The following is a 111353-nucleotide window of genomic DNA, read 5'->3' as shown; positions in this document are numbered from 1 at the left end:
CATCATGTCCCCTTCGCTGAACCCGCCCGCGCTGGCCCGTCTCCTGGGCGAGTGGAACCTCGGCGCCGCTCCCGCCTACCGCGAGCTGGCCGACGTCGTCCGTCTCCTGGTCCTGGACGGCCGGGTGGCCCTGGACACGGCCCTGCCCAGCGAGCGGGCACTGTCTGAGGCGCTGGGCGTCAGCCGCACCACCGTGACAGCCGCCTACGGCCACCTCCGCGAGCAGGGTTTCCTCAGCAGCGGGCAGGGCAGCAGGGGCCGGACCCGGATTCCGCGCCTGACGGCGTTGGGTACCACGGTGCTCACGGACCCGGGCCTTACAACCGCGGGGCGGACGCCCGGAACAACGTCTCCCGGGCTCGCGGCACCGGAGGGTCTGATTGACCTCGCCTATGCGTCGCTGCCTGCCAGCGGCGAGGTGGTGCATCGCGCGTTCGCGGCAGCCCTCACCGAACTTCCCGCCCTGCTGCCGGGATTCGGCTACGACGCCATGGGCCTTCTCCCGCTGCGCGAGACGGTGGCGGCGCGTTATACGGCGGCCGGCGTGCCGACCACTGCCGAGCAGATCCTGGTGACCTCGGGCGCGCAGCATGCCCTGAACATCATCATCCGCGCCTTGGCGGGCCGGCAGGACAGGGTGCTGGTGGAACACCCCAGCTACCCAAATGCCCTGGATGCGATCCGCGCGGCCGGGTGCCGGGCCATTCCGGTGGCGTTCACCGCAGCCCACGGCACCGGCAGTGACAGGGCCGACGGCGGTCCCGCCCTGGCGTGGGACATGCACGCCCTGCAGGCCGCCATGACACAGCAGCGTCCCAGGATGGCGTACGTCGTGCCGGACTTCCACAACCCAACCGGGCAGCTGATGCCCGATGTCCAGCGCCGCCAGCTGGTCCGGGCGGCCGTCGCTGCCGGGACGGTCCTGGTGGTGGACGAGACCCTCCGCGAGCTGAACCTCGACGGCGTCGAAACCAGCCCAGTGGCAGCCTTCAGTCCCGCCGTGGTCACCATCGGCTCGCTCAGCAAATCCCACTGGGCCGGACTTCGGACAGGCTGGATCCGCGCCTCCGAAGCCATGATCCAGCGCTTTGCGGCGGCACGGACGTCCTTGGATCTGGGCGGACCGCTTATGGAACAGTTGGCGGCCGCCCACCTGGTCCGCGCCCTCGACGAGCCGCTTCCCGCACGGCTCAGCGCCCTCCGGGACAACCGCGCCGCACTTTTGGAACTCCTTGCCGGACACCTCCCAGAGTGGGAAACGGCACGCCCGGCCGGCGGACTGTCCGTCTGGTCCAGGCTGCCAGCACCGGTCAGCACGGCGCTGACCATGATCGCCCCGGACTTTGGTATCCGGCTGGCCGCCGGGCCGCGGTTTGGCATCGGCGGCGCGTTCGAACGCTACCTCCGGGTACCTTTCACCCTGCCGCCGGACCAGCTGGAGACCGCCGTCCTGGCCCTGCGCTCAGCCCAGGACCGGCTCGATGCCGCCCCGCAGCTCCGCCGGTCCCTGAAGAACGCGCCGGCCCTGGCTATCGCGTGAGGCGTGGGTTTTCGGGATCAGCTGCCGCCGGCACCGCGGCCTGCGGCCCGGCCCATCCGCTGCTTGGCCGTATTGGTCCCGGCCCCGACCGGGACATGAGCCGTAGCCTTGGCCAGCCCAAACTCCGGCATCCCGTTGTAGACAACCTCGATCCCGCCGGCCGGCACCTGGTACGTCTCATGCCACACGCCGACGTCGCCGGTCCCGGAGAGTTCCTGCATGAATCGTCGCCACGGTTCCAGGTGCGGGGACTCCCGGTCCGCGGCGAACTTCCGCAGGTGCTCGGGGCTCTCCCAGTAGCTGAGCAGGATGGTGGTGCGCCCGAACCACTGCTCACAGCCGAGCATTCCCGCCGCGGGGTCGGCGGCCAGGTGCTGGAGCATCCGCGGCATGGCGGCAGCCACCTTGCCGACGGTCCCGACCTTCCACCATCGGTTCGCCCGCATGCCGATCAGGAAGACCGTCACCGATTCGCGGCCCGGGTCAGCGGTGTACCGGCCCGGAAATACCCTCTGCGCCATGGGAACTCCTTCGGTTCGCGGTTTCATAACCTTGTTTCATAACACCGTTACGAAACAAGGTTATGAAACAATGGACTCCATGGCAAGACCCGTAGTGCATAACGATTCCCTCAGGCAGGGCCTTCTGGCCGTCACGGCTGACCTGATGGACCACGACGGTCCCGCACGCGTCAATCTGCGGGATGTGGCAGCGGCCGCCGGCACGTCCACCACGGCCGTCTACTCGCTGTTCGGCGGAAAATCCCAGCTCCTGACGGCCGTCGTGGACGACGGGTTCCGGTCCTTCCGCGACTCACAGGTGGCCGCGGCCCCGGGCGGGCTTCGGGGACTCGGCGCGGCCTACCGGACCTGGGCGCTGGAGCATCGGGCACTCTACCGGCTGATGTTCGGCGGCGCACTGGCCGCCTACGTCGATTGCCAGCCCAGCCCCGATGCTGCCGCCGATGCCATGGAGCCCCTAATGGAAGCAGTGGCCTCCGCCCAGTCTGCCGGCACCGTGCTGCAGGCACCGGCGGAAATGGTCGCCGTCGCAATCTGGGGGCAGGTCCACGGCCTTGTAAGCCTGGAACTGGCCCAGGTGGGCCCGCCGGACGCAGACTGGGCCGCGGCCTACAGCGCCTCCCTCGACGCGGTCGCCCGCGGCTGGGCCGCCTGACGCGACCGGACTTTCCCGACGCGCCGATCCGCCCGCGACGCGCAAATTATCTGACGCAGGTGGATTTCCCGGTGCGCCAGATAATGTGCGAGTCGATAACCGTGCGCCGGCCTCAGGCCAACCTACGCGTAGACCTTTTCGAGGAAGCCGCTCCAGGCCTCGGTGGTCGCTGAAGAGTCACCACTGCCGCTGAAGTCGTGCACAGTCATACCCACCGGAGCACCGAAGGCGTTGCGGCCGAAGAACCGGTACATCGCATCCGACGTCCGCAGGCCCAGGAAGTTCTCGTTGGAGAAGTCCACTTCCCCAGACAGCCGCCCCACGCCGTCGAGCTCCAGCTCAACGGCGGAACCCCGCGCCGCAGAATCCACGCCCATAGCTTTCTTCAGGCGGTCGAAACCGTCCGGGGTCTGCGACGCTGCCGGAGACAGGATGTCCGTAAATACCGCCGGCTTGCCGTCGAAGTACTGCAGGTACTGGCCCAGCGTGTGCAGGTAGAACGCCGTGTGCTTGCTGGCGCCGTCGTACTGCTCGTCCCATTGGTCGGCGAAGATCCCGCTGTGGACATAGTGCAGCCGGGCGCGGCCGCCGTCGAGCGGTTCCAGCACGTGCTCCAGCTGGTTGAACCAGCCATCCGGGCCGTCCATCCGGGAGACGAGATGCGTGGGATGCTCCTGCACGGTCTTGACGTCCGGCCACTGGTCCGTGGGGAACATCCACGCCGGCGTTCCACTTGTCACGGCTTCCCAGACACGCTCGGGCGTGCCGGGCAGTTCGGTGTCGTACACGATCTCAAATTCACGGTTGTCAGTCATTGTCCTGCTCCTTCGCTGAGAGGGGTTTGATGGGGGTTTTGAGAACGGGGTGAAGAGCGACGACGAGCCGGTGCTTTCGTCCGCCCCCCGCCGAAGTGCCACTTGGGGGCGAGCCGCCTGCCGGGGCGCCGCCCGGGCCGGCGACCGCGCCGCCGTCGTGATACTTCTCCACCAGGCGGGTCACGGCGACACCGAGTTCCTCGGCAAACGCTGCCCGGTCCGCGGCCGTCCGGAAGGTGATCTCGCCGTCGATGGCGAACGTTGCCAGTTTCTGCCTGGCCGCGGCCGCGCCGGCGATCAACTTACCCACCTCCTGGACCATCCGCCCGGCGAGCGCCAGCAGCCAGAAGGCCGAAAACCTGTCCGAGAACCGGTGCGGATCCGGTGCCACCGACGCGAGGGCCACCGGGGAAATCAGGTAGGAGGCTGCCGTCGCCTGGAGGACGCGCTCGGTGACGTTCCCCTTGCGCCGCTCCTCCACGAGTTCCACGAGTCCGTGCCGCTCGAGGGCCTTGAGGTGGTAGTTGACCTTCTGCCGCGGCAGGCCCACCTTGGCGGCAAGCTGCGTGGCCGACCCCGGCTCCGCGAGTTCCTGGAGGATGCGCGTCCGGATCGGGTCCAACGACGCTTCCGCCGCGGCCGGGTCCTCGATCACTTCGATGTCCAACATGCGTCCATCTTGCCAACCGACAACTTTTATTGTCAAGAACTTTTTTACCGTCGGTTGTCAGGGTCGCCGGGAACACTCCGATTCGATGGTTCCCTGCCCGATCGATGGGTCCAACCATCGAGTGCGCAGGGAACCGTCTAAACGGGCGCGGGCTGGGGCGGGCTCGGGGCGGGGCCAAGGGACCCGGCAAAGTAGAATGGACCGGTGATGCAATCCCCCCTCCCCGTGCGCGAAGGCGTCAACGCCACCCGCCTGCGCCTGCCGGACGAGGGGCCGTGGACCACCGCGATGGACTACATGATGCACCGGTGGGGCCACATCGATCCGCAGGGCATCGAGGACAGGTTCGACGCCGGCGAGATCGTGGGCGAGGGCGGCGTCGCCCTGGACCGGGCCACCAGGCTCGAGGACCACACCTTCATCTGGTACTACCGCTCATTGCCGCCGGAGACCCGCATCCCGGTGGAAATCAGCATCCTGCACCAGGACGACCACCTCCTCGTGGTGGACAAGCCGCACTTCCTGCCCACCACCCCCGGCGGTACCTACATCCAGGAATCGGCCCTGGTCCGGCTCCGGAACCAGCTCAACCTGCCGGACCTGATCCCCATGCACCGCCTGGACCGGATGACCGCCGGCGTGCTGCTGCTGTCCACCAACCCCGAAACCCGCGGAAATTACCAGGTGCTCTTCGAGAAGCGGCAGGTGCAGAAGGAATACGAGTGCGTCTCCGCCGCGGAGCCCGCCGCCGGACACCCCGCCGTCGACTTCCCCGTGGTGGTCCGGAACCGGATGACCAAGTCGCGCAGCTACCTGCTGGCCGAAGTGATCGACGGCGAGCCGAACGCGGAGACCCGGATCGAACGGCTTGAAACGTTCGACGGCGGCACTTCAGCAGGTGCCGCTGGCACCCGCGCGCCTGGCACCCCTGCGGCTGGCACCAACCTCGCCGAAACCCACTCCGCCCGCCTGGCGCGGTACCGACTGGAGCCGCACTCCGGAAAAACGCACCAGCTCAGGGTCCACATGGCCTCGCTGGGGCTGGGAATCGTGAATGACGCGTTTTACCCCGATCTGCTCGACAAGGCCCCGGACGACTACTCCAAGCCGCTGCAGCTTCTGGCCCGCGGCATCCGCTTTGTCGACCCCATCAGCAAAAAGCCCGTGGAGTACCGCAGCGGGCTCCACCTCAGCAAGGCTACTCAAACACCGCGCTGATCGAACACCGTCTTGAAGGCCTGCTCCATCTCGGGGCTGAACAGCACAAACTCCGCCAACTCGAGCGCGCTGGCCGGAAGTGAGGCACCAAACCCTGTGACGGCGTCGTACGCGGCCTCCGCCACCTGGCGCCCGTGCCAGCCGTACACTCCCCCGCCCACCGCCGGGACTGCGATGGAAGCCGCACCCAGCGAGTCCGCCAGCCGCAGGCTTTCGCTGAAGCACGAAACCAGTAGCGCCGGGTTGGCCTGCCCCACGTGCCGGTTGGGCCCAACAGTGTGGATTACCCAGCGTGCCGGCAGACGGAATCCAGGAGTGGCGACGGCCGCTCCGGGCGCCAGCCCGTGCGGCAGGTCCGTTTCGCGCAGTTCGCGGCAGGCGGCCAGCAGTTCCGGCCCGGCGGCCCGGTGGATGGCCCCGTCCACACCGCCACCGCCCAGCAAACTGGAGTTGGCCGCGTTCACGATCGCGTCAACCGTGCGTGTGGTGATATCGCCTTGGAGGATGATGATCCGCATGCCGCCAGTTTCCCACCTACGGGGTGCGGCTCATAGGCCCCGCATCACCGCAGCCGAGGCACGCAACCAGGCCTCGCGGGTGGCCGGCATCAGCGCCTGGTAGTTGAGCGGCCCGCCGGAGACGAGGGACTTGTCATGGGGAACGTCGAGGACTTCCCTTGTCAGCGTCTCGAAGTGGGTCCGGGTCCTGTCATGAAGCTGCAGATCGGTGTGCAGTGACGGCGCGGCCAGCAGGGTTACGGCGTTGCTGACTTTGTCCTGGTAGCCGCGTTCACGCAGCCCGTCCACGAGCCAGACCGCACTGGCCACCGTGTCTTCGCGGACCGTGGAAACGATGACCAACTCGTCCGCCGCCGCCACAGCGGCTTCCCAGTTCGAGGACCGCATGTTGTTGCCGGTGTCCACCATGATGATCCGGTAGAAGCGGCGCAGCGCCGAGTGCAGCCGGTCGAATTCACGGCTGCCGATGGTGGCGGCCCCGGCCGCGTCCTCGTCCGAGGCCAGCACATCAAACTGCGAGGATCCCTGGTAGCGCACATAGCGGTCCAGGTCCCCGATCCGGCCAAGGACAGGGTCTTCGAAGCGGTCCACTTCCCGCATCAGGTCAACGGCAGTGCCGGCGTGCCCGGCCAGAGGCGCCCGCCACCCCATGGTTCCGCGCGTTTCATTGTTGTCCCAGGCAAGCGTGTACCCGCCGCGCTGGATGCCCAGCGTCGCGGCCAGAAGCAGGGTTGCCGTGGTCTTGTGGGCGCCGCCCTTGGGGTTAACCACGACGACGGTCCGGGGGCCGTCCAGGCGCCGCTGAACCTCTTCGACGGCGTCCAGGTGGGCGAGTTCCCGCCTGCCGGGACCGAGGCTCAGGGAATTGCGGCTGAGCCGCCGGACAGCGCCCTGCCAGCCCAATTCGGCGAGCGGCGGGGCGGGCTGGGTGGGCCTGTCGGCGAGGAAATCCTGGAGGGTGGGAACGTCGTCGGGAATGGCTGCGGCCGGGAGGGCCGCGCGGGCTTGAAAATGGGCGGGAGCACGCAATGGCGCCGGGGGGACCTCGTCGGGCATGGCCGCGGGAGGGACTGCGATAGCCATGGCGGACCTTCCTTTCTGTAGTGGCTTCCCTATCTGTAACGGCTGCCCCATCTGTAATGGCTTCACTGTCTGCGGCTTCACTGCCCGGAGGTGCCGTGGCACGACGGACTCCGGCTCCGCCGCCATTCGCCACAGGCGCCTGCCGAGGCGGCCAAGCAGGTCGAGGAGGACCGACAGCAACCGGTACAGCAGAATGGCCAGGCCGATCACCGGCAGCGACAGCATCAGGATGGACAGGATGGAGAGCGCAGCGGCCGCCGGGTCGCCGGCGGCGATGGCCTCGCTGGCGAGCCCCGCGTGCTGCCGGATGGCGTTAGCGGTCTGCTCGATGATCATGGGGAGGTTCAGCAACATCCAGCCAAGCGCCAGGCACAGGAGCGGCACCACCGTGACTACCCAGATGGTGACGATGCGGCGCGCGAACGTCCGGAGCTCGGCAACCCGCGGATCCACCGCGCGTCCGGGAATGAGGCTGAGCAGAACCGGGCGGATTCGGTTGAACAAGTCGGGGACACCGGCGATGTCGGCCAGGACGAAGTAGCCGTCGAAGCGCAGCGTCGGCACCAGCTGCTGGATCATCTCGAAATGCATCAGTGCCGCCGCCAGCAGGAAAAAGCCCTGCCCTGTCAGCAGGTAGGCGCCGCCCAGGCCGATCAGGCACAGGCAGTTGAAGTACAGCCCGCCAAGGTCGGTGCGGATCCTGCCCGCCCGGCCCAATCGGTAGGAGTCGGTGACGTTGGTGAAGAATGCCGGGAAGACCAGATAGACGCCGACGCCGATCACTCCCGGCCTGGCGCCGCCGTACCGGCACGCGGTGGCATGCCCCAGTTCGTGGATCACGGCTCCCGCCGTCAGCATCGCGAAGATGCCAAGGAGCAGCGCCGGCGTTAGAAGTACCTGCTCCAGGGAAGCCAGGAAGTCGCCCTTGGCCAGCACCAGGATGTCGACGGCGGCCAGCCCGACCAGGACGGTGGCCACCACCGGACTCCAATACAGCGGGGCCAGGATCAGGGCTAGCGTGTTGACTGCCTTTTCCGGCAGCAGCGTTCCCCTCAGCCGCAGGGCCAGCAACGGGTTTGCCCGCGGCGGCGGCCCGGCCTCGGCTAAGTTCGCATCGGCGTCGTGAACGAGGCCCATCGGCGCCAGCCTGGTGTCGATGAGGTGGAGGAGTCCGCTCACACCGAGTTCGCGGCCGTAGGCGTCGCTGACATCGCGCGCCAGCTCATCAGCGGATTTCTCCGGCGAGACGGTGGCCATGACCAGCTGAAGAAGCTCCGACAGCTGGACAATCTGCCCGTCTCCGCGCTGCAGCAGGTAGCTGCGGTCCTTGAGACCAGACCCCTCAACCGGTCCCAGGAAAACAAGCCCGGGTGACGGCGACCAATGCCGGACAAAGTCAGCTTCGGGTGCTGTGGTCACGGTCCCCACCTAGGTTGAGCCACTAAGAACGGCGGGCATGCTCCGACGCTGAAGCATGCCCTCCGGGTTTCCTGTTGATCCTGCGGACCTACTGCTGCAGGACGATCACTTCCTGCCAGGCGGCCGAGTTCGCGATTGAACCGATCGAGGCCGCATTGATGGCGATCGAAAGGTTCACGGCGATCACGGGAGCAACGTTGATGTTGAAGAACAGCGTTTCCCTCATTGGAAGCAGTTCTGCAACCTCGGCGTCGAGATCCACCGGTAATAGCGCGGTTGATGCCGTCATAGCACCTCACCTCTCTCCCCCGGGCAATCCCAGGGTCCAGATATCGGATGATAGACGGACTTAACCCTGGACTACGGCGATGTTCTGAAGCGCAGTGCTGTGTGCTACCGCAAAGAACGACGCAGCGTTCAGAGCCACAGACGAGTTGCTTGCGTAAACACCCGCCCAATTCGTGTCCAGAAACAGGGTCTCCCGCGAAGGCAACAGTTCCACTTTCTGGCTTTCCAGTTCGTGAACGGTAAGTTCCTTCATCATGTCAATCACCCCCTTTCGACGTCCCGCGATCAGTCAACGCGTAGCCCCGTTGTGGCTTCGTTACTGGGCTGTTATTTTTCCGTTGTCGCATAAGACTAATGTGGTGACAGTTATGACTTGGGCGCCGAATAATCTTTGCCTAAGATGGTCATACTGGACAGTAATGTTCCTGGACGACGTAAATTGCAGACAAGGAAAGCAGGCGCCGATTCATGGCGGACATTGAAGGCACCATGGTCATCCGCGCGTGGGCGGAGCCTGCCCAGAACCATCGTGTACGGGCACGCCTGATCTCCAGCCATCCGGGCCAGGACCAGGAAATTGTGGAGACGGCCGGCGATGCAGAAGAAGTCATTTTGGCTGTGCAGCGTTGGCTCGATGTGCTGAAGGCATCAGAAACCACTGCCAGCGCATAACCGTAGATTCCTTATCGGCTGAGTCGATTCCGGCAAGCCCTTATTGAATGACTACCGGCGCCATACTGATTGACCAGTATGTGGACTTATTGCCGGTATATAAACCTCAAAAACCCCTGTTACTAAATTGCCTTGACATGATGCGCCCCAGTGCCACGATGGTTATCTGGGGTATCGCGTGTTGTCCGGTCGCTTGAAGGGGATAGGCATGACGGTGGCTCTCGCACAGGATTGGCATCTAAGCCTGCTGGGGGCCTGGCGGTTGCGCCGCGGCACCAATACCGTGACGGTGGCCAGCCGGGAACAGCGGCTCATCGCGTGTGTGGGACTCCTGGGCTGCAGGCACCGGAGTTTCCTGGCTGGCCTGCTGTGGCCAAAAAGCAGCGAAACGCAGGCTGCCGGGAACCTGCGCACCACCGTCTGGTGCATCTCCCACGCGTTCCCGCACCTTCTCCTGACGGGCGCGGACACGCTGGAGCTTCACGAAGCGGTCAGGGTCGATGTCACGGCGCTGCAGCGCCACGTCGCCACCCTGCAGTCCCAGCCTGAAGCCCGGATTCCTGACGGCTATCTCGACGACCTGAGCCGGGCTGACCTGCTGCCCGGCTGGTACGACGACTGGGTGATATTTGAACAGGAGCGGCTGCGGCAGTTGCGCCTCAGCGCGCTGGAGCTCATGGCCCGGCAACATCTGGCGGCCGGTGAACCCGGCAAAGCTGTTATCGCGGCGTTGTCCGCGGCAAGCATCGAACCACTGAGGGAATCCGCGCATCTGCTGCTGGTCCAGGCCCATCTGGCCGCCGGGAACCGAGCCGCCGCAGTCCGCGCCTACACGATGTTTGCCAGCCGCCTGGAGGGCGAACTCGGCGTCCTTCCCTCAAGCCAGCTGAGCGAGCTTGTCTCTGCGTTCCATCCGCACTGAGCGAGCATCTGCACTGAGCGAGGAATCATCATGGATACCCTCATCGAAATCCCCGGAGACCGCACGGCGGCCAAGTTCGCCTACGCGGCCGCCGGCCTGGGCGTAGTAGGCGTGGCATCACTGGGCGCCATGTACGCCATCGAAGTGCCAAAGAACGGACCCTACGTCTTCGGCACCATCAACGATGCCACCGGCGGCGTCTTCCAGTTGGTGATCATCCCGGTGATCGTCCAGGTTCACCGGCGCCTGCGCCGCACACCCGGCTCCGAGGCCGCCAAATGGCTGGTGATCGCGGCCAGTGGCGCAGGATCAGCAAGCTCGTTCCTCCTGGTCGCGAAGAAGCTCGATTTCACGGTGTCCACTGGCATCTCGGTGGGGGCAATGATGGTCCAGGCCGGCTGGTTCCTGCTGGCCCACCGGGCACTGCTCAAGAGGGGCAGCTATCCCCGGGATCTCGCGAAGCTGGGACAGTTCATTGGCGGCGCCTTGTTGGTGGCGTTGCCCCTGGCGGCGCTGACCGCGGTGGAACAGGCGCCGGCCTGGATCCGCTGGGGCATCGGCGGGGCGGGAATAGCCTTTGGCGCCACAGCGTGGGTCGCCTGGCCGTACTGGTATTTCCTCGCGGCCCGGCACCTCAGCCACGTCCCCAGGGAAGTTCCTGGCGGAGCCCCAGGTCCACGCCGTCGAAACATCGGCACCGGGTACTGAAGCACTTGCTGAACCCAACGCCCGGCAAGTCCGTGCCGCTGGCCGGCTCAGGCCGTGCTGCCGCGCAAATGTGCGGTACTTTGTGGCCATGGACTTTGGCAACGCCGACAGCTGGGGGGCGGCGATTTACTTCTGGATCGTCCCCGTGGTCCTCGGCGATGCCATCTTCCCGCCCATCCCCTCAGAGATGGTGGTGATTACCGGCGGCGCCCTCTCGGCCGACGGCCGGGCCAACGTCTTCCTGGTGGGGGCACTGTCCGCAGTGGCGTCCTGGGTCGGCGACATGGTGGTGTTCCAGCTCTTCAAACGCCGGCTCAGCCATGTCCTGGACCGCTGGCGCTGGGGCCGCAAGGTCCATACGGGCATCCACGCGGCCATCGCCAAGGCCGGCCGCTCCTCCACCTACGGAACCATCATCGGCGCCCGTTTCATCCCGGGCGGGCGGCTGGCGACGTCGGCGGCTTCGGGCATCGCCGACGTTTCGGCCCCGGGGTTCAGCCTGTGCGCCGGCCTCGGCGCGGTCCTCTGGGCCAGTTGGCTGGTGGGCCTGGGCTACTTCACGGGATCGGCAACCAACCTGCCGTTCTGGGCGAGTTCGCTGATCGGCGTGTTGCTGGGCCTGGTGATCGGGGCCGCCGTCGGCGTCATTGTCACCCGCCGGCGCGGCACCCGCTCACCCGTGGACGAGCCCGCCCCCGGCGAGTGAGCTGGGACGGCTGAGCTAAACGGGCGCCCAGCGGCCGCGGTTACAGCGGAGCACCGTCAGTGAGCCGGTGAGTGCAACGCGTTCGACGGCGTCGCGCATCATCGCTGCCGATTCGCGCGCCTGCTGGTTCTCACCGCTGTATTTGGTCGCCTCCACGAGGAAGCGGAGGTTCAGTTGGGGGACGCCGGCGGCAAGTTCGATCTGGTTGGATTCCACATGGTGACGGGTCTCCAACGCCTCGACCGCTGCGGCCATCACGGCTTCCGGCGGGTTGCCAGGCTTCAGTCCGGTGATTTTCAGGCGGGTCTGGAACGAAGGCATGCCTCAACCCTAATACGGCGTGTTCCTGGTCCCTTCCCTGTGGTGGGACAGCTGGACGGCGCCAGCGTCAGGCAAATAACCTCAAGCAGCTGCCGAGGTCCGTCAGGAACCGCACCACCATGGTTTTCCGCGCGGGACAGGACTAGAATGTGGCCTCGGTCTCATAGTCACACCTGACAATCATCAAGAAAGAAGACCGAACATGAGACGGACCACAATGCGAGTGATTGCGGCGGTATCGGCAGGCATGTTGGCATCAATGTTAGGGATCGGCGTCGCCTCCGCCGGCAGCCGGAGTGACCTGGCCGAAGTGCGACAGGCCACAACCCAATATCACGACGTTAGTGCGGCCATTGCCGCGGGCTACCAGCCCGTGGGTGAGTGCGTTCCAGGCATGGGCTTTCACTACGTCAACTTCAGTCAGTTCGGTCAGATAAAGCCATTGGTCCCGGACGCACTGACGTATGCAGCGAACAAAACGGGCCAGCTCAGACTGGTCGCAGCGGAGTGGTTTAAGGTCGACGCCGACCAGGACCTGGCGACCGACACAGACCGGCCGAGCATGTTCGGCAAGGCATTCGACGGACCAATGCTCGGGCACGCTCCCGGCATGCCGATCCACTACGACCTCCATGCATACCTGTGGCAAGGTAATCCGGACGGCGTCCTGGCAACCTACAACCCGAATGTTCACTGCCCCGAACCGTAAGAGCGATCCGTTCGGCGAGGTCAGCGGGCCGCTGGCTGTGCAACATGGGTCCTACCCGGTGTTGCGCAGGCCGGCCGCCACCCCGTTGACGGTGATCAGCATGGCCCGCTGGAGCCGTTCGTCGATCTCGGCGCCGCTGATGCTCCCGCCTTCGGCGTTCTGGGCAGCCCGCACGCGGCGGAGCAACTCCACCTGCAGGTAGCTGATGGGGTCCAGGTACTGGTCCCGGATCTCCAGCGACCGCTTGAGCGTCGGCTGCGCGTCCAGGAGCACGTTCTCGCCGGTCAGGTTCTGGATCTCGGTGACCGTGAGTTCGTACTCTTCACGGATGGCGCGGAAAATGTGGTGCAGGTCCTCGGGAACCAGGGTGGCCACGTAGTACCCGGCGATGTCCATGTCCGTCTTGGCCAGCGTCATCTCCACGTTGGAGACAACGGACCGGAAGAAGTGCCAGTTCTCCATCATCTCCACGAGCTGCGGGGAGTTTCCGGCCTCGCGGGCAGCCTTCAGGCCCGAGCCCACACCGAACCAGCCCGGGACGATCTGCCGGGACTGGGTCCAGCCGAACACCCAGGGGATGGCACGCAGGCCGCCAAGCCCCGCCCCGGAATCCGGGCGTTTGGACGGGCGTGAGCCGATGTTCAGCGAGCCCAGCTGCTCCACCGGAGTGGACGCCAGGAAGTACGCTGGCAGGTCAGGATGGTCGATCAGGTTCCGGTACCGGTCGAAGGCGCCGTCGGAGATGATTTCCATAACGTGCCCGTACCGTTCGCGCTGGTCGTCCGACGTGCGCGGATCCCGGTGCAGGGCCGAGCCCTGGAGCACTGCCGCGAGGGACAGCTCCAGGTTTTCCCGGGCCAGCTCCGGCAGCGAGTATTTGTCCGAGATGACCTCGCCCTGTTCGGTGAACTTGATCTCGCCTTCCAGCACGCCGTTGGGCTGGGCCATGATGGCGTCGTAGGTGGGTCCGCCGCCGCGGCCCACGGAACCGCCGCGGCCGTGGAACAACCGGACACGGACGCCGTGCTTGGCCGCAACGTCGCGCAGGTTGCGCTGGGTCTTGTGGATCTCCCACTGGCTGGTCATCACGCCGGATTCCTTGTTTGAGTCCGAGTAGCCCAGCATGATTTCCTGGACGTCGCCGCGCAGCCGGACCAGGTCGCGGTAGGACGGAACGGACAGCAGCTGGTCCACGATCTCCGCCGAGGCACGCAGCTCCTCCACGGTCTCCAGAAGCGGCGCGAACCCGATCTTGGCGTAGGGGGCGTCGCCGAACAGGTTGATCAGGCCTGCCTCGCGGGCCAGCACGGCCGCGGCCAGGACGTCGTCCGCGCCGCGGGTCATGGAAATGATGTAGGTCTCGATGACGTCCGGACCGTACGTGCGCAGGGCGCGGCGGATCTCACGGAAGACGTCGTACGTGCCGTCAGCGACGCCGTCGAGCTTAATCGGGTGGCCGGACAGCGGCCGGCGTGAGGCGAGCTCCGAGCCGAGCACCTCGAAGCGTTCCTCACGGCTCAGTTCGGCATAGCGGATGCCGGGGCCGCCCAGCCGGTCCATCAGCTGGCCAACGGCGTCGTGGTGGTGGTCCGCGTGCTCGCGGATGTCCAGGGTGGCCAGGTGCAGGCCGAAGGACGCGACGGCGCGGCGGACACGGGCCAGCGCGCCGTCGGCAGCGAGCGACGCCGAGTGGTTGCGGAGGGACAGCTCCAGCAGCTCGAGGTCGTTGAGGAGTTCCTCGGTGGAGCTGTAGTCACGGCCGTGCTCGTGCGTGGAGTCCGCGGCCACCCGCTTGCCCGTGTTGATGAGCTTGGCTTTGATGCAGGTGAGCTTGAGGCGGTACGGCTCCTGGGCGTTGAGCTCCAGGACGCGCCGGTCCAGGCCCGGCAGCTTCTTCAGGTCCGCGTCGATGGAGTCCAGCAGGTTCTGGTCCGCGCCGGACAATGCGGTGGAGTTGGACAGGATGGAGATCAGCTCATCCATCATCGCGATGCTGATGCGGACGGCGTGCTGGTTCTGGATCTGCAGGATTTCCCGGGTGACCGCAGCCGTGACGTTGGGGTTGCCGTCCCGGTCGCCGCCGATCCAGGACCCAAACCGGATGGGTGCGTCCTGGGACGAAAGGCTGACGCCGTGCTCACCGAGCAGTTCCGAGAAGTCCGAAAGCATCTCGGGCATGGCATCGGTCAGGATGCCGCCGAGGTAGTAGATCGCGTTGCGGGCCTCGTCCACCGGGGTGGGGCGTACCTGGCGCAGTTCGTCGGTCTGCCACATCTGGTCGATGACTTCGGAAAGCTGGCGGTCCTGCCGGCGGCGCGCGGAGGTGCCTTCCTTCGTGGGCTCGGCCAGGACATCAGAGAGCTTGCGGATCTTGTCCAGCACGGAACGGCGCGAAGCCTCGGTGGGGTGGGCGGTGAAGATGGGGCGGACGTCCAGCCCGTTGACCACTTCCTGCAGGACTTCGGGCCCCGCTTGGGCGGCGATTTCGGTGACGGCCTTGGCCAGCCACCCGTCCTTTTCCTTCCGTGTCCGCAGGCCGCGGACCCGGTGGACCTGCTCGGCCGCGTTGGCCAGGTGGAAGTAGAACGCGAATGCACGGACCAGGTCGGTGGCCTGCTCGATCGGCAGGGAGCCGAGCAGTTCTCGGACCTGTTCAACGACGTCGTGCGCGCTCCATGGGCCGGTGGCATCGGCACCGCCGCGGGCGGCTTCCTTGGACTCCTTGGTGAGGAGGCGGACCTGCTCCACCAGATTGAGGAGTTCGGGGCCGTGCTGGCGGACCAGGGATTCACCCAGCAGTGTGGAGACTCGCCGGACATCGGCCCTCAGTTCAGAGGCGAGGTCGGTTGCGGAATTCATTGCAGTGTTAGCCATGGAAACTGTCTTTCGAGGGTTCGGACTTGGCTCGTACACTGCGCTGGATACTGTGAGCCACGTTACTAGCTATCGATGCTACCTGCACGGGATGGCGAAGGTGGAATCCGTCTCAGATATTGCGCCGGTCTCCGCCCCTGCCGCGCCGGACTTCAGCGGCGATCTTGAAATTGAAATCCGGCGTCCCCAGCACCGACCACAGGCGCAGCCACACCGGGAGCATCATCTCCGCTCCCCGAGCGGTGGTGATGTCTCCGAGGTCAATAATATCGCGGTGGCCCAGCTCCTGGCGGAGCGCCGTCACGGTGTTCTTGGCACCGGCGTCGTCGCCGGAGACAAACACCGAGTGGTCCCCGCCGCCCAGCCGTCCGGGGTCAACCATCAGCCCTGCGTTCATCGTGTTCAGGGTTTTGACCACCCGCGCCTCCGGAAACGCGTGCTGGATCCGTTCGGCGTTGCTGTCCGTGTTGACCGGGTTCAGCACCGGCGGCATGCCCTGGGAGAAGTCGAGCGGGTTGGAAACGTCCACCACCACTTTCCCCGACAGGTTGGCCGAACGCGCGGCACTGAGGGCACTGAGGGCGCCCGCTCCGTTCGTTGCATTGACTATCAGTTCCGCCGCGGCTGCGGCCTCCGCGAACGTTTCCAGGGCTATGTGCTGGTTCGCTGCGTGCCATTCGCTGAAGGGCGGCGTGCCCATGGCGTCCGGCGCGCTGCGGGCGAGAGCCTCCCCCGGGTCGCGAGTACCCACCACCACGTCGTGTCCCAGCGCGGACAGCGCGCCCGCGAGGGTCCGGCCTGCGAAACCCGTGCCAAGGACCGCGATTTTCATGGTTCCTCCAAGGTCAGCCGTGGGAGTCCGGAAACGAAGCTCCGCCGCTTTCGACGTTACTCTCCGCCGCCTGCAAGACAAGGGCCGCGGCAGCAACGCGGCGCGAGGTCCGTGGTGCTCCGCGGCGGTCCGTGGTGGAATGGACTGCGTCCGCGCCGGGTTGTAAACCCTGACGTCGTAGCCGGGGAATCAGAACCCCTTTTGGAGGAACCATGGACACCACCGCAACCGCGCAGCTGGAACGCTGGCAGCGTTTCCGCACGAACCGGAACAAGGCCCTCGCCACCCGCCACGGCTGGCTGACGCTCACCTCCTTCCAGTGGCTGGAATCCCGGCCCGCCGCCATCGACGTCGCCCCCGGCCTCTGGTCAACGGACGGCACGACGGCGACACTCACCGCTGTGGCGCACGACGGCCTGACGCTGGTGGAAACGGGCGAGCCCATTGACGGGACCATCACCGTCTCCCTCGCCAACGAGGAATCCCTGATGTGGGTGCAGTTCGGCGGCGCGGACGGGCAGCAGGTAGTGGTGGAACTCGCCATGCGCGCAGACCGGTACGCCATCCGGACCCGCGATTCCGGCTCGCCGGTGCTGACGGAGTTCGACGGCGTTCCCACGTTCGACTACAACCCGGACCTCGTGATTGAGGCCGCCTACGAGGCGTATCCGGAACCGGTGGCCGTCCCGGTCGGAACGGCCAATCCGCTGGTGGACGGCGTCCATTATTCAGTGGGCGAGGTGGTTTTCCGGCTGCCGGGCGTCGAGCACCAGTACCGTCTGCACGCCGAGGAGGAAAAACTGGGCGCACTGACCATCACGTTCCATGACGGGACCAACGGTGAATCAACGGATGAGTGGCGGAAAGTCTCCACGCCCCGGCCACGCATTGACGCGGCCGGGAAGGCCACGGTGGTCCTGGACTTCAACCGCGCCATCAACTACCCCAGCGCCTTCACCCCGTTTGGCACCTGCCCCATGCCCGTGAAGAACAACAGCCTCGACGCGAAGATCGAAGCCGGCGAAAAGCAGCCTCTCCTCGCTGATTGAGCGCGAAAGGACACTTAAGCCCAGCGGAACGGGGCCTCAAATGTCCTTTCGCGCTAAATGGTGGGTCAGACGATCGCTGAGACGCCGGTGACCGCCCGGCCCACAATGAGCGTGTTGATTTCGAACGAGCCCTCGTAGGTGTAGATGGCCTCGGCGTCGGCGAAGATTTTGGCCATCCGGTAGTCGGTCACGATGCCGTTGCCGCCCAGGAGGGACCGGCCCAGCGCCACTGTCTCGCGCATCCGGGCGCTGGTGTAGGACTTGGCGAGGGCCACCTGCGGCATGTCCGCCACGCCGTCGTCCTGCAGCTGGGCAATACGCGCCATCATGGCCATGCTGGCTACGGCGTTGCCCAGCATGGTGACCAGCTGCTGCTGGATGAGCTGGAATTTCGCCAGCGGCCGGCCGAACTGGTGGCGTTCGACGGCGTACTGCCGGGCGACGTCGAACGCCGCCAGCTGCTGCCCCACCGCCTGCCATCCCACCATGATCCGCGAGCCACGCAGGAGCTGGTTGGTGTCCTCGAAACTGCTGATGCCGGCGAATCGGTCGGCCTCGGCGACCTGGACATCCTTAAGCACAATGTCCGCGTTCTGCACGGTCCGGAGCGCAATCTTGTTCTCGATCCGGCTCCGGCTCACGCCCGGCAAGGAAGCATCAACGATGAACCCTCGGACCGCGCCCTGCCCGTTGGCAGCCACGGCCTCGTCCTTGGCCCACACGAGCATGTAGTCGCAGAACGTCCCGTTCCCGATCCAGCGCTTGGCGCCGTTGAGCACCCACGCGTCGCCGTCGTCGTCGGGCTCTCCCGTTGCACTGGAGATGCGCCGGGCACTCGTTTCCATCCCGCCGGCAACGTCCGAACCGTGGTCGGGTTCGGTGAGCGCGAAGGCGCCCGTGATACGCAGGCTTGAGGCGTCCGCAAGCAGCCGCTCTTTCTGGCCGGCCGAACCGAAACCGTAGAGCGATTCCACAAAAAGGTCGTGGTGGACCAGGAAAAATGTTGCGATCGAGGTATCGACGCGCGTCATCTCTGCGATGACCAGTCCGGCGAACAGGTTGCTGTAGCCGCGCTGCGCCGGTGTGCTCAGCTCCAGCGCGGCGAGCTTGGGCAGGATGTGCGCCGGGAACTCCGCCTTGTTCCACCAGTCCGACGCGTAGGGGGCGATCTCCGTGGCCAGAAACTCCCGCAGCTCGGCCAGCTTGGCCCGCTCCTTCGAGCTGAGGAGTGACTCGAACGCGAAAAAATCGGCGGTGGGCAGCTCGTCGATCGCCCGTTCGGTGGCGGAGGGTTCAGTGGTGGAGGGCTCGGTGGTGGAGGGCTCGGATGTGCCCGGCAGGCTCATTTCGGCCCCATTCGGATGGCACCGTCGAGCCGGATGGTTTCGCCGTTGATCATCGCATTTTCCACGATGTGGGCCACCAGATTCGCGTATTCGGCGGGCCGGCCAAGGCGCGACGGATGCGGGACCTGCCGGCCCAGCGAATCCTGCGTGTCCTGCGGGAGCGTTGCCATCATGGGTGTTTCAAAGATGCCCGGGGCGATGGTCACCACCCGCACCAGGGAGCGGGCCAGCTCACGGGCCAGCGGCAGCGTCATGGCGGCGACTGCGCCCTTGGAAGCGGCGTAGGCGGGCTGGCCGATCTGCCCGTCGAAAGCTGCCACGGAGGCGGTGTTGATGATGACGCCGCGCTCGGGGCCGCCGAGCTCAGTACTGATCGGTTCGGTGGATACCATGGCCGCGGCGGCCAGGCGCAGCACGTTGAACGTCCCGATGAGGTTGACCTGGATGACGCGGTTGAACGTGTCCAGCGGAAGGACGCCGTCCCGGCCCAGGACCTTGCCCGGCGTGGCGACGCCGGCGCAGTTGACAACAATGCGCAGGGGTCCCAGCGCCACGGCAGTGTCGACGGCGGCCTGCACCTCAGCCTCATTGGTGACGTCCGCGGGGACAAAGGCCGCTTGTGCCCCCGAACCGCCGGCGGCGTTCAGCGCTGCCACGTTCAGCGCTGAGGCGTTGAGCTCGGCGGCGTAGGCTGCACCGGCAGAGGACGGCAGGTCGATCAGCACCACCGAGGCGCCGGCGTCGAACAGGCGCTTCGCTGTGGCAGCGCCCAGCCCGGAAGCCCCACCCGTAATCAGCGCGACAGTACCCAAGACGTCCATACATCCTCCTTGATGCGGCCCCAACACCATAAGACCGGCGCGGAACATTAGTTAGTGCATGTTAACTGAAAATCCTGTGGGCCGCACCCACTAGGCTGAACGGATGACCATGCCGGATGCCGAACCTGCCCACTGGCAGGACCGGGCCAACGTGGCGGCCCGCTCCGTCACCGGACTCTTCGGCCGGCGGCTGCTGTTCCTGCCGGGAACCCACCTGGCCGCCGTGCAATGGCCGTCAAAACACCTGAAGAACCTCCTCCACCCCTGGCACTACTGGTGGCAGGCGCACTACGTGGACTGCCTGGTGGATGCCGGGCGCCGCGAACTGGGCAACAGAGCCACCCCCGCGGCAAGGTTCAACGGCGCGCACCACCCCAGTGCCGGCAGGCTCGCGTCCAGGCTGGTCACGGGCATCCGGCTGCGCAACGCCTTCACCTTCGTCAACAACTACTACGACGACATGGCCTGGCTGGCGCTGGCGACGCACCGTCTGCAAAGCCTGGCCGAGGAGACGCGGCAGCCCGGTCGCCGCCGGAACGCCAGGGTCCGCAAGACGCTGACCCTGCAGTTCGATTCCGCCTCCACCGACGACCTCGGCGGCGGGACCTTCTGGAGCAAAAAGCGCGACTTCAAGAACACTCCGGCCACCGCCCCCGTAGCGCTCTACTACGCCCGGACAGGCCAGGAGGCCAAGGCGCAGCGGTTGGTGGACTGGCTCAATGGCGTGCTGTTTGATCAGGCCCGGGGCCTCTATGTTGACGGGGCGCGGCTCAGCCCGGCTGGCGAAGTGCTAGTGGAGAACAACCTCTACACCTACAACCAAGGCCCCGTACTGGGAGCCTTGCTGGAGCTCGGCGGCGACGCCAACCTCGCCAGGGCCGCGGCACTGGTGGCCGCGGTCGCAAAGCGGCTCACCGTACCGGGGCAGCGCATCCTCCGCTGCGATGGAACGGGCGACGGCGGACTCTTCACCGGGATTCTCTGCCGATACCTGGCACTCGCGGCCGTCGATGCCCGGCTCCCGGAGTCCGCCCGGAACACCGCGCAGGAGCTCGTGACAGCTACTGCCGAAGCCTTCTGGGCGGGCCGCCGGCCGGCCGGCCGCGGAGCGGCATCAGCCACGGCTGGGAACGTCCTGTTCTCCATCCACGCGGCACAACCGGCGGACACAACCTATCCGCCAGGTGCCGCCGTCGAACTTTCCACCCAGCTGCAGGCCTGGATGGCGCTGGAGGCCGCAGCGGCCATCCACAAAAGCCGTGAATGAATTAGGGCACGCAACAGTTCCGTAATGCATGTGATCCTGATCACTTAAGGGCTATGCCGCTTGGTGTCTTAGGTTTGGCTAACCTACAGTTTCTCGGGTGAGCCACCCCTTTATCCCCAGCTCACCAGGACCGTCGGTCCACACACTTTTCCCCAGAAAGTAGCACTCAATGAAGATCCGCAACAGCGCTCTGGCCGGCATCGCACTCGCCGCCACCGCAGCCTTGGGACTGACCGCCTGCGGCGGCACCACCCCGGCAGCCACCGGTTCCGCCTCTGCAGACGCCAAGGTGTCCGGCGAGATCACGGTCTACAACGCACAGCACGAATCCATGACCAAGGCCTGGGTGGAAGAGTTCACCAAGGAGACCGGCGTCAAGGTGACCCTGCGCCAGGGCAAGGACACCGAGATGTCCAACCAGATCATCCAGGAGGGCGACAAGTCCCCGGCTGACGTCTTCATCACCGAGAACTCCCCCGCCATGACCCAGGTGGAAAACGCAGGCCTGTTCGCCGATCTCACCGACGAGGTCAAGAAGCAGGTTCCGGCCGAGTACCGCCCGTCCACCAACAAGTGGACCGGCGTCGCAGCCCGCTCCACCGTGTTCGTGTACAACAAGGAAAAGCTCACCGAAGATAAGCTGCCCAAGTCCCTCTCTGACCTGGCCGGTCCGGAGTGGAAGGGCCGCTGGGGCGCATCGCCGTCCGGCGCCGACTTCCAGGCGATCGTATCCGCCTACCTTGAACTCAAGGGCGAGGCCGAAACCGAGAAGTGGCTCACGGCCATGAAGGAAAACTTCAAGGGCTACCAGGGCAACGGTGCGGTCATGAAGGCTGTCAACGCCGGTGAAATCGAAGGTGGCGTTATTTACCACTACTACTACTTCGGTGACCAGGCCAAGACCGGCGAGAACTCCAAGAACGTGGCCAGCCACTACTTCAAGAACCAGGATCCGGGCGCATTTGTCTCCGTATCCGGCGGTGGCGTGCTGAAGTCCTCCAAGAACAAGGCTGCTGCCGACGCGTTCCTCGCCTTCATCACGGGCAAGAAGGGCCAGGAGCAGCTGCAGACGGGCAAGGACTTCGAGTACACCGTGGGCGCCGGCGTGGCATCCAACGACAAGTTGGTTCCGCTGGCCGAACTGCAGGCACCGACGGTTGACTCCTCCAAGCTGAACTCCAAGAAGGTCACGGAGCTGATGACCAAGGCCGGTCTGCTCTAGCTTTTGGTTTCAACCCCAGAACTAACCGCCAAAGCGGCGATGGCGGGCAAGGGCAACAACCCTCGCCCGCCATTGGCGGTTGCGCTCCTGGCCACACTGCTGGCCCTGTTCGCCCTCATCCCGCTGGGCTATGTCATCTACATGACGGCGGTCACTGGCTGGGATGCCAGCATTGAGCTGATCTTCCGCCCCCGGGTGGGCGAACTGCTGGTCAACACCCTCCTGCTGATGCTCATCGTGGTGCCCGCAACTCTGGTGGCGGGCGTGGGCGGCGCGTGGCTGGTGGAACGCACCAAGCTGCAGGGCCACAAGTGGTGGGCCGTGCTCCTGGCGGCGCCGCTGGCCATTCCCGCGTTTGTGAACAGCTACGCCTGGGTGTCCGCCATCCCTTCCCTGGAAGGCGTCTGGTCAGGCGCGCTGATCGCCACTCTGTCCTACTTCCCGCTGGTCTACATTCCGGCCGCGGCCACGCTCAGCCGGCTGGATCCGGCCATCGAGCAGTCCGCGGCGTCCCTGGGCCTGGGCCCGTGGCAGGTCTTCTTCCGCGTGGTGCTGCCCCAGCTGCGCATCGCCGTCACCGGCGGTGGCCTGCTGGTGGGCCTGCACCTGCTGGCCGAGTACGGCGCCTTCGCGATGATCCGCTTTGAGACGTTTACGACGGCGATCATGCAGCAGTACGCTTCCACGTTCAACGGCACGGCGGGAAATATGCTGGCCAGCGTCCTGGTGTTCTTCTGCCTGATCCTCCTGGTGCTGGAGGTCCGCAGCCGCGGCACGGCCCGCTACGCGCGGATCGGCTCCGGCGCCCAGTCCAAGCCCCTGCGGCTCCCCCTGCACCGCTACCAGGTTCCCGCCCAGCTGGGACTGATGGCGCTCACTGGCCTGGCGTTCGGCCTGCCGCTGTGGTTTGTGATCCGCTGGATCGTGGCCGGCGGCGCCGAGATCTGGGATGTGGACGAGTTTGTCCCCGCACTGCTGCAGACCCTGGGGCTGGGCCTTGCCGGCGCAGTGGCCGCGACTGTTGTCGCCTTCCCCATGGCGTACCTGGCCGTCCGGCATCCAGGGTGGTTCAGCAAGTCCCTGGAGCTCTCCAACTACGTCACCAGTTCCATGCCCGGCATCGTAGTGGGTCTGGCCTTCGTCACCGTGGCCATCAACGTTGCCCCGGACATCTACCAGACCACCGGGCTGCTGGTGGCCGCATACGTGCTGCTGTTCATTCCGCGCGCGTTGGTGAACATCCGCGCCGGGCTGGCACAGGCCCCCAAGGAACTGGACGAAGCGGCCCGCGCCCTGGGCAGGTCTCCGTTCAATGCCTTCCTGAAGATCACGTTGCGCCTCACGGCGCCCGCGGCCGCCGGCGGCGCAGCGCTGGTGTTCCTCGCCGTCGTGACCGAACTGACCGCCACGCTGCTGCTCTCCCCCAATGGGACCAGAACCCTGGCCAGCGCGTTCTGGAGCAAGAGCAGCGAAATCGACTACGCCGGCGCAGCCCCGTATGCCCTGCTGATGATCCTGCTCTCGGCACCCATGACCTACCTTCTCTTCCAGCAGTCCAAGAAAGTGGCCGGACAGTGACCGAACAATCCCCCGCCAGGCTTCCGGAACCGCGGATCGCGCCGTCGGTGGCACCCACCACCAACAGCCATCTGCAGATCACCGACGTCACCAAGAACTTCGGTTCCCAGGCCGTCCTCAAAGGCGTCAACCTATCCGTGGCCAAGGGCGGGACCACTGCCATCGTGGGACCCTCCGGCTCGGGAAAGACCACCCTCCTGCGGCTGATCGCCGGCTTTGAACACCCCGCCACCGGCAGCATCTCGCTCAACGGCAGCAAGGTGGCGGGCGACGGCGTGTGGTTGCCTGCGCATAAGCGCCAGGTGGGGTACGTGGCTCAGGACGGGGCGCTTTTCCCGCACCTGACGGTGGGCCAGAACATCGCGTTCGGCCTGGACACGGCCAAGCTCGCGGGTGGCCGCCGCGGGGCCGCGGGCCGCATCAGCGAGCTGCTGGACATGGTCTCCCTGGACGCCTCCATGGCCAAGCGGCGGCCGCACCAGCTCTCCGGCGGGCAACAGCAGCGTGTGGCCCTGGCCCGTGCACTAGCCCGCGAACCCGAACTGATGCTGCTGGACGAGCCCTTTTCAGCCCTGGACGCCGGCCTGCGCGTGGCAACCCGGCGGGCCGTGGCCAAGGTCCTCAACAAAGCCGGCGTCACCACCGTCCTGGTCACCCACGACCAGGCCGAGGCCCTGTCCTTCGCGGACCAGGTGGCCGTGATGCGCGGCGGCAAGCTGGCCCAGATCGGCAACCCGTTTGTGGTTTATACCCGCCCCGCCGACCGCGCCACCGCGGAATTCCTGGGCGACGCCGTCATCCTGGACGCCTGGATGGAAGGCTCGCTGGCCACCTGCTCGCTGGGCGGAATCCCTGTCCGCCGCCCGCCGGCCCAGGGCCGCGTGCAGCTGATGCTGCGTCCTGAGCAGATCCGCATTGCCGAGGATGGCCCCATCCGCGGCGTGGTGGTGGACACCGACTACTTCGGCCCGGAAACCACCGTGCGCCTCAAACTCTCTGTGCCACCCGAACTGGCCGACCGCGCCGACCACCGCTACCCCGGCGGCGGCGAAGTCATCACCATCCGGCACTGGAACGCCTCCATTGCCCGGCCGGGAATGGAACTCTGCCTGCGCGTGGTGGGCGAAGCCGTCGCCTTCCCGCTCGACCCCGCTTGTGATTGAGCCCGTCGCGCACCGGTGATTGAGCCCGTCGAAATCCGCCGCTACTAACCTCCGGCCGGCTTCTTCTTCTGCGGATACGGCGCCTCGCCCCGGGCCAGCATCTCCACAAAGCCGGCGATTTTCCGTTCCCGCGTGGACGCCTGCTTCACGGAATTCGTCCGGTAAATCAGGGCATACCGGTTCACCGAGGTAAGGACGTCGAACATGGCCTGGGCAGCGGGGACGGCAGCGATGGCGGCGGCCAGATCCGGCGGAACTTCCGCCGTCGCCTGCCCCACATAGGCCGCTTCCCAGCGCCCGTCCGCCTTGGCGGCGTCGACCGCGGCGCGGCCGGCCGCAGTCATCCGGCCGTCAGCCTCGAGCTTCCCGATGCGGTCCACATTCCGCGCCGACCAGACGCTCTTCGGGCCGCGGCGGGTCATCCGCTGGAAGGAACTGTCGTCGTCGCGCCTTTTGCCCTGACCGTCGATCCAGCCAAAGCACAGTGCCTCCTGCAACGCTGCTTCGTAGTCCAGTTCAGTGGCGTTGCCGCCCTTCTTATGCAGCACCAGCCAGACGCCGGGGCTGGTGGCGTGGTGCTGTTCCAGCCACAGCCGCCACTCCGCCGCGTCCGCTACCAGCAGTTCCTCGAGTTCAATGGCCATGGCCCTATTCTGCCCGCCTTCTGCTGGAAGTGGCATGATGGCGGTAGCCGACCTGTCCTGGTTTCGGGGAGGAACCCATGCTGCGTGTCAGACCCGTCCATTTCACCTCCCGGCCGGACAGTTGGGAACAGCTCCTGGCTGCCCTGGGCCTGGCCAAGACCGTCGATGACGGCCCATGGCGGGAGTTCGACGCCGGTTCCGGCCGGCTGGCCCTGCACGTGGCCGACGCCGGCGGCACGGACGACGGCACCACTGCCTTGGGCGTGGAGGTGGGCGATCTGGCGGAATTCGGGCGGCGCACCGCCCTGGCCGCGGAGGAATCCGGGAACACGGTCGCCGAGCTCATCGCCGCCGATCACGGCGAGTCGTGCCGCATCACCGGCCGGGACGGCTTCAGCTTCCTGGCGGACAAAGGCGCCCGGGAGACGAACGCGGCTGACGCTGATCCGGCGCTGACCGTCGTCGGGGTCTGGTTTACGGAGGATCCCGGCGCCGCCGCCGTGACGCTGCAGGACATCGGCGCCAGGTTCCGCCCTGTCCCGGACGCCGACGAAACCGCCGACTTTACCGCCAAGAACGGCGGGGTGCTGATGGTGCGGCCGGCATCCGGGCCGCCGCGGTCCGGCCTGGGATTTGAGTACGACGGCGATCTGGGCGCCTTGCGGGACCGGCTCACCGCCGCCGGGCTGGACGTCAGCGAAACCGAGGAAGCCTTCGGCCGGACCCTGCACGTGGCCAACCCCGACGCCGCGGGCAGCGCAGGTACCGCCGACACAGCCGCAGCCACAACCGCCCCGCATGTCCCGCCCACGCTCTGGATCTCGCAGCGCCTCGCCGCGCCGTGATCCGCTCCAATCCGGACCGGGGTGCCCGGGGCTGTCTCTGCGGATAAGCCCGCCGAGGGGTGAGATTCCGGCGCTTTGGGCGCCGCTTTACGCTGATAGCTCACCCCTCAGCGGTCCGAGGCCGCCCAATGGGGTAAAACTTAACCATGAACGTTCGCACTCCTGACCCCAATCCCGGCTGGCTCTCCGAAGAAGACCTCTTTGAGGCCCGCGGGAGGCTCCCCATGATCTATGTGGAGGCCGTGCCGGTGAGGCTGGATCCGCTGGGTTTTGTGAACGAGGTCGGTACGCTGCTCCAGGCCGACGAGGACGGGAACATGATCCGGTCGCTGGTTTCGGGCCGCGTGATCTACCGCGAGACAATCCGCGCCGCACTCCTGCGCCATATGGAAAAGGACCTGGGGCCGCTCGCGTTTCCGCAGCTCCCCATCAGCCCGGTCCCCTTCACGGTGGCCGAATACTTCCCGGCCCCGTCCCAGACCGGCTTCACCGACGACCGCCAACACGCCGTATCGTTGGCGTATGTCATCCCCGTGACCGGCGAATGCGAACCCCGCCAGGATGCCCTGGAACTGACCTGGATGACCCCGGCGGAAGTGCTAAGCCCCGACGTCCAGCTCGAATTCAGCGGCGGCCGCGGCGCCCTGGTCCGCCAGGCGCTGGCCTTTGCGGGCGTGGGTCACTGACGCCCGCGGGTTCCCCGGCGTCCCCGACTTCCGGCGCCCCGCTTTGTAGACTGTAGGGCGGACCGCAAGAGAACTTAAGGACTCCCATGACCGAAAACCCAGCCGCCAGGCACTACAGCGAACAGCAGGCTGGATCTCTGACCACCGGCGATCAGCTCCTCCTCCCCGACGGTGAACGCACCGCCGAAATCCAGCACGTGGAGTTTGAACCGGACGATTTCGGGACCCCTGCGGTGGTCCTGGCAAACCTCACCGGCGGCGGCACCCTCCGCATCGCGGCCGGCTCCACCGTAAAGATCCTGGACACAACAGTCAGGGTCATCACGGTTCCGGACACCACCGTTCGGGGCACCCCCGTTCAGGACACGACGCCCGACGCCGTCACGCAGCTTACGGTCGCGGCGCAACACCCTGCCGAACAGCCCCAGCACACCGGCGAAGCGGGGGCAGCCCCGGCGGCTCCCGCCGTCGTCGTACCTCCCCCGCCGGCCATCCCGCCCGCGATGAGCGGCCCGTCCGCGGAAGAACTGGCGCGGATTCCGGCGCCGCAGGGCACACCCGAAGCGGTGGTGGAGGCTGCCGCGGAAGCCCACCCGGACGCCGTTGGCGTGCTGCTGCTGGCGGACAAGCTGGCCAAGGGCATCAACTTCAAGTCCGGCAGCTGCCTCAAGGACCTCAGCGACCTGGCCCACGAGCTGTTCATCACGCTCAAGGATCCGGACGGGGCGCTCACCGTGGCGGACCTGCTCAACGTCCTCCCGTTCGACGGCAACCCGGGCCGGTGGGCGTCCGTGGAGGCGTCGCTGGCGTTGTCCAGCTTCATCTGCCGCCAGGACCGGCAGGAGGAGCGCGCCGAAGTCTATGAAAAGCTGCTGCGTTTGCCGGAAACCCAGGAAACGGACCCGTTCAAGGCGCGGATGAACGCCAAGGTGCGCCAGCGTTCGCTGAACGAACCCAACCTGTACGACAAAGAGATCTTCCGCTCGATCGACAACTCCAACCACGAGGCCGAGCGGGAGTGGCGGCTGCTGCGCCTCGAATCCCTGCTGTTCCTGCGCGCACACGGCGGGTCTGAGACGATCGGCGTGGGCGAACTCCAGCGCCGGATCAGCAACGAACTCGAGGCCGTCCGGGCCTAAGCCGTCGGGGTGGGGGAATTGCCCCCTACCCGGGGCTGCGCCCGCGTTGTAGATTCGGGCTATGACGAACAATCTGAGCGTGGTGATAAATGCTGATGCGCCGCAGGTCTGGACCATGCTGCGTGAACCAGCCAAAGTTGCCCAGTGGCACGGCTGGGAGGCTGACGAACTGGCCGATGAGATTGACGGGATCTACTTCAGCAGCAACGTGGTTGAAGCCCCGGACCACACCAGCCTAACCACCAATGGCGGCGACGTCTTCGACCTGAAACCGGTGTCCGCCGGGACGCTGGTCAGTGTCACGCGGGCAGCCCTGGACCACAACTCTGAGTGGGCGGCCTGGGACGAGGACATCACGCAAGGCTGGCTGACGTTCCTGCAGCAACTCCGCTTCGCGCTGGAACACCACCCGCACGGCAAGCGGCATACGATGTTCTTCGAATTTCCCGGCGAGCCGGCTTCCGCCATCGAGAAGCTGGGCTTGTCGGACGTGCCTGCGCCGGGTGAGACGTATGGGCTGACGCTGTCCACAGGGGAGGAAATCACCGGCAAGGTCTGGTTCCGCAGCAACCATCAGGTAGGGCTTACCGTCCACAGCTACGCGGAGCACGGCGACGGCTTGCTGATCGTGGCGGACCAGCCCGTCATTGAAGGCGTAAGGCCCCACGGCGGCGCCATGGTGATCGCCTCGACCTTCGATCTGGGTGCCCACAAAATGGAGTCCATCCATTCGCTCTGGGACAGTTGGCGGGCTGAGAACTACCCCACATCGGAAGCGGCAGGCTGAGGGATCGGCGGCGCTTGCTGGCACACTGGAACCGTGCCAGCCAACCCCGCCCCCGCGCCATCCGTCTCCGTATCGGCAGTCCCAGCTGATCCCGTAGCAGCGGCGGCCGGCTCGGCCGCTGCAGCCGACCAGTCGCAGTTCTCCTTCACCGTTGGCACCCGCCTGGCTGACAGCTGTGCGCCGTCGGCTGGGCAGGCAGCTGCCAACGGCGGAAAATTCCTGGGCCGCACGGGGACCGTCACCACGCCCCATGGCGAAATCCGCACCCCGGCGTTCATCGCCGTCGGGACCAAGGCGACGGTTAAGTCCGTCCTGCCGGAATCCATGGCAGACCTCGGTGCACAGGCGCTCCTTGCCAACGCCTACCACCTGTACCTCCAGCCGGGCGCGGACATCCTGGACGAGGCCGGCGGGCTGGGCGCGTTCATGAACTGGTCCGGGCCCACGTTCACGGACTCCGGCGGGTTCCAGGTGATGAGCCTGGGGTCCGGGTTCAAGAAGGTCATCGACATGAAGTCGGTGGACACCTCCGGACCGGACGACGCCGTGGCTCCGGGCAAGGAACGCCTGGCGCATATTGACGACGACGGCGTCTGGTTCAAATCGCATCTCAACGGCGACCGCCACCGTTTCTCCCCCGAAATTTCCATGCAGGTCCAGCACCAGATCGGCGCAGACATCATGTTCGCGTTCGATGAGCTGACCACGCTGCAGAACTCCCGCGGCTACCAGGAGGAATCGCTGGAGCGCACGCGGTTGTGGGCCCTGCGATGCCTGGAGGAGCATTTCCGGCTGACCACGTCCCGTGTGGGGAAGCCGTACCAGGCACTTTTCGGCGTGATCCAGGGTGCGCAGTACGAGGACCTGCGCCGGAAGGCCTGCCGGGACCTTGGCGCCATGGACTTCGACGGCTACGGCATCGGCGGGGCGCTGGAGAAGGAAAACCTGGGCACGATTGTGCGCTGGTGCAACGAGGAACTGCCGGAGGACAAGCCGCGGCACCTGCTGGGCATCTCCGAGCCGGACGACATCTTCACCGCGATCGAGAACGGCGCGGACACCTTCGACTGCGTCTCCCCCACGCGGGTGGCCCGCAACTCCGCGTTCTACACGCCAGCCGGCCGCTTCAACCTCTCCGGCGCCAAGTACAAGCGCGACTTCGGCCCGCTCCAGGACGGCTGCGACTGCTACGCCTGCGCCAACTACTCGCGGGCCTACATCCACCACCTGTTCAAGGCCAAGGAAATGCTCTCCGCCACCCTGATCTCCATCCACAACGAACGCTTTGTGGTGAAGATGGTGGACGACGCCCGGCTGGCCATCGAAGCCGGGACTTTCTTCGAGTTCAAGGCCGAGACCCTGGCGCAGTACTACCGCTAGCGCGTGTCACGGCTCGCTGCCCGCCCGCCTTCCCTGCGTCCCGCCGTCGTCCTCCACGCCGTTTCGATGGTTCCCTGCGCACTCGATGGCTGCGAACATCGTCTGCGCAGGGAACCGTCGAAATGGCGGCCCGGGGATGGCCGCTCAGACCCCGTAGCTCGGTTCGCGCTTCTTGATCCAGCCGATCACGAGGGACGTCACCGGCACAAACAGGAACTCCACGAGTGTCTTGTAAACAAAGCCCACCACCACGTAGTTCAGGAACGTGCCGAAGTCCGTGATGCCGATGACGGAGGCGGCGATGCTGCAGAAAATCAGGGTGTCCACGAACTCGCCCGCGCCTGAGGAACCCATCAGCCGCGCCCAGAGTGACTTCTCCCCGGAGCGGGCCTTCATCTTCACCAGGATCCACGAGTTAATGGTCTGGCCGGCCAGGAATGCCAACAGCGAGGCGAGCACAATCTGCGGCACCGGACCAAGGGCCCCCTCAAGGGCGGCCTGCTTGGACGTGCCGAACTCGTCATCGAAGCCGGGCAGGGCGATGATCACCCAGTAGCAAACAGAGGCGAAGACGGACAGTGCGAAGGTGGTGAAAATGGCCTTGCGCGCCACCTTGAAACCGTAGACCTCGCTGATGACGTCGCCCAGGATGTAGGCGAGCGGGAACAGGAAAAACCCGCCGTCCGTGATGATCGGACCGATCGCGACGCCCTTGGACGCCCCGATGTTGGACAGGATCAGCACCACGGCCATAAACGCCAGCATGATACCGAAGTAGGCGAACCGATTGATGCGAATCTCGGCGCCGTCCGGGCGGAGTCGGCGATGGGCTGGGCGTCACGGCCTGAGGGGGAAGACTTGGGGGATTCCATTCGTAGTGGTTCGCTCGGCGTACGGCTCGCGCAACGAAAGTTGCGCGGGACGCCGGCTGTATTAGCACTGTCACGACATTCTCCCACTGAACAATAGGGCCCGACGCCGGATGGCAGGATAGTGCCATGACTTTAGCTTCAGCTGCCCTCCAGTCCCCCGTTTCCGCTCCCGCCGTCGTCCTGACCATCGCGGGATCCGAAGCCACGGGTGGCGCCGGAGCCCAGGCCGACCTGAAGACCGTCCAGCCGTCGCAGAGGGTCACGATGGTGAGGACCAGGTCGGCCGCATCCGTGCGGTCGATTCCGGGTAGAACTGCCAGCATCTGGTCCACTTTTGTGGCGCAGTGGTCCGCGCGTGTGGCCCGGTCCACGGTATTCCTCCCGCGCTCCAGGCCTTCCCAGAACAGGAGCCGGGCCAGGGCGCCGTCGTTCGTGTGACGGTCAAAAAGCCTTCCGGCGTACTCTCCGATGGACGCCGCGCCATAACCTTCGATGGGGACCTCGGACATCACCCGCACCAGTTCAGCGGCAAGGACGGCGTCGAACAGCTCGTCCTTCTTGCCGAAGTACTGGTAGATGCGTTCCTTGTTCACGCCCGCCGCGGCAGCAATGCGGTCCACGCGCGCCCCCGCAAGGCCCTTGTCACTGAACTACTCGGTGGCGGCGGTCAGCAGCAGTGCTTTGGTGCGGTCAGTATTCCAGGCCATGTCGCGAACAGCACCCTCAGCCCCACAGCAACTGCTCCCGCGTCAGCCGCCCCTGCTCAGGCTCCGGTCACTGCTCACGGACCGGTGCCGCCTGCACCCTCCATCCACGTCCGCGCGCCGCCATCACGTGGCTGGCCATCTTTCCGCTGGTGGCCGTGGGCATGATGCTTGTGGCACCCCTGACCGAGGGCTGGCACACGGTGCTCCGTGCCCTGGTTCTAACGCTCGTGGTGGTTCCGGTTGCTGTCTACCTCGTGGTGCCGCGGCTCTTTGCCGGGTACGGCGCCCTGCTGCGAAGCCGCAATTCCCGCAAGACCAGTTAGTTAGGCTCAGCCCGGGGAGGCCACGGTCACGAGCGCGGGTCGGCCACCGTTCCCATAAACAGCGGCAGGCCGGTTTCCACATGGACGATCTGGTAGTGGAATGGCCGGTCGAAGCTGATGGACCGCTCAGGCTGCGGCGGAGCGCTGGTGACAGCTCCGTTGATCTGGGTCACCGCGGCTGCGATGGTGCCCTTTTCGGCGACCGTGATGTTGGCAGCCTGCGCGGCCTGGGTGATCGCCATCTTGGGCTGGATGTTGTTGAAATCCTCCGTGGTGTCGAGCGTCGTCTGGAGCCCCAGTGACTCAAACACCTTCCGCAGGTCAAAGCTGCACTTGTGGTCCCAACGTGGCAACTGGATCTGCACCGTCTCCAGCGCTGCAGTGTCGAAGGCGTCCGCGATTTCCGCTAGCGTTTCCGCACCGAAGGCAGCCGAGGCGGGGCGGGACTCGGCCCCGGCGTCCGCGTCGGATCCGGCCCCCGGCAGGACCAACCGCATAACGAAACCATCGGCGTAGGGAAGGTCCACGCCCTGCCAGCCTGCACCTTCCGCGTACTTCATCTCCGCCTCGTTGTGCATGGCAGGCGCATCGATTTCCTCGCCGGCAGCTGTTGTGAAGGGGAGGTCCGAGGTGGCATTCGGGTCAAACGGCGCGCTCCAGGCGGAGGCAAAATACAGGGAATTGAGGAGGCTGAAGGTGTTCCGGCGGTCGTACTCTGCCGGGGCTTCCTTGATCCGGCCGCCCGTGTTCCTGTTGACCCACGCATCGATGGCGGGCTTCGTGGCACCCTCATCGCTGAAGGCCACGGGATACACGCCCGTTCCGTAGTGCCGGGCCAGCGTTTCCAGGAAGGACTCGCCGGTGGGCACACCCTTGTCCACGAACAGCCCGTTGGCGGCATGCATGACCGGTTTCCGCAGCGGGTTGTCCTCATCCACTGCGCCGGGGTCGCCGTCGAACTTCGCAAGTAAGCTGAGGACCGCGTTCATGGCCTCGTCGCGATTCTCTGCGGGGAGTCCCAGGACGCTGTCCATCTCCGCCGCGGTCTCGCCCGACGCGCCGGAGCGAAGCATCGCGAGGGCAATCAGCAGGCTCCCGGGCGAGGACACGACGTTCCCGTTGGCGCCGTCGCCGCCGTCCGCCAGCAGCGCCTCGCCAAGGCCCAGGGCGGAAGCCCGGAAGGAGCGCAGTTCAGCGGCATAAGCGGCGCGGTCCACCGAAATCCGCTCCACGCCGTCGGCCGTCAGGAGCTCCGGAGGCGCAGGGGCCGGGGCTGCCAGTCCCAGCACCGCACCCAACGCCACCGCCCGCTGAAAACGAAACACCACTGTCGCCTCCCCCGGCACACAAGGGCGGGAATCCGCCTGCTCCCAGTGAACCAGCGACGGCGGCGCGAGACGATGCCTGAACGGTCACGCTTTGCACTCATTTTGGTCTCATCCAAACGCTCTCTCACTTAACGCAAGAAAACCCGGGACGCTCTCTCACTTTCCTCAAGAAAGTGAGAGAGCGCCCCGGGATTTGCCGCATTATCTGAGAGAGCGTCCAGGGTGCGGGGGCGGCGCGGGTGGTGGGCGTACGACGGCGGGTGGCCACCCGCCGTCGTACGCCCACCGGAGCTGCCCACAGCGCTAGGCGTTGATGAGGTCCTTGTCCTTGTCCTCGTCCTTTGCCGGGCGGTTCCAGGCATCGCCCTGTTCGCGGTCCAGGTGCGTGGTTTTCTTGTTCTTCAGGGCGAAGATGTAGACCAGCAGTGAGATGGCAATGGCCACGGTAACGTAGGTGAAGAACAGGTCCACGCGCTGGGCCTTCTGGAACGCCGCACCAAGCAGCGGGACGGTGCCGCCGAAGAGTGAGTTCGCGATCGCGTAGCCCAGGCCAACGCCGAGGGCGCGGATGGAGGCCGGGAACAGCTCGGCCTTCACGAGGGCGTTGATCGAGGTGTAGCCGCCGACGATCAGCAGGCCGCCCAGCATCAGCAGGAATGCCGTGAACGGGTCCTTGGTGTTGGACAGCGTGGAGAGCAGCGGCCAGGTGAACAACACACCCGCGATGCCGAACCAAAGCAGCAGCGGCCGGCGCCCGACCTTGTCCGAGATGATCCCGTAGACCGGCTGGAGCAGCATGAAGATGAACAGCGCCCAGAAGTTGATCACGGAGGTGTCGGTCTTGGCGATCCCGGAGGTATCGTTCATGAACTTCAGAATGAAGTTGGTGTATGTGTAGAACGCCACGGTGCCGCCGAGGGTGACGCCGATGCAGATCAGCAGCGGCTTCCAGTGCTGGGTGAACAGCAACTTCATGGTGCCCGGTTGGGCAACGCCGGCCACGGCCGGAACCTTGGCGGCCTCGACCTGCTCGGCGGACACGGTTTCTTCCATCGAGCGCCGCAGCCACAGGACCACGAGCGCGGCGACGCCGCCGATCGCGAAGGGGATGCGCCAGCCCCACTCAGTCAGGGCGCCCTTGTCCATGGTGTTCTGCAGGATGACGAGCACCAGCAGGGCCAGCATCTGGCCGCCGATCAGCGTGACGTATTGGAAGCTTGAGAAGAAGCCGCGGCGTTTGGATGTGGCGGCCTCGGACATGTAGGTGGCGCTGGTGCCGTATTCGCCGCCCACGGAGAAGCCCTGGACCAGCCGCACAAGGATCAGCAGAATCAGCGCCCAGACGCCTATCTGCTGGGTCGTCGGCAGGATGGCGATGGCGAAGGAACCGGCGGACATGATCGTTACGCTGAGCGTCAGGGCCGCCTTGCGGCCCTTGCGGTCGGCATAGCGGCCGAAGAACCAGGCACCCACCGGACGCATCAGGAACGACGTCGAGAAGACGGCCATGGCCTCGAGCCCGGCCTGCAGGTCGTCTTGGGAATTGAAGAAGTGCGACTGGAAGTACGCCGCGAAGACTGTGTAAACGTAGAGGTCGTACCACTCCACGAGGTTGCCCGCTGAACCCTTGAGGATGTTGCTCACGGCCCGGCGGGTCTGTGCTGCCTCGCTCTGGACTGCGTGCTGGGCGCTCATCGTTGAACCTCCCCGGACTGCGGCGCTGTTCTTACTTTCGTGCTGTCCATAGCTACGTTGCCCATGGTTCCTCCTCGACGTTGACGGGCCCCCCTCAAACGCCGAGGGCCTCATCCAAGTTATGCGTGATGCAAGGCACATCCAACGTGGGAGGGCATTTCCTAACACTTCCTTAGGTTTCGGCGGGCGACGGGGTAATCTCCAAAGCGGGCAGTTTGCGTTGCCCGCTCAGCGAATAAGGGAACCAGGCCATGGAGTTGCTCATCGTCGAGGACGACGACGCCATGGCGTCCGCCCTCGCCGCCGCCGTCGCGACCGCGGGGCACAACCCCACCCGGGTTGCCCGCGGAGCAGACGCCCTGCTGGTCCACCGGAAGTTCGAAGTGATCCTGCTGGACCTCGGCCTTCCCGATATGGACGGGCTGGAGGTGCTGCGGAAACTGCGCCAGGTCACGCCGGTGCCCATCCTGATTCTCACCGCGCGCGACGACGAACGCAGTGTGGTGCTCGGCCTGCGGTCCGGAGCGGACGACTACCTCGTCAAGCCAGTAAAGCTCGTGGAACTTCTCGCCCGCATCGAAGCCGTCACGCGGCGTGCCGGCCGCTATCGCGGTACGCGGCAGCAGAGTGTGGTGCTGGGTGATCTTGAGATCGACCTCGAGCGGCGCGTGGCGGCCCTCCGTTCCGAGGTGCTCCCGCTGACGGCCACCGAGTTTGACCTGCTGGCCCTGTTGGCCAGCCACGCCGGTTCGGTGGTCACCCGTGAACAGATCCTGGACGCGCTGTGGGGCGACGCCTTCGTGGCCTCGTCCCGGTCCCTTGACGTGCACCTGACGGGGCTGCGGGCCAAGCTCCAGTTACCGGGCTTCATCATCAACGTCCGCGGCGTCGGCTACCGGGTCGAGGCGGACCCGGCGTGAAACTGCGCGTCCTGGGCATCCTGAGTGTCCTGGCGTTGCTCATTGTCATCATCACCTCCAACGCCATCCTGACGTCCGCCGGCCGCGAACTGACCCAGGAACTCCAGATCAACCGTGCCGCTTCCCTCAACCGCCTGGCACAGGTGGCGTTCGACGCAGCTTCCGCCGGCGAAACCGCTCAATTGCAAACGGAGATGGACCGGTATTCCGAGCTCTACGGCGAAGGAGTCCTGATCCGTCTCCAGCAGGGAACCCTGCGCTCCGGTGGCCTGAGCGAGGACCGGCCGGACGTCCGGGACGCGGTGGCCAGGGCGAACCTGAACCTTAGCGACACCACGCTCAGCCCGCTGCAGCCGTTCGGGCCTTCCTCCGAGGTGATCTCCCGCTCCTTCGGCAGCGCGAGCCAGGTCCTGGGCGAGGCGGTCCTCGAGGTCAAACTGGACGCGGCCCGGCAGAAACTTCGGGAGCGGTGGCTCATCGTCGCAGTGGCAGCGGCGGTCCTGGCTGCGGTGCTACTGCTTGGTGCGGCCCGCGTGACCGAGTGGGTGCTGCGCCCCGTGCATCGGCTGAACGCCGCCGTCACGGAACTTGAGGCAACGGGCCGGACCGGACAGCTTCCGGAGGCCGGGCCGCCGGAACTGCGGGAACTGAGCCGTTCATTCACCACCATGGCGCAGACCGTCAGCCACAGCCTCGATTCGCAGCGGCAACTGATAGCTGACACGTCGCACGAGCTACGCAATCCCGTGGGGGCGCTGCGGCTCAGGATCGATTTGCTGCAGCTGGAACTGAAGACCGCCCGGGAGCACGACGCCGCCGCAGGGGTGCTGGCCGAGCTCGAACGTGTGGAGGAGATCCTGGACGGCGTTTTGCGGCTGGCGTCCGCCGAGCACCGGGCCTCCGAGGACTCCGCACGGGGCCCGCTGGGAACCCCGTCGCCCGCGGCACAGGCGCCGCTTGATCCGTACCCGGTCCTGCAGGAAGAAACCGAACGGGCGGGCCCCGCCGCCCAGCGCGGCGGAGCATCGATCCTGCTGGCAGATCCGCCGGCCCCCGCCGTGCACATCGCGTGCAGCGCCGCAGAGCTGGCCCAGATGGTCGGCGAACTTCTGAACAACGCCATCAAGTACGCTCCCGGCGCCCACATCTCGGTTGCTGCCCGCGAGCGCCAAGACACGGTGGCCATCGAAGTGTCCGACGACGGCCCCGGGCTTTCCGCCGACGAACGGACAGCGGCCACCAGCCGCTTCTGGCGGTCCCCGGCGCACCGGAGCATCCGCGGCACCGGGCTGGGCATGACCATCGTGGACAAGCTGGCAGCCGCCAACGGTGGCCTGCTGGTGCTTGCCGAGGCCTCGCCGCATGGCCTGATCGCGCGCCTCGAGTTTCCGTGGGCCGCGGAGCTGCCGGGAAGTTTTGCCGGGCCGGAACAGACCGGGCCGGAGCAGGCGGCTCCGCGTGGGTGACCTGTTCGGGGGGCGCCTGGCCGGAGCGCGAGCCTTGCCCACGAGTCCCCCGCTTCCCCCTGATCCCCCGCGGCGAACCGTCCTCAAGGCCGGACTCGCGGCCGGTTTATCCGGGCTGCTCCTGCCGGGCCTGGGTGCGTGCACGCCGACGGACCGCCCGGCCACCGTCACCGTGGCCGGCGGCGAGCCTGGCGGCTTCTACCTGGAGTTCGCCGAGCTGCTGGCGGCATCCCTCCAACGTCACGGGGTGGCCGGCTTGGCCACGGCGCTGACTACCGGCGGCAGCCTGGACAACCTCGAACATCTGCTGACCGGCAAAGCCACGTTCGCCGTCGCGCTCGCGGATTCGGCTGCCCGAAGCACAGCGGTGGGTGAGTCGCCCGCCGTCGGACTTTCCGCCGTCGGAAAGGTGTATGAAAATTACGTCCACTGCGTCATCCGGCACAACAGCGGGATCCGGGACATTAGCGGGCTTGCCGGCCGGACCGTGGCTGTCGGCGAGCCCGGCTCGGGGACGTCGCTGACCACTCCGCGGCTGCTCGAGGCTGCCGGGCTGAGCAGCACTGCGGGCACCGCCGGCGGCGTCACGGTGCTGAGCCTCGGCCTCAACGAGGGCCTCGCGGCACTGCGGGACGGAACGGTCGACGCGTTGTTCTGGTCAGGCGGCGTGCCTACCGCGGCCATTGCCGCCGCGAACGACGACGTCGGGCTGGGTTTCCTCGATCTGTCGCCGCTGCTGCCGGCACTGCGGGCGAAATACGGCGTCTTCTACGACCGGGTGCTGATCCCGGCGGGCGCCTACGCGGGCATTCCGGCCGTGTGGACCGTGGGCGTGGCGAACCTGCTGCTGTGCCGGAGCGATCTTGATGACCGTACCGTCAAGCGGACCGTCGAATTGCTGGTGGGCCACGCCGAGGAACTGATTCCGCGTTCCAGCCTGGGGGTCCAGTTCCTGAGTCCGGAATCCTTGATCAACACCGCGGGTTTGCCCCTGCACCCCGGCGCCGTTGCGGCGTACCGGGAGCTCCACGGGTAGGTGGGGCGAATCGGGTGGCACGTTGGCTGGCTGCCGCGTCACGCACAGCACGCTTTCAGCGGGCTTCGTCCACCAAAAGGGCCTGCAAACCGAGGATTTCAGGGGATTTCCAGCCGAAAGCTGCCCGGGACTGAACCATAAGCATGCTCTGCGTGACGCCCGCGGTCAGCTCCGCGAGTGCGCAGCCAGGAACGAGTAGACCTCGGTCTCGTCCACGCCGGGGAACGCGCCGGGCGGCATCGCGGCCAGCAGGTGCGTGTTGGCGCGAGCCGCCGGCCAGGCGTTTCCGGCCCACTCGGAGGCCAGCGCTGCCGGGGGCCGCTTGCAGCAGTTCGGGTCGGGGCATGTGGACTTTTCGCGCGCCGTGGTTTCCCGGCCGCGGAACCACTTCACGTGCTGGTACGGCACCCCGATGCTCAGGGAGAACTCGCCGCTGGCCGATCGCTCCGTCCGGGCCGTGCACCAATATGTGCCGGACGGAGTATCCGTGTACTGGCTGTACGCGCTGAACTTGTCCGGCACATCAAACACCGCCCGCGACGTCCACGCCTTGCATGACGGCTGGCCCTCGATGGCGCCGGTGTGGTCCATCGGGAACGTCACGCCGTCGTTCTCGTAGGCCTTGTAGATGATGCCGCTCTTGTGGGTCTTCTGGAAGTGGGTGGTGATGCCCAGGTGCTTCGTGGCCAGGTTGGTGAAGCGGTGCGCGGCGGTCTCGTAGGAGACGGCAAAGGCGTCACGGATGTCCTCAACCGCGATTTCCTTGGCAGCCTTGGCCTTCTGCAGGAAGTCCACGGTGGCCTGCTCGGGCAGCAGGAGCGCGGCCGCGAAGTAGTTCGTGGCCACCCGCTGGCCGAGGAAGTCGCCGTAGTTTTTCGGCGTCTCGTGCCCCAGGACGTAGTGCCCCAGCGCCTGCAATAGCACCGAGCGGGGGTCGTGGTCCTGCCGCTGGCTCTGCGTCAGGTAAATTCTGTGATTCTTCAAATCCGTCACTGAACGGGTGGAATGCGGCAGGTCGCTCACGTGATGGAGGGTGAATCCGAGCTTCTCGGCGATGTCGGCGATGACGTGCTGACTCAGCGGCCCGGCCGTGTAACCCACCAGCCCCAGGACCTTCTGCGCCTCGGCCTCATACTCCGGGAAGTAGTTGCCGCGCTCACGCATCATGGCACGCAGTTCACCGTTCGCGCGGCGGGCTTCCTCCGGCGTCGCCACTTGCTCGTTCAGCTTGCGTTCGAGCTCATGCAGCAGCCCCACCTGCGCCTCCAACACATCGACCGGAAGCCGCGAGCTGATGCGGATTTTGGGCAGATTAAGAGACTCGTACAGGGGCCCGCGCTGGTAGCGTTCCAGCTCAATTTCCAGGGCCGCGCGGCGGCTCGGCGGCTCGGCGCCAAGCAACTGGTCGATGCTCACGTTCAGGGCTGCGGCCAGCCCCTGCAGTAGGGAAAGTTTGGGCTCCCGCTTGCCGTTTTCAATCAGGCTCAACTGGCTGGGGGCGGTCCCGACGGCGGCGCCCAAGTCATCGAGTGTGTACCCGGCCTGCTTGCGCAGATGCCGCACGCGGCGGCCCAGGCTGATGACGTCCAGTTCCGGGGAGGCGGCGGACGACGGTGGCAGTACAACTTCGCGGTTCCAGCTTCCAGGCGTCATTTCTTGAGCATACGCGAAGAAATGCATTTCTTTCCATGGTTTTCCCCTAGAGAAGTGTTGTGAAGTGCTGAAAAGTAGTAATCACGGAAAGAAACACCGCACCGGGAAGCTGGCCGGAGCTGCAAGGAAGCAGCTTCGGCCGGCAGATAACCACCCGGAGCTCAATCAAGGAGACAACGATGACTGCAGCATTTGAGCCCACCCAGCAGACGCCCGAACAGCAGGCCACCGCCCTGGAGCTTGAGTGGGCCGCAAACCCCCGCTGGGAAGGTGTGACCCGTGACTACAAGGCCTCGGACGTCGTCAAGCTCCGCGGCCGCGTCTCCGAAGAGCACACGCTGGCCCGCCGCGGATCCGAGAAGCTGTGGAAGCAGCTCACCGAAGAGCACAAGACCGGCGGGTACACCAACGCCCTGGGCGCCCTGACCGGCAACCAGGCCGTGCAGCAGGTCAAGGCCGGCCTCCGCGCCATCTACCTCTCCGGCTGGCAGGTTGCCGCCGACGCCAACAACTCCGGCCACACCTACCCGGACCAGTCCCTCTACCCGGCCAACTCGGTTCCAACAGTGGTGCGCCGCATCAACAACGCACTCCTCCGCGCCGACCAGATTGAATTCTCCGAAGGCATCCAGACCGTTGAGGACTGGATGGTACCGATCGTTGCCGACGCCGAGGCCGGCTTCGGCGGCCCGCTGAACGCCTACGAGCTCATGAAATCCATGATCCAGGCCGGCGCGTCAGGTGTGCACTGGGAAGACCAGCTCGCCTCGGAGAAGAAGTGCGGCCACCTCGGCGGCAAGGTCCTCATCCCCACCCAGCAGCACGTCCGCACACTGAACGCGGCCCGCCTGGCGGCCGACGTCGCCGGCACCCCCTCGGTGGTCATCGCCCGCACCGACGCCGAGGCAGCCACCCTGATCACCTCCGACGTCGATCCCCGCGACCAGGAATTCGTCACCGGCGAGCGCACCCCGGAGGGCTTCTACAAGGTCCGCAACGGCATCGAACCCTGCATCGCCCGTGCCAAGGCCTACGCCCCGTACTCTGACCTCATCTGGATGGAGACGGGCACCCCGGACCTGGAGCTGGCACGCAAGTTCGCCGAGGCCGTCAAGGCTGACTTCCCGGACCAGATGCTCTCCTACAACTGCTCGCCGTCGTTCAACTGGCGCAAGCACCTGGACGACGCCACGATCGCGAAGTTCCAGCGTGAACTCGGCGCCATGGGCTTCACGTTCCAGTTCATCACCCTGGCCGGTTTCCACGCCCTGAACTACTCGATGTTCGATCTCGCCCACGGTTACGCCCGTGAAGGCATGAGCGCCTACGTCGAGCTGCAGGAGAAGGAATTCGCCTCCGAGTCCCGCGGCTACACCGCGACCAAGCACCAGCGCGAAGTCGGCACCGGCTACTTCGACGACATTGCAACTGCGCTCAACCCGAACGCATCAACCCTGGCACTGGTGGGATCCACCGAAGAAGGCCAATTCCACTAATTTTCCCCAAGTAAGTAGCACTAAGTGTCGTTTTGGAGGCTCAAAACGACACTTACTGCTACCCAGTTTGGGCACAGCTCCAGGAGATTGAAATGAACACCTTCACTGACAGCTTCACCATCAACGGGATCACTTTGGCCGCGCAGCCCATTTGCCGGCAGGACGAGGTTCTTACTCCGGATGCACTGGAGTTTGTCGCCAAGCTGCACCGGGCCACGGCCGAGCGCCGGCAGGAACTGCTGCAGGCACGCAGGACCCGCCGGGCGGACATCGCCGGCGGCCAGGATCCGAGGTTCCTCCGCGAAACCGAGGACATCCGCAACGACCCGTCGTGGCGCGTCGCTCCCCCGGCCCCGGGCCTGGAGGACCGCCGGGTGGAGATCACCGGACCGGTGGACAAGAAAATGACCATCAACGCGCTGAACTCCGGCGCGAAGGTATGGCTCGCTGACATGGAGGACTCCTCCACCCCCACGTGGCGGAACGTCATCAAGGGCCAGCTGAACCTCACCGATGCGCTGGAACGCCGGATCGATTTCACCTCTCCTGAGGGCAAGGAATACAAGCTCCGCCCGGCCGGGGAACTGCCCACCATCGTGGTCCGCCCCCGCGGCTGGCACCTGCCCGAAAAGCACATGCTCATCGACGGCGCCCCGGTGGCCGGCGGCATCGTGGACTTCGGCCTGTTCTTCTTCCACAACGCCCGCCGCCTCCTGGCCCAGGGCAAGGGCCCGTACTTCTACCTGCCCAAGATCGAGAACCACCTCGAGGCACGGCTGTGGAATGACATCTTCGTCCTCGCCCAGGACCTGCTCGGCATCCCGCAGGGCACCATCCGCGCCACCGTGCTGATCGAGACCATCACCGCCGCGTTCGAAATGGAGGAGATCCTCTACGAACTGCGCGATCACGCGTCAGGCCTGAACGCCGGCCGTTGGGACTACATCTTCTCCCTGATCAAGAACTTCCGTACCCGCGGCCCCCGGTTCGTCCTGCCGGACCGTGCCCAGGTGACCATGACCCAGCCGTTCATGCGCGCCTACACCGAACAGCTGGTCCGTGCCTGCCACAAGCGCGGCGCCATGGCCATCGGCGGCATGGCCGCCGCCGTCCCCAACCGCAAGGACGAAGCCGCCAACACCAACGCATTCGAGAAGGTCCGTGCCGACAAGACCCGCGAGGCCAACGACGGCTTCGACGGCTCCTGGGTGGCCCACCCGGACCTCGTGCCCGTCTGCCGCGAAGTGTTCGACGCCACCCTCGGCAAGCGTCCCAACCAGCTGGACCGCACCCGCGAAGACGTCATCCCCGATGACCGCGCCCTCATCAACGTGGCCACCACGACAGGCACCATCACCGAGCAGGGCATCCGGAACAACATCGAGGTAGGCATCCGCTACATCGAGTCCTGGCTCCGCGGGAACGGCGCCGTCGCCATCCACAACCTCATGGAAGACGCCGCCACCGCGGAAATCTCCCGCTCCCAGATCTGGCAGTGGATGTTCGCCAGCGCCATCACCGACCGTGGAGAAATCATCACCCACCAGTGGATCGAGGAACTGCTCGACGAAGAGTTCGCACGCCTGGAACGCTTCGACGGCGACCGCTTCGAAGACTCCCGCGACATCTTCGAGGAAGTCACCCTCGGCCAGGACTTCCCGTCCTTCCTGACCCTCCCCGCCTACGCCAGCTACCTCACCGAGGCCCGCGAAAAGGCAACCAAAGAGGAACTCGCCGCGGCCTAGGGCTGCAGCAAGCCCACTGAATAGATTTCCGTCCGCCGGGCAGGCATGCCCTTCGCAACAGGCAACCCCGAGATCCGGGGAGCCGGCCCGGCGACGGAACACCCCTTGTGACCCGCGGACGCTCTCTCACTTAATGCAAGAAAACCCGGGACGCTCTCTCACTATCCTCAAGATAGTGAGAGAGCGTCGGTCGTTAAGCTGCGTTAAGTGAGAGAGCGTCGGTAAATCATGCAGGGGACAAGGGAACGTACGACGGCGGGACGCGTCAGCGTCCTTTCGGCACCAGCCGCACGGCCAGGGTTGTGCAGACGAAGAACATCAGCACCGAGCCCAGGATCACCAGCAGCGCCGGGGTCCACGAACCCGAGGCGTCGTGCACGAAGCCCACCAGCGGCGGGGCCACCGCCCCGAAGCAGTAACCGAGCCCCTGGACCGTGGCGGACATCCGGCCCGCGGACACCTGGTCCCGGGCCAGCTTGATGATGGCGATGAAGATCAGCGTGATCCCGCCGCCCTGCGCGATGCCGCCGAACGTGGACCACAGCCACCACAGTTCCGGCGCCAGCAGCAGCCCGGCCGGCACGACCGTCCACAACAACCCCACGGTGACAGCCGTCGTCGTCGTACTGAAATACTTGGCCGCGAAGGGCACTCCCAGGCCGCCAACAATGGCGAAGATCTGGAACAGCGATGAGCCTGCCCCGGCCGCCGAAGCAGACATGCCAAGCTCGTCGTTGAGATAGCTCGGCAGCCACGCTGTCACCGCGTAATAGGAAAACGCCTGGCCGGCGAAGCCTGCGGTGAGCCCGGCGGTAATCCAGCCGGAACCCTTGACGGCCGGGTGCTCCTGCCCGCCGGCCACCACGGTGCGGGAGGGCACAAACGCGGTGCGGGCGCCCACGGCGAGGGTCCAGAAAACAATGGCAATCACGGCCAGGACGCCCACGGACACCAGGGCCACCCGCCAACCGGCCAGCTCGGCCAAGGGAGCCGTGACCATGGATGTCAGGAATGATCCGATGTTCAGAGCCGCGGTGTACACACCCATGGCGGTCCCTTGGCGCAACGGGGAGAAGTCGCGGCGGATAATCAACGGCACGGCGATATTGCCCACCGTGATGGCCAGGCCGATCATCACCGTGCCCACGACCACCGGTCCCGGGCCTCCCGCCGAGCGCACAATCACGCCTGCCAGGACGCCCAGGATGGTGAGGGAGACGGCGAACTCCGCGCCGAGTTTCCGTGTGGCCAGTGACGCCAGAGACGCGGCGAGCGCGAAGCACAGCACCGGGATGCTGGTCAGCAGGCCCAACATCACGGGGGTAAATCCGAGGTCGGCCTGCATCAGGTCAACCACCGGAGCAACGGCAACGAAGGGCCCACGCAGGTTCAGCGCCAGCAGTCCGATGCAGGCCAGGAGGATCCAGCCCTTGGGAACTTTGGCCAGGAACTGTCCGCTCATGAGGATTCCGCGGTGGCTAAATAGGATTTCATCACTTCCATTGCTATCACGGCGTATTGCCCCGGACGCCAGGCAACGTCATGGCGCCCTGGCATACGATGGAGCTCACACCGGCGGGCCCCAACGTGCGGGTACAAAAGCCGCACCCTCGGACGAAGGAACAGACATGCAGCAACGGCTTGCCATCCTCGACGACTACCAGGACGTGGCGCACGGCTTCGCCGACTGGGCCTCCCTGGAACAGGACGGCATCGCAACGTCCGTCTTCCGCGAGCACTTCCAGTCCGAGGACGCCCTGGCAGCGGCGCTCGCCAACTACCAGATCGTCATTGCGATGCGGGAGCGGACCCCGTTCCCCCGCACCGTGCTGGAACGGCTCCCGGGGCTGAAGCTTCTGGTGACCACGGGCATGGCCAACGCCGCCATCGATGTGGCCGCAGCAACGGAACTCGGCATCACCGTGTGCGGCACGCCCGGGTCCCCCACCGCCGCGCCCGAGCTGACCTGGGCCTTGCTGCTCGCGATCGCCCGCAACCTCCCGGCCGAGGAGAACTCGCTGCGGGCCGGCACGTGGCAGACCTCGGTGGGGATGGAATTGTCCGGCAAGACCCTGGGCATCGTGGGCCTGGGCAAGATCGGGCGGCGGATCGCCGGGTACGGGCAGGCCTTCGGCATGGAGGTGCTCGCCTGGAGCCAGAATCTCACCGCTGAGGCCGCCGCGGATGCCGGCGTTCAGAAGGTCAGCAAGGAGGACCTTTTCAGGAATTCCGACGTCGTCACCATCCACCTGCGGCTGTCTCCCCGTTCCGAGGACATCGTGGGTGAGCAGGAACTGCGGCTCCTGGGGCCGGAAGGCATCCTGGTGAACACTTCGCGAGGTCCGCTGGTGAACCAGGATTCCCTGGTGCGGGCCTTGAACGAGGGCTGGATCCGGGGCGCGGCCCTGGACGTTTTTGACCAGGAACCACTTCCCGCGGGCCACCCGCTGCTCAGCGCCCCCAACACAGTACTGTCCCCGCACCTTGGCTACGTCACAGCGGAGAGCTACCGGCAGTTCTACGGGGGCGCGCTCGAGGACGTCAAGGCGTGGCTTGAGGGTTCGCCGGTCCGCGTAATCACTGCGTAAGGGTGTTTAGCCGGCCGCCTGGAGCGTCGCCTCTATGGCTGCAGGCGACAACACGTGTTGCGTGACCATCTGGCTGGCACCAAGAATCGCGGCCTGGTCCCCGGCCACGGAAAGGGCGATTCTCAGGTGCGTGGTGGCCAACGGCAGCGAGCGCCGGTATACCACTTCGCGGACGCCGGCCATCAGGTGCTCGCCCGCCTGGCCAAGGCTTCCGCCGATGACAATGACTGACGGGTTGAGCAGGTTCACCACGGTGGCCAGCACGTCGCCGACATCCCGGCCGGCCTGGCGCAAGGCCTGGATAGCCTGCAAGTTGCCTTCGCCCACCAGGCGCAGCACGTCGCTGCCCTTGGTTGCAGGCACACCCTGCCTGTTAAGAACCGCAGCCACGGCCGGCCCCGATGCCAGCGCCTCGAGGCAGCCATAGTTGCCGCACCGGCACAACACTTCGTCACCACGCGGAACGCGCACGTGGCCAAGATCGCCGGCAGTTCCGTTGGCGCCCCGCTGCAGTTGGCCGCTGCTGATAATGCCCGAGCCGATACCGGTGGCAACCTTGATGAGCAGGAAGTTGTCCTCTTCGGGCCAATGGGCGGTCCGTTCACCCAGTGCCATGATGTTCACATCGTTGTCCACCAGGACCGGGACGGGCAGCGAGCGCTGCACGTAGCGGACCACGTCGAACCCGTCCCAGCCGGGCATGATGGGCGGCTTGACCGGCCTTCCGGTGCTGTGCTCCACAGGCCCCGGCAACCCGATCCCCACGCCGGCCAGGCTATTCACGCTGCGCCCGGCCTGGGCGAGGAGCGAAAGCCCTTCCCCAACCACCCTGTCCAGCACCGTTTCCGGGCCGTCGGCGACGTCCTGCACGAGCCGCTGCTCGGCCAGGACTCTGCCGCCCAGATCGGTGACGGCAACAATCACATGGGTGGCGCCGACGTCGACAGCTAGTACGGCGCGTGCCGCCGGGTTGAAGGCAAAGCGCGACGGCGGCCTGCCGCCACTGGAGTTCGCCTCCCCCGCCGGGCCCACGAGTCCTGAGTGGATCAGTGCGTCGATCCGCGACGCCACGGTGGAACGGGCAAGCCCCGTGCTGAACGCGAGTTCCGCGCGGGTGCGGGCCTTGCCGTCCCGAAGCAACTGGAAGAGATCGCCGGCGCGGGAGAGACTGCCGCCATTGTCAGTGGCGACGGTGTCAGTAACGGGCGTTGAGCTCATGAACCAGTGATAACACATGGAGCTTCTGCGTGTCACACCAAAAAAGACTTCCATCAAGTTAGCAACTTTTGCTTGACGCTCGGCAAAAGTCCCTCTAGCTTGAGTTGTGAGCCGACTCACCCCACCGCGGGTTTCCAGGACAGGCCCGGTTTCTCTATTCGCGACTACAAAGAGGTAAGAGCTTGTTGAGCCAATCCCAGGCAGCACCCGCCGTCCTCGGCGTCGGAATACTCGGCGCCGGCCCGGTAACGCAGGCCATCCACCTGCCATCCCTCGCCCGACTGCAGGACATCCTCGAAGTCCGGCACATCATGGACGTTGACCCTGCAGTTGCGGAGTCCGTGGCGAACCGGGTGGGAGCAGCCTTCAGCACCAGCATGGAGGAACTGCTCGCGGACCCTTTGGTGGACGTGGTGGCCATCTGCAGCCCGCACCAGTTCCATGCCGCCCAGGTCATCGCGGCCTGCCGTGCAGGCAAAAAGGCAGTGCTGTGCGAGAAGCCGTTCGCCATGAGCGGCGACGAGGCCGCCAGCATCTCGGCCGTCTCTGCTGAAACCAGGATTCCCATCATCGTCGGAGCAATGCACACCTTCGATCCGGGCTGGCTCGCGGCGGAGGCCGCGTGGGGCGACCTCCCGGAACAGGTGCACACCATCAGGTCCTCCATCGTCCTGCCGCCCAATCCCAGGTTCGAGGACTTCGCCACCGAGATCGTGGGGCGCACCCCCATGCCGGCTCGTGACGGCACCGATCCGGAGGTCATCAAGGCGATGCTCACCGGCGGAGTGATGGGCCTGGCTATCCATGATCTGCCCCTGGTGCGGCGGTTCACCCCCGACTTCGCGGCCGTGGAAGTGCTTCACGCCGAGATCGTCAAGCCCTTCGGTTACGTGATCTCCCTCCGGGCAGGCCACGTCACCATCGAACTGCGGGCGGCCATGAACGCCACGTGGGAGCCGGCCTGGGAGTTCGAAGCCATCGGTGACGACGCCGCCCTCAAGATCGACTTCACCCCCTCCTATGTCCACGCCGGCTCGGCGACGGCCCAGCTGCGCCGAGCAGGGAAGACCACTGTCCTTGGCCCGTTCGGCCATAACGGCTACGAAGGTGAATGGCGCGCCCTGGCAGACCTGGCCAGGGGTAGCGGCCAGGCCCCTTCCGGTGTGACCCTCCTCCACGACCTCGAGTTCGCCCTGGCCATAGCCGAGGCGGCTGCCGCCCGCGTGGACGTTCAAGCAGCAACCCGCCAGGAGGCCACAGTATGACCGCCCAACTGTCAGTCCAGGCAGACGCCGACGCCGAAGCGGCAGGCGCCGTCGCCGCCGTCGTCTCTTCCCTCCCCGTTTCTCTCAAGCCCGCCGATGCTGCTGCCGACCTCGTCGCCATTGCGGGCTACGCAGGCTGGACCGGACGCGCGGACGCCGCTATCCGCCACGGCGCCAAGGGGGTGGTAGTAATCAACCCGCAGGCTGAAGATCCTGCTGCGCTGGCCGCGGTCGCAAAAGAGCACGGCGCTGCAGTGGTCCTTGACCAGCAGTGGGCAGGAAATCCTGTGCTGGCCGAGACGCAGGAAGACGTCCGGGACCTCTTGGCAAAGAATCTGGCCGACGCCGTCCTGGTGGACTCCGTGGCACATGCTGCGGCTGGAAGCGATGCCGCAGCGCTGCTGACCGAGCACCTGGCCGCAATCCTCACCTGCGGGGTTGAGGTGTCCGGGTGGAAATCGGTGCAACGCACCCCGCACGGCTACGTGGTGGCAGGCAGGCTTTCCAACGGTGCGCCCCTGGTATTGCACGGCGTCCTGACGTCCGCAGTGCCGGCCACCGCAAAAGTGTCCATCCTGACCGCCTCCGGGCGTGCCGACGTCGTACTTCCCGATCCATCCGCCGCCTGGCCCGCGGAAGTACGCACCGTCACCGCAGACGGCGCCACGACCCTTCCCTCACTTTACGAATCCACCCACCGGCACAGCTGGACGCGGCTCCGCGACCAGCTGCTGTCCGGCACACCGGGCAGCGATCTTGAGCAGTTCGCCACCCTGACCTCCACTGTCCGCCGGCTCACCGTCTGACCGCAGTACCAGCACTTCCTCTTTATGCAGTAGCTCCTTCAACACTCAGTGACGAGAAGGACCGGCCAGCTCAACGGACCGGCTCCCGAAAGGAAAACCATGTTCAACAAATCCTCCGCAGCATCTTCCGCACTCTCCCGCCGAGGCTTCCTCGGCCTGACCGCCGCAGCCGCATCGGTTCCGCTCCTGGCAGCCTGTGGCGGCGGCTCCGCATCGCAGGGCGGCGGCGCCAGCGGCGTCATCAAGTTCTGGGACATGCCCTGGGCCACGCCCGCCTATAACGACGCCGCAAAGAAGATCGCGGAAGGCTATGCCCCCGCGTCGGGCAATCTCAAAGCAAGCTATCAGACCATCCAGTGGAACAACTTCTACCAGACGTTCTCCTCGGCCATCGCCTCCAAGACCGGACCAGCGGTGTCCACCGGTGGTGGCTTCCAGGCCTTCCAGTTCGAGAAGCAGGGCCAGATCGCGTACGCGGACAAGGTCATTGACCAGCTCAAGAGCAACGGCCAGTTCGACGACTTCCTGCCAGGCGTTCTGGAGCCGTTCAAGTCTGACAAGGGCTACGTGGCCGTCCCCTGGCAGCTGGACATGCGCGTGTTCTGGTACCGGAAATCCCTCTTCGAGCAGGTGGGCCTGGAAGTTCCCACGGACTGGGCTTCCCTCCTGGAGGCCGGCAAGAAGCTCAAGACCATCGGCGCTTTCGGCTTCGCCACCGGTTCCGGTGCCGGCAACAACATTGGTAACCACTCCATGATCATGATGATGGTCAACAACGGCGGCGGAGTGTTCAGCAAGGACGGCGAACTCGACGTCATGAACGACCGCAACGTCGAGGCCATCGAGTTCCTCCTCGAACTGGTCTCCAACGGAATCATCGACCCGGCGTCGGTGAGCTACACCACCGAAAACCTCAACGCCATGTGGAAGGACAAGAAGGCAGCCTTCGGCCCCTACGTCCTGGGCGTCCCCCAGCGCGTCGGTGATACCTCCGGCGACATCGTGGTGGCCAGCCCCATCGCCGGACCGCACGGCGACAAGGGCGGACTTGTGTTCCCGAACAACATCATGATGTACACGAACACCCCTTCGCAGGAATCCTCCGAAGCCTTCCTGGTCCACTACATGAGCCAGCTGAAGGAACTGTGGAAGCAGAAGCTCATGAACGCCCTGCCGGTCTTCAAATCCATCACCGAACTCCCCGAGTTCTCGAGCGATCCGAACAACGTCAAGATCGTCAAAGAATGGCAGCCCATCGCCAAGACCTTCGCATCCCAGGGAACGGTACTCAACGACAACCTCGCAGTACTCGACGGCGGCCAGGCCCTGAACCAGTTCACCCAGACCATCCTCACCGGCAAGACCGACGCGAAGTCCGCACTGCAGGCGTTCGAGTCCGGCCTTAAATCCGTCATCAAGAAATAAGCGGCCCTTTCCATGGCACTGACGACAGCCAGATCCGGCCTCAGCCGGGCCCGCCGGGGAATTGCCCCTGGCGGGCCCGGGGGCACCGCAAACCGCAAAAGCAAACTCAGCGCACAGACCAGCCGGACGTTCTTCTGGCTCCTGCTGCCTTCGGTCATCCTGCTCGTGCTCATCCACGGCTACCCCTTGGTTGAGGCAGGCGTTCAGGCCACCCATGACGGCTCGCTGATCGAGACGGGCAACTTCGTCGGCGGCGAGAACTTCGCCAACGTCCTCAGCTCCGACGCCTTCTGGCGTGCAGCCCGATTCACCCTGCTGTTCACCATCGTCGGAGTCTTTGGCTCCTGGCTCGTGGGCCTGGGGCTCGCACTCCTGCTCCGCACGAAGATTCCTGCGGGCAGCACCTTCAAGGTCCTGCTGCTCCTGCCCTGGGTGGTCCCGATCGTGGTGTCCTCCACCGCCTGGAACTGGCTCGTCGCAACGCCCGGCAGCCTGGTTCCCTCCCTGTTCCGGAACCTCGGCCTCGGCACCCCGCTCTTCCTCGCCGACCCCACCCTCGCCGCCGTCACCGTCATGGTGTTCAAAGTATGGATCAGCTTCCCCTTCATGATGATGATGATTTCGGCGGCCTTGGCCTCCGTGGACAGCACCGTCTACGAAGCGGCAAGCATGGACGGCGCCACCCCCTGGCAGCAGTTCAGCCAGATCACGCTGCCACTGATCGCCCGGTCCACATACATCAGCTGGATCCTGATGACTATCTTCTGCGTCAACGATTTCCCCACCATCTATCTGCTCACCGGCGGCGGCCCGGTGGACGCCACCACGTCCCTCGTTGTCCTGGCCTACCGCAGCGTCTTCCAGGACTTCCAGACCGGACCCGGCGTTGCCATCGCCTTCCTGATGACCATGACCCTGGTGGTCGTCTCCGTTCTCCTGTACCGCCAGATACGAAAGTCGAGCGTCGAATAATGAGCGCAGCAGTCCACGCCCATCCCGAGTCCGGCCCTCTCCTCGGCGTCGCCGGCCCCACCAATAACCGCCGCGTCCTCTCTGAGGCCGGCCACACCGGTCAGTGGTGGCGGTTCGTCCTGATCCTGGCCATCACCGTGATTGTCCTCGTGCCCATCATGGTCACGGTGGTGCTCGCCTTCACGCCCGGCCCCACCAGCACCTCCACCGGCTTCACGCTGGAGAACTTTGGCTCGGTCTTCTCAGAAACGCTGGCCTCCACCTGGCTGCAGAACAGCCTCACCACCACCCTCAGCACGGTGGCCGTGTCCGTGGCTGTCGCAGCGCCCGCCGGGTACGTCCTTTCCCGCGGCCGCAGCAAGGCCGTCTCCGGCTACTCGCTGCTGCTGTTTGTTATGCAGTCCCTGCCTATCATCACCTCGGTGGTGCCACTGTTCATCCTGTTCGCAGGGATGGGCCTCGTGGACAACCTGATGGGCCTGACCATCATCTACGTCGGCTCCACCATGACAGTGGCCACCTGGATGATGGCCGCCTACTTCGACTCCATCCCGATGAGCCTGGAAGAAGCCGCCTGGATCGACGGCTGCTCCGTTTTCGGCTCCTTCACCAAAGTGGTGCTGCGGAACTCTCTTCCGGGCATCCTGTCCACGGCGATCTTCGCCTTCCTGCTGGCCTGGAACGACTACCTCGTTGCCATCGTGTTCCTGCGCTCCACCGAGATCTTCACACTGCCCATGGGCGTGCAGTCTTTCTTCCAGCAGAACCAGACGGACTGGACCTCAGTCATGGCCCTCGCCGTGGTTATGATGCTCCCGCCGGTCATCGTCTTCGCCGCGCTGAACAAGTACTTCAGCGTGGGCGGTATCGGCGGATCCCTCGCTGGCCGCTAGCCTCAAAACCAACTTGTCTTCCAGAACCGACAACTCCCGTAAAGGAAACACGATGTCCTACTCGATCCAGCTTTACACCCTGCGCAACGCCATCCAGGAGGATCTGCCCGGCACCATCCGCAAGGTCGCGGAGATCGGCTTCACCCAGGTTGAGCCCTACAACTTCGTGGCCACGGCCAAGGAACTCGGCGCCGCGCTGAAGGAAAACGGCCTCACCGCCCCGTCCGGACACGCCCCCCTCCTCAGCCAGGACCAGGACGAAATCTTCGCGGCAGCCAAAGAACTGGGCATCACCACCGTGATCGACCCCTACCTTCCAGCCGAGCACTGGCAGTCCGCCGAGGACATCCAGGCCACCGCAGCCAAACTCAATGCAGCAGCCAAGAAGGGTGCCGAACACGGCATCCGCGTGGGTTACCACAACCACGCGTGGGAACTTGAATCAACCATCGAGGGCCGCACGGCGCTGGAGTACTTCGCAGACCTCCTGGACCCCGAACTGGTCCTCGAAGTGGACACCTACTGGGTTGCCGTGGGCGGCCAGGACCCGGTGGACATCCTCACCAAGCTGGGCAGCCGGGTCAAGCTGATCCACATCAAGGACGGCCCGCTGAACACGGACACCAAAGCCCAGCAGCCCGCGGGCAAGGGCAACGTCCCGGTTCTGGACGTCATCGCCGCAGCAAAATCCCTGGAAGTCGGCGTGGTGGAGTTCGACGACTACGCGGGCGACATCTTCGAAGGCATCGCGGAGAGCCTTGCTTTCCTGAAAGCCGCTGAATCCAACGCTGCCGAAGGAGCAAAGGCATGAGCGCCGCAGCTTCAACGGGCCGGGGACCTGTCGGCGTCGCAGTCATCGGCGCCGGAAACATCAGCAAGGCCTACCTGGACAACCTCACGGCCTTCCCGGACCTCAAGGTCCACGTCATCGCCGACCTTTTCGAGGATGCTGCCGCCGCCCGGGCGAAGGAATACGGCATCCCCGAATCCGGCGGCGTGGACGCCGCGCTGAACCATCCCGACGTCGAAATCATCGTCAACCTGACCATCCCGGCCGCGCACGTGGAGGTGGCCACCGCCGCCGTGAATGCCGGCAAGCACGTCTGGACCGAGAAGCCGTTCTCACTGGACCGCGAATCAGGGCTCGGCCTCCTTAAGGCTGCAGACGCCGCCGGCATCCGGCTCGGCTGCGCACCGGACACTTTCCTTGGCGCCGGACTGCAGACGGCGCGGCGGCTGATTGAGCGCGGCGACATCGGCACCCCGCTGACCGCCATGACCACGTTCCAGACCCCTGGTCCCGAATCCTGGCACCCGAACCCGGCGTTCCTCTTCCAGTACGGCGCCGGGCCCCTGTTCGACATGGGACCGTACTACCTCACCGCACTGGTCCAGACCTTCGGTTCCGTGCGTCGGGTCGCGGCCATCGGCTCCAAAGCCAAGGAAGTCCGGGTCATTGGTTCAGGGCCCAAGGCCGGCGAGGAGTTCACCGTCGAGGTGCCCACGCATGTGTCGGCCATGGCGCAGTTCGAGAGCGGCGCGTCCTCGCACAGCGTCTTCTCCTTCGAATCCCCCCGCGTGCGGATGGGCTTCGTGGAAATCACTGGCACGGAAGCCACGCTGTCCCTGCCGGACCCCAACTATTTCGACGGCGACATCCGCCTGTGGCGTGCCGGTGACGAGGACTGGACCACCGTCCCGGCCACGGGACCCGCCAACGGCCGTGGCATGGGCGTCCTGGACATGGCGCGCTCCATCCGCGCCGGGGTGCCACACCGCGCCACGGGCGACCTGGCCTACCACGTCCTGGACTCCATGGTCTCGATTTCCGAATCCGTTGAATCCGGCACCTTTGTCAACGTCGAAAGCTCCGCCCCCGCGTCCCCGGCCCTCCCCGAGGACTGGGACCCCACCGCTTCCACCCTCTAGGAATCAGGCAATGAACTCCCCCGAAAGCACGGACGGCACCAACCCGGACAACCCACCGCTGGGTGTGGCGATGATCGGTTATGCGTTCATGGGCAAAGCCCACTCGAACGCGTGGCGGAACGTCGCCAGCTACTTCGATGTCCCGGCGTTTGAGCAGAAGGTCCTGGTGGGCCGGGACGCCGCCGGGGTTGCCGAGGCCGCCGGGAAGTACGGCTGGGCTGAAACGTCCACCGACTGGCGGACGGTCATCGAACGCGATGACATCGACATCGTTGACATTTGCGCCCCGGGCTGGCTGCACGCCGAGATCGCAATCGCCGCCCTCGAGGCGGGCAAGCACGTGCTTCTGGAGAAGCCGCTGGCCAACACCCTGGCTGAGGCCGAGGCCATGACGGCAGCGGCGCAGGCTGCCCGGGCAGCAGGAGTGCAGTCCATGGTGGGGTTCAACTACCGGCGCGTCCCGGCCTTGGCCCTCGCGAAGGAGCTGATTGCGGAGGGCAGGCTGGGGACCGTCCGGCACGTCCGTGCCGCCTACTTCCAGGACTGGCTCGCTGATGACAGCGCACCCATGACGTGGCGGCTCAAAAAGGAGACCGCGGGCTCAGGGGCGCTCGGGGACATCGCCTCCCATGCGATCGACCAGGTGCTGTTCCTGCTCGGGGACCAGGTCACCGACGTGTCCGGCCGGACGCACACGTTCACCACGCAGCGTCCCGGAGCTACCGGACTGGAGGACGTGACGGTCGACGACGCCGCTTGGGCAACGCTGTCCCTCTCCTCCGGAGCAATCGCCTCCGTGGAGGTCTCCCGGGTAGCCACCGGCCGGAAGAACTCGCTGAAACTCGAGATCTATGGGGAAAAAGGCGCCATTCTTTTCGATCTGGAGAACCTGAACGAACTCGGCTTCCTGGACGCCACCGGGCCCGCACGCGAGCAGGGCTTCCGCCGGATTCTGGTCAGCGAGCCCGACCACCCGTACCTTGAAGCCTGGTGGCCGCAGGGCCACATCATCGGCTGGGAGCACACGTTCACGCATGAGATCCGCGACTTCCTCACCGCCATCAGCACCGGAACCCCGCCGTCGCCGTCGTTCGAGGACGGCCTCGAGGTGCAGCGGATCCTGAACGCCATTGAAGAGTCCGCCAACGCCAAGTCCTCCATCATCCAGCTCACCACTTCCCCCGTTCCCGCCATCGAAGGAGCCTGACATGCCCCGCCCCTATACCCTGTTCACCGGCCAGTGGGCCGACCTCCCGTTCGAGGAAGTTGCCAAACTGGCCTCCGGCTGGGGCTACGACGGCCTGGAAATCGCCGTGTCCGGGGACCACTTGGACGCCTGGCGCTGGGACGAGCCCGGCTACGTGGAGTCCAAGCTCGCCGTCCTGGCCAAGTACAACCTCAAGGTCTGGGCCATCTCCAACCACCTCAAGGGCCAGGCCGTGTGCGATGACCCCATCGACTTCCGCCACGAAGCGATCGTCGGCGCGAAAGTCTGGGGCGACGGCGACCCCGAGGGCGTCCGCCAACGCGCCGCCGAGGAAATGAAACACACCGCCCGGCTGGCCAAAGCCCTCGGAGTGGACACCGTCGTCGGATTCACCGGCTCCTCCATCTGGCAGTACGTGGCCATGTTCCCGCCCGTCCCCGCCGCCGTGATCGAGGCCGGCTACCAGGACTTCGCCGACCGCTGGAACCCCATCCTGGACGTCTTCGACGAATGCGGTGTCCGCTTCGCCCACGAGGTCCACCCCTCCGAGATCGCCTACGACTACTGGACCACCGTCCGCACCCTCGAAGCGATCGGCCACCGTGAAGCGTTCGGCCTGAACTGGGACCCGTCCCACTTCATGTGGCAGGGCATCGACCCCGTCTCGTTCATCTGGGACTTCAAGGACCGGATCTACCACGTGGACTGCAAGGACACCAAGCTGCGCCAGACCGGCCGGAACACCGTCATGGGCTCGCATCTGCCGTGGGGCGACCCGCGCCGGGGCTGGGACTTCGTCTCCGCCGGCCGCGGCGATGTCCCCTGGGAATCGTCTTTCCGCGCCCTGGCCGCGATCGGCTACAACGGGCCGATCTCCGTCGAATGGGAAGACGCCGGCATGGACCGGCTCCACGGCGCACCGGAAGCCCTCGCCGCGCTGAAGAAGTTCGACTTCCCCGCCTCCCAGACCAGCTTTGACGCCGCCTTCAGCACGAAGCCCTAGGAAGCGCACGTAGAATCCCTGCATGACCCACACGATTCGAAAGGCAACAACGGACGACGCCGGCCGGCTCGCCGACCTGGCGGCCGTCACCTTCCCGCTGGCGTGCCCGCCGTCGTCGTCACCCGAGGACATTGCCGCGCACTTGGCCAACACGCTCAGCGAACGGCACTTCCGGGAGTACCTGGCGGATCCTGATGTCACCATCCTGGTCATTGACGCGGACGGGGCGCTCAGCGGCTACAGCCTGCTGTTGAACCGGCCAGCAGAGGATCCGGATGTCGCGGCGGCGCTGAAAGTCCTGCCCTCCATGGAGCTCAGCAAATGCTACGTCCACCCCGAACACCACGGCCTGGGCGCGGCCGGCGAACTGATGCACGCCAGCCTCCGGGCGGCGGCAGAAGCGGGCGCGGCCGGAGTATGGCTGGGGGTCAACAGCCGGAACGCCCGGGCCATCCGGTTCTACGAAAAGTCCGGCTTCCACAAGGTGGGCAGCAAGTCCTTCCGGCTGGGAACCACCGTGGAGCACGACTTCGTCCTCGAACGCGCCGTCTGACCCCACCCAACGCGACACACCCACCGCCCACACCCAGCGCGAATACCCAGCGCGAAGGGACACTTGAGGCCGCGCGGCTGAGGGCCTCAAGTGTCTGTTCGCGCTCAATGGTGACCAATCTGACACCCCGCCGCGGAATGGCCCCGGGGCAGGCGGGGTTGTGGCAAGCATGAAGATTGAGATCTGGTCAGACGTCGCGTGTCCGTGGTGCTACATCGGCAAGCGCCGGTTCGAGGCCGCCCTGGCCGAGTTTCCGCACCGCGACGCTGTTGAGGTGAAGTGGCGCAGCTACCAGCTGGACCCCACCCTTCCCGAGCACTATGACGGCACCGAGCTGGAGTATCTGAGCACGCGCAAGGGCATGGCCCAGGCGCAGGTCTCGCAGATGTTTGACCACGTCACCGAGCAGGCCAAGGGCGAGGGCCTGAACTACCGGTTCGACCAGGTGGTGGTGGCCAACAGCTTCACCGCCCACCGACTGATCCACCTCGCGGCGCAGCACGGACAGCAGGATGCCGCGAAGGAACGCCTGCTGAGCGACCATTTCGAGCACGGCAAGGACATCGGCAGCGCCGAGTACCTCACCGCCCTGGGCCAGGAGCTGGGCCTCAACACCGATGACGTCGCCGAGCTCTTCACCACGGACAAGTACGCCGACGACGTCCGCTTCGATTTCGAGGAAGCCCGCGCCCTGGGCATCACGGGCGTCCCGTTTTTTGTCATTGACCGCAAGTTTGGCCTCTCGGGTGCCCAGCCCGCCGAAACGTTCACGGCGGCGCTCAACCAGGCCTGGCAGGAGACCAACCCCCTGGTTCTGGTCACCGCCGCGGACGGCAACGACGGCGAGGCCTGCGGCCCGGACGGCTGCGCGGTCTGACACGGCCCGATGAGAGAGTTTACTGACACATCGCGGTAAAGTGTCTGCATGCCCAGGATTTCGGCGGCCAACAACGCCGCGCAACGCGCCGAGACTCAACGCAGGGTCCTGACAGCGTTCGGGGAACTCCTGTTCACGCACGGCCTGCCCGGACTGACCATGACGGACGTCGCCCGGCATGCCGGCGTGGGGCGGACCGCGGTGTACAACTATTACGCGGACATCGAAGAACTCCTGATCTCCTACGCCCTGGATGAGACCGAGCGCTTCCTCGCCGAACTCCGGGAGTCTCTGAGCAGGCTCGAGAACCCCGTCGAACGGCTGGCCCTGTACGTGCGCACCCAGGTGGAGGACCTCAGCCGCCGCCACCTCCCGCCCGGACCCGCGATGGCGGCGGTGCTGTCGCCGTCGTCCTTTGCGAAACTGGCCGACCACGTGGGTGAACTTAGCGTCCTGCTGCAGGGCATCCTCCGGGACGGCATGGCGCAGGGGTACCTGCCGCAAGCGGACATTGGCCAGCAGGCGCAGCTCATCCACGGCACGCTCTCCTCCAGCGCCGCACGCGGCAGCAACGAGCCCGCCGAACTTGAGGCCCGGATCGCCCGGACCGTGCGGTTCATCCAGCTGGGCGCCGGAGCAAGGTTCGACGACGACGGCGCACCCCTGCGCATCAGCTAGGGCGTGGGGGCCTAGAGCCTGGGCCTAGGGTGTGGCGCCGGCCGTCGGAATCACCGGCCACTTGGCATCGTCCGCGATCCGCCGGCTTTCACGCGGGCAGCTGAGCGTCCCTGGCGTCTGGTCCACACGGTCCGCGGCGGCCAGCTCTTGGAAATCGCTGGAAAGAATCACGTCAACGCTGGCGTCCGTCCGGCCGTCCTGGAAGTAGTCGGAGCCGGGCAGGTTCCGTTGGACGCTGAAGGCCGCAGACTGCCCGGCAGCCCCTGAAACCACCGCAGCCACGCCGCGGAAGCCGGCCTCCGTGTTGGCCACGGCACCCACCACAAACTTACGGACCAGCAACTCATCCGCCACGGAGCGGGCCAGACCGGGGCGGCTGGTGGAGTTGTAGACGTTGAGGTTGATTTTGTCGTTGGGGGTGTAGTCAAAGGTGGCCCCGGGACAGGTGGTCCGGGGCTCATTGCTGCCCAACGTCGTCGGAAGCTTCAGCTGTCCGCTCATGATGGCCAACGCAACGATGATGGCGCCGGCAATGAGGCCCAGCAGCAATACCAGGACCACTCCATGCACCACGCGGCGGCGCACCCGCACCGGGTTGTCGGGGTCTCCGGCAGCCTCAAACGTGGCCCGCAGTTCGGGGCCGGTGACAACGTGGTGGCCGTGCAGGACGCTGGCGTCCTTGGGTTTCCTAGCCATCTATGACCAGCACGCGGGCGTGGATGGCGGTCCGCTGGTGCAGCGCTGTCCGGACGGCGCGGTGCAGCCCGTCCTCCAGGTACAGGATTCCCTGGTACTGCACCACGTGGGGGAAGAGGTCTCCGAAAAAGGTGGAGTCTTCGGCCAGGAGCGCTTCGAGGTCGAGCGTCCGTTTGGTGGTCACCAGTTCGTCCAGGCGGACAGGGCGCGGCGGCAGCGACGCCCACTGTTTGGGCGTGTTGAAACCATGGTCGGGATACGGGCGTCCCTCGCCCACAGCTTTGAAGATCACCATGCCACCCTAAGCAGCTTGGGGGCCCAAGAGAAGTGTCCGGCCCGCAGCATCCCAAGGTTGTAGCCAAACAGTGACCATCTGTCACATGCCGTGGACATCGCGCCGCCGGCGCAGGATCAGAAGCCCGTGGCTGACACAATGGAGCCATGACTGCACCCGAATTCCCTGCCAGCACCACGCCCGGCGTCCGCCTGCCGTCCACCCCACCCCTCGCCCTCCTGCTCGACGTTGACGGACCCGTGGCCAGCCCCGTGACCCGTAACGTGAAACCCGGCATCATTGCCGATCTCGTGGCGCTGGCCACTGCCGGAATTCCGGTCATTTTCAATACCGGCCGCTCCGATACCTTCATCCGGGAGCAGGTCATGGAGCCGATGATCGCCGCCGGCATTCCCGCCGGGACAGTCATCCACGCCATTTGCGAGAAGGGCGCCGTGTGGTTCAGCTACACCGCCGCCGGGCCCGGCCCCATCCACGTTGATCACGAACTGGCCGTGCCCAAGGCCTACGGCGATGACGTCCGCCGGCTCGTGGCCGAGGACTACTCCAGGCACATGTTTTTTGACGAGACGAAACGTGCCATGGTGTCCGTTGAGCAGCACATCGAGGTGCCCTCCGCCGACTACCTGGCCGAACAGAAGCTTTTCGACTCCGACGCCATGGACCTCATGACCCGCCACGGCATGGGCGTGGTCCGCCTGGAGCACCACGCACCGAATTCCGACGACGAGGTGGACTACCGCGTCGATCCCACCATCATTTCCACCGATATTGAGTCAGTGCGGCTGGGCAAGGACCTCGGCGCCAGCCGCGCCGTGGAGTTGCTGGCGGCACAGGGCATCACGCCGCTGGCGTGGCGGACGGTAGGTGATTCCCGCACGGACTACGCCATGGCGGACTGGCTCCACCACAATGACCACCCCGTAAAACACGTTGATGTCCGCCCGGCGGACGGCGTTCCGGTCAAGCCCTATGACGTGTTGACCGCCACCGATCTCGGGCTTGGGGAAGATGTCATTCACGACGACGCCGGCGGAGCTTACCTGCGCAGCTGGCGGGAGGCCATGGCCGGCTGAGCCCGTCCCCGGCCGGCGGCGCCCGTTTGAGACTGCCATTTTGGGGGTCGCGCTATTATTCAGATAAGAACGCTTACCATTTAGCCGCGACGGAGACAACCATTACAGAAGCACCTGTCCAGGACGAGATCTACTACGGCGGCCAGGCGTCCGTAGAACCGCGCACGCATGCGGAGGTGACATCTCCGGCTGCTGAGGCGCGGCTCAAGCACCGGCCGGACGTCGTCCGGCACAAGGGCAGGTATGCCCTGATCAACCACAACCGGACGCCGTACCAGGCCATGGTTGAGGACCTGCTGTTCCTGCGGGGCGTCCTCGCGGAGGCCGGGCTGGACTACCTTTTGGTGCGCGGCAACAACGACCGTCCGGTCATCGCCCTGGACTGGAAAGACCGCAAGAAGCTGCGGGCGGCCTTGGTGGAAGCCTGCCGCAACGAGCCCGTGTACTCCATGACCGTGGACGCGAAAAAGAAGTCCTCCGTGCTGGTTGCCGACGGGGATCTCTCCCCCAACCGTCAGGCCCGCATCTTCCGCCTCTACCGTCCGCGGGTTGAACCCGACGGCGGTTTCGAGTTCGGTTCCTCCGCCGGCGTCCAGATTGAGCTCTGGAGCTTTGAGGGCGATCAGCTGATCCTCCCGATCGAAAACTCCCTGACCCGCCGCACCATGCAGTCCCAGGACGCTGTCCGCGGGACGGTTGAACGGTACGGCCACACCTGGCCCACCATCGAGAACATGTTCGCCGACCATGCCAGCGACATCAGCTTCGACATCGACCTGGTGTTTTCGTGGGTTGATGGCAGCTCTCCCGAATACATCGCGGCCCGCCGTGCCCAGCAGCAGGGTGTGGTTCTCGGCGAAGGCGACGACCACGAAGCCCGCTTCCGGCAGATCAACGAACTCAAATACGCCCTGCGCTCCGTCTACATGTTCGCGCCCTGGATCCGCCGCATCTTTATCGCCACAGACTCCCCCGCCCCGGAGTGGCTCGCGGAGCACCCGTCGGTGACCATTGTCCGCAGCGATGAGTTTTTCGCCGATCCCGCAGTGCTGCCCACGCACAACTCGCAGGCAGTGGAATGCCAGCTCCACCACATCGAGGGCCTCTCCGAGCACTTCCTCTACTCGAATGACGACATGTTCTTCGGCCGCTCGGTGGGCCCGGACATGTTCTTCACCCCGGGCGGCGTCACGAAGTTCATCGAGGCCGAGACCCGGATCGGGCTGGGCGACAACGATGCCGAGCGCAGTGGCTTCGAGAACGCCGCCCGCGTGAACCGCAAGCTGCTCTGGAACCGGTTCGGTCGGATCACCACGCGGCACCTGGAGCACACCGCCGCCCCGCTGCGGCGCAGCGTTGTGGCCAGGATGGAGCGTGAGTTCCCGGAGGAGTTCCAGAAGACGGCGGCGAGCAGGTTCCGCGCCGCGGACAACATCTCGGTCACCAATTCCTTCTACCACTACTACGCGCTGCTGACAGGCCGTGCGGTCACGCAGACCGCAGCCAAGGTGCGTTACGTGGACACCACCGCCCGCGCCGGGCTGAACTCCCTGCCCAAGCTGCTGGCCAAGCGGAACATGGACTTCTTCTGCCTCAACGACGGCAGTTTCCCCGAAGTCCCCGCGGACGAGCGCGCCGAGACCGTGACCGACTTCCTGGAGAAGTACTACCCCATCAAGGCGCCCTGGGAGCTCTGACGCTCGCAGCCCTGACGTTGGTCGCGCCCACGTCAGGGCTTCCGACCCGCCGGGCTTTGCGCGCTAGATAGCGTAGTTCGGAAGGGCTACCTTCCTGACGCCTCCTGTTTTGGCGTTGTCAGGGATGCTGACGCCCGCCGCGGCCAGTCTCTCGGCAGTCATTTCCGAGGTGACATGCTCGCCGACGGTGGCCGCGCGCCCCAGCGGAACCACGGAGTGGACAATGGTGTGCTCGTACACGTGTACCAGGTTGAAGGCCTGCCCGCCGTCCCGGCCGCGGGTACCGCCCACGGCGACGTTGAGGTCCTGGGTGTAGCACGTGGCCGAGGCGACGGAGACAGGAATCCCCGCAAAGGTGGCGGTGGTCGAGTAGTGCAGATGCCCGGCAAGAATGGTCCGGACGTCGGAGTTGCGGACCACGGAGGCCAGGCTTGCCTGGTCCCGCAGTTCCACGAGCACGGCAAGGTCCAAGACCGACGGGACCGGCGGATGGTGGAGCGCCAGGATGGTGCCGTCGGGGGCCGGGGTATCAAGCTGGCGGGTGAGCCACCCCAGCTGTGACGGGCTTAGCTCGCCGTGGTGGTAACCCGGGACCGAGGTGTCCATGGTGATGATGCGCAGGCCATTGATGAAGTAGCTTCGGTCCACCGGCGCATCGCTCGCCGGCTCGTCCAAGAGCCCGGTCCGGAAGTTGGCGCGGTTGTCGTGGTTGCCCATGGCCCAGATGACTTGGGCGCCCATGTCTTCGCAGGCGGGATCAACAATGGCCCGGAGCTTTGCGTAGGCTTCAGGGTCGCCTTGGTCGGCGAGGTCGCCCGTGAAGATCACGGCCTCGGGCCGGGCACCGGAAGCCTTGACCTCTTCAAAAAGCTGAATGAGCTTGGCTTCGCTGTCGACTGCGCCGTGAAGGGGATCCGGACCTCCCAACAGGTGGGGGTCGCTCAGGTGGAGAAGGAAGTGGCGTGGCCGGGGGTGTTCGGCCTCGATGTGCTTCATTGCTGCCTCTGTGGTTGGTGGGAAACGGCGTTTCCCTTCTACCCTTCAGTAACTATTATCCAATCAGACAATTGGCAAACTGTGGGTAAATTGTTGCGGCCAAGTTGGAAAAAACTAAAGAATTAAGCCCAGGAAAGTTCGGTTGTGGCCGCCGGTCCGTCAAATTCTGCCAGTGCCACTTCAATTGCATCGATGACCTCGGCGGAGTCCGGTTCGACGGTGGGCGCGAAGCGTGCCACCACCTCGCCCTCGCGGTTGACCAGGAACTTCTCGAAGTTCCATTTCACCAGGCCGGGCAGCACACTGGTTTTGAACCTGGTCAGCTCGGCATAGAGCGGATGCTGGTCCTTACCACGCACGTTGGCCTTGGCCGTCAGCGGGAAAGTGACACCGAAATTCCGCTCGCAGAACTCGGCGATCTCGCTGTCGTTGCCTGGCTCCTGGCCGGCGAACTGGTTGCACGGAACTCCGAGCACATCGAAGCCGCGGTCGCGGAACTTCTCGTATAGCGTCTCCAGGCCCGCGTACTGCGGAGTGAAACCGCACTTTGACGCCACGTTCACAACCACCACCACGTTGCCCTTGAACCGGCCAAAGTCGGTTTCAGTGCCGTCGTTGAGAGTGAGCGGAATGGTGTACAGGTCTGTCACAGCGCCGTCCTTGAAAGGTTGGTCATGCAGGTGATTCGTTGCCAACCATCAAGGGTACGGGTGCAGTCTGGGAGTTCTCTGTCAGGGTCCCGCCGACTCGGACCATGTTGCGGTGTCGGTAGGCGTGGCGGTGGATGTAGCTGTCGTAGAAGACGAGGGCGAGGGCGACGCTGTTTCGGCTGAGGACCCGCTACTCGTTGTTGCTGTTGGCTCCACCGTTGGCGCCGGCGTCGGCGTCAGGCGCGAGGTAGGCCTGAACGGCCACGACCTGGAGGCAGTGGGCGTCGGAGACGGCGACGCGCTCGTCGTCGGCGCAGGCGAAGTGCCCGTGGGGGCAGGCGAAGTGCCCGTGGGGGCAGGTGAGGTGCCCGTGGGGGTGGGTGACGTCGTCGTCGGCGTGGCGCTTGAGGTTCCCGTCGGCGTCCGCGTTGCCCGGGGCGTGGAAGGCGTCGGGGAGGGCGATGCCGTCGAAGTAGCTGATTCTGTCGCAGATTCTGTCGCTGTTTCAGTCGCAGTCGGGTCCGGCGATGCGGATTCCGGCGAGGTAGCGTCCGGCGACGGCTCGTCCGTGGGTGCCTCGTCCGGCGGTCCCGACGTTGTCACTGATCCCTCCACCGGCGGCGGTTCGGACAGTTCCTCTTCGCCGCCCAGGACCGTGTGGCTGTTGTCCTCTGCGACCGGGATGGCCCAGCGTTGCGCGCCGACGTCCACGGGTTTGGCATAGCTGACCATGGCTATATCCTCGAGTTCGTCCAACTGACGAATGCGCAGAAGTGTCCAGTTCAGCGGGCTGGTGTGCTTGCCGTTGAGGATGGTTTCGAAATGCAGATGGCAGCCGGTGGACCATCCCGTGGTGCCCACACGGGCAATGACCTGGCCCACCTGCACGGAGTCCCCCGTCCGGACCGCCACAGCCTCCAAGTGGTTGTACGTGGTGATCAGCCCGTTGCCGTGGTCTAGTTCCACGCGGTTGCCGCCGCCCCAGGGGTGCCACCCGGCGGCCCGGACCACGCCTGCGTCGGCCGAATAAACCCTGGTGCCGCAGCCTGCAGCGAAGTCCTGGCCGAGGTGGAAATCGCCGTCCGCACCGGTGATCGGGCTGACCCTGTACCCGAATGGAGAGCTTGAAGTGAGGAGCTCAAGGGGCGCCATGAGGGACCCCTCCGGGGGGCGGGTGAGCCCGGTGGCGGCCACGTTAAGCGGAGCGCTCCCGCCCTTGGCGATCGTCCTGACCACTGTGCGGTTAAAGGGAACCAAGGCCCGGCTGTCCGTCAGGAAAGCACCGGCCAGCCCAGGCAGGCCAACATGTCCGGCACCCGCCGGCGAAGCTGCCGGGCGGAGTTCAACGGGGGACGATCCAGGGAGGCCGACGGCGCAGAGTGACGCGGCAACAACGGCGCTGGCGGCCAGCACGCGCACAGCTATGGCACAGCCGCCCGCGGGCTCCTTCTCCCGGCCGGATCCCCAATGATTGCCCACTCGTCACTCCCGGGTTGGCCCGCCAGACCCCGGATCCAGACGGACTTACCATCTCATGGGACCACAAAGACCCGGGCCTGTGAACCCCCGCGCCGGTCCCGCTGCGGACATTATGTGGATCACCCCTCAGAACCGTGCCCGCCGGCTTCTGGGCGAGAATAGTGACATGCGAAATTTCCTCAGGGAATGGCAGGGCGAAATCAAACGGGTATTCACCGGCAGCACTGACGGTCAGCCCGCTTGGGTTCCGCGGCTGGCCGAAGGGGACGACGCCGGCTATCACCTTCCCGGCTCGGCCGTCTGGGCGGTGCACGGCTCCATGACCACCATTGTGGCTGGGGTCCGCGCGCTCCTGATGCAGGCCTTGCACCCCGGGGCGCTGGCGGGAATCCACGAGCACTCCGACTTCCGCGCAGATCCGCTCAGCCGGCTGGCCCGGACCATCCGCTGGATCTTCACCGTCACCTATGGCCCACAGGCCGCCGCCGACGAGGCTTCCGCCCGGGTCCGTCGGCTGCACGAGCCTGTACAGGGGACGTACGGTGACGGGCAAGGCGGCGAGCTGAGCTACTCGGCCAACGATCCGGAACTCGCCCGCTGGGTCCACATCGCGTTCGTGGACGCCTTCCTCTCGGCCCACAAAATCTGGGGTGCCGGGATCCCCGGCGGCCCCGACGCCTATGTCCGTGAGTGGGCCCAGGCCGGACGGCTGATGGGCGTGGAGGATCCGCCCCTGAGCGAGGCCGAAATGCGGGAGCAACTGGACCGCTGGTATAAGAACGGTGAGCTGGTGGCGGACGGCAGGGTTGCCGAGACCGTTGAGTTCATCCGCAACCCGCCACTGCATCCGCTGCTGCGCCCCGGCTACCGGATCATCTTCGCCGGCGCCGTCTATAGCCTTGAGCCGAAGTACCGCCGCATGCTGGGGCTCCAGGTCCCCCGGCTGGGGCCGTTCCCGCTCCCCGTGAGGCTGGCAACGAAGGTGACTCTCGGCGTCGTACATCTTGCCCTTGGACGCGGGCCCGGACCCAGCGAACAAGCGGCCCGGGAGCGCCTCCACCGCCTGGGCTACGCGGGCACGTGACCTGGCCGCCGGGCTGGGCAGCTGGGCTCCAGCCATGGGTCATCGCCTGGCTGGAGGACAGCAAAAACCCGGCCCTGACGAGGTCAGAACCGGGTTTTTGGCTGGCGGAGAATGGGGGATTTGAACCCCCGAGGGCGTTAACCCAACACGCGTTCCAGGCGTGCGCCATAGGCCGCTAGGCGAATTCTCCAGCTGCTTCTGAATCAAAAGCAGACACTAGACTACCTGAACTTTCCGGCATCGCCCAATTGGGCCCGGCGGACTGTTACCGCCGCCGGGCAGCCCGGACGCATCTGGCCCGTTAACGTCAAAATGGACGCCCCCAATGCGCCCATTCCTCCGATACACCGTTGAGCTGCCGGGTCCGGCCCTCCAGCCAGGCCCCGCAGCTCACAACCTTGAGATTGCCCCAATCGGTGTACATATCCATGATCGGCCCTACCCGCCGGATAAGCAATGAAAATCGCTGCCCATTAGCCTGCCTTCTTGGCAGGCTGAGGCCATGACACAGCTGCACACCCTGGTGGTTTACGTTCCGGAGACACACACGGAGCCGCTGCTCGCGGCAATCGGGGACGCCGGCGCGGGCAGGATCGGGAACTATTCGCACTGCACGTTCACCTCCCCCGGCACCGGGTGCTTCACTCCGTTGCCTGGCGCCGAGCCGTTCATCGGGGCCGTCGGTGCGGTCGAACGCGTGCCGGAAACCCGGGTGGAGTGCGTTGTGGAGGAAGAGATGCTCGACGCCGTTGTGCTGGCCCTGCGCGCGGCGCACCCTTACGAGGAGCCCGCATTCATGACCTGGCCGGTGGACGGCTGGCGCCGCTAGCTGGCGTCCGGGCCTTTGAACCCGCTTTCGCCTTTGCGCCAGCTTTCGCGGCCGTGGCCCGCTTGAGCGGTGGGGGCCAGCACCGCTCAAGCGGGTCCGGGCAGCTCATCAGGAAATTCCGGGCCGCGAGTGGGCACCCGACCGGGCCACGGCCGGCCGCAGTCCGGGCCGTCCGGACCTTCCTGAATCTTCGGGTAAACTTGTCTGCGGCCCCTCATGTGGCGTCATCCTGTTGAACTCCCCCAGGACCGGAAGGTAGCAAGGGTAAACGGGCTCTGGCGGGTGCATGGGGGGTCTTTACTATTTCCCCACAGGGCGGCCGTCCGCGAGGGATCCTGATTGTCTGCCCGGATTGGTAGGGTTTTCTCGTGACTGTTACTACCACCGCCCTTTACCGCAGATACCGCCCGGACTCCTTCGCTGACGTTATCGGGCAGGAACATGTCACCGAGCCGCTGATGACGGCACTGCGGAAAAACCGTGTCAACCACGCCTATCTCTTCTCCGGCCCACGCGGTTGCGGAAAGACCACCTCCGCCCGCATCCTGGCCCGCTGCCTCAACTGCGCCCAAGGCCCCACAGATACGCCCTGCGGTACGTGCCCTAGCTGCATTGAACTGGCCCGCGGCGGCTCAGGCTCCCTGGACGTCATCGAGATCGACGCCGCCAGCCATGGCGGTGTCGACGACGCCCGCGACCTCCGCGAGCGCGCAACGTACGCTCCGGTCCGCGACCGCTACAAGATCTTCATCATCGATGAGGCCCACATGGTCACCTCTGCCGGGTTCAACGCCCTGCTGAAGATCGTTGAAGAGCCGCCGGAGCACATCAAGTTCATCTTCGCCACCACGGAGCCGGACAAGGTCATCGGCACCATCCGCTCCCGCACGCACCACTACCCTTTCCGGCTTGTCCCGCCGGAGCCGCTGATGGCGTACCTGGAGCTGCTCTGCAACCAGGAAAACGTTCCCGTGGCTCCCGGCGTTCTGTCGCTGGTGGTCCGGGCCGGCGGCGGCTCCGTCCGCGATTCCCTGTCCGTGCTGGACCAACTGATGGCCGGAGCCGGACCCAACGGCCTCGACTACGAACTTGCCGTAGCCCTCCTCGGCTACACCCACGCATCGTTGCTGGATGACGTCGTGGAAGCTGTGGCCGCCTCAGATGCCGCCACCGTTTTCCGGGCTGTGGACCGCGTGGTGCAGACCGGCCACGATCCCCGCCGCTTCGTCGAGGACCTGCTGGAACGCTTCCGCGACCTCATCATCGTCCAGGCCATGCCCGAAAGCGCCCAGGTCATCCTCCGCGGCATGCCTGCGGACCAGATCGCCCGGCTCCAGAACCAGGCGCACAACCTCGGGGCTTCCGAACTCTCCCGCGCCGCTGATGTCACCAACACTGCGCTGACCGAGATGACCGGCGCCACGTCTCCGCGCCTGCACCTTGAGCTTCTCTGCGCCCGCATCCTGCTCCCCAGTTCGGAACAGACGGAACGCGGCATCGCTGCGCGGATCGACCGCGTGGAGCGGCGCCTGAATTACGCCGGGAACGACGTCGGCGCTCCCGCTCCGGCTGGTGCTGCGGTTTCGGCTGGACCCGCTGCGGTTTCCGCGGTGCCGACAGCGGCAACTCCGGCTCCTGCTGCACCTGTTTCCGTACCAGCAGCTTCCGCGCCGGCTCCTGCTGCACCCGTTTCCGTACAACCAGCTTCTGCGCCAGCCGTTTCTGAGGCGCCCGCTGCGGCGCCGGTTGCTGCGCAGCTGCCTTCAGGGCCAGCGGCTGCCGGTCCCGGGTCGGCCCGGCCACAGGTATCCGGAGCCGAACAGACCAGGCCGTCGCTGACGCCGCCCAGGGTCAGCACCAACGACTGGCCGGTTGACGAGTCCACAGGCAGGCCGCCCGCTCCCACTCCGCAGGCATCCGGTCGGCCCACCCGAGAGACCGGGGCAGACGCCCCCCGCACAGTTTCCCCGGCTACCCCGCCGGCAAGCACCGACGCTGTCACGGCTCCTGCCACTGCCGCACCGACCGGTGCGACAGGAACTGGCGCGGCAAGCACTGGGGCCGCCGGGACAGGCGACGTCGAAGTCCTGCGCCGTGCCTGGCCGGAAGTTCTGCAGACACTCTCCAAGATCAAGCGCAGCACGTGGGCCCTGGTTGAGCCGAACGCCCAGGTGGGTGCATTTGACGGCCAGGTCCTGACACTGTCGTTCAGCACTACCGGGTTGGCTGGCGCCTTCGGCCGGGCTGATCACGCTGAAAACCTGCGGCAGGCGATCCACAAAACAGTGGGCATCGACTGCCAGATCACCGCAGTCGCCGGTGGCACCAACAGGGCAGCGAGCGCTGAGCCAAACCCAAAAGCTCCCGCTAGTCCGGATGCCAGCCCGGAAGCTCCGGCCAGTTCAGCCGATGTCGCGTGGGGCCTGGCCCCTGCCAGCGCCGTTTCCACGCCTGACGTCCTGGCCACCGCGCCGGCACCTTCGCCAGCCCCCTCCTCCGCGACGCGTGCTCCCGAACCGGCCGTGCCTCCTGCCACTGCTGCACCTGCACCGACTGCAGGCGCGGCAGCTATTGCGGAAACTGTCCAGCACACTGGCGACGTCAGCGCGTCGGCAGCCACTGAGGCCGCCCAGGTACCAGCCGCCCAGGGACAGCCGGTACCAGCTGAGCCGGATGCCACCGCCGGTTCGTATGCCTACTCCGATGACGACTGGGGTCCCCCGCGCGACGAAGATGCTCCGCCGCTGGACGAGGAACCACCCATGGACTGGGATCCCTCGGCTGCGGCTGCCCCACGCCTGTCGCCTTCACAGCCTGAGCCTTCAGCGGCCGCACCCGCCAAGCGGCCCGCTCGAGGTGCTTCAAAGGCTGCAGCAGCAAAGACCTCCCCAGCTAGCAGGTCCTCCGGTGCGGCATCGGCCGCTCCTTCACAACCCGATCCGGCACTGGATCCGTGGGGCCGGGCCGTCGAGCAGGCGCCGGGCGTATGGGTGGTTGGCACCGAGCCCAATGTTGGCAAAAGCCTGAACACGTCCGTCCCGGAACAGGCCACGGAAACCGCTCCTGCGCCCAGCTACGAGCCGGCCACCGCCCAGGTCCCCAAGACGTCAGCTGTCGTCAGCCAGTCCGATGCCGACGCCAGCTGGGGCTTGCCGCCCGTAGCCCCCACCGCAACCACCGAAATCCCCGCACTATATTCAGCAGCACAACATTCAGCTGCACCGCAGAGCTCCGCGCCAGAGACCCCCGCGCTACAAGGCCCCGCACCAGAATCCGCGGCGCCCAACAACCCGGCGCCAGCCAGCCAAGCCCCGGCAGCTCCGGCAGTCCCGCCAGTGGAAGCAGCCGTTCCCGAACCGGCTGAAGTTCGTGAGTACGCCATGGCATCGACTGCTCCGGCTGCCGCACCCCTGCAGCCGGCACCGGCGACATCCGAGTCCGCTGCTGCCGCCCGGCAGAGTCTTTACCAGCGCCTGTCCAACAGCCCCGAGGCCGAAGCCGGGCGTGCCAAGGCGCCGGCCAGGGCTGCCGCCGCAACCTACGTCCAGGACATACCGAGCGCGGACGATGAAACCATCGAGGAATCCGGTGTCTTTGGACGCGCCGCCGTCGAGCGTATTCTGGGCGGGAAGCTGATCGAGGAGCGGTCCCCGGACGGAAGCCCCATCGTTGCGAGGTTCTAGGCACCTGGCGCACGTACTCCCGCAACTCCATTCACTACCCAAGCCAAGCCAAAAGAGGAAAACGTGTACGAAGGTGCAGTCCAGGAGCTGATCGACGAGCTCGGACGGCTTCCCGGTGTTGGTCCCAAATCCGCCCAGCGGCTTGCCTTCCACATCCTCGAAGCGGACCCGCAGGACATGAAGCGACTCGTGGAAGCCATCACCATGGTCAAGGAACGCGTGAAGTTCTGCACTGTATGCGGCAACGTCACCGAGCAGGAACTGTGCAACATCTGCCGGGATCCCCGGCGCGACGCGTCAGTCATTTGCGTAGTGGAGGAGTCCAAGGACGTCCTCGCCGTGGAGCGCACCCGGTCCTTCCGCGGCCGCTATCACGTGCTGGGCGGAGCCATCAACCCCATTGCCGGCGTTGGGCCCGAGCAACTGCGGATCCGGGAACTCCTGACCCGGCTGAACGACCGCGCCATCCAGGAAGTCATTATCGCCACCGACCCCAACCTCGAAGGCGAAGCAACGGCCACGTACCTGGCCCGGATGCTGAAGACAATCGGCATCGTGGTGACCCGTCTGGCCTCCGGGCTGCCTGTGGGCGGCGATCTTGAGTACGCCGACGAGGTCACCCTCGGGCGTGCATTCGAAGGCCGCCGCAACGCCCTGACCTGAGCGGACCTGCCCCTGACCTGGTCAGGCCGACAGGCTAGGCAGACAGGCTAAGGAAGACCGGGGCCGGGCTGAGCCGTCGTCGGGCACACCGGCTTAGGCGATGCGGGTTCCGCGTGCCAGCCTGTGTGCCGGGGTGCGCAGCGAGCGCCAGCCCAGCCACATCAGCAGCCCGGCAAGCAGCAGCTGCAGGCCGAGCCCCAGCGGCCACAAGGGAGTGGACTGTGCCAGGTACTGCGGCTTGGCCTCCCCGTTGGCGCAGGGGTAGGTGCCCTCCGGACCGGCCATGGCGTAGCGTGCACCCTGGCTGATGGATTCGATGGCCCCCACCGGTGACGACATTCCGAGGCCACTGTTGACGCGGACCGTGTAGGGGATGGCATCGGCCACCACCACGTAAGGGTTCATGGCCAGCATCCACGCCACCCTTTCGGTGCGAACTGCTGGCTGGGCACGCAGCGGTCCGGAGCAGGTGTACTCCGGTTCCTGCGGCGCTGTTTCGTCGGGTACCGGCCGCAGCGGTTCGTAGTTGCGGTACTGCGCCTGGTTGGCCATAACGGTGCCCTGCGAGAGCCCGGTACCCAGGCCGAAGGCAATCAGGGAACCGAAAACCAGCCCGGCCACGGCAAGGTACGTGACGACAATCGAGAACAGCGGACGCCCCGCCAGCGCGGAAATTCCGACGCCGATGGCACAGACCACACCCACCTCAACCGCGAGCATCAGCAGGGCCACGATGACATGGCCGGGCGTCATGCCGCCGAGGGCCACTCCGATGACCAGGAACGGCGTGCTGGCAACCAGGAAGGCCAGGGCGGCGGCCCACGCGGCGAAGAACTTGCCCCACAGGATCTGGCCGGGACGGAGCAGGGTCACCTGCAGGATGGCCAGGGTCCCGCCGGCGCGGTCGCCGTTGACGGCATTGGCAGACAGTGCGGGCGCCACCAGCAATGCGAAGAGGAGGACAAAGGCCAGGACCACTTCGAAGATCATGGACCCCGGACCGGTGTCGGGCGGCAGAAAGTTGGAATAGGCGCGCTGGGCTTCGCGCTGGGCGTTCCAGCTGGCCCAGGTCAGCCAGGTCACCAGGCCCGTCAGGATGAACCAGATGGCCAGCATGATGTACCAGCCGCGGGACCGGAGCCGCTGCTTGAGTTCCAGGACCACCACATCCCGGATGCCGGCAAGGTAGCCGGCACCAAAGCCGGAAGCCGGCGGGCGCTGCGTTTGTTCTGTCAGCTGGCTCATCGCCGCTCCCCCTCAAGGTTCATGTAAGTCTCTTCCAGGGCACTAGAGGCGGGGGCAAAGGAGCTGACCCCGACGCCGGCGAGCACCAGGTCGCGGAGGAGGCGGGCGGCGTCGTCGTCGTTCAGCAACACCAGGCTGACGGCCGGCCGGCGGCCGTCCTCAACCCGGAACGTCAGGCCCAAGTCCGTGAGTTTGGCGGCGAGCGCTGCGCCGTCGGTTGCCGAGATGGCGTAGCGCCTGCCGGAGGCGGCAGCCGCGTCCGTGGTCTGGTGCCGGACCGTCCTCCCGCGGTTGACGAACACCGCTGCGTCCGCAATTTCGTCCAGCTCGCTGAGCACGTGGGAGGAGACAACGATGGACTTCCCCTCCGCCGCAAGCTGCCGCAGCATCACGCGCAGCTCCACCCGCGATCCCGGGTCCAGGCCCGACGCCGGCTCATCGAGCAGCAGCACGGACGGATCGTGTATCAGTGCGCGGGCCAGGCTGAGGCGCTGCTGCTGCCCCCGGGACAGGACACGGGCCGGCTGGTCTGCAAGGTCACTCAGGCGGACCCGGTCCAGCATCTCTGTAACGCGCTGCGGGATTCCGGCCTTGGGCAGCCGGTAGAAACGGGCTATCTGGGTGAGGATCTCACGGGCGGTCAGGGACTCCCACACGCCCAGGGTATCCGGCATCCAGCCAATCCTTTTCCGCACTTCCGCGCGGTGGTGCTGCGGATCCAGCCCATCCACCGTGACAGTGCCGGAATCCGGCGCCAGCAGTGAAGCCAGCATGAGCAACAGCGTGGTTTTACCGGCACCGTTCGGGCCGATCAGTGCGGTGACTTTTCCCGCCGGAGCATGGAAATCCATGTGCTCGACGGCGTGCACCTGCCCGAAGCTGCGGCTCACCGCGGTGGCGCTGATGCCGTCCTGGCGCGGGCTTTCCGGCTGGGCCGGAATGCCTATTCTGTCCCAGTTTTCTGTCATTTCCCGAGCACCTGTCCCCCAAAGCCGTTCATGCATACTGACTATATGAGCCTACGCCTGAGCCGACGGGCGCAGTATCCGCCGGAAGGCTGAGATTTGGACACAATTCCGCGTCCGGCCACAGGCGGCGATAAACTGGGCTGACACGTCACGCCGTCCAGCCGCAAGGCCGTGCCTGACCTCCAGAACTCCGATTGATCCAGTGAAGGTACGCGCATGAGTACGCCCACTTCCGAAGTGCACACAGCAACGCAGCCACAGGAGCTGCCCGAAGGCACTGCCGTGACCAAACAGCTGATTGTGCAGAAGTTCGGCGGCTCTTCCGTGTCGGATGCCGAGGGAGTCAGGCGCGTCGCCAAGCGCGTGGTCGACGCGCAGCGGGCCGGCAACGAAGTGGTGGTGGTCGTTTCGGCCATGGGCGACACCACCGACGAACTGCTGGACCTCGCCGCCCAGGTGACAGACTCCGCCCCCGCCCGCGAGATGGACATGCTCCTCTCCGCCGGTGAGCGCATCTCCATGGCCCTGCTCGCCATGGCCATCAACAAGTTCGGCGCCTCGGCGCAGTCCTTCACCGGCTCCCAGGCCGGCATGATCACCGACGGCATCCATGGCAAGGCTCGAATCATCGACGTCGATCCGCACCGCATCCGTACGGCCCTGGACAAGGGGCACATCGCGATCGTGGCCGGCTTCCAGGGCATGAGCCGCAGCACCAACGAGATCACCACCCTGGGCCGCGGCGGCTCGGACACCACCGCCGTCGCGCTTGCGGCCGCACTCGACGCCGATGTCTGCGAGATCTACACAGACGTTGACGGCATCTATACGGCTGACCCCCGAGTGGTGCCTTCCGCCCAGAAAATCGACACCATCTCCAGCGAGGAAATGCTGGAACTCGCGGCGTCCGGTGCGAAGATCCTGCACCTGCGCTGCGTTGAATATGCGCGCCGGTTCGGTGTGCCGTTGCATGTCCGGTCCTCATTCAGCCAGAACGAAGGCACCTGGGTCATCCCCAGCGCCGAAGACAAGATCACCACTCAAGAGGGAGTTGCCTTGGAGCAGCCAATCATCTCCGGCGTTGCACACGACCGTTCCGAAGCCAAGGTCACTGTGGTGGGTGTCCCGGACATCCCCGGCAAGGCGGCCGCGATCTTCCAGGTCATTGCCGACGCCCACTCGAACATCGACATGATCGTGCAGAACGTTTCCACGCACGGCACGGGCCGGACGGATATTTCCTTCACGCTCCCCATCGTCGAAGGCGCGGAGGCCCTGGAAGCGCTCAAGGCCGCGCAGCCGGACATCGGGTTCGAGAACATCGAATACAACGAGCAGATCGGCAAACTGTCCCTGATCGGGGCCGGCATGCGGTCACACCCGGGCGTCTCCGCGACGTTCTTCAAGGCCCTGTCCGACGCCGGGATCAACATCAACATGATCTCCACCTCGGAAATCCGGATCTCCGTGGTGACACACGCCGATCTCCTCGATGACGCCGTCCGGGCAATCCACAAAGCCTTCGACCTGGACAGCGAGGACGAGGCAACCGTCTACGGCGGCACCGGGCGCTAGGCCGCTCTTAGAAAGCAACGAGGGCCCACGCCCCGCAGGGTTCCCTGGCCGAGCTTGCGAGGCTAGGGCGCGGGCGGGGAGGGTCACTTCCGGCCCGATAAACGAAGGTTATCGGGCCGGAAGTGACCCCGCGTTGCTTTTGTTTCAGCCCTGTTTGTCCAATTCTTCGCGGCGCACGGCGTAGTGATGACCTTCGGAATCGGTTTCCACCACGAAGTGGGAAAGATCCTCGTCAGAGGCCTGCTCGAACTCATCATGCTTGTGGACCACGGGCGAATCCGTGTCCAGACGCGTTGCCGGCCCGAAGACAAAGCGGAGCCTGTCAGTCGCGTGCATAAAACCGGTGAGCGCATGTCCCATTGTTTCCACCCCCCTTCCCGCGTTGCGGGCGAAAGAGCCACTGCCTCCTTGTGGAGTCAGTGCCCTTATTTTACGCCCGCCGCCCGAAAATTGGTCTGGTGAGGTTGGGCATGGTGGGGAGGCCGGGGAGCGTCAGCGGAGGGACTGGTCGTCCGGGTTCCTGGGCACAACATAGGTGCTGCCGTCCGGGCGGGTGACCGTTTCCCATTGCTGGGTTTCCCGCTCGCGCTGAACCAGGAGTGCCCGGTTCTCTTCGGTCATGTCATGCACCAGGGAACTGCGGTTGGCCGGGCCGAAAATCGCCCTGAGCTTGCCGGTTGCGCGCATGAACCGCTGGGATGCGTTGCCCTTGTCGCCTGACTTGCCTTTGCCCATGAAAGTGACCCCTTCGATAGAACCCAATTACCCGCTTCAGTGTACGCTAACAATTAGTGCACTAACTATTGGAGGAAATGTTATGACGGTACTGGCCGGCGCTGCGCGGCAGCAGGACGATGACCTCCTCTTGGAGCAACAGCTCTGTTTTGCCCTCACCGTGGCATCCAGAAGCGTGGTGGGCGCCTACAAGCCCGTCCTCGAAAAGCTCGGACTCACCCACCCGCAGTACCTTGTGATGCTGTGCCTGTGGGAGTCAGCACCCCGCACCCTGCGCAGCATCAGTGAAGCCCTGGCGCAGGCCCCGGCCACCATCTCACCGCTACTTCGGCGTCTGGAGGAGGCCGGCTTTGTCACCCGCCAGCGGGTGGACGGAAACGAACGCACCCTTGCCGTGGGCCTGACCCCGGCCGGCGCCGCGCTGCGTCAGCAGGCCATTGCTGTCCCGGGCACCATGATGGAACGCCTGGGGCTGACCCGTGAGCAGGTGGGCGCGCTGCACAAATCCATGATGGGGCTCATCGCCGCCTCCGCCGGATCCAACGGGCAACCCGCCGGGGAATAAATGCGGCAAGGCGTAAAATGGCAGCAACCTAGGAGGGTCTATGCGTTTGCGAACAGTACGGCCATTGCTGGCGGTCCTCGCCATTGCCGGGCTCGCCGCTTGTACGGGCACGCCTGACGGGACCGGGACTTCATCCGCCAGCCCCACAACCAGCTCCTCCGCCAGCCCGGGCGCCTCCGGCTCCCCCGCTCCGGACACCGAGACCACCGTCCCTGCGCCGTCCCCTTCAGCACCCCCGGCCCCGACGGCAGGCCCCGGCGCCGGCAACGCCGAGCTTGCCATCATGGTCAGGCCCTCTCCCACCGAAGCGGCAGTGAACTACACGCTGGTCTGCCGCGGCGGCCTCCCCACGGCTGAGAGCAAGCACCCCAGGCCGGAGGCTGCGTGCGCTGCCCTCAAGAACAACGCTGCGCTCCTCAGCCCGGCCCCCAAGAGCAAAGACGTGGCCTGCACCGAACAATACGGCGGCCCGCAGACCGCCACGGTCACCGGGATTGTGGACGATACTCCCGTGGATGCCACGTTCGCGCGCACCAACGGCTGCGAAATCGGTGCCTGGAACGCAGCCCAGGACGTCCTGGGTGCCAGCGGTGGAGCAACGTAGCCTGCTGACGGCCGAGGCCTGGCGTGCCCGCGAAGAAGCGCACGCCCAACGCGTCCGCCGTTACTCGGATCCCTACCTTGCCCGCCGCTCGGCAGGTAGGAAGCACCCGGTGGAGGACTTTCTTTTCACTTACTACACCCAGAAGCCTGGCCAGCTGCTGCGCTGGCACCCGGGAGCCGGCGTCGTACTGACCGCGGAAGCGGCGTCCGCCCGCATGGGCTGGAAGCACTACAAAACGCTCGACGACGGCGAACTCGCCTCCCTTGGGCTGCCGCCAGGAACCCCTGCCGTGACCTTTGACCGCGCCCGGTTCCTGGCCGACCGGCAGGAGGCGGTGGCCTTCGCGGACATCATTCTTCGCGGCACCGCTGCCCGGCCCGCGCAGTTCGGCTGCTTCGGGCTGCACGAATGGGCCATGGTCTACCGACAGGACAAATTCGACCTGCGCCATGAATACCTGCAACTGAGGCTGGGTTCGGCCGGCACGGACAAAGTGGTGGAGGACAACAGGATCCGGTGCTCACACTTCGACGCCTTCCGCTTTTACACGCCCGACGCGATTGCGCTGAACGAACTGGCGCCCAGCCGCGAAAACCAGCGGCACATGGAACAGCCGGGCTGCCTGCACGCCAACATGGACCTCTACAAGTGGGCGTACAAACTGCTGCCCGCGCTTCCCAGCGAACTGGTCATGGATTGCTTCGAACTGTCCTGGCGGATCCGGGCCATGGACATGCAGGCCTCCCCCTACGACCTCGCGGAGTGGGGTTACCCGCCCATTCGGATCGAAACCGCGGAAGGCAAAGCGGCCTACGTTGAGCATCAGCGCGCCTTCGCCGGTGAGGCTACTGGGCTCCGAGGTCGCCTGGCGCAGGCCTTGGCACCGCTTCGAACTGCGGGGACCGTATGAAGGACCTCGAGCTGACCATCAGGGTCACGGAAGACCCCGACTCCCCCGAGTACGAGTTCCGGCTGATAGTCCGCGATGGCCGCCCTGCTGACGGTTGTACCGTGCCCGATTCCGCAGCAGCGTTGTCAGCGATGGAACGCTTCGGTGAGGACATCTTCTTTCCCAAACCGGCCCCCCCGAAACTCTGCACGCAGCAATACGGCGGGCCGCAGGTGGCCGTTGTGACCGGCTCCATCAACGGCCGTCCCGTCAGTGTGACTTTCCGGCGAACCGATGGCTGTGAAATCTCCCGCTGGCGCGCCATGGCTCCCCTGTTCGGCGGGACAACTGGTTCCCGCGGCGAAATCTGACCATCGGCGGCAGCCTCCGCAAAACGGGAACGCCGCCGGAACCAAGCGGTCCGGCGGCGTTCCCATGCTGTTGCTGAAGGGCTAGAGATCCATATTGCGGTTTCCGGAGAACTCCGGGACCTCCTGCTTCTTCTTTTCCTTTTTGACCTTGTCCTTCTTGTCGTTGGCAGGGTCATCGGCAGTTTCATCAGCAGGGACCACCAAAGCACTGCCTGGTGTGACAACCACAGATACGAAGGTGGGCGCGCTCGAACCCGCGAACGTCACTCGGCCGATATACGAGCCTTCAGCGAGGTCCTTCCACTGGAGCTTCAGAATGCCCGACTGGCCGTTCCCGAGCCGCAGCGGATTGGGGGTCACAGTGGCATTTCCCACGTTGGCTCCCAACACCGCAGCGTCCACGGACGCCTTCGTGGGCTGCCCATTGGGGCTTGCGTAGAGGTTCACAAAAATCGTGTACACGCCCGGAGCCGGGTTCGGAACCGAAATTGATTCACTGGCAGAGGCCGTCTGGGCCAGCAGGGCCTGGCCCGCCGGGTTGAAGACCACCATGTCGAAGTCGGCGGCCTCGTCCGAGGAAAAGACGGAGAACTTTGCCAACGGCGATCCTGCCGGAACGGTGACCTCCTTGGCGAAGTTGGACGCGTCCGTTTCCAGGGCCAGCGGCCCTGGCACCAGTTCGATGGCCGAGGAGTCAGCCTTGGACAGTCCGTCCAAAGTAATCTTCACAGGCGCGTTGGTGCCCGAAACCACCGGAATGTCGCCCTGCCCCTGGCCTCCTTCCGAGGTAAACGCCAGGTTTGCCGGTGCCACCACTGACTGCGGGCGGACGGCCACCGGCGATGCCACGTTCTTGCCGGCACCCTGCCAGATGAGGTTGCCCATGGCAAACTGCCCCAGGGCAGCGCTGGTGTTCTCGAACTTGACCTTGAAGGTGCGCTTCTCGCCGGCAGCATTGAAGCTAAGGATCGACGGCGTGACCGTCACCTTGACGCCAGGAACGCTGGCCTTGGCCCGGTAAACGCCTGGGGTCAGCGCGGTGACAGTCCGCGTGACCTCTGTCTTGCCGGTGAGTGCCCCCAGCGCGAACGAGGCAACATTCATATCCCGCGGTGCGGTTGTTCCGAGACCCCGGATGCCCATGTCCAGGCCCGTTCCCTGAATGAACTTCAGGTAGTCGTCCTCGGAATTGTCGTAGACGAGGCCGGGATCCAGGACCCGCGCAATGTCCACGTGGCCAGCGCCGGTTGCGAACACGTCACCGTTCCGGCTGCCGTCTGCGTTCTTGATATCAGCTGCCGTGGTCATCATGGCTGACTTGACGGTGGCCGGAGACCATGTGGGGTTCTTGGCCAGGATCAAGGCGCCAAATCCGGCCACGTGCGGCGCGGCCATGGACGTCCCGGACATCATGCCGAACTGGTCGCCGCCGGAACCGATGGGCGAAACGCCTGCCAGCACTGCCACACCCGGCGCCGCCACGTCAGGCTTGAGCAGGTCTGAGCCGGCGGCAAGCAGCGGGCCCCGGGAGGAGAACCCGGCGATCTGAGGCTGAGGCGCGGCCGGAAGGCCGGTGGTGTCCGTGTTTACCAGGGAGACCTTGATGCCGGGGTTGGCGATGATCTTGTCCTTGATCTGCTGCGTGGCTGGCGGGTTCACGTGCACTGTCGGGACTGCGTGGCGGTCAAGGTCCTCGGAGGAGGTGGTTACGTTGACCAGAATCATGCCGATGCCGCCGGCGCGCTGCACCTCGGCGCTCTTGGCTACGCGGTCCACCACCCCGCGGTCGCAGACAACAATCTTCCCTGTCACCTTGGCGGGATCCAGCGCATTGGGTGCGCACAGTTCCGGGTTTGCTGCGCCGGCGGCTGCGGCACTTGCCGCCAGCACAACGTTGCTCGCAGGAACGGGAGCGGACATAAGACTGGCGCCGCGGTACTTGCTGCCGTCCTCAAATTCGACGGTTCCCTGCAACTCCGTGGAGAAGGAGCTCGCGGCCACTGTGGTCAGCCACGGAGCGCCGTGGTTTACGGTGCTTGCCGTGGGTCCCGAGTTTCCGGCGGATGCGGCAACAAAGATTCCCGCGGACGCCGCGGAAAGGAAAGCCAGGGAAACCGGGTCCGTGGTGGTTGAGGTGCTGCCGGAGATGGAGTAGTTGAGCACATCCACGCCGTCCAGGATGGCTTGATTGATCGCGGCCACGGAGGCGGAGCTGTAGCACCCTCCTGTGGCTGGGTTGTCGTCCTCCCAGCAGACCTTGTAGACGGAGATCTTAGCCGCCGGCGCAACGCCGCTGGTGATGCCCATATCGGTTGCACCAAGGTTGGCCCGGACGTTCGCGTTGCCCGCGGCAGTGCTGGCGGTGTGCGTCCCGTGGCTTCCCACATCCACAGGCGAAATCAGTTCTTCGGGCGCGCGGTTCTCCGGCGCCACGTACGCCATGAAGTCGTCAGCGAAGTAGCGGGCACTCAGTACTTTGGAGTTGCAGGCGCTGCCGTCAAACGCAGCCCCGGTCCCCTGCCCCTTCTGGCACTCACCAACGAAGGTGTCGCCGTCGGACTTGAGCATGGCGATATTGCCGTCTGCGGTGCGGTACGGGGCGCCCATCTGGGCCTGGCCGGCGAGGGGTTGCACGTCGTCCCCGGCGAAGAACGGGTTGGAGGGTGTGTAGCCGGAGTCAATAACGCCCACTACGACGCCTTTGCCGGCATTCTCCTGCCCGCCGAAGGCAGTCTTCCAGATGCCGTTTTCACCGCTGAGCCCAAGGAAGTCTGTAGTGGAGTAATCCGGCGCGTTCTCCGTGTCCGGTGCCACCATGAGGACGGCCGGGTCCTTGGCGAGCTTAGCGGCCTGGTCGGCGGTCAAATCGGCCGAGAACCCGTTGATGGCAGCCGTGTACTGGCGCTTGATCCGGACGCTTTCGGACCCGGCCACAGCGTTCTGCCTGCCCTCAAGGTGCGCCCGGTACTGCTGGACTTCCGGCCGGTCGGCGTCAAGCTTGCTGCCCTTCTGGGGCTTCGTCGCTGCGAGTCCGGGAGTCCCGCCGTCGTAGGTGGCCGCCGGCTTCTCGGCCAGGACCACAATGTAGCGGCCGGCGGGGTAGTCGCCGGGGTTGATCTTCTTTGAGGCAACTGCCGTGTTTGCTTCAGCGGGCGCCGCGGTAGCGGGGCTCATCGCCATCGAAGAAAGGAGCAGCGGCAAGCCCACGGCCAATGCCGCTGCTTTCCGGAGTCCCCCGCCCCGAATGGGGCTTTTTCCAGTTGATTTCACGAGCGACTACACCTTTCACGACGAACGGCCGGCCACGTTGCCGGTCTGGAGCAGCTGGGAACGGCACACGACATTACAGATTTTGTAATGCTGTGACCAGCCGTTACAAACAGTACAGACTGAGAGCTGAATATGACATAGGACACATCAGGTGTATACGTCAATCATGCAGCTACAAGGCGGGGCCGGGAAGGCACAAAAGAAAGACCCCGACGCGGGCCGGACTTTGGAAATGTCCAGCTCCGCGCGGAGGTCTTCTTTGGTGCTAGGAAATCACCTGGCTCAACCCTTGGGCGTTACCTGCAGGCGGTCGAAGGAGACCTGCTTGCCGTCCTTGTCCAGCACCACCACGCCGTCGCGGCCGCTCTGCACACCTGAGGGCAGGATGAACTACACCGTGTTGTCGGTGGTGGGGAAAATCCAGCCGATCCGGTAGCTCTTCTTGTTCAGGTACACGTAGTACCACTGGCCGTAGTCGAGACCCTCCAGGGTCACCTTCTGGCCGTTGCGGTACTTGTCCTGCGTGCCGAGGTCGAACGGAGCCGCCTGTTCCTCGAGGTCCTGGACGGCGAGGACAGGGACCGTCTCGGGCTGCGACGGCTGGAGAGCCAGCACCGGCACGTGCAGCGGGCACAAAAACGGGCGCCCCCGCTCAGGGACGCCCGGTTGAGGCTTGGGCAAAGACTTGAGGCGTGGATAAGGAGTGGGCGCCTACTGCCTGGGCGTCCGAACCACGTCACTGATCCACTGGCGGGTCTTTTCGTCCACGGGGCCGGCCACGCGCGTTTCCCGGGCAGCCCGGTCCGCCTTGATCTTCTGCATAACCATCCGGCCCAACCCGGCAAAAACGGCCACGGCCATCATCGGCAACAGCAGAGATTTCGATTTTTCAGCCATGCGGTAATCCTAGTGACGCTTGCTCCACGAGGCCATAGCCGCCGTCGTCCTCCACCTCCCGAAAGCCCGCCCCGCCGCGATGACTGTGGCCGATCCCACCGAATACAGGGTGCGGCGCTCGGCCCGGTAGAATGGCCTAGCAAGCTCGCGGAGCGCCCGTCCACACTGTTCGAAAAAGAACGTCCCCAGCATCCCGGAACGGCGTAAGACGGCGTGACTCCGCTGCGCCCTTACCCAATGCTCACGCACAGGAGTTGCCGGATGCCCCGGATCGTTGTTGACGTCATGCCCAAGCCCGAGATTCTGGACCCGCAGGGGAAGGCCATCGTGGGTGCACTCCCCCGTCTGGGCTTCACCAGCTTTAGCTCTGTCCGCCAGGGCAAGCGCTTTGAACTGACGGTTGAGGGCGAGGTGACCGACGCAATCCTGGCCCAGGCCCGCGAAGCCGCCGAGACCCTGCTGTCCAACCCCGTTATCGAAGACGTCGTCAACGTCGAGGTCGTCGAGGCCTGAGATGACTGAACTTCCCTTGATCGGCGAGGCAATCGCCGTCGCCGCCGAGCCCCGGCTCGCCGGTGCCCGGATCGGCGTTGTAACGTTCCCAGGCACCCTTGACGACCGCGACGCCGCCCGTGCAGTCCGGCTCGCCGGCGGCACTGCAGTGCCGCTCTGGCACGCGGACACCACCCTGGGTGACGTGGACGCCGTCGTGATCCCCGGCGGTTTCTCCTACGGCGACTACCTCCGCGCCGGTGCCATTGCCCGCTTCGCGCCGCTGATGTCCAAAATCATCGACGCCGCCAACTCCGATGCCAAGCTGCCCGTGCTGGGCATCTGCAACGGCTTCCAGATCCTGACCGAGTCGCACCTGCTGCCCGGCTCCATGATCAAGAACGACCACCTGAAGTTCATGTGCCGCGACCAGGTCCTGCGAGTGGAAAACAGCAACACCGCCTGGACCCTCGACTACACGGCCGGCCAGGAAATCACGGTTCCGCTGAAGAACCAGGACGGCCAGTACATCGCGGACGACAAGGTCCTGGACGCGCTCGAGGCTGAAGGCCGCGTGGTGTTCCGCTACGTGGGCTTCAACCCCAACGGCTCGCGCCGCGACATCGCCGGCATCTCCAACGCCGCCGGCAACGTGGTGGGCCTGATGCCGCACCCCGAGCACGCGGTGGAAGTTGGCTTCGGCCCCGAATCCCTGGACGGGATCGGCGGGTCCGACACCGACGGCCTGGGTTTCTTCACCTCCGTACTGAACAAGATTGTGGGAGGCAACAAATGACCGAGATCAATTCGGTGGTCGAGCCTGTCGAGACCAAGAAGTTCAATATCGACACTGTCGAGAACGCTGCCAAAACGCCCGACACCGACCTGCCGTGGGCCGAACTGGGCCTGAAGCAGAACGAGTTCAATGAAGTAGTGAAGGTCCTGGGCCGCCGCCCCACCGGCGCCGAGCTGGCCATGTACTCCGTGATGTGGAGCGAGCACTGCTCCTACAAGTCGTCGAAGAACCACCTGCGCCAGTTCGGCGAAAAGGTGACCGACGAGATGAAGAAGGACATGCTGGTGGGCATCGGCGAAAACGCCGGCGTCACCAACTTGGGCGACGGCTGGGCCGTGACGTTCAAGATCGAGTCCCACAACTCGCCGTCGTTCGTGGAGCCCTACCAGGGTGCTGCCACCGGCATCGGTGGCATTGTCCGTGACATCATCTCCATGGGCGCCCGCCCGGTTGCCGTGATGGACCCGCTGCGTTTCGGCGCCATCGACCACCCGGACACCGCCCGCGTTATGCACGGTGCCGTTGCCGGCATCGGCGGCTACGGTAACTCGCTGGGCCTGCCGAACATCGGCGGCGAAATGGTCTTCGATTCTGTTTACCAGGGCAACCCGCTGGTTAACGCGCTGGCTGTCGGCGTGATGCGCCACGAGGACATCCGCCTCGCCAACGCGTCCGGCAAGGGCAACAAGGTGGTCCTGTTCGGTGCACGCACCGGCGGCGACGGCATCGGTGGCGCCTCGGTGCTGGCCTCCGAGTCCTTCGACGACACCAAGCCGTCCAAGCGCCCCGCCGTCCAGGTGGGCGACCCCTTCGCCGAGAAGGTCCTGATCGAGTGCTGCCTGGAGCTCTTCAAGGGTTCCCTCGTTGAGGGCATCCAGGACCTCGGCGCCGCTGGCATCTCCTGCGCAACGTCCGAGCTCGCCTCCAACGGCGACGGCGGCATGGAAGTTGAACTGACCTCCGTCCTGCTGCGCGACCCCACGCTGACCCCGGGCGAAATCCTGATGTCCGAGTCGCAGGAACGCATGATGGCCGTGGTCACCCCGGAGAACATCGCCGCGTTCGAAGCTGTGATGGACAAGTGGGCCGTGGAGTACTCCTGGCTCGGCGAGGTCACCGACACCGGCCGCCTGATCATCACCTGGGACGGCGTAGTCATCGTGGACGTCGACCCGCGCACCGTGGCCCACGACGGCCCCGTGTATGACCGCCCGTACGCCCGCCCCTCATGGCAGGACTCCGTCCAGGCCGATTCCTTCACCGGCTCCGTCCAGGACACCGGCCGCCCCTCCGCCCCCGCGGAACTGGCTGCCGCCGTCACCGAGCTCGTGGCCTCGCCGAACATGTGCAGCAAGGACTGGATCACCAACCAGTACGACCGGTACGTGGGCGGCAACACCGCCCTGGCGTTCCCGGACGACGCCGGCGTGGTCCGCGTCGACGAGGAAACCGGCCTGGGCGTTGCCCTGGCCACCGACGCCAACGGCCGCTACACCTACCTCGATCCGTACCACGGCGCACAGCTGGCGCTGGCCGAGGCCTACCGCAACGTGGCCACCTCCGGCGCCGTACCGATGGCCGTCAGCGACTGCCTGAACTTCGGCTCCCCCGAGGACCCGGACGTCATGTGGCAGCTCGCGGAGGCCATCCGCGGCCTGTCCGATGCCTGTATGGTGCTGGGCATCCCGGTCACCGGCGGCAACGTCTCGCTGTACAACCAGACCGGCACCACGCCCATCCACCCCTCCCCCGTGGTGGCAGTGCTGGGCAAGCTCGACGACGTTGCCCGCCGAACGCCGTCAGGCTGGCGTGAGGACGGCCAGGCCATCTACCTGCTGGGTACGACGGCGGCTGAACTGGACGGTTCCGAGTGGGCCAACATGCGTGGTCACCTCGGTGGACTGCCGCCCAAGGTTGACCTCGCCGCCGAACGCGAGCTGGGTGAAATCCTGATCAACGCGTCCCGCGACGGCATGGTGGACTCCGCGCACGACCTCTCCGAAGGCGGCCTCGCGGCAGCCCTGGTGGAATCCGCACTGCGCTACGGCGTGGGTGCCCGGATCGCCCTGCAGGACGTCCTGGACCGCGACGGCGTGGACCTGTTCACGGCGCTGTTCTCCGAGTCCCAGGGCCGCGCGGTTGTCGGCGTGCCCCGCTCGGAAGAGGTCCGGTTCAAGGACATGTGCACGGCCCGCGGCTTTGCCCACACCCGCATCGGCGTGGTGGACGCAGCCAGCGGCAACCTCGAGATCAACGGCGTGGACACCATGTCCCTGGCCGCCCTCCGCGAAGCCCACGAGGCGACCCTGCCGAAGTACTTCGGCTAGTACCCTCCATCGATTGCTCCGTAACTGCCCTTTTGAACCCTCATAACGGCGGTTCCGGAGCAATCGTTCGTTAAGGCCGGGGCCGCCACCCCGCCTGGACAAGGGCGGAACGAACCTTGGCGACCGCAGGCTTGGCGTCATTGAGCATGTGCCGCTTGGAAATCCTGACTTCAGTCCACCCCAGCGTGTGGTACTTTTCAGAACGCGTGATGTCCCGGACGATCTGCCCGTCCTCACCGTGCTGTTCACCTTCGTACTCGATCCCGATCCGGTACTTGCGGTAGGACAGGTCCGGCTCGTGATGGCGTATACCGTCGTCGCCGATGATCGGCACGTTCAACTCCGGTTCCGGCAGCCCCGCCCTCACAATGGCCAGCCTCAACAGAGTCTCCTGCGGCGAGTCAGATCCCACGCGGATGAGTTTGATGGCTTCCTTGGCCCTGCGTAGCCCGCGCTTTCTTGTGCCTGTCGATCATTCGCTGCAGATCAGCCAAACTGCACAGCGGCATGTCCCTGTCCTCAAACGCCGCCCTCGGCACGCGAACACAGCTGTCCCCCATGGCCACAAGCTCGTCCACCGTGAGCATTTCCGCCATGTCCAGCCAGGATCGCTCCGGAGTGGTCACGGGAATCCCGTCAACTGTGGCGACCTCATCGCTGTAAAGCTTCATGCGGTGCACAATGACGTGCGGCCTGTTCAGGTGTGCCGATCCCTCAGGCCTGATGACATGAAACATCTCTGGAGTCCCCTTCTGCTGACGTCGCGGCAGCAGAAGCATCTCCGCCGCGGTGAGGTGCGACGCGGCGCATCGCTCATTGACCTCGATGAAGGGCCGGACCCTGTCAGTCAAGGGGAGCTCCGCCGTCGGGCTTTCCGACCGGATCCCCTTGCCGAGCCGATGCAGTGTCCGGTGTCGCAGCCGCTTGTGCGACACTCCGGCGCGCACCGCCTCGACAACTGTGAACGGGCGGTCCTGTAGTTCCTCGGGCAGCGGGCGCTGGGTCTTCATGGATTCATCAGAGCAGAATACGGTGTGCGCTGCAGAAGTTATCCACAGCCTTCATCGATTGCTCCGTAGGCGCCGTTTTGGGCACTCAAAAGGGCGCCTACGGAGCAATCGATGGGGTCAGTCGTCGCTGCGGAGCTCCCGCTGCCTTGAGCTGAGCAGTTCAAACTCGGGCCGGGCGGCCACAAAGCGTTCGACGGCGGTGAGCACCTCCACCAGGTGCGCCCGGTCTGCTGCCACCAGGCCGGCGCCCACCTGCGAGCGCCGGTACTGGTCGTGGTCCCCCACCTCCGCGACGGACACGTCGAAGCGGCGCTTGAGCTCGGCCAGCAGCGGCCTGATGACGGAGCGTTTCTCCTTCAGGCTCTGGACGTCGCCCAGGAGGATGTCGAATTCAATCCAGCCGATCCACATACAGTAATCGTATCGATCGGGGTCAGATGGTGAGTTCGCCCATCCGGTCCCAGCCGTCGCCGTCGAGCTGGCGGCTGATGATGTGCGGCGTCTCAGCCAGCGCCTGCGGCATGTCCGCCATGGCCTGCTTGAAGTGTGTGCTGCTGATGTGGTCCCCGGCGGCGTCGTCCTTGAAGGCTTCCACCAGGACAAACTCGTTGGGGTCATCCACACTGCGGGACCAGTCGAACCAGAGGTTGCCGGGCTCCGCGCGTGTGGCTTGGGTAAATGCGTCCACGAGGCCGAGCCAGCGCTCGGACCAGTCGGGTTTGACCTTGAATTTCACGACGATGAAGATCATGCGGTATTCCTTCAGTTGCAGGGGTATATGGGTTGTTCAACCTGCGGCCAGGGCAAGGTCACAGGCCTGGATGGCCTCACGTGCAGCCTGCTGCTGCGCCGGGGTTCCTGCCCGTTCCGCCCACTGTTCGGCCAGCTGGAACTCCACCAGCGCCTCGGTAAACCGGCCGGCGCCGTGGAAAGTCCAGCCGAGGTTGTTGTGCAGCGCCACCATCCAGCGCCGTGTGTGCGGATCGTGGGCGGTGGACGCGTATTCGAGGGCGCTCCGGGTCCACAGTTCAGCGTGGGCGGAGTCTGCCAGGGCCAGCACGTGCAGCGCGTCGACGGCGAGGAACTCCTCGCCGAGGTGGTCGCCGAGCTCGGCTGCCTGTTCGAACAGGGGCACGGCCATGGCGGCGTGGCCGCTGGAGTTCAGGACGCGTCCGCGTTCCAGCAGGATCCGCACGCCGACGGTGGGTTCTTCCTCGCCGTCCACGGAGTCCAGCAAGGCATCCGCCTCCTCGTAGCGGCCCTGCAGGCCAATGGCCCGGCCAAGCTGCGTGGCGAGTTCGGCCTTTTCGTACGTGTCGTAGGTCGGGTCAGTAAGGGCGTCCCGGAAGCGCTGTTCGGACAGCTCGGGATCCCCAAAATTCCATAGGCGGTCAAGGGTCGATTGGTCCAGCATGTACCTTCTCCTGATCAGCTTTCACCTGCGGCGAGTTGGCGTGCCCCTCCAACGTATCGCGAAGTGATGTGCCGTTGCGCCGCCCGGGCCAGCAGGCCTCCCGCCTGGTAGAACCAGTTCGCGTGCCTGCTGAAGGCGGTGATCTTCAGGAACACCAGCCCGTCAGCGCCGATCTCAACTTCGAAGGCTTCCTCGCCGCGTTCAGGATGGCCGGGCAGCGTGCCGTAGCCGAAGCCCGCTGACTGGGGGCCGTCTCCCGGCACCGGCCGCCGCACCCAGACCACCTCGCACGGGGCATTGATACGGAAAGGCCCGACACCGAACCCGCTCACCACGCGTGCGCCGGAGATCACGACGTCGGACTCGGTCCGGACGCGCAGTCCAGACCGACGCTGCAGTTCCCATATAAGGATTCCGTGCGCCACCCGTCGGTAGACCGCCGGTCCATCGCCCAGGTACTCCCGCGATACGAGGCAGGGGTAACCTTCCGGCGCCCGGCCGTGTTCGGTGAAGCCGATGCCCGGATAGTTGAGGCCGCCGGGAGCCAGGCGCTTCCCCGTCAACGGGGCCCGCCCGAAGACCCGGACAGCCGCGCCCACCCCAGCTGCTCCTGCTGCTTGCGGCTCAGGGAGACCACCACCAGGTCGTAGGAATCCTCCACCATGTCCCGGACCATGGCATCAGGCAGGTTTCCATCCAGCCGCACGCCGTTCCAGTGCGTCTTGTTCATGTGCCACGCGCCGGTGATTTCAGGGTGGGCGGCCCGCAGCTGCTCAGCCAGGGCGGGTTCACATTTCAGGCTCACGGACCAGTCGTCGGGGTTCATGGCGGACGCGGCAAACATCTTGGCTTCATGCCGCGCGCCACCTGCCACGGCAGCCCGGACCTTGAACACGGAGGTCTCCGGGCCGAAGGGAAAATCCTCGAAGGCACCGGGAAATGACAGGCATATTGCCTTGAGTTGGGCTGCGTCCATGGACCGAGCCTACAAAGCCCTTCCCGGCGGTGCTAGTCTGCGAAGATGTCACCCGATCAGGCCACCATTCCCGTTCTGGACATGAGCGCCGCACGCCAGCCGTACGGCTCCTTCAGCCCCGAATTCATTGACCAGCTGCGGGACGCCGCCCACAACGTGGGCTTCTTCCAAATCACCGGTTACGGCGCCGCCCCCGGCCAGGCCGACGAGCTGCTGGCCCTCATCAAACGCTTCTTCGAACTGCCCCTCGAGGAGCGGATGAAGCTGGACAACAGGATTTCCCCGCACTTCCGCGGCTACACCCGGATGGGCACCGAAGTCACGCAGGGACGGGCCGACGCCCGCGAGCAGATCGACTACTCCCCCGAGCGCGAGCCCGTCCACAACTATCCGGCCGACCAGCCGTACTGGCTTCTCCAAGGGCACAACATGTGGCCCGATGAGGCGTTGCCGGAGCTCAAGCCGGCGGCCATGGCCTGGGCCGACCTGATGTCCAGTGTGGGCATGGAGCTGCTGCGGGGCATCTCGGTTTCCCTGGGACTGCCGGAGGACCACTTCGACGAGCCCTTCGGCAACGAACCCGCGTGGATGGGCAAGCTGGTGCATTACGTCGGCGGTGTGGTGGAGGCGGCCGGGAACCAGGGCGTGGGCTCCCACGCTGACTACGGTTTTGTCACCCTCCTCCTCCAGGACGAGGTGGGCGGCCTCGAAGTGCTGCCGCCCGGGACAACTGAATGGGCGCCGGTTGAGCCTGTTCCCGGGGCACTCGTGGTGAACCTGGGCGAAATGCTGGAGGTGGCCACGGAAGGATTCCTTGCCGCCACGATCCACCGGGTCAAGGCGCCGCCACCGGGCGTGGACCGCTACTCAGTCCCGTTCTTCTGGTCGCCGCGGCTGGACGCTGTCATCGATCCGGTGCCGCTGCCTCCGGAGCTCAAAGCCCAGGCACGCGGCATCTCCGACGATCCGTCCAACCCGATGCTTGCGTCCTTTGGCCTGAACATGCTCAAGGGCCGCATGCGCGCCCATCCCGATGTGACCGAACGCCACTACCCGGAGCTGATGCAGCGCTGATCAGAGGTTGTACTTCCACGCCTGCTGCGCGGGGCAAACGTCCATCACCACGTCCAGGCCGGCGGCCTTGGCACGGTCCACTGCCGCTTCGTCGATAACACCCAGCTGCAGCCACACGGCTTTGGCGCCCACGGCAATTGCCTGGTCCACCACCGCACCGACCTTCTGTGAGTTCACAAAGCAGTCGACGACGTCGAGGGGTTGCTTTTCGGAGGGAATTTCACCCAGGGTACGGTACCCGGTTTCGCCGTGGACGGCATCGCCGGGAAGGTTGACGGGGATGATGTCCATCCCGAGCCGGTCGCGGATAAACAGCGAGGTGTCGTAGGCGGCACGCCACTCGTTGGTGGTCAGGCCCACGATGGCCCACCGCCCTTTGTTTCGCATCAGGCGCTCAATAACGGCAGGATCGTTGACGTGGACCATGATGCAAGCGTACATCGTCCCCTGAGCGGCCCCTGATCGAATATTTGAATGAATAGCTGGCGTCAATACTCGCGTGAGCGAATATTACGTCCCACAGACCATGATTTGGCGCAAGGCATGCGGTTCGGCTGTAGTGGTAGTGACCATCCCGAGCGGCCGAGAGACCTGGATCGATGAAGCCGCAGCATCCCTGACCAAACGCTGTACCCGTTGAGGCGACCATCCTCGGCACACAGCGAAGGGTGCTACCGCCAGGATCGATGGAGCACATCTATGACATCAGAAGTATCCTCTGCCACGCCTTTATCCACCCCGAGTCCCGTCAGCGCCGCAGCAGCGGCCGCCACACTGGGCTCTCCCCAATCCACTTCGAACGCGACGGCGGTCGAAGCAGGGCTGCGTGACGCGCCCGGCCCTTCCAGCAGCTCATCGGGATGGTCCTCGACCGAGCCCAACGACGTCGCAGTGCACGGCGCACCGTCGGGAGGGCCGGCGCGCCACAGCAGCACCATCACCACTCAGCACACGGCGGAGCACGAAGAAACACGCGGCGAAGCCCAGCCGGACAATGTGGCATTTTGGGAACAGCAGGCCCTCCGCCTGGACTGGGCGCAGCCCGAAGGAATCACAGGCAAGCCGTGGCACACGGCCCACCGCCGCGTCCCGGCCGACCCCGCAGCCGGCAAAGGCCCGGAGATCACCTGGTTTGAGGGCGGCAAGCTCAACGTCGCCTACAACTGCGTGGACCGCCACGTAGCCAATGGCCGCGGCGACAAGGTGGCCCTCCACTTCGAAGGGGAGCCCGGGGACCGCCGAGCCATCACGTACGCGGAACTGCAGCGCGAAGTCTCCAAGGCCGCCAACGCCCTGCTGGCCCTGGGCATCACCAAGGGTGACCGCGTGGTCATCTACCTGCCGGTGATCCCCGAGACCGTCATCATCACCCTCGCCGTGGCCCGCATCGGCGCCATCCACTCGCTCGTTTTCGGCGGCTTCTCCGCCGAAGCCCTGAAGTTCCGCGTCGAGGACACGGGCGCCAAGCTCCTGGTGACCACGGACGGCCAGTTCCGCCGCGGTGTCGCCGTGCCCGTCAAGGACAACGCGGATGCCGCCGTCGCCGGGGACAACGCCATCGAACACGTGCTGGTCATCAACCGCACCACGGCGCCGGAGGACCTGGCCGCCGTCCCCATGATTGAAGGCCGCGACGTGTGGTGGCATGACGCCGTCGGGAGCGCCGCGGAAGTCCACGAACCGGAGGCGTTCGACGCCGAAACGCCGCTGTTCATCATGTACACCTCCGGGACCACCGGCAAGCCCAAGGGCCTGGTCCACACCTCCGGCGGCTACCTGACCCAGGCGTCCTGGAGCTTCGAACACCTCTTCAGCAACCCGGACCCCGCACTCCGCGACCAGGATGTGCACTGGTGCACCGCGGACCTCGCCTGGGTAACGGCGCACACCTACGAGATCTACGGCCCGCTCTCCAACGGCGCCACCCAGGTGATCTTCGAGGGCACCCCCAACACCCCGCACCCGGGCCGCCACTTCGAAATCATCGAACGCTACGGCGTCACGCAGTACTACACCGCGCCCACCCTGGTCCGCTCCCTCATGGGCTGGTTCCCGGACGGCGTGCCGGACAGCTACGACCTCTCCTCCATCCGGATGCTCGGGACCGTGGGCGAAGCCGTGAATCCCGAGGCCTGGCGCTGGCTGCGCCAGAATGTCGGCGCCGGCACCGCACCCGTGGTGGACACGTGGTGGCAGTCCGAAACCGGCGCCACCATCCTCTCCCCCGCCCCCACGGATACCGAGTTCAAGCCCGGCTGCGCGGCCCGCCCGCTGCCGGGCGTCAGTACCAGGATCGTGGACGACGCCGGCAATACGGTGCCGCCAGGCGTCCAGGGTTTCATTGTGGTTGACACGCCCGGGCCCGCCATTGCGCGCACCGTCTGGGGCAACCCCCGCCGCTACTACGACTCCTACTGGAGCCAGTATGTGGAGCAGGGCTGGTTCCTCGCCGGCGACGGCGCGAAGTACGACGCCGACGGCGACATCTGGATCCTGGGCCGCGTGGACGACACGCTGAACGTCTCCGGCCACCTGCTGTCCACCATCGAGATCGAGTCGGCGCTGGTGTCCCACCCGGACGTGGTGGAGGCCGGCGTCTGTCCGGTGGCCGATCCCAAGACCGGGCACGCGATTGTCGCCTTCGTCGTACTAAAGCGCGGGGTTTCGACAAGCTCAACCACCGAGGAGCTCCGCAACCACGTTGCGAAGGCGACCGGCCCGATCGCGAAGCCGCGCGACGTCGTCGTCGTTCCTGACGTACCGAAGACGCGCAGCGGCAAGATCATGCGCCGGCTGCTCACCCAACTATTCGAGGGGACCGCCCTGGGCGACACCACCTCCCTCCAAAACGAACCGGCGATCGCCGGAATCCAGGACGTCCTGCGCGAGCGGGCCCTAGTAAAGGAAAACTCATGACAGACATCAGCAACGTTGCCCGCCTTTCAGAGCCGCTCAAGTTTGCGTACTGGGTGCCGAACGTTTCCGGCGGCCTGGTGGTCTCCACCATCGAACAGCGCACCGGCTGGGACTTTGACTACAACAAGAAGCTCGCGCAGATCGCCGAGAACTCCGGTTTCGAATACGCCCTGACGCAGACCCGATACGCCGCCTCCTACGGAGCCGACAAGCAGCACGAGGCCACGTCCTTCTCCCTGGCCCTGCTCGCCGCCACAGAGCGCCTCAAGGTCATCGCCGCCGTCCACCCGGGCATGTGGCACCCCGGTGTGCTGGCCAAATACATCATCACCGCGGACCACATCTCCAACGGCCGCGCCGCCGTCAACATCGTCTCCGGCTGGCTCAAGAACGAATTCACCAACTTCGGCCTCGACTGGCTGGAGCACGACGAACGCTACGTCCGCACCGAGGAATTCATCAAGGTGCTGCGCGGACTGTGGACCGAGCAGGAGTACAGCCAGGCCGGCAAGTACTACAACATCACGGACTTCACCCTGAATCCGGCCCCCGTCGACGTTCCCGGCCGCGCCCACCCCGAGGTCTTCTTCGGCGGCAACTCGACGGCGGCCCAGGCCACCGCGGGCCGCGTGGCTGACTGGTACTTCTCCAACGGCAAGGACCTGGAAGGCTTCAAGGAGAACATCGCCGGCGTGGTGGCCGCTTCAGGTGAGACGAAGCGCGGCACCGACGGCGCCCTGGCCGCTCCCCGGTTCGGCCTCAACGGCTTTGTGATCGCCCGTGATTCCGAGAAGGAAGCCCGCGATACGCTGCGCGAAATCGTTGAGAAGGCACACAAGCCGGCAGTCCAGGGCTTCCGCGACGCCGTGCAGGAAGCCGGCGCGTCCACCAAGGACGGCAAGGGCATGTGGGCCGACTCCAGCTTCGAGGACCTGGTCCAGTACAACGACGGCTTCAAGACCCAGCTGATCGGCACCCCGGAGCAGATCGCCGAACGGATCGTGGCTTACAAGAAGATCGGCGTGAACCTCTTCCTCACCGGCTACCTGCACTTCCAGGAGGAAGTCGCCGCCTTCGGCCAGGACATCCTGCCGATCGTCCGCGAACTCGAAGCCGACCTGGCCCGCAAACACGGCACCGAGCTCGATCTCTCCAACACACCTGTAGCCGAGTCGGTGGCTGTCTGATGGCTGACCGCAAGTTCGGTTTCCGCACCCGCGCGCTGCACGCCGGCGGCACTCCCGACGCCGAGCACGGCGCCCGTGCGGTGCCCATCTACCAGACCACGTCCTTCGTGTTCAAGGACACCCAGGACGCCGCCAACCTCTTCGCCCTGCAGAAGTACGGCAATATCTACTCCCGCATCGGCAACCCCACCGTGGCAGCGTTCGAAGAGCGCATCGCCTCGCTTGAGGGCGGCATCGGAGCGGTGGCAACGTCGTCGGGCATGGCCGCGGAGTTCATCACCTTCGCCGCGCTGACGCAGTCAGGCGACCACATCGTGGCGGCATCCCAGCTGTACGGCGGCACCGTCACCCAGCTGGACGTGACCCTCCGCCGCTTCGGCGTGGACACCACCTTCGTTCCCGGCACCGACCCCGCGGACTATGCCGCGGCGGTCCAGGAGAACACGAAGGCGATCTTCGTCGAGGTGGTGGCCAACCCGTCGTCGGAAGTCCAGGACCTGGCGGCCCTCGCGAAGGTAGCGCACGACGCCGGCGTCCCCCTCGTGGTCGACGCCACCTTGAGCACGCCGTACCTGGTGCGCCCGATCGAACACGGTGCCGACATCGTGATCCACTCCGCCACGAAGTTCCTCGGCGGGCACGGCACCACGCTGGGCGGCGTGATCGTGGAGAGCGGCCGGTTTGATTGGGGCAACGGCAAGTTCCCCACCATGACCGAGCCGGTGGCGTCCTACGGAAATGTCTCCTGGTGGGGCAACTTCGGCGAATACGGCTTCCTCACCAAGCTGCGCTGCGAACAGCTCCGCGACATCGGCCCGGCACTTTCCCCGCTCTCGGCGTTCCAGCTGCTGCAGGGCGTGGAAACCCTGCCGCAGCGCCTGGATGAGCACCTCAAGAACGCCCAGGCAGTGGCCGAATGGCTCGAGGCCGATCCCCGCGTGGCCTACGTCAACTTCTCCGGGCTTCCCTCGCACCCGCATTTTGAGCGCGCGAAGAAGTACCTGCCCCTGGGCCCCGGCTCTGTCTTCTCCTTCGGCGTGAAGGGCGGCCGCACGGCCGGGCAGAAGTTCATCGAATCCCTACAGCTGGCCTCACACCTGGCCAATGTAGGCGATTCCCGCACCCTGGTGATCCACCCGGGTTCCACCACGCACCAGCAGCTGAGCCCGGTCCAACTGGAATCGGCGGGCGTTCCCGAGGACCTGGTCCGCATTTCCGTGGGCCTGGAGGACATCGACGACATCCTGTGGGACCTGGACCAGGCACTGGACGCGGCCTCGGTTTCGACGGGCTCAACCACCGAGGCGAGCTCAACCGCCGAAGCGGATTCCTGCACGGTTGGAGCGAACGTATGAGAACCGGCGAACGTACCTGGACCGGACCTTCCGCTCCGGAGCGCCTGAACCTGCTGCGCGCAGCCACCTCGATTGCGATCGTGGGCGCCTCGGACAAGCCGTCCCGGGCGAGCTATTTTGTGGCAACCTACCTGCAATCGTCCACGCGGTACAAGGTGTACTTCGTGAACCCCGTGGTCAAGGAGATCCTTGGTGAACCGACGTACGCCTCACTGGCCGATCTTCCCGAAAGCCCGGACATCGTGGATGTGTTCCGCAAGCACGGTGACCTCCCGGGCGTCCTGGACGAAGCCGTCGCGGCGGGCGCCAAAACCCTCTGGCTGCAGCTCGGCTCCTGGCATGAGGACGTGGCCACGGACGCGGAAGCCGCCGGGCTCAACGTGGTGATGGACCGCTGCGTGAAGATCGAGCATGCCCGGTTCCACGGCGGGCTGCACCTGGCCGGCTTCGACACCGGCGTGATCTCCTCCAAGCGGCAGCTGCTTTCCTGACGGAGATGCTCTTCCTGGCGGACAGGCGTTCCCTGAAGCAAACCTGATTAACGGCTGAACTTCTTCAGCCAGATTGAACCGGGTCCGGCCTTGCCGGCCCCGGTTTTTTCTGTCAGTGTCGGGGGTACCATGGCCGACGTCGGGGACTCTGCCGCTGTTCCGGCTTCGGCCAGGGTACCGGCAACCAGCTTTCCGGCCTTGTCGAGTTCGGCAGCGGCGTCACGGGTGACGCTCGCAGCGTTCCCCGGCACGCCGCCGTCGTCCGTCCTTGACTTGCCGGACGGCGTACCGTTTCCGCGGCCGGCCGGCTCCGCGCCCCGGTTCTGGCCTGCGTTTTCCGGACCGTTCGCCGGCGGGGCAGTTTCCCGTTCAACATTTTCCGGCTGTGCCGGCGCTGCGTCGTCGCGGGTTGCCGGCTCCGCGGGCAACTGCGCCTCTGTCCGATTTGCGGCGGTCCCGCTGGCGGCGGGAGTCCCTGCGATGGACCAGCCGGGAGCCCAGTCCTGCAACAACTTCTGGATGGAACTGCTGGCCTGCGCGTCCGGAGATGTGCCGGTGGCGGCCACCCCGGTGACGCCCAGCCCCATCCCCGCGATGACGGCAAGGCCCACAACAGTGGTCCGGTGCTTCCGGAGGAGCCGGTGCCGGGCGAGCTGGTGGGTCTGGCCAGACAAGAGTGCGGCCAGTTCGGGGCCGGGTTCGGGGACCGGCAGGGAGGCGAGGGAGCCCAGCGCGAGCAGGGTTTTTCGAAGCCCGGCGGAATCGGTTCCACCGGCGTCAAGGAGCATTTCGTCCACAGTACCGATCAGGGAGCTGGCATTGGAGGTCATGGCGCCACGTACTCCTTCACTGCGGACTGCTCGCGCAGCCGGATCAATGCACGGCGCTGGAGCTGTTTGACGGCGCCGGCACTCTTGCCCATCACAGCGGCCACCTGGTCCACCGTGAGGCCCGCGACGAGGCGTAACGACAGCACTTCCCGCTGTTCATCCGGCAATTCTTTGAGGAGATCGGCCACTTCCTGCGGCGAGATCCGGTGCAGCACTTCAGTCTCGGCCGAGGACTCCTCGCGTCCGTCGAGGTCGGGTTCGAACGGGAGTTTACTGGGGGTGCGCTGCTGTCTCCGGTGATCGTCCACCATCCTGGCGTGCGCCACGGAGAAGACAAACGTGCGCAGCCCGGCCACGCCGCCGGTAACCTTCTGCAGCCGTGGCAGGACGGCGATGAAGACTTCCTGCATAACCGCCTCCGGATCTTCTACCCCGCGGGCTGTGAGGTAGCCCAGGACCTGTGGCGCGTACGTTCGGTACACGATACTGAAGAGCTCCGGATCGCGGGCGCGCGCACGCAGAACGTCGTCTGTCAGTGCATCGGTCACGGACACAGGGCCTTCGGTGGAGGGGACTGGGCTTGCTCAGCTTGGGGCCCGCACGTCGCACGCGGAATGCCCTCGCCAGCCAACCTTACCTTCCAGTAACAAAAGAGCCGGCCTGGAACATGATGGGGGACAAGTTCCAGGCCGGCGCTTCATAGGGGTAATCGCTCTTCGCACCGCAGGGGTTACGCCGTCGGACAAAAAACCTTCCGGGAGCGTAACGTCGGGCAGGGCTGGCTACGTCCAGCGCGTTCGGGCCCAGCCCAGCTCAGGCCCAGCGCGCCTCAAATCCAGCGCGGGGCGGCCACCCCCAGGCGCGGTGCCTTGGCCATAACAAAAGTGTGCGCCCTGGTGGCGGGGACGCGTTGGTCCCCGCAGTTCGGCTGGAGTTGGGCGGGGACCACCACGGACGTGGGGGCGGGGGCGGTCCGCGAAACTTTGGCGGCGGGGCAGAGATCGGTGACCAGCCCTGTCCCGGCGCATTCGCGGACGGCGGCGATACCGGCAACCACTGCGGCTTTGTCCTCAAAAGCCCCGGACACAGCCATCACCGTGCCATCCGGCGCCGTGAGGCGGAACCTGAAATGTGAATCCGAATCCAAGAAAACTTCAAACTTCCCGGCCATGATAAATCCTTCCGGTCTGGGGTCCCGTCCGGGCGGCATCGTCGCCACGGGCGGTCCCGGAAGCATCTCTGCGTCCGGCACCTGCGGGTCTGGTCGAATGATCAACTGATCAGTTCAGGGTGTGCTTAAGAGTCTGTCCGGCCCGTCTACAGCCTCACAAGACCGGCTGCGTTAAGCCTGTGTAAATTCCCCCAAGTGACGACAAAGGCGGGCCACCCTTTCAGGTGACCCGCCGTCGTCGTGCTTTACAGGCTGTCAGTCGTTGATCAGATCGTGGACCACGATGGTCTGGTCACGGTCCGGGCCGACGCCGATCGCGGAGAAGCGCGTGCCGGAGAGCTTTTCGAGGGCCAGCACGTAGTTGCGGGCGTTCTCGGGGAGATCCTCCAGGGTGCGGGCACCGGTGATGTCCTCGGTCCAGCCGTCGAAGTACTCGAAGATGGGCACTGCGTGGTGGAACTCGGTCTGCGTCATGGGCATTTCGTCGTGCCGGACACCGTCAACGTCATAGGCAACGCAGACCGGGATCTGCTCGATGCCGGTGAGGACGTCCAGCTTGGTGACGAAGTAGTCCGTGAAGCCGTTCACGCGGGAAGCGTGGCGGGCCAGGACGGCGTCGTACCAGCCGCAGCGGCGCGGGCGGCCGGTGTTTACGCCGAACTCGCCACCGGTCTTCTGCAGGTACATGCCCATCTCGTCGAACAGTTCGGTGGGGAACGGTCCGGCGCCAACACGGGTGGTGTAGGCCTTGATGATGCCGATGGAGCGGGAGATCCGGGTGGGGCCGATGCCCGAGCCAACGGACGCGCCGCCGGCGGTCGGGTTGGAGGAGGTCACGAACGGGTAGGTGCCGTGGTCCACGTCCAGGAAGGTGGCCTGGCCGCCTTCCATAAGCACAACCTTGCCCTCGTCCAGGGCGTTGTTGAGGACCAGTGTGCTGTCGATGACCAGCGGGCGCAGGCGCTCGGCGAAAGCCAGGAAGTAGTCCACGATCTCGTCCACCACAATGTCGCGGCGGTTGTAGACCTTGACCAGGAGTTCGTTCTTCTGGCGCAGGGATCCTTCCACCTTCTGGCGGAGGATGGACTCGTCGAAGACGTCTTGGACGCGGATGCCCAGGCGGGCCACCTTGTCCATGTAGGCGGGGCCGATGCCGCGGCCGGTGGTGCCGATGGCGCGGCTGCCGAGGAAACGCTCGGTGACCTTGTCCAGGACCTGGTGGTAGGGCGCCACGAGGTGCGCGTTGGCGGAGATGCGCAGCTTGGACGTGTCCGCGCCACGGGCCTGCAGGCCTTCGATCTCCTGGAACAGGGCCTCGAGGTTCACCACACAGCCGTTGCCGATGATCGGAATCGCGTTGGGGCTCAAAATGCCGGCCGGAAGGAGTTTGAGCTCATACTTCTCACCGCCTACGACGACGGTGTGCCCGGCATTGTTGCCGCCGTTGGGCTTTACGACGTAGTCAACGCGGCCGCCCAGAAGATCGGTGGCCTTGCCTTTTCCTTCGTCGCCCCACTGGGCTCCTACGATCACGATTGCTGGCATGGGATCCTCCCCCATTCGTTCGGGCCGCACAGGTCCGTCCACCGAAATGGCAGGCCTGCGTAGCGCCGTTCATGAGAATGCCCCGAAGGCCATAGCCTGGCCGGACCGCTACGGCGGCCAACCACGCAAGAGTCCGGGGCTCTTACCACCCAAGTTTAGCCGATCACGGACTTTGTCCACTCAATAGGGTGCCCGTGGCCCTTCACGCGCGGCAAAGGACCACGGGCAGACTTCCCGCCGTCTACTACTCGTCGTCAGCTTCCTCGCCGGGACGGGACGTCTGGGTGTCCAGGCTGTCCCAGAAGGACGTATCGGCGTCGGCAATCGAACAGTCAGCGATGGCCGCCGCAGTGGCCGTCAGCGTGGTCACTGTCTGCTGGATCAGGTAACCGTTGCTGCGGAGCCCGAGGGCGTAGCCGTCCAGATAGTGATCAGACATGCCACGCATTTCGAAGAGCAGGGTAGCAATCCCGTACTCCACTGCGATGCCGTTGCGGCTGATGGTCTCGGCGCTGCCGCCCACATACTTGCCCAAGTGGCCCCAACCGGTGGAATCGACGTTGTTGAAGACCACGGCGCCCAACTGCTTGGACATTTCCACAACAGCCGGATCGGCATTGGGCGTGGTGGGGTACAGGATGGACCCGGAGACCAGCTTTCCGTCGCGTTCGCTCCGGGTGCCCTGGTGGTGCAGGTCGATCATGTAGTCAATGTTGTACTTCCGCATGACGTTGGTGTGAAGGGCCTGGGTTTCGGGCTGGATTTTGGCGACGTGGTCGCGGTTCAGGTCCACCTCCTCGGCGTTGTACCGCGTCATGTGGCGGTCGCCCTTGGCCAGGTAATCATCCAGCGGGAAGTTCACATCTCCCATCGCGCCGTCGGCGTTGAGCATGGGAACGATGAGGATGTTCACTCCGTCCAGGATGTCCCCCGATTTCCCGGTTCCCAGGTGTTTCACGAATGCCATGGCACCCTCGGTGGTCAACTGCTCATTTCCGTGCTGCTGGGTCAGGTACAGGATGGTGGGCTTGGCCGGGTCCGAAATGTACTTCACCAGGTGGATGTCCCGGCCCTTGACAGTCTGGCCGATCACTTCCAGATCCATGGCTGGCTGGCGGGTGTCCTGATCCTTCAGGAAGGAGACCAACTCGTCATAGGTTGCCAGTTTCGAGGTGGTGATCTGGCCGTTGCCGTCATAGTTGGGGCCTTCGCCCACGGCTTGGGCCAACGGTGCCGGCGCGGCGAGTGCCGTCAGAACCAGGGCTCCGGATACGGCCGCGGTCCTTAAAGTTGCCAGGGTTTTGTTCACGGTACGTTACCTCTCTCGACTGCATGGAGGGTGCGACCAGCCGCAACGTCCTTATTACGGGCTGTCACAGAAGCCAATCAAGCTAAACGAAAGCTGTCAATTAACTTGACAAAGACTGATCGCCCTGTGCCTTCCATCACGGGAGGTTAGGGCCGGGCCCCGCATTTCGCGGGGCTTGCTAAACTGATAGAGATCGACCAGGAATCGGTCCACACCACATTTCAAACCACGCCGGACGGGCGCGCCCATCACGCGCCCATTTTCCGGATTGGCAGCATCGCCGAGCCCCGCAGGAGACATTGCACTATATGACAGCCCTGGCCCCCGAATCCCTCCGTGAACAGCTCCTGAGCCGCCGCTACGAGCCCAACGTTGCCGCCGTCAACGAGCTGTGCGATTCCCTGCAGAGCGTCAAGCCCCACACCGAAGTCCCGTACGTCGACCCCATGCACGACGTGGACGAGTGCCGCATCATCAGCCTCTACTCCAACATCGGCGAGGCTGACCCGTCCGGCTTCATCACCGCCGGCGACGAAGACGCCGCCACCCGCATGCTCGGCATCCAGTGGAAGCTGGGCCTCCGCCCCGAGTTCGTGATGCCGTGGAACGTACACCCGTGGCACACCCCCGGCGAGGTCAACGGCAAGTTCACGCCGGACCAGATTTCCGCCGGCCTCAAGCCGCTCCTGAAGTTCCTCGCCGTGGTCCCCCGCGCCTCGGTGATCGTGGCCCACGGCACCGAAGCCAACCGCCTGGCCAACCTGCTGTTGAAGACCGAAGTTCCGCTGCTCTGGCGCCGCGGGCTGAAGACCTACAAGGTCCGCTCCCTCAGCGGCCGCGCCTTCGCCGGGACGCCCGCACGGCAGGAACAGTACCTTGAGGAAATGCGCGTCGTCTACACCGACGCCATGGCCCGCACAGGGCTCGCGAAGGTCTAGCCAACGGAACGCTCAACCACCGAACGACGGCGGGCGGTCACCTTTCTGAAACGGTGACCGCCCGCCGTCGTTCGTTAACAAGCAATGCGGGGTCACTTTCTGCCCAAAGACGTGGTTTATTGGGCAGGAAGTGACCCCGCGTTGCTCTTCAAACTACTTGCCCTCGATGGCTGCCTTGGCTGCCGGGTCCGAGTCGTTAAGGAACTTCTCGATGCGTTCCGGTTCCTCGGCCTCGCCGATGGCCGCGGACGCGCGGCCCAGCGAGTAGAGCGCGCGCAGGAAGCCGCGGTTGGGTTCGTGCTCCCACGGGATGGGACCCACGCCGCGCCAGCCGTTGCGGCGCAGAGAGTCCAGCCCGCGGTGGTAGCCAACGCGCGAGTAGGCGTAGGAATCGATGGTGCGGCCCTCGGCCCACGCCTCCTCCGCCAGGACAGCCCACAACAGCGACGATGTGGGGTGCTTTTCAACCAGGTCCAGGGCTTCGGCGCCGGCGTCCAGCTGCGCGTAGACGTCGGTCTCGGCAGGCAGGAGCGTTGGCTCCGGGCCCATGAGGTTCTTGCGGAACTCGTCGGACATTCCTAGAAGGTCTTTCCAGCGGAACCCAGCTGCTTGGTTGCCTCGACGACGCGGGCGGACAGGCCCGCCTCGGCGGAGGCACCCCAGACGCGCGGATCGTAGAGTTTCTTGTTGCCCACTTCGCCGTCAACCTTAAGCACGCCGTCGTAGTTCTTGAACATGTGGTCCACCACGGGACGCGTGTACGCGTACTGGGTGTCGGTGTCGATGTTCATCTTGATCACACCATAGGAGACGGCGTCGGCGATCTCCTGGTCGGAGGAACCGGAGCCGCCGTGGAACACGAGGTCGAAAGGGCTGTTCTTGCCAAGTTTGGCTCCCACTTGGGCCTGGATGTCCTTGAGGATCTCCGGGCGCAGCTTCACACCACCGGGCTTGTACACACCGTGCACGTTGCCGAAGGTCAGGGCCGTGATGTAGCGGCCGTTCTCGCCGGCGCCGAGGGCTTCAATGGTGGCCAGAGCGTCCTCCACCGTGGTGTACAACTTGTCGTTGATGGCGTTTTCCACGCCGTCTTCCTCGCCGCCCACGATGCCGATTTCAACTTCGAGGATCATCTTCGCGGCGGCGGTGCGTTCCAGCAGTTCGCGCGCGGTGCTGAGGTTCTCGTTGAGCGGCTCGTGCGAACCGTCCCACATGTGCGAGTTGAAGATCGGGTTGCGGCCGGCCTTGACCTCGGCCTCCGAAGCTGCGAGCAGCGGCAGGACAAAGCCGTCCAGCTTGTCCTTGGGGCAGTGGTCGGTGTGGAGGGCAATGTTGACGCCGTAGTTCTTGGCAACTTCCCGGGCGAACGCGGCGAAGCCGAGCGAACCGGCCACCATGTCCTTGGTGGCCGCGCCGGACCAGTAGGCGGCTCCGCCGGTGGACACCTGGACGATGCCGTCGGACTCAGCCTCGGCGAAGCCGCGCAGTGCGGCGTTCAGCGTCTGCGAGGAGGTGACGTTGACGGCCGGGAATGCATAGCCTCCGGCCTTGGCACGGTCGATCATCTCGGAGTAGATCTCTGGGGTTGCAATGGGCATGGTGACTCCTATGCTGAGTTTTCGTCTATGGGTTGTGACCCTGGAGAGTAGACCTCTTACGGCTAGCCACCATCCTAGCCATTTCTGTACAGGGGCAGTGTTTCGGGTCACGCGGGCCGGTAACACTTACGCTCACATGCCGCACCGAGATGGCATTTCACGGCAGTGTCGGCGCCCGGGACTGCCGCGAAATGCCATCTCGTGCAGGGGGTTTAGCCGTACAGCCAGCAGTTGCTCACTGCGGACCGGTTTGAGAAGCGGCGCTCCAGGAAGATGAACGCCTGCGGGATGGCGGCCGCGTAGCCGCCGATGTGGGTGGCCCCGGCCGTGACATCGAAATACACCGACGATCCGGCGGCGCACCAGCGCTTGGCCAGCTGCCTGCCTTGGTCGTAGGGGATGACGTCATCGAGGACGCTGTGCGAGAGCAGTACGGGGACCTGCGGCGCCCGGCCGTTGCCGATCTTCTGTGCGGCAATGACGGTTTTTAGCTCGGGGAGCTCCAGCAGCGAGCTCAGCTTCTGCCCCGAAACCGTGAGCTGCGCAGTGTTCAGGAAGCCGCTTGAGGCGATCGACTGCAAAGTGCAGTCGTTGTCTGTCGCCGCCAGCTTCGCCCGCCCTGCGGCGTTGAGGTGGGGGCTCAGGTCCAGTCCGCCGGCGGCGCCCATGCCCGTCACCGCATAGAGCAGGAAGCCGGTATACAGGCCGCCGTCGAGGTTTCGTCCGACGGCGGGAAGGTCCGCCGGAACCGCCCCCGCGTACGCACCCTTGAGGTTCAGTTCCGGAGCGTATTGGGGTGCAAGCTCGACGGCGGCTGCCGAGGCGCCGCCGCCCTGCGAGTAGCCAGCCAGGGCTACGGGGCCGCCGGGCATGATCTGCGGGTTCCCCAGCCGCTGGGCCGCACGGGCGGCGTCGAGAACGGCATGCGCCTGCGATTCGCGCGCCATGTAGGTGTGGCTGCCGGCCGTGCCGAGGCCCTCATAGTCGGTCACCGCCCGCGAGTAGCCCCTCGCCAGCAGCCCGGCGATGAAGATTCCTTCGTATTCCTCGCCGGTGGCCATGGCCCGGGACGGCGCGCACTGGTCCCCCTGCCCCTGGGTTCCGGCGGCGTAGCTGACCAGCGGGCGCGGGCCCGACCCGGTCCAGGCCGCGTACGGCACCAGCACTGTGCCGGTCACGGCGACGGGCGCCCCGGAACTGTTCACGGAGCGGTACATGATGCGCTGCACGGAGGCCTGGGCCCGGATGATCTTGAGCGGATCGACATGGAAGACAGACGGCTCCGTCCGGACCAGGTCGCCGTTGTTGGCCGGAAGTGAGGCGGGGGTGAAGTAGAAGTCGAGCGGGTTGGCCGTCGTCGCCGGTGTAAGGGCAGGTGCCGGCTCGGCGTAGGCCACCGCGCCACAACCGAAGGTGAGAACCGCGGCCAACATAATGGCCGAACAGACGCGTACAGAAGGATGCTTCATTGAACCTCCAGTCAGTGCCACACTCGCCAGTGAGTGTGATCCAAGCCAGATGCTACTGGCGGGTAACTTATAGACCTAGGGATTCACGAAGATTACCGATAGTTTCATCTCGGATTCAACGCCGGGGCCAGCCGCGCCTGCATCGAGATGGCATTTCACGGCAATGCCGGAGCCCGGGACTGCCGTGAAATGCCATCTCGGCGGGGTTCAGAAGTTGCGCGGGGTCAGACGGGCTGGCTAAAGACGTGCCGGCGGATCCAGGCGTGCATGGCGATCGCGGCGGCGGAGGCGGCGTTGATGGAGCGCGTGGAGCCGAACTGCTCGATGGACAGGGTGGCAAGGGCCGCCTCGTGGACCTCCGGCGTCAGCCCGGGCCCTTCCTGGCCGAACACCAGGACGCAGTCCTTGGGCAGCTCATACGTCTCCAGGGGCACGGAATCCGGGAAGATGTCGATCCCGATGATCGCGAGCCCCTCCCCCTGCGCCCACACCACAAAGTCCTCAACGGTCGGGTGGTGGCGGACGTGCTGGTAACGGTCGGTGACCATCGCCCCGCGCCTGTTCCACCGGCGTCGTCCGATGATGTGGACTTCCTTGGCGAGGAACGCGTTGGCGGTGCGCACCACGGTGCCGATGTTGAGGTCGTGCTGCCAGTTTTCGATGGCGATGTGGAAGTTGTGCCGCTTCGAATCGAGGTCCGCCACGATCGCGTCATGCTTCCAGTAGCGGTACTGGTCCACCACATTGCGGCGGTCGCCGTCGGCGAGCAATTCCGGATCCCAGTGGTCACCTTCCGGCCACGATCCCTCCCAGGGCCCGACGCCGACCTCCGCCTTTGGCTCCGGCGCCTCCTGGGGCGCTGGCTCCTCCGCTGGAATCGGATGAAGTTCGACTGGGTTTCCGGGCGTTTGTTTCACCCCTCAACACTAGACTGGACCACTGGAGCATTCATCACCGGCGGAGGTAAACGTGGCAGAAGCAGACCAGGTACAGGGTTCACCGGCGGTTTACCGCAGCGGCCAGGAGATCGAATGCTGGCTGACAGACATGGACGGCGTGCTCGTCCACGAAAACCATGCCGTCCCAGGGGCCGCCGAACTGATCCAGCGCTGGGTGGACACGTCCAAGCGGTTCCTGGTGCTGACGAACAACTCGATCTTCACGCCCCGCGACCTGGCTGCCAGGCTGCGGGCCTCCGGGCTGGAGATCCCCGAGGAGAACATCTGGACGTCCGCGCTGGCCACCGCCACCTTCCTCAAGGACCAGGTGCGGGGTTCCGGCTCCGGGAACCGCGCCTACACCATCGGCGAGGCAGGGCTGACGACGGCGCTGCACGAGGCAGGCTTTATCCTCACCGACCAGGACCCGGACTATGTGGTGCTCGGCGAAACCCGTACGTACTCCTTTGAGGCCATCACCATGGCCATCCGCCTGATCCTGGCCGGGGCCCGCTTTATTGCCACCAACCCGGACGCCACCGGCCCGTCCAAGGACGGCCCGATGCCCGCGACGGGCGCCATCGCCGCGCTCATCACGAAGGCCACAGGCCGGGAACCGTACATTGTGGGCAAGCCGAATCCCATGATGTTCCGGTCCGCCATGAACCAGATCGATGCGCACTCGGAGACCACGGCAATGATCGGGGACCGGATGGACACCGACATCATCGCCGGCATGGAGGCAGGCCTGCACACGGTCCTGGTCCTCAGCGGCATTACGCAGCGCGAAGACATTGCCGCCTACCCGTTCCGGCCCAACCAGGTGCTGGACTCCGTGGCCGACCTGAAGAACCAGATCTAGAAGACCGTCACCTTCGAGCCACCGCGGGGCAGCGGGAAAAAGTCGTCCATCAGCCGCTCCACGATGGGCCGGTAGATGAGCGGATTCCAGCCCGGGCTCGCGTGCGCCGGCAGGGCCCCGTCCGTTTGCAGGTCCATGGAGACCATGTGGGGTTGGAACGCTGCCGACCACGCGTCCTTGGCCGTCTGGTAACGGACCGTGCGGTCTTTCGGGTTGCCGATGTACGCCATCCGCGTCGCGCCGAGCTTGTCCACAAACCGGTTTCCGTCGAAGTGGTAGATGTAGGCCGACTCGGACTGGATGAGCACACTGGACGGGGCGATCGGGGACAGCTGCTCCATGGTCTGGTCCAGGATCTGCCGCCAGGTCCGCTCGTCCTTGTGGATGACGCGCTCCCCCAGTTCGTAGCTGCCGCGGACCACGGACGGGACCCGGAAGCCGCTCTCGTACAGGAACACCACGCCGTCGAACCAGCTCTCGTCCAGCACGTCGCTCCGGCTGTAGGGGCTGGAGTCCAGCAGGATGAAATCCACCTCCACGCCGTGGAATTCCCGGAGCCGCGCTGCCACCTGGGTGGCCACCATGCCACCGAAGCTGTGGCCGTAGAAAAAAAGCTTGGTCAGCTTTTTCGCCCGGACGTGTTCGATGACGGCGATCACCACCTCATCGATGTCCAGCCCTAGGTTGGAATAGCCGACGGCGGCCAGCTGGCCGCGCTTGTTCAGCGCACCACGCATTGCGTTCAGGATCCAGAGCGCCTCTTCCCAGCTTGTCTTGTAGCCGGGGAAGAGGAACCAGCTGGCGTTCGGGTAGTAGGCGTCGGCGAAGTCGTCCGCGACCTGCAGTATCCGGTTGACCTGCCGCTCCGCCTGGACATGGCGGGTGACCAGCATGTCCGCCGCCAGCAGGGCCGAGGCGCCCGTGCCGGCCAGGAACCCGCGGCGCGAAAACCGCTTGAATGCGGCGGCATTGGCCAGCAGTCGGGCTTGATGAGCACCTGGCTGTTCCTGCGGATCTGCTTCCCCCCTGTACGGCACACCTCTACCGTAGCCACAGCGGAAGCCGCCGCTGCAACCCCGGCGCCGTGTAACCCCTGGCGTGAACCCGCTAGGAGAGGCCCAGCTCGTCCTTGCCGAAGGCGAACAGGTAGGGCACGCCGGTCTCGGCTTCGATCTTTTCCTTGGCACCGGTGTCCCGGTCCACGATGACGGCCACGGCCACCACGTTGCCGCCGGCTTTCCGGACACCCTCAACAGCGGTGAGGGCGGAGCCGCCGGTGGTGGACGTATCCTCCAGCACCAGGACCTTGCGGCCGTCAACCGACGGACCTTCAACCTGGCGGCCCATGCCGTAGGACTTCTGGGCTTTGCGGACCACAAACGCGTCCACGGTGCGGCCGGCGTCCACCGCAGCGTGCATAACGGCGGTGCCCACGGGGTCAGCACCCATGGTCAGGCCACCGGCGCACTCAAAGTCGATTCCGGCGTCGTCCGTCAGTGACAGCATGACCTGTCCCACCAGCTTGGAGGCCTCATGGTGCAGCGTGATGCGGCGCAGGTCGATGTAGTAGTCGGCCTCGGCACCGCTGGAGAGGATCACCTTGCCGCGGACCACGGCAAGTTCCTTGATCAGTTCCAGCAGGCGGGCACGGGCAGCAGTGTTGGAAGCAGCATCAGGGGTGGCAGTCATGGTGTCCAGTTTACTGGAGGCCTCGACGCGGAAATGGCCCTGTGACGCAGAAAAGGAACGGCGCTACGCGTATCCGCGTAGCGCCAGTCCGTCTGCGAGTCGTCAGTCTAGAACCCCAGCGATAACCCTAGAGCCGGGTGTCGAAGGATTCGCAGAAGACATTCTCGTTGAATGTCCCCTGGAACTCAGACTTGCCCATGATCTTCTCGATGGTGGCGCGGATGGCCTCCACAGTTCCCGCATGGGCGTGGATGGCGGTCTTGACCATCGGCACGTCGATGAGGTGGTTGGGCTGGTTCAGCGACACAAACACCGTGGGAACCTCGGTAACGTACCAAGGGATTTCCGCGGCCATCGGGGTGGACCACTTGATCCGGATTGCCGCTTCCTGGGCAAAGCCCTTGACGTTCGCGAAGACAAACGCGGCGTCGTACTTGTCCGCGTAGTCGCCGGTGGCTTCCTCGGAGATGACCGACATGAAGTTCACGCCAGTCTCCCCCGCGGCTTCGCGCTGAGCGGCGGTTTTGAACAGGTGCACCTCGAAGCCGGCTTTTTCCAGTTCGTCCTTGACCGTGTCCAGGTAGGCCAGCGGGTCCGCCATGGTGAAGTCCGGGCCGCCGGAGATGCCGTACAGGCGGATCCGTTTGTGCGTCTCCGGCCGGATGGGCAGGTTGTTCGCGGTGTCCTTGACCAGGGTGACGGTCTTGTCCGCGATCTCTGCGGCGACGGCGCGGTGCTCCGCGCTGCCGATCTTCGCCAGGGCTTCCACCGGCGGAACCAGTTCGTTGCGTGCCTTCAGGTGCAGCCCCAGCGAGGCCTTGAGGGCCAGGATGCGGCGCAGGGCGTCATGCAGGCGCTGCTCGGTGATAACGCCGGACTTGTAGCCGTCCAGCATGTACTGGAAGTCTTCGTCGGCGTTGCGGAAGAACAGGAACATGTCGCAACCCGCGGCAATCGTCGCAGGAACCAGGTCTTTGCGCTTCATGGCCTGGGTGAGTCCGATCATCTGCGAGGCGTCCGTGAGGATGAGCCCGTTGAAGCCGAGCTCGCCGCGCAGCAGGTCCTGGAGCAGCTCCGGGGCCAGGGTGGCAGGACGGATGTCCTTGTCCGCCAGGCCCGGGCGGAAGTGCCGGGAAAGGTCCGGCGCGCCGATGTGCCCGATCATGATGGACTGCACGCCGTGCCCGATCATTTCGCGGTACACGTGGCCATACGTCTTGTTCCACTCGTCGTAACCGAGCGTGTTGTACGACGTGACCACGTGCTGGTCGCGCTCGTCCATGCCGTCGCCCGGGAAGTGCTTCATGGCGCAGGCCGTGGGAGATTCACTGATGCCGTCGAAGTATTCCTTGGCCCGTTCCACCACGATCTCCGGCGTGTTGCCGAAGGCCCGGGTGGAGATGACCGTGTTCCTCCAGTTGTAGTGGATGTCCACGATCGGGGCGAAGGCCCAGTTGCAGCCCAGGGCTGCGGTTTCAACGCCGGCAACCTGCCCCATCCGGCGTGCGATGGACTTGTCCGGGTGCGAGCCTGCCTGCAGGTGCGTGGACACAAACGTGCCGTCGTCGCAGCTTCCGGCGCCGCCCATTTCCGGGTTGGACGCCACCAGCAGCGGCACCTTGGACTTCGACTGCGCGTGCCGGATG

Annotated in this window: 107 protein-coding genes, 1 tRNA gene, 1 other RNA gene and 4 pseudogenes (1 of these 113 only partly in view); 61 read left to right on the top strand and 52 right to left on the bottom strand. The window is 65.7% G+C overall.

Translation table 11 applies throughout. The features are described from left to right. Positions 1-4 precede the first annotated feature (4 nt). Positions 5-1540, top strand: coding sequence for a MocR-like transcription factor YczR (gene yczR / locus ACX80X_RS07840; RefSeq protein ID WP_459311677.1), 1536 nt, complete (start codon positions 5-7; stop codon positions 1538-1540). Between the two features lie 17 nt (positions 1541-1557). Here yczR and ACX80X_RS07835 read toward each other — a convergent pair whose 3' ends face one another. Further along, positions 1558-2061, bottom strand: coding sequence for a DUF4188 domain-containing protein (locus ACX80X_RS07835; RefSeq protein WP_459309966.1), 504 nt, complete (start codon positions 2059-2061; stop codon positions 1558-1560). Positions 2062-2140: 79 nt separating this feature from the next. Between ACX80X_RS07835 and ACX80X_RS07830 the strand changes: the two genes are divergently transcribed. Continuing rightward, positions 2141-2716 (top strand): TetR-like C-terminal domain-containing protein, encoded by a 576-nt coding sequence (locus ACX80X_RS07830; protein WP_252599793.1) that lies wholly within the window; start codon positions 2141-2143, stop codon positions 2714-2716. A gap of 122 nt (positions 2717-2838) precedes the next feature. Here ACX80X_RS07830 and ACX80X_RS07825 read toward each other — a convergent pair whose 3' ends face one another. Both ACX80X_RS07825 and ACX80X_RS07820 read right to left on the bottom strand, forming a co-directional pair. Next, positions 2839-3531 carry an SRPBCC family protein gene (locus tag ACX80X_RS07825; protein WP_459309967.1) on the bottom strand — a complete coding sequence of 231 codons (693 nt, stop codon included), beginning with the start codon at positions 3529-3531 and terminating at the stop codon, positions 2839-2841. Beyond that, positions 3524-4201, bottom strand: coding sequence for a winged helix-turn-helix domain-containing protein (locus ACX80X_RS07820; RefSeq protein WP_252599795.1), 678 nt, complete (start codon positions 4199-4201; stop codon positions 3524-3526). The genes ACX80X_RS07825 and ACX80X_RS07820 overlap by 8 nt, the downstream gene beginning before the upstream one ends. Positions 4202-4408: 207 nt before the next feature. On the opposite strand from ACX80X_RS07820, the gene ACX80X_RS07815 reads away from it, so the two are divergent. After that, positions 4409-5419, top strand: a complete 1011-nt coding sequence (locus ACX80X_RS07815; RefSeq protein WP_252599834.1) for an RluA family pseudouridine synthase — start codon at positions 4409-4411, stop codon at positions 5417-5419. Here ACX80X_RS07815 and ACX80X_RS07810 read toward each other — a convergent pair. From ACX80X_RS07810 to ACX80X_RS07800, 3 genes are all read right to left on the bottom strand, one after another. Further along, the gene (locus tag ACX80X_RS07810; RefSeq protein ID WP_252599796.1) at positions 5404-5937 is read right to left on the bottom strand and encodes an O-acetyl-ADP-ribose deacetylase; all 534 of its coding nucleotides are present in this window, start codon (positions 5935-5937) and stop codon (positions 5404-5406) included. The two genes, ACX80X_RS07815 and ACX80X_RS07810, sit on opposite strands and share 16 nt — an antisense overlap. A gap of 30 nt (positions 5938-5967) precedes the next feature. Then, complete coding sequence (locus ACX80X_RS07805; protein ID WP_252599797.1) at positions 5968-8439, bottom strand: MinD/ParA family ATP-binding protein; 2472 nt, start codon at positions 8437-8439, stop codon at positions 5968-5970. 88 nt (positions 8440-8527) lie between these two features. After that, the gene (locus ACX80X_RS07800; RefSeq protein ID WP_157768951.1) at positions 8528-8728 is read right to left on the bottom strand and encodes a hypothetical protein; all 201 of its coding nucleotides are present in this window, start codon (positions 8726-8728) and stop codon (positions 8528-8530) included. Between the two features lie 467 nt (positions 8729-9195). Between ACX80X_RS07800 and ACX80X_RS07795 the strand changes: the two genes are divergently transcribed. From ACX80X_RS07795 to ACX80X_RS07780, 4 genes are all read left to right on the top strand, one after another. After that, a complete protein-coding gene (locus ACX80X_RS07795; protein WP_252599798.1) occupies positions 9196-9399 on the top strand; it encodes a hypothetical protein in 204 nt (67 codons plus the stop codon). 208 nt (positions 9400-9607) lie between these two features. Beyond that, entirely contained in the window at positions 9608-10321 is a 714-nt protein-coding gene (locus ACX80X_RS07790; protein ID WP_252599799.1) for an AfsR/SARP family transcriptional regulator, read from the top strand. A 30-nt stretch (positions 10322-10351) separates the two neighbouring features. Further along, the gene (locus tag ACX80X_RS07785; RefSeq protein WP_252599800.1) at positions 10352-11029 is read left to right on the top strand and encodes a hypothetical protein; all 678 of its coding nucleotides are present in this window, start codon (positions 10352-10354) and stop codon (positions 11027-11029) included. Positions 11030-11117: 88 nt separating this feature from the next. Continuing rightward, entirely contained in the window at positions 11118-11735 is a 618-nt protein-coding gene (locus ACX80X_RS07780; protein WP_252599801.1) for a DedA family protein, read from the top strand. 15 nt (positions 11736-11750) lie between these two features. Here ACX80X_RS07780 and ACX80X_RS07775 read toward each other — a convergent pair whose 3' ends face one another. Continuing rightward, positions 11751-12056, bottom strand: a complete 306-nt coding sequence (locus ACX80X_RS07775) for a hypothetical protein (protein ID WP_459311674.1) — start codon at positions 12054-12056, stop codon at positions 11751-11753. 217 nt (positions 12057-12273) lie between these two features. On the opposite strand from ACX80X_RS07775, the gene ACX80X_RS07770 reads away from it, so the two are divergent. Then, positions 12274-12765, top strand: a complete 492-nt coding sequence (locus tag ACX80X_RS07770) for a hypothetical protein (protein WP_459311672.1) — start codon at positions 12274-12276, stop codon at positions 12763-12765. A 51-nt stretch (positions 12766-12816) separates the two neighbouring features. On the opposite strand, the gene ppc is transcribed toward ACX80X_RS07770, so the two are convergent. Together ppc and ACX80X_RS07760 are read right to left on the bottom strand one after the other, a co-directional pair. Further along, complete coding sequence (gene ppc / locus ACX80X_RS07765) at positions 12817-15639, bottom strand: phosphoenolpyruvate carboxylase (RefSeq protein ID WP_459311670.1); 2823 nt, start codon at positions 15637-15639, stop codon at positions 12817-12819. Between the two features lie 112 nt (positions 15640-15751). Next, positions 15752-16471, bottom strand: coding sequence for an NADPH-dependent F420 reductase (locus tag ACX80X_RS07760; protein WP_252610206.1), 720 nt, complete (start codon positions 16469-16471; stop codon positions 15752-15754). Positions 16472-16683: 212 nt separating this feature from the next. On the opposite strand from ACX80X_RS07760, the gene ACX80X_RS07755 reads away from it, so the two are divergent. After that, entirely contained in the window at positions 16684-17520 is an 837-nt protein-coding gene (locus tag ACX80X_RS07755) for a DUF1684 domain-containing protein (RefSeq protein ID WP_459311668.1), read from the top strand. Between the two features lie 65 nt (positions 17521-17585). On the opposite strand, the gene ACX80X_RS07750 is transcribed toward ACX80X_RS07755, so the two are convergent. Next, positions 17586-18866: an acyl-CoA dehydrogenase family protein gene (locus ACX80X_RS07750; RefSeq protein WP_459311666.1), complete on the bottom strand. Its 1281-nt coding sequence runs from the start codon at positions 18864-18866 to the stop codon at positions 17586-17588. Then, positions 18863-19687 carry an SDR family NAD(P)-dependent oxidoreductase gene (locus tag ACX80X_RS07745; protein WP_459311664.1) on the bottom strand — a complete coding sequence of 275 codons (825 nt, stop codon included), beginning with the start codon at positions 19685-19687 and terminating at the stop codon, positions 18863-18865. The genes ACX80X_RS07750 and ACX80X_RS07745 overlap by 4 nt, the downstream gene beginning before the upstream one ends. A gap of 103 nt (positions 19688-19790) precedes the next feature. Here ACX80X_RS07745 and ACX80X_RS07740 point away from each other — a divergent pair, with 103 nt between their 5' ends. The 4 genes from ACX80X_RS07740 to ACX80X_RS07725 all read left to right on the top strand — a co-directional run bounded on the left by ACX80X_RS07740 (position 19791) and on the right by ACX80X_RS07725 (position 24917). Continuing rightward, the gene (locus tag ACX80X_RS07740) at positions 19791-20954 is read left to right on the top strand and encodes a glycoside hydrolase family 76 protein (RefSeq protein WP_459311662.1); all 1164 of its coding nucleotides are present in this window, start codon (positions 19791-19793) and stop codon (positions 20952-20954) included. A 169-nt stretch (positions 20955-21123) separates the two neighbouring features. Beyond that, a complete protein-coding gene (locus tag ACX80X_RS07735; RefSeq protein WP_252599809.1) occupies positions 21124-22176 on the top strand; it encodes an iron ABC transporter substrate-binding protein in 1053 nt (350 codons plus the stop codon). 39 nt (positions 22177-22215) lie between these two features. Continuing rightward, complete coding sequence (locus tag ACX80X_RS07730; protein ID WP_459311695.1) at positions 22216-23754, top strand: ABC transporter permease; 1539 nt, start codon at positions 22216-22218, stop codon at positions 23752-23754. Continuing rightward, a complete protein-coding gene (locus tag ACX80X_RS07725; protein WP_252599810.1) occupies positions 23751-24917 on the top strand; it encodes an ABC transporter ATP-binding protein in 1167 nt (388 codons plus the stop codon). The genes ACX80X_RS07730 and ACX80X_RS07725 overlap by 4 nt, the downstream gene beginning before the upstream one ends. A 44-nt stretch (positions 24918-24961) precedes the next feature. Here the strand turns inward: ACX80X_RS07725 and ACX80X_RS07720 are convergent, their stop codons facing one another. Next, on the bottom strand, positions 24962-25561 hold the full coding sequence (locus tag ACX80X_RS07720) for a YdeI/OmpD-associated family protein (RefSeq protein WP_252610196.1): 600 nt from the start codon (positions 25559-25561) through the stop codon (positions 24962-24964). Positions 25562-25638: 77 nt separating this feature from the next. Here ACX80X_RS07720 and ACX80X_RS07715 point away from each other — a divergent pair, with 77 nt between their 5' ends. The 5 genes from ACX80X_RS07715 (at position 25639) to tgt (ending at position 30398) form a co-directional block, all read left to right on the top strand. Beyond that, a complete protein-coding gene (locus ACX80X_RS07715) occupies positions 25639-26406 on the top strand; it encodes a VOC family protein (protein ID WP_252599812.1) in 768 nt (255 codons plus the stop codon). Between the two features lie 146 nt (positions 26407-26552). Next, positions 26553-27092, top strand: a complete 540-nt coding sequence (locus tag ACX80X_RS07710) for an NUDIX hydrolase family protein (protein ID WP_056349560.1) — start codon at positions 26553-26555, stop codon at positions 27090-27092. A gap of 86 nt (positions 27093-27178) precedes the next feature. Beyond that, entirely contained in the window at positions 27179-28231 is a 1053-nt protein-coding gene (locus tag ACX80X_RS07705) for a DUF6707 family protein (RefSeq protein WP_252599813.1), read from the top strand. A 61-nt stretch (positions 28232-28292) separates the two neighbouring features. Further along, positions 28293-29018 (top strand): SRPBCC family protein, encoded by a 726-nt coding sequence (locus ACX80X_RS07700; protein WP_252599814.1) that lies wholly within the window; start codon positions 28293-28295, stop codon positions 29016-29018. A gap of 33 nt (positions 29019-29051) precedes the next feature. Continuing rightward, complete coding sequence (tgt, locus tag ACX80X_RS07695) at positions 29052-30398, top strand: tRNA guanosine(34) transglycosylase Tgt (RefSeq protein WP_374210013.1); 1347 nt, start codon at positions 29052-29054, stop codon at positions 30396-30398. Positions 30399-30542: 144 nt separating this feature from the next. Here tgt and ACX80X_RS07690 read toward each other — a convergent pair. Continuing rightward, a pseudogene (locus ACX80X_RS07690) lies at positions 30543-31270 on the bottom strand (queuosine precursor transporter). A gap of 126 nt (positions 31271-31396) precedes the next feature. Here ACX80X_RS07690 and ACX80X_RS07685 point away from each other — a divergent pair. Then, positions 31397-31516 (top strand): annotated as a pseudogene (locus ACX80X_RS07685) (bifunctional hydroxymethylpyrimidine kinase/phosphomethylpyrimidine kinase); the annotation flags it as partial. Here ACX80X_RS07685 and ACX80X_RS07680 read toward each other — a convergent pair. Beyond that, a pseudogene (locus tag ACX80X_RS07680) lies at positions 31507-31908 on the bottom strand (TetR/AcrR family transcriptional regulator); the annotation flags it as partial. The pseudogenes ACX80X_RS07685 and ACX80X_RS07680 sit on opposite strands and share 10 nt — an antisense overlap. Before the next feature lie 230 nt (positions 31909-32138). On the opposite strand from ACX80X_RS07680, the gene ACX80X_RS07675 reads away from it, so the two are divergent. Then, positions 32139-32300, top strand: a complete 162-nt coding sequence (locus ACX80X_RS07675) for a hypothetical protein (RefSeq protein ID WP_252599818.1) — start codon at positions 32139-32141, stop codon at positions 32298-32300. 26 nt (positions 32301-32326) lie between these two features. Here the strand turns inward: ACX80X_RS07675 and ACX80X_RS07670 are convergent, their stop codons facing one another. Both ACX80X_RS07670 and ACX80X_RS07665 read right to left on the bottom strand, forming a co-directional pair. After that, a complete protein-coding gene (locus ACX80X_RS07670) occupies positions 32327-33628 on the bottom strand; it encodes a serpin family protein (RefSeq protein WP_459311660.1) in 1302 nt (433 codons plus the stop codon). Between the two features lie 303 nt (positions 33629-33931). Beyond that, positions 33932-35323, bottom strand: coding sequence for an MFS transporter (locus tag ACX80X_RS07665; protein ID WP_459311658.1), 1392 nt, complete (start codon positions 35321-35323; stop codon positions 33932-33934). A 251-nt stretch (positions 35324-35574) separates the two neighbouring features. Between ACX80X_RS07665 and ACX80X_RS07660 the strand changes: the two genes are divergently transcribed. Genes ACX80X_RS07660 through ACX80X_RS07650 form a run of 3 tightly spaced genes read left to right on the top strand, consistent with a single transcriptional unit; the run spans position 35575 to position 38745 of the window. Further along, positions 35575-36243: a response regulator transcription factor gene (locus ACX80X_RS07660; RefSeq protein WP_252610184.1), complete on the top strand. Its 669-nt coding sequence runs from the start codon at positions 35575-35577 to the stop codon at positions 36241-36243. Further along, entirely contained in the window at positions 36240-37709 is a 1470-nt protein-coding gene (locus ACX80X_RS07655; protein WP_459311655.1) for a sensor histidine kinase, read from the top strand. The genes ACX80X_RS07660 and ACX80X_RS07655 overlap by 4 nt, the downstream gene beginning before the upstream one ends. A gap of 34 nt (positions 37710-37743) precedes the next feature. Beyond that, a complete protein-coding gene (locus ACX80X_RS07650; RefSeq protein WP_256471063.1) occupies positions 37744-38745 on the top strand; it encodes a TAXI family TRAP transporter solute-binding subunit in 1002 nt (333 codons plus the stop codon). A gap of 165 nt (positions 38746-38910) precedes the next feature. Here the strand turns inward: ACX80X_RS07650 and ACX80X_RS07645 are convergent, their stop codons facing one another. Further along, complete coding sequence (locus ACX80X_RS07645) at positions 38911-40425, bottom strand: helix-turn-helix domain-containing protein (RefSeq protein WP_459309973.1); 1515 nt, start codon at positions 40423-40425, stop codon at positions 38911-38913. Between the two features lie 152 nt (positions 40426-40577). On the opposite strand from ACX80X_RS07645, the gene aceA reads away from it, so the two are divergent. Together aceA and aceB are read left to right on the top strand one after the other, a co-directional pair. Next, the gene (gene aceA, locus ACX80X_RS07640) at positions 40578-41894 is read left to right on the top strand and encodes an isocitrate lyase (RefSeq protein WP_459311653.1); all 1317 of its coding nucleotides are present in this window, start codon (positions 40578-40580) and stop codon (positions 41892-41894) included. Positions 41895-41986: 92 nt separating this feature from the next. After that, entirely contained in the window at positions 41987-43639 is a 1653-nt protein-coding gene (aceB, locus tag ACX80X_RS07635; protein WP_459311651.1) for a malate synthase A, read from the top strand. A 265-nt stretch (positions 43640-43904) separates the two neighbouring features. Here the strand turns inward: aceB and ACX80X_RS07630 are convergent, their stop codons facing one another. Then, the gene (locus ACX80X_RS07630) at positions 43905-45101 is read right to left on the bottom strand and encodes an MFS transporter (protein WP_459311650.1); all 1197 of its coding nucleotides are present in this window, start codon (positions 45099-45101) and stop codon (positions 43905-43907) included. A 166-nt stretch (positions 45102-45267) separates the two neighbouring features. Here ACX80X_RS07630 and ACX80X_RS07625 point away from each other — a divergent pair, with 166 nt between their 5' ends. Beyond that, positions 45268-46227 carry a D-2-hydroxyacid dehydrogenase family protein gene (locus ACX80X_RS07625; protein WP_252603120.1) on the top strand — a complete coding sequence of 320 codons (960 nt, stop codon included), beginning with the start codon at positions 45268-45270 and terminating at the stop codon, positions 46225-46227. Positions 46228-46233: 6 nt separating this feature from the next. On the opposite strand, the gene ACX80X_RS07620 is transcribed toward ACX80X_RS07625, so the two are convergent. After that, positions 46234-47445: an ROK family transcriptional regulator gene (locus ACX80X_RS07620; RefSeq protein ID WP_252603123.1), complete on the bottom strand. Its 1212-nt coding sequence runs from the start codon at positions 47443-47445 to the stop codon at positions 46234-46236. A 182-nt stretch (positions 47446-47627) separates the two neighbouring features. On the opposite strand from ACX80X_RS07620, the gene ACX80X_RS07615 reads away from it, so the two are divergent. The 12 genes from ACX80X_RS07615 to ACX80X_RS07560 all read left to right on the top strand — a co-directional run bounded on the left by ACX80X_RS07615 (position 47628) and on the right by ACX80X_RS07560 (position 59053). Further along, positions 47628-48710 carry a Gfo/Idh/MocA family protein gene (locus tag ACX80X_RS07615; RefSeq protein WP_252603126.1) on the top strand — a complete coding sequence of 361 codons (1083 nt, stop codon included), beginning with the start codon at positions 47628-47630 and terminating at the stop codon, positions 48708-48710. Further along, complete coding sequence (locus ACX80X_RS07610; protein WP_252603128.1) at positions 48707-49516, top strand: hypothetical protein; 810 nt, start codon at positions 48707-48709, stop codon at positions 49514-49516. Before ACX80X_RS07615 ends, ACX80X_RS07610 begins: the two co-directional genes overlap by 4 nt. Before the next feature lie 99 nt (positions 49517-49615). Beyond that, positions 49616-50941: an ABC transporter substrate-binding protein gene (locus tag ACX80X_RS07605; RefSeq protein WP_252603131.1), complete on the top strand. Its 1326-nt coding sequence runs from the start codon at positions 49616-49618 to the stop codon at positions 50939-50941. A gap of 12 nt (positions 50942-50953) precedes the next feature. Continuing rightward, positions 50954-51913, top strand: coding sequence for a carbohydrate ABC transporter permease (locus ACX80X_RS07600; protein WP_252603133.1), 960 nt, complete (start codon positions 50954-50956; stop codon positions 51911-51913). After that, entirely contained in the window at positions 51913-52806 is an 894-nt protein-coding gene (locus ACX80X_RS07595; protein WP_252603136.1) for a carbohydrate ABC transporter permease, read from the top strand. Before ACX80X_RS07600 ends, ACX80X_RS07595 begins: the two co-directional genes overlap by 1 nt. A 52-nt stretch (positions 52807-52858) precedes the next feature. Continuing rightward, entirely contained in the window at positions 52859-53617 is a 759-nt protein-coding gene (locus tag ACX80X_RS07590) for a sugar phosphate isomerase/epimerase family protein (protein ID WP_459311647.1), read from the top strand. Continuing rightward, on the top strand, positions 53614-54735 hold the full coding sequence (locus ACX80X_RS07585) for a Gfo/Idh/MocA family protein (protein ID WP_459311646.1): 1122 nt from the start codon (positions 53614-53616) through the stop codon (positions 54733-54735). Before ACX80X_RS07590 ends, ACX80X_RS07585 begins: the two co-directional genes overlap by 4 nt. Before the next feature lie 10 nt (positions 54736-54745). Next, positions 54746-55942 carry a Gfo/Idh/MocA family protein gene (locus ACX80X_RS07580; protein WP_459311644.1) on the top strand — a complete coding sequence of 399 codons (1197 nt, stop codon included), beginning with the start codon at positions 54746-54748 and terminating at the stop codon, positions 55940-55942. A 1-nt stretch (position 55943) separates the two neighbouring features. Next, positions 55944-56945: a sugar phosphate isomerase/epimerase family protein gene (locus ACX80X_RS07575; protein WP_459311643.1), complete on the top strand. Its 1002-nt coding sequence runs from the start codon at positions 55944-55946 to the stop codon at positions 56943-56945. Between the two features lie 22 nt (positions 56946-56967). Then, positions 56968-57498 (top strand): GNAT family N-acetyltransferase, encoded by a 531-nt coding sequence (locus ACX80X_RS07570; protein ID WP_252603146.1) that lies wholly within the window; start codon positions 56968-56970, stop codon positions 57496-57498. A gap of 169 nt (positions 57499-57667) precedes the next feature. Continuing rightward, entirely contained in the window at positions 57668-58375 is a 708-nt protein-coding gene (locus tag ACX80X_RS07565; RefSeq protein WP_252603173.1) for a DsbA family oxidoreductase, read from the top strand. A gap of 48 nt (positions 58376-58423) precedes the next feature. Continuing rightward, on the top strand, positions 58424-59053 hold the full coding sequence (locus ACX80X_RS07560) for a TetR/AcrR family transcriptional regulator (protein WP_252613963.1): 630 nt from the start codon (positions 58424-58426) through the stop codon (positions 59051-59053). A gap of 24 nt (positions 59054-59077) precedes the next feature. On the opposite strand, the gene ACX80X_RS07555 is transcribed toward ACX80X_RS07560, so the two are convergent. Beyond that, entirely contained in the window at positions 59078-59749 is a 672-nt protein-coding gene (locus ACX80X_RS07555; RefSeq protein WP_252603152.1) for a LytR C-terminal domain-containing protein, read from the bottom strand. Then, positions 59742-60041, bottom strand: a complete 300-nt coding sequence (locus ACX80X_RS07550) for a type II toxin-antitoxin system VapB family antitoxin (protein WP_181577293.1) — start codon at positions 60039-60041, stop codon at positions 59742-59744. The genes ACX80X_RS07555 and ACX80X_RS07550 overlap by 8 nt, the downstream gene beginning before the upstream one ends. A gap of 149 nt (positions 60042-60190) precedes the next feature. Between ACX80X_RS07550 and ACX80X_RS07545 the strand changes: the two genes are divergently transcribed. Next, entirely contained in the window at positions 60191-61120 is a 930-nt protein-coding gene (locus ACX80X_RS07545; RefSeq protein WP_252603155.1) for a hypothetical protein, read from the top strand. Positions 61121-61401: 281 nt separating this feature from the next. Then, positions 61402-62817, top strand: a complete 1416-nt coding sequence (locus tag ACX80X_RS07540) for a stealth family protein (protein WP_374210059.1) — start codon at positions 61402-61404, stop codon at positions 62815-62817. A 63-nt stretch (positions 62818-62880) separates the two neighbouring features. Here ACX80X_RS07540 and ACX80X_RS07535 read toward each other — a convergent pair whose 3' ends face one another. Both ACX80X_RS07535 and ACX80X_RS07530 read right to left on the bottom strand, forming a co-directional pair. Next, positions 62881-63813 carry a phosphodiesterase gene (locus ACX80X_RS07535; RefSeq protein ID WP_252603158.1) on the bottom strand — a complete coding sequence of 311 codons (933 nt, stop codon included), beginning with the start codon at positions 63811-63813 and terminating at the stop codon, positions 62881-62883. A gap of 122 nt (positions 63814-63935) precedes the next feature. After that, a complete protein-coding gene (locus ACX80X_RS07530; RefSeq protein ID WP_308216219.1) occupies positions 63936-64463 on the bottom strand; it encodes a glutathione peroxidase in 528 nt (175 codons plus the stop codon). A gap of 130 nt (positions 64464-64593) precedes the next feature. Here ACX80X_RS07530 and ACX80X_RS07525 point away from each other — a divergent pair, with 130 nt between their 5' ends. Continuing rightward, on the top strand, positions 64594-65187 hold the full coding sequence (locus ACX80X_RS07525) for a hypothetical protein (RefSeq protein ID WP_252603182.1): 594 nt from the start codon (positions 64594-64596) through the stop codon (positions 65185-65187). 74 nt (positions 65188-65261) lie between these two features. Here ACX80X_RS07525 and ACX80X_RS07520 read toward each other — a convergent pair. Beyond that, a pseudogene (locus ACX80X_RS07520) lies at positions 65262-65615 on the bottom strand (M23 family metallopeptidase); the annotation flags it as partial. 493 nt (positions 65616-66108) lie between these two features. Here ACX80X_RS07520 and ACX80X_RS07515 point away from each other — a divergent pair. Further along, positions 66109-67026, top strand: a complete 918-nt coding sequence (locus tag ACX80X_RS07515; RefSeq protein ID WP_252603161.1) for an oxygenase MpaB family protein — start codon at positions 66109-66111, stop codon at positions 67024-67026. A 102-nt stretch (positions 67027-67128) separates the two neighbouring features. On the opposite strand, the gene ACX80X_RS07510 is transcribed toward ACX80X_RS07515, so the two are convergent. Further along, positions 67129-67216, bottom strand: a tRNA-Ser gene (locus ACX80X_RS07510). Between the two features lie 312 nt (positions 67217-67528). On the opposite strand from ACX80X_RS07510, the gene ACX80X_RS07505 reads away from it, so the two are divergent. From ACX80X_RS07505 to recR, 4 genes are all read left to right on the top strand, one after another. Next, positions 67529-67855 (top strand): hypothetical protein, encoded by a 327-nt coding sequence (locus ACX80X_RS07505; protein WP_459311640.1) that lies wholly within the window; start codon positions 67529-67531, stop codon positions 67853-67855. Between the two features lie 205 nt (positions 67856-68060). Next, positions 68061-68157: signal recognition particle sRNA small type (gene ffs, locus ACX80X_RS07500), an RNA gene on the top strand. Between the two features lie 66 nt (positions 68158-68223). Next, complete coding sequence (locus ACX80X_RS07495; RefSeq protein WP_459311638.1) at positions 68224-71538, top strand: DNA polymerase III subunit gamma and tau; 3315 nt, start codon at positions 68224-68226, stop codon at positions 71536-71538. A gap of 63 nt (positions 71539-71601) precedes the next feature. Then, complete coding sequence (recR, locus tag ACX80X_RS07490; RefSeq protein ID WP_252603170.1) at positions 71602-72201, top strand: recombination mediator RecR; 600 nt, start codon at positions 71602-71604, stop codon at positions 72199-72201. Between the two features lie 93 nt (positions 72202-72294). On the opposite strand, the gene ACX80X_RS07485 is transcribed toward recR, so the two are convergent. Beyond that, positions 72295-73446: an ABC transporter permease gene (locus tag ACX80X_RS07485; protein ID WP_252602229.1), complete on the bottom strand. Its 1152-nt coding sequence runs from the start codon at positions 73444-73446 to the stop codon at positions 72295-72297. Next, positions 73443-74414, bottom strand: a complete 972-nt coding sequence (locus ACX80X_RS07480) for an ABC transporter ATP-binding protein (protein ID WP_459311637.1) — start codon at positions 74412-74414, stop codon at positions 73443-73445. The genes ACX80X_RS07485 and ACX80X_RS07480 overlap by 4 nt, the downstream gene beginning before the upstream one ends. A 216-nt stretch (positions 74415-74630) precedes the next feature. On the opposite strand from ACX80X_RS07480, the gene ACX80X_RS07475 reads away from it, so the two are divergent. Further along, positions 74631-75989 carry an aspartate kinase gene (locus ACX80X_RS07475; RefSeq protein ID WP_252602223.1) on the top strand — a complete coding sequence of 453 codons (1359 nt, stop codon included), beginning with the start codon at positions 74631-74633 and terminating at the stop codon, positions 75987-75989. A 144-nt stretch (positions 75990-76133) separates the two neighbouring features. Here ACX80X_RS07475 and ACX80X_RS07470 read toward each other — a convergent pair whose 3' ends face one another. Then, complete coding sequence (locus ACX80X_RS07470) at positions 76134-76349, bottom strand: hypothetical protein (protein WP_252602242.1); 216 nt, start codon at positions 76347-76349, stop codon at positions 76134-76136. A gap of 132 nt (positions 76350-76481) precedes the next feature. Continuing rightward, positions 76482-76724, bottom strand: a complete 243-nt coding sequence (locus ACX80X_RS07465; RefSeq protein ID WP_252602220.1) for a hypothetical protein — start codon at positions 76722-76724, stop codon at positions 76482-76484. Positions 76725-76806: 82 nt separating this feature from the next. On the opposite strand from ACX80X_RS07465, the gene ACX80X_RS07460 reads away from it, so the two are divergent. The 4 genes from ACX80X_RS07460 to ACX80X_RS07445 are packed head-to-tail and all read left to right on the top strand — an operon-like array spanning position 76807 to position 79153. Then, positions 76807-77289 carry a MarR family winged helix-turn-helix transcriptional regulator gene (locus ACX80X_RS07460; RefSeq protein WP_252602218.1) on the top strand — a complete coding sequence of 161 codons (483 nt, stop codon included), beginning with the start codon at positions 76807-76809 and terminating at the stop codon, positions 77287-77289. Positions 77290-77329: 40 nt separating this feature from the next. Beyond that, positions 77330-77893 (top strand): SSI family serine proteinase inhibitor, encoded by a 564-nt coding sequence (locus tag ACX80X_RS07455; RefSeq protein WP_459311635.1) that lies wholly within the window; start codon positions 77330-77332, stop codon positions 77891-77893. After that, the gene (locus ACX80X_RS07450; protein WP_252602215.1) at positions 77871-78803 is read left to right on the top strand and encodes a 3-methyladenine DNA glycosylase; all 933 of its coding nucleotides are present in this window, start codon (positions 77871-77873) and stop codon (positions 78801-78803) included. The genes ACX80X_RS07455 and ACX80X_RS07450 overlap by 23 nt, the downstream gene beginning before the upstream one ends. Then, on the top strand, positions 78800-79153 hold the full coding sequence (locus tag ACX80X_RS07445) for a serine protease inhibitor (protein ID WP_252602213.1): 354 nt from the start codon (positions 78800-78802) through the stop codon (positions 79151-79153). Before ACX80X_RS07450 ends, ACX80X_RS07445 begins: the two co-directional genes overlap by 4 nt. A gap of 81 nt (positions 79154-79234) precedes the next feature. Here the strand turns inward: ACX80X_RS07445 and ACX80X_RS07440 are convergent, their stop codons facing one another. From ACX80X_RS07440 to ACX80X_RS07430, 3 genes are all read right to left on the bottom strand, one after another. Beyond that, positions 79235-82399 carry a S8 family peptidase gene (locus ACX80X_RS07440; RefSeq protein ID WP_459311692.1) on the bottom strand — a complete coding sequence of 1055 codons (3165 nt, stop codon included), beginning with the start codon at positions 82397-82399 and terminating at the stop codon, positions 79235-79237. Positions 82400-82813: 414 nt separating this feature from the next. Beyond that, positions 82814-83038, bottom strand: coding sequence for a hypothetical protein (locus tag ACX80X_RS07435; protein ID WP_308293082.1), 225 nt, complete (start codon positions 83036-83038; stop codon positions 82814-82816). A 96-nt stretch (positions 83039-83134) separates the two neighbouring features. After that, positions 83135-83320 (bottom strand): hypothetical protein, encoded by a 186-nt coding sequence (locus tag ACX80X_RS07430; RefSeq protein ID WP_252566883.1) that lies wholly within the window; start codon positions 83318-83320, stop codon positions 83135-83137. 261 nt (positions 83321-83581) lie between these two features. On the opposite strand from ACX80X_RS07430, the gene purS reads away from it, so the two are divergent. Genes purS through purL form a run of 3 tightly spaced genes read left to right on the top strand, consistent with a single transcriptional unit; the run spans position 83582 to position 86935 of the window. Next, positions 83582-83833 (top strand): phosphoribosylformylglycinamidine synthase subunit PurS, encoded by a 252-nt coding sequence (gene purS / locus ACX80X_RS07425; protein WP_056348600.1) that lies wholly within the window; start codon positions 83582-83584, stop codon positions 83831-83833. Position 83834: 1 nt separating this feature from the next. Continuing rightward, entirely contained in the window at positions 83835-84608 is a 774-nt protein-coding gene (purQ, locus tag ACX80X_RS07420; protein WP_252610117.1) for a phosphoribosylformylglycinamidine synthase subunit PurQ, read from the top strand. After that, positions 84605-86935 carry a phosphoribosylformylglycinamidine synthase subunit PurL gene (purL, locus tag ACX80X_RS07415; protein ID WP_252613969.1) on the top strand — a complete coding sequence of 777 codons (2331 nt, stop codon included), beginning with the start codon at positions 84605-84607 and terminating at the stop codon, positions 86933-86935. Before purQ ends, purL begins: the two co-directional genes overlap by 4 nt. 70 nt (positions 86936-87005) lie before the next feature. On the opposite strand, the gene ACX80X_RS07410 is transcribed toward purL, so the two are convergent. The 7 genes from ACX80X_RS07410 to ACX80X_RS07380 form a co-directional block, all read right to left on the bottom strand. Then, entirely contained in the window at positions 87006-87347 is a 342-nt protein-coding gene (locus ACX80X_RS07410; RefSeq protein WP_252613971.1) for a hypothetical protein, read from the bottom strand. Next, positions 87337-87945 carry a hypothetical protein gene (locus ACX80X_RS07405; RefSeq protein WP_252613972.1) on the bottom strand — a complete coding sequence of 203 codons (609 nt, stop codon included), beginning with the start codon at positions 87943-87945 and terminating at the stop codon, positions 87337-87339. The genes ACX80X_RS07410 and ACX80X_RS07405 overlap by 11 nt, the downstream gene beginning before the upstream one ends. A gap of 117 nt (positions 87946-88062) precedes the next feature. Beyond that, a complete protein-coding gene (locus tag ACX80X_RS07400) occupies positions 88063-88356 on the bottom strand; it encodes a DUF503 domain-containing protein (protein WP_248762970.1) in 294 nt (97 codons plus the stop codon). 22 nt (positions 88357-88378) lie between these two features. Continuing rightward, entirely contained in the window at positions 88379-88696 is a 318-nt protein-coding gene (locus ACX80X_RS07395) for a putative quinol monooxygenase (protein WP_252602205.1), read from the bottom strand. A gap of 36 nt (positions 88697-88732) precedes the next feature. After that, positions 88733-89359, bottom strand: a complete 627-nt coding sequence (locus tag ACX80X_RS07390; protein WP_252610107.1) for a hypothetical protein — start codon at positions 89357-89359, stop codon at positions 88733-88735. A 14-nt stretch (positions 89360-89373) separates the two neighbouring features. Then, on the bottom strand, positions 89374-89958 hold the full coding sequence (locus ACX80X_RS07385) for a DUF1990 family protein (protein WP_252613974.1): 585 nt from the start codon (positions 89956-89958) through the stop codon (positions 89374-89376). Next, positions 89919-90335, bottom strand: coding sequence for an MmcQ/YjbR family DNA-binding protein (locus tag ACX80X_RS07380; RefSeq protein ID WP_252602197.1), 417 nt, complete (start codon positions 90333-90335; stop codon positions 89919-89921). Before ACX80X_RS07380 ends, ACX80X_RS07385 begins: the two co-directional genes overlap by 40 nt. 45 nt (positions 90336-90380) lie before the next feature. On the opposite strand from ACX80X_RS07380, the gene ACX80X_RS07375 reads away from it, so the two are divergent. Further along, positions 90381-91409 carry an isopenicillin N synthase family dioxygenase gene (locus ACX80X_RS07375; protein WP_252613975.1) on the top strand — a complete coding sequence of 343 codons (1029 nt, stop codon included), beginning with the start codon at positions 90381-90383 and terminating at the stop codon, positions 91407-91409. On the opposite strand, the gene ACX80X_RS07370 is transcribed toward ACX80X_RS07375, so the two are convergent. Continuing rightward, positions 91410-91835: a CoA-binding protein gene (locus ACX80X_RS07370; RefSeq protein WP_252602191.1), complete on the bottom strand. Its 426-nt coding sequence runs from the start codon at positions 91833-91835 to the stop codon at positions 91410-91412. It abuts the gene before it with no gap. A 273-nt stretch (positions 91836-92108) separates the two neighbouring features. Between ACX80X_RS07370 and acs the strand changes: the two genes are divergently transcribed. The 4 genes from acs to ACX80X_RS07350 are packed head-to-tail and all read left to right on the top strand — an operon-like array spanning position 92109 to position 97358. After that, positions 92109-94325, top strand: a complete 2217-nt coding sequence (gene acs / locus ACX80X_RS07365) for an acetate--CoA ligase (RefSeq protein ID WP_252613976.1) — start codon at positions 92109-92111, stop codon at positions 94323-94325. Next, on the top strand, positions 94322-95512 hold the full coding sequence (gene sfnG / locus ACX80X_RS07360; protein WP_252610089.1) for a dimethylsulfone monooxygenase SfnG: 1191 nt from the start codon (positions 94322-94324) through the stop codon (positions 95510-95512). The genes acs and sfnG overlap by 4 nt, the downstream gene beginning before the upstream one ends. After that, positions 95512-96867: an O-acetylhomoserine aminocarboxypropyltransferase/cysteine synthase family protein gene (locus ACX80X_RS07355; protein ID WP_252602182.1), complete on the top strand. Its 1356-nt coding sequence runs from the start codon at positions 95512-95514 to the stop codon at positions 96865-96867. Before sfnG ends, ACX80X_RS07355 begins: the two co-directional genes overlap by 1 nt. Continuing rightward, positions 96864-97358 (top strand): CoA-binding protein, encoded by a 495-nt coding sequence (locus ACX80X_RS07350; RefSeq protein ID WP_252602180.1) that lies wholly within the window; start codon positions 96864-96866, stop codon positions 97356-97358. Before ACX80X_RS07355 ends, ACX80X_RS07350 begins: the two co-directional genes overlap by 4 nt. 47 nt (positions 97359-97405) lie before the next feature. On the opposite strand, the gene ACX80X_RS07345 is transcribed toward ACX80X_RS07350, so the two are convergent. From ACX80X_RS07345 to ACX80X_RS07325, 5 genes are all read right to left on the bottom strand, one after another. Then, positions 97406-98188, bottom strand: a complete 783-nt coding sequence (locus ACX80X_RS07345) for a hypothetical protein (protein WP_459311630.1) — start codon at positions 98186-98188, stop codon at positions 97406-97408. Continuing rightward, positions 98185-98736, bottom strand: a complete 552-nt coding sequence (locus ACX80X_RS07340) for an RNA polymerase sigma factor (protein ID WP_252602176.1) — start codon at positions 98734-98736, stop codon at positions 98185-98187. Before ACX80X_RS07340 ends, ACX80X_RS07345 begins: the two co-directional genes overlap by 4 nt. Before the next feature lie 281 nt (positions 98737-99017). Further along, positions 99018-99359: a YegP family protein gene (locus ACX80X_RS07335; RefSeq protein ID WP_252610083.1), complete on the bottom strand. Its 342-nt coding sequence runs from the start codon at positions 99357-99359 to the stop codon at positions 99018-99020. Between the two features lie 255 nt (positions 99360-99614). Continuing rightward, positions 99615-100904 carry an adenylosuccinate synthase gene (locus ACX80X_RS07330; RefSeq protein ID WP_056348633.1) on the bottom strand — a complete coding sequence of 430 codons (1290 nt, stop codon included), beginning with the start codon at positions 100902-100904 and terminating at the stop codon, positions 99615-99617. Positions 100905-101148: 244 nt separating this feature from the next. After that, entirely contained in the window at positions 101149-102213 is a 1065-nt protein-coding gene (locus ACX80X_RS07325; protein WP_252613984.1) for a M14 family zinc carboxypeptidase, read from the bottom strand. A 308-nt stretch (positions 102214-102521) separates the two neighbouring features. On the opposite strand from ACX80X_RS07325, the gene ACX80X_RS07320 reads away from it, so the two are divergent. Beyond that, positions 102522-103151 carry a uracil-DNA glycosylase family protein gene (locus ACX80X_RS07320; RefSeq protein ID WP_056348638.1) on the top strand — a complete coding sequence of 210 codons (630 nt, stop codon included), beginning with the start codon at positions 102522-102524 and terminating at the stop codon, positions 103149-103151. Positions 103152-103304: 153 nt separating this feature from the next. On the opposite strand, the gene ACX80X_RS07315 is transcribed toward ACX80X_RS07320, so the two are convergent. The 4 genes from ACX80X_RS07315 to ACX80X_RS07300 all read right to left on the bottom strand — a co-directional run bounded on the left by ACX80X_RS07315 (position 103305) and on the right by ACX80X_RS07300 (position 107135). Further along, positions 103305-103727 carry a DUF3151 domain-containing protein gene (locus tag ACX80X_RS07315; protein ID WP_252602174.1) on the bottom strand — a complete coding sequence of 141 codons (423 nt, stop codon included), beginning with the start codon at positions 103725-103727 and terminating at the stop codon, positions 103305-103307. A gap of 2 nt (positions 103728-103729) precedes the next feature. Then, positions 103730-104749: a class II fructose-bisphosphate aldolase gene (gene fbaA, locus ACX80X_RS07310; RefSeq protein ID WP_056348649.1), complete on the bottom strand. Its 1020-nt coding sequence runs from the start codon at positions 104747-104749 to the stop codon at positions 103730-103732. Positions 104750-104961: 212 nt separating this feature from the next. Continuing rightward, positions 104962-106218, bottom strand: coding sequence for a lipase family protein (locus ACX80X_RS07305; protein WP_252613986.1), 1257 nt, complete (start codon positions 106216-106218; stop codon positions 104962-104964). Between the two features lie 224 nt (positions 106219-106442). Next, positions 106443-107135 carry a TrmH family RNA methyltransferase gene (locus ACX80X_RS07300; RefSeq protein ID WP_374209906.1) on the bottom strand — a complete coding sequence of 231 codons (693 nt, stop codon included), beginning with the start codon at positions 107133-107135 and terminating at the stop codon, positions 106443-106445. A gap of 52 nt (positions 107136-107187) precedes the next feature. On the opposite strand from ACX80X_RS07300, the gene ACX80X_RS07295 reads away from it, so the two are divergent. Continuing rightward, complete coding sequence (locus tag ACX80X_RS07295; protein WP_252602164.1) at positions 107188-108018, top strand: HAD-IIA family hydrolase; 831 nt, start codon at positions 107188-107190, stop codon at positions 108016-108018. Here ACX80X_RS07295 and ACX80X_RS07290 read toward each other — a convergent pair. From ACX80X_RS07290 to ACX80X_RS07280, 3 genes are all read right to left on the bottom strand, one after another. Next, positions 108015-109055, bottom strand: coding sequence for an alpha/beta fold hydrolase (locus ACX80X_RS07290; RefSeq protein WP_252613992.1), 1041 nt, complete (start codon positions 109053-109055; stop codon positions 108015-108017). The two genes, ACX80X_RS07295 and ACX80X_RS07290, sit on opposite strands and share 4 nt — an antisense overlap. 70 nt (positions 109056-109125) lie before the next feature. Next, positions 109126-109707: an orotate phosphoribosyltransferase gene (gene pyrE, locus ACX80X_RS07285; RefSeq protein WP_252602161.1), complete on the bottom strand. Its 582-nt coding sequence runs from the start codon at positions 109705-109707 to the stop codon at positions 109126-109128. A 127-nt stretch (positions 109708-109834) separates the two neighbouring features. Further along, a protein-coding gene (locus tag ACX80X_RS07280; protein ID WP_252602236.1) for a gluconokinase, GntK/IdnK-type crosses the window boundary here: on the bottom strand, positions 109835-111353 show its 3' portion. The gene runs 761 nt beyond the window's last position; the window shows 1519 of its 2280 coding nt (coding positions 762-2280); its start codon lies off the right edge, out of view; it ends in the stop codon at positions 109835-109837.

The organism is Pseudarthrobacter sp. MDT3-1 (genome assembly GCF_054510755.1).
Note: the sequence above shows the minus strand (reverse complement) of the source record. Positions and strands in the feature narration are given on the sequence as shown.

Bases quoted from the DNA above. Each gene is read 5' to 3' on its own strand.
- yczR (WP_459311677.1), top strand. From the start codon at position 5: ATGTCCCCTTCGCTGAACCCGCCCGCGCTGGCCCGTCTCCTGGGCGAG.
- ACX80X_RS07835 (WP_459309966.1), bottom strand. From the start codon at position 2,061: ATGGCGCAGAGGGTATTTCCGGGCCGGTACACCGCTGACCCGGGCCGC.
- ACX80X_RS07830 (WP_252599793.1), top strand. From the start codon at position 2,141: ATGGCAAGACCCGTAGTGCATAACGATTCCCTCAGGCAGGGCCTTCTG.
- ACX80X_RS07825 (WP_459309967.1), bottom strand. From the start codon at position 3,531: ATGACTGACAACCGTGAATTTGAGATCGTGTACGACACCGAACTGCCC.
- ACX80X_RS07820 (WP_252599795.1), bottom strand. From the start codon at position 4,201: ATGTTGGACATCGAAGTGATCGAGGACCCGGCCGCGGCGGAAGCGTCG.
- ACX80X_RS07815 (WP_252599834.1), top strand. From the start codon at position 4,409: ATGCAATCCCCCCTCCCCGTGCGCGAAGGCGTCAACGCCACCCGCCTG.
- ACX80X_RS07810 (WP_252599796.1), bottom strand. From the start codon at position 5,937: ATGCGGATCATCATCCTCCAAGGCGATATCACCACACGCACGGTTGAC.
- ACX80X_RS07800 (WP_157768951.1), bottom strand. From the start codon at position 8,728: ATGACGGCATCAACCGCGCTATTACCGGTGGATCTCGACGCCGAGGTT.
- ACX80X_RS07795 (WP_252599798.1), top strand. From the start codon at position 9,196: ATGGCGGACATTGAAGGCACCATGGTCATCCGCGCGTGGGCGGAGCCT.
- ACX80X_RS07790 (WP_252599799.1), top strand. From the start codon at position 9,608: ATGACGGTGGCTCTCGCACAGGATTGGCATCTAAGCCTGCTGGGGGCC.
- ACX80X_RS07785 (WP_252599800.1), top strand. From the start codon at position 10,352: ATGGATACCCTCATCGAAATCCCCGGAGACCGCACGGCGGCCAAGTTC.
- ACX80X_RS07780 (WP_252599801.1), top strand. From the start codon at position 11,118: ATGGACTTTGGCAACGCCGACAGCTGGGGGGCGGCGATTTACTTCTGG.
- ACX80X_RS07775 (WP_459311674.1), bottom strand. From the start codon at position 12,056: ATGCCTTCGTTCCAGACCCGCCTGAAAATCACCGGACTGAAGCCTGGC.
- ACX80X_RS07770 (WP_459311672.1), top strand. From the start codon at position 12,274: ATGCGAGTGATTGCGGCGGTATCGGCAGGCATGTTGGCATCAATGTTA.
- ppc (WP_459311670.1), bottom strand. From the start codon at position 15,639: ATGGCTAACACTGCAATGAATTCCGCAACCGACCTCGCCTCTGAACTG.
- ACX80X_RS07760 (WP_252610206.1), bottom strand. From the start codon at position 16,471: ATGAAAATCGCGGTCCTTGGCACGGGTTTCGCAGGCCGGACCCTCGCG.
- ACX80X_RS07755 (WP_459311668.1), top strand. From the start codon at position 16,684: ATGGACACCACCGCAACCGCGCAGCTGGAACGCTGGCAGCGTTTCCGC.
- ACX80X_RS07750 (WP_459311666.1), bottom strand. From the start codon at position 18,866: ATGAGCCTGCCGGGCACATCCGAGCCCTCCACCACCGAGCCCTCCACC.
- ACX80X_RS07745 (WP_459311664.1), bottom strand. From the start codon at position 19,687: ATGGACGTCTTGGGTACTGTCGCGCTGATTACGGGTGGGGCTTCCGGG.
- ACX80X_RS07740 (WP_459311662.1), top strand. From the start codon at position 19,791: ATGACCATGCCGGATGCCGAACCTGCCCACTGGCAGGACCGGGCCAAC.
- ACX80X_RS07735 (WP_252599809.1), top strand. From the start codon at position 21,124: ATGAAGATCCGCAACAGCGCTCTGGCCGGCATCGCACTCGCCGCCACC.
- ACX80X_RS07730 (WP_459311695.1), top strand. From the start codon at position 22,216: ATGGCGGGCAAGGGCAACAACCCTCGCCCGCCATTGGCGGTTGCGCTC.
- ACX80X_RS07720 (WP_252610196.1), bottom strand. From the start codon at position 25,561: ATGGCCATTGAACTCGAGGAACTGCTGGTAGCGGACGCGGCGGAGTGG.
- ACX80X_RS07715 (WP_252599812.1), top strand. From the start codon at position 25,639: ATGCTGCGTGTCAGACCCGTCCATTTCACCTCCCGGCCGGACAGTTGG.
- ACX80X_RS07710 (WP_056349560.1), top strand. From the start codon at position 26,553: ATGAACGTTCGCACTCCTGACCCCAATCCCGGCTGGCTCTCCGAAGAA.
- ACX80X_RS07705 (WP_252599813.1), top strand. From the start codon at position 27,179: ATGACCGAAAACCCAGCCGCCAGGCACTACAGCGAACAGCAGGCTGGA.
- ACX80X_RS07700 (WP_252599814.1), top strand. From the start codon at position 28,293: ATGACGAACAATCTGAGCGTGGTGATAAATGCTGATGCGCCGCAGGTC.
- ACX80X_RS07675 (WP_252599818.1), top strand. From the start codon at position 32,139: ATGATGCTTGTGGCACCCCTGACCGAGGGCTGGCACACGGTGCTCCGT.
- ACX80X_RS07665 (WP_459311658.1), bottom strand. From the start codon at position 35,323: ATGAGCGCCCAGCACGCAGTCCAGAGCGAGGCAGCACAGACCCGCCGG.
- ACX80X_RS07660 (WP_252610184.1), top strand. From the start codon at position 35,575: ATGGAGTTGCTCATCGTCGAGGACGACGACGCCATGGCGTCCGCCCTC.
- ACX80X_RS07645 (WP_459309973.1), bottom strand. From the start codon at position 40,425: ATGCATTTCTTCGCGTATGCTCAAGAAATGACGCCTGGAAGCTGGAAC.
- aceA (WP_459311653.1), top strand. From the start codon at position 40,578: ATGACTGCAGCATTTGAGCCCACCCAGCAGACGCCCGAACAGCAGGCC.
- aceB (WP_459311651.1), top strand. From the start codon at position 41,987: ATGAACACCTTCACTGACAGCTTCACCATCAACGGGATCACTTTGGCC.
- ACX80X_RS07630 (WP_459311650.1), bottom strand. From the start codon at position 45,101: ATGAGCGGACAGTTCCTGGCCAAAGTTCCCAAGGGCTGGATCCTCCTG.
- ACX80X_RS07625 (WP_252603120.1), top strand. From the start codon at position 45,268: ATGCAGCAACGGCTTGCCATCCTCGACGACTACCAGGACGTGGCGCAC.
- ACX80X_RS07620 (WP_252603123.1), bottom strand. From the start codon at position 47,445: ATGAGCTCAACGCCCGTTACTGACACCGTCGCCACTGACAATGGCGGC.
- ACX80X_RS07610 (WP_252603128.1), top strand. From the start codon at position 48,707: ATGACCGCCCAACTGTCAGTCCAGGCAGACGCCGACGCCGAAGCGGCA.
- ACX80X_RS07605 (WP_252603131.1), top strand. From the start codon at position 49,616: ATGTTCAACAAATCCTCCGCAGCATCTTCCGCACTCTCCCGCCGAGGC.
- ACX80X_RS07600 (WP_252603133.1), top strand. From the start codon at position 50,954: ATGGCACTGACGACAGCCAGATCCGGCCTCAGCCGGGCCCGCCGGGGA.
- ACX80X_RS07595 (WP_252603136.1), top strand. From the start codon at position 51,913: ATGAGCGCAGCAGTCCACGCCCATCCCGAGTCCGGCCCTCTCCTCGGC.
- ACX80X_RS07590 (WP_459311647.1), top strand. From the start codon at position 52,859: ATGTCCTACTCGATCCAGCTTTACACCCTGCGCAACGCCATCCAGGAG.
- ACX80X_RS07585 (WP_459311646.1), top strand. From the start codon at position 53,614: ATGAGCGCCGCAGCTTCAACGGGCCGGGGACCTGTCGGCGTCGCAGTC.
- ACX80X_RS07580 (WP_459311644.1), top strand. From the start codon at position 54,746: ATGAACTCCCCCGAAAGCACGGACGGCACCAACCCGGACAACCCACCG.
- ACX80X_RS07575 (WP_459311643.1), top strand. From the start codon at position 55,944: ATGCCCCGCCCCTATACCCTGTTCACCGGCCAGTGGGCCGACCTCCCG.
- ACX80X_RS07570 (WP_252603146.1), top strand. From the start codon at position 56,968: ATGACCCACACGATTCGAAAGGCAACAACGGACGACGCCGGCCGGCTC.
- ACX80X_RS07565 (WP_252603173.1), top strand. From the start codon at position 57,668: ATGAAGATTGAGATCTGGTCAGACGTCGCGTGTCCGTGGTGCTACATC.
- ACX80X_RS07560 (WP_252613963.1), top strand. From the start codon at position 58,424: ATGCCCAGGATTTCGGCGGCCAACAACGCCGCGCAACGCGCCGAGACT.
- ACX80X_RS07555 (WP_252603152.1), bottom strand. From the start codon at position 59,749: ATGGCTAGGAAACCCAAGGACGCCAGCGTCCTGCACGGCCACCACGTT.
- ACX80X_RS07545 (WP_252603155.1), top strand. From the start codon at position 60,191: ATGACTGCACCCGAATTCCCTGCCAGCACCACGCCCGGCGTCCGCCTG.
- ACX80X_RS07540 (WP_374210059.1), top strand. From the start codon at position 61,402: ATGGTTGAGGACCTGCTGTTCCTGCGGGGCGTCCTCGCGGAGGCCGGG.
- ACX80X_RS07535 (WP_252603158.1), bottom strand. From the start codon at position 63,813: ATGAAGCACATCGAGGCCGAACACCCCCGGCCACGCCACTTCCTTCTC.
- ACX80X_RS07515 (WP_252603161.1), top strand. From the start codon at position 66,109: ATGCGAAATTTCCTCAGGGAATGGCAGGGCGAAATCAAACGGGTATTC.
- ACX80X_RS07505 (WP_459311640.1), top strand. From the start codon at position 67,529: ATGACACAGCTGCACACCCTGGTGGTTTACGTTCCGGAGACACACACG.
- ACX80X_RS07485 (WP_252602229.1), bottom strand. From the start codon at position 73,446: ATGAGCCAGCTGACAGAACAAACGCAGCGCCCGCCGGCTTCCGGCTTT.
- ACX80X_RS07480 (WP_459311637.1), bottom strand. From the start codon at position 74,414: ATGACAGAAAACTGGGACAGAATAGGCATTCCGGCCCAGCCGGAAAGC.
- ACX80X_RS07475 (WP_252602223.1), top strand. From the start codon at position 74,631: ATGAGTACGCCCACTTCCGAAGTGCACACAGCAACGCAGCCACAGGAG.
- ACX80X_RS07470 (WP_252602242.1), bottom strand. From the start codon at position 76,349: ATGGGACATGCGCTCACCGGTTTTATGCACGCGACTGACAGGCTCCGC.
- ACX80X_RS07465 (WP_252602220.1), bottom strand. From the start codon at position 76,724: ATGGGCAAAGGCAAGTCAGGCGACAAGGGCAACGCATCCCAGCGGTTC.
- ACX80X_RS07460 (WP_252602218.1), top strand. From the start codon at position 76,807: ATGACGGTACTGGCCGGCGCTGCGCGGCAGCAGGACGATGACCTCCTC.
- ACX80X_RS07455 (WP_459311635.1), top strand. From the start codon at position 77,330: ATGCGTTTGCGAACAGTACGGCCATTGCTGGCGGTCCTCGCCATTGCC.
- ACX80X_RS07445 (WP_252602213.1), top strand. From the start codon at position 78,800: ATGAAGGACCTCGAGCTGACCATCAGGGTCACGGAAGACCCCGACTCC.
- ACX80X_RS07430 (WP_252566883.1), bottom strand. From the start codon at position 83,320: ATGGCTGAAAAATCGAAATCTCTGCTGTTGCCGATGATGGCCGTGGCC.
- purS (WP_056348600.1), top strand. From the start codon at position 83,582: ATGCCCCGGATCGTTGTTGACGTCATGCCCAAGCCCGAGATTCTGGAC.
- purQ (WP_252610117.1), top strand. From the start codon at position 83,835: ATGACTGAACTTCCCTTGATCGGCGAGGCAATCGCCGTCGCCGCCGAG.
- purL (WP_252613969.1), top strand. From the start codon at position 84,605: ATGACCGAGATCAATTCGGTGGTCGAGCCTGTCGAGACCAAGAAGTTC.
- ACX80X_RS07405 (WP_252613972.1), bottom strand. From the start codon at position 87,945: ATGAAGACCCAGCGCCCGCTGCCCGAGGAACTACAGGACCGCCCGTTC.
- ACX80X_RS07400 (WP_248762970.1), bottom strand. From the start codon at position 88,356: ATGTGGATCGGCTGGATTGAATTCGACATCCTCCTGGGCGACGTCCAG.
- ACX80X_RS07395 (WP_252602205.1), bottom strand. From the start codon at position 88,696: ATGATCTTCATCGTCGTGAAATTCAAGGTCAAACCCGACTGGTCCGAG.
- ACX80X_RS07390 (WP_252610107.1), bottom strand. From the start codon at position 89,359: ATGCTGGACCAATCGACCCTTGACCGCCTATGGAATTTTGGGGATCCC.
- ACX80X_RS07380 (WP_252602197.1), bottom strand. From the start codon at position 90,335: ATGGACGCAGCCCAACTCAAGGCAATATGCCTGTCATTTCCCGGTGCC.
- ACX80X_RS07375 (WP_252613975.1), top strand. From the start codon at position 90,381: ATGTCACCCGATCAGGCCACCATTCCCGTTCTGGACATGAGCGCCGCA.
- ACX80X_RS07370 (WP_252602191.1), bottom strand. From the start codon at position 91,835: ATGGTCCACGTCAACGATCCTGCCGTTATTGAGCGCCTGATGCGAAAC.
- acs (WP_252613976.1), top strand. From the start codon at position 92,109: ATGACATCAGAAGTATCCTCTGCCACGCCTTTATCCACCCCGAGTCCC.
- sfnG (WP_252610089.1), top strand. From the start codon at position 94,322: ATGACAGACATCAGCAACGTTGCCCGCCTTTCAGAGCCGCTCAAGTTT.
- ACX80X_RS07355 (WP_252602182.1), top strand. From the start codon at position 95,512: ATGGCTGACCGCAAGTTCGGTTTCCGCACCCGCGCGCTGCACGCCGGC.
- ACX80X_RS07350 (WP_252602180.1), top strand. From the start codon at position 96,864: ATGAGAACCGGCGAACGTACCTGGACCGGACCTTCCGCTCCGGAGCGC.
- ACX80X_RS07345 (WP_459311630.1), bottom strand. From the start codon at position 98,188: ATGACCTCCAATGCCAGCTCCCTGATCGGTACTGTGGACGAAATGCTC.
- ACX80X_RS07335 (WP_252610083.1), bottom strand. From the start codon at position 99,359: ATGGCCGGGAAGTTTGAAGTTTTCTTGGATTCGGATTCACATTTCAGG.
- ACX80X_RS07330 (WP_056348633.1), bottom strand. From the start codon at position 100,904: ATGCCAGCAATCGTGATCGTAGGAGCCCAGTGGGGCGACGAAGGAAAA.
- ACX80X_RS07320 (WP_056348638.1), top strand. From the start codon at position 102,522: ATGACAGCCCTGGCCCCCGAATCCCTCCGTGAACAGCTCCTGAGCCGC.
- ACX80X_RS07315 (WP_252602174.1), bottom strand. From the start codon at position 103,727: ATGTCCGACGAGTTCCGCAAGAACCTCATGGGCCCGGAGCCAACGCTC.
- fbaA (WP_056348649.1), bottom strand. From the start codon at position 104,749: ATGCCCATTGCAACCCCAGAGATCTACTCCGAGATGATCGACCGTGCC.
- ACX80X_RS07305 (WP_252613986.1), bottom strand. From the start codon at position 106,218: ATGAAGCATCCTTCTGTACGCGTCTGTTCGGCCATTATGTTGGCCGCG.
- pyrE (WP_252602161.1), bottom strand. From the start codon at position 109,707: ATGACTGCCACCCCTGATGCTGCTTCCAACACTGCTGCCCGTGCCCGC.